The sequence below is a fragment of the Streptomyces sp. NPDC048461 genome, assembly GCF_055587105.1.
Window position 1 is genome coordinate 213,602 of record NZ_JBVJGW010000005.1, and the last position, 114,295, is coordinate 327,896.

The window sequence follows — 114,295 nt, forward strand, 5'->3', positions numbered from 1 at the left end:
GGAACGTCTTGCGGGCCCCCTCGACCACGTCGGCGATCACCTGGCCCTCGTTATAGGCCGGTATGACCAGCCAGACATCGTCGTATCGGGACACGGTAGCTCCAACGGGATGTGGCACATGCGAGTGCTCGGTGATCAAGGTGGCGTCAGGGGCCGGCATGGTCATTTTCCGGCCGCACCAGCACCCAGCCGGCTGGCGGCGCCCGTGTGCCCAGGCCCTTCCGCGGCGGCGGAAGCCGCTCCCGGGAAGTTCAGCCTCAGCGCGGCAAGCATACCGAGCACGGTGGCGACGGAGCCGAGCGCGTACGCGACGATCACGCGCATCGCCACGTCCCCGGGTACGAAGGTGACGGCCAGCAGGACCGCGGTCCCGCCTGCCCAGCACAGCAGTTGCAGATTGTGCCGCTTGAACACCATCAGCGCCTGGCCGAGGACCATCGCAAACATGTACGCGACGGTGCCGGCGGACATCAGGAAGAACTCGAAGCAGCCGAGCCGCGGCTTGGCGTCGAACAGGACCTCGATGAGCCACGGGCCGAGCACGGTCGCGGGCACCCCGCCGACCAGCCCGAGCAGTCCCACGACCTTGCCGATCCGGCCGAGCATCGCCCAGAAGGCGGCCCGGTCGCCGGCGGTGAAGGCGGCACTGAGCCCGCTCAGCAGGGAGGCCTGGAGCGAGCCGAAGACGAAGAGCGGTACGCGGGCCAGGACCAGCGCGTTCAGCAGCGCGCCGATCAGCACGCTGTCGGTGGGCGCCAGCAGCTTGGTGCTCATCACGGCCGCGTTGACGACCACCTGGGACAGCAGGGTCGCGCAGACCAGCAGGCCGAGCCCCGCGCACAGCTCCCGCCAGGCGATCTGCTCGCCGGGACCCGTGGCGCGCAGCAGCGCGGGCAGGGTGACCAGCGTCGCGACGACGGGGGCGAGCGCCAGCACGAGGCTGAAGGCGAGCGCCGAGTGCAGGCCGAGGAGCGCGCAGCCGAAGGCGAGCCCGATGCGCAGGCCGCCGTCGACGGCGAGTTGGGTGCCGTACGCCGGGAAGCGGCCGAGGCCGGCCAGCAGCCCGCGGGTGAGGTAGCAGACGGCCATGCCGGTGAAGGCTCCGCCGAGGGCCGCCACCAGGGAACGGTCGCCGCCGAACAGCAGATCCGCGAGGGGGTCCGCGGCGACGCCGAGCACGAGCAGGGTGGCGCCGAGCACCGCCGCGGTCAGCCAGGCGGCGCGGCGCAGGACGGGGCCCGCGCCCTGGCCCTGCACCACGCGGGCCGAGACGATGCGGGTGAGCTCCTGCTCGATGGGGAAGAACAGGCCGATGCCGACCGACATCACGATCGTCCACAGCACCGAGACGTTCGCCATGGCGTCCTCGGACAGGCTGTGCCCGGCCACGCCGAGGTGGACGTACGAGGCGGCGCCGAGCACGACGGTGCCGCCGGCCACCGCCACGGTGCCCGGCGGCAGCGCCGCGGTCAGCTTGTGGAGCAGGGCCTTCATCCCGAACTGCCGTCCCGGGCCGGGCCTGCCAGTGCGGTGAAGACGGGGGTGCGCAGCGCGTCGGCCAGCTGCTCGCGCCAGTCGGCGAGCGGCGCCAGGCCGGCCTCGGCCCAGCGGTCGTGCGCGAGCACGCTGAACGCCGGGCGGGCGGCGGGGCGTACGAAGGCCTCGGAGGTGGTCGGCCGGATGCGCTCGGGGTCGAGACCGCTCAGCCGGTACGCCTCACGGGCCAGCCCGCACCAGGTGGTGCGGCCGCTCGCGGTGCCGTGGTAGACGCCCGCCGGGGCGCGGCCGTCGAGCGCGGCCGTGCCGAGCTCGACGAGGCGCGCGGCCAGCGCGCGGGACCAGGTGGGCTGGCCGTGCTGGTCGTCGACGACGTCGAGGGTGTCCCGCTGGGCGGCCAGCTTCAGCATGGTGGCGACGAAGTTCGGGCCGTGTTCCCCGTACAGCCAGGCCGTACGGACCACGTAGCCGTCCTGCGGCAGGAGTTCGGCGACGGCCTGCTCGCCGATCAGCTTGCCGCGCCCGTAGGCGTTGACGGGGCCGGTCGGGGCGGACTCCGGGTAGGGCAGCGACGCGTCCCCGGGCAGGACGTAGTCGGTGGAGACCTGGATCAGGCGCGCGCCCGCCGCGGCGCAGGCCCCGGCGAGGACGCGGACACCGGCGCCGTTGACGGCGGTGGCGGTCTCCTCGGCCGTCTCGGCACCGTCCACGTCGGTCCAGGCGGCGCAGTTGACGACCACGGCGGCGCCCTCGACGGCGGCCCGGACGGCCGCCGGGTCGGTGACGTCCAGGTCGGCGCGGCCCAGGCCGACGGCGTCGGCGCCGGCGTCCTCGAGCGCGGCCAGGACGTCCTGGCCGAGCATCCCGGCGGCGCCGGTCACGAGCCAGCGGGGGGCTGCGGAGTTCGAGGTCACTTCTGCAGCGCCGCCTTCGCCTTCAGCGGCTCCCACCAGGCGCGGTTCTCGCGGTACCAGTCGATGGTGGCCTTGATGCCGTCCTCGAAGGTGACCTGCGGGGCGTAGCCGAGCTCGTCGCCGATCTTGCTGATGTCGATCGAGTAGCGCAGGTCGTGGCCCTTGCGGTCCTCGACCGGCTCCACCATGTCCCAGCCGAGGCCGGCGGCCTCCAGCAGGACGCCGGTGAGCTCCTTGTTGGTGAGCTCGGTGCCGCCGCCGATGTTGTACACCTCGCCGGCGCGGCCCTTGCGCATCGCCAGGTCGATGCCGCGGCAGTGGTCGGAGACGTGCAGCCAGTCGCGGACGTTGCCGCCGTTGCCGTACAGCGGGACCTTGCGGCCGTCCATCAGGTTCGAGACGAACAGCGGGATGACCTTCTCCGGGAACTGGTAGTGCCCGTAGTTGTTGGAGCAGCGCGTGACCACCACGTCCATGCCGTGGGTGCGGTGGTACGCCAGCGCCAGCAGGTCGGAGGAGGCCTTCGAGGCGGAGTACGGAGAGTTCGGCACCAGCGGCCACTCCTCGGTCCAGGAGCCCTCGCTGATCGAGCCGTAGACCTCGTCGGTGGAGATGTGGACGAAGCGGCCGACGCCGTGCTTGCGGGCGGCGTCCAGCAGGACCTGGGTGCCCACCACGTTCGTCAGCACGAAGGGACCCGCACCCGCGATGGAGCGGTCCACGTGGGACTCGGCGGCGAAGTGCACGACGACGTCGTGACCGGGCATCACCTGGTCGACGGCCTCGGGGTCGCAGATGTCACCCTTGACGAACGTGTATCCGGGGTGGTCCGCTACGGGCGCCAGGTTGGCTTCGACGCCCGAGTAGGTCAGCTTGTCGAAGACCGTGATCCGCGCGGACGCATCTGCGCCGAGCTGCTGCCGGACGAACTCTGAACCGATGAAGCCGGCGCCGCCGGTCACAAGGATGCGCATAATACGAAGAGTCTAGCCGTCTGCCGAACGTCACAGGCACGTGGCTCCGCTGCCGCACGCGCTCTCGCATAGGGTTCTCCCCATGCGTGGAATCCTTTTGGCCGGTGGCACCGGATCGCGACTCTGGCCGCTGACCCGGGCAGTCTCGAAGCAGCTGCTGCCCGTCTTCGACAAGCCGATGATCTACTACCCGCTCTCCACCCTGGTGATGGCGGGCATCAGCGAGATCCTGATCATCACCACCCCGGAGGACCGCACCCAGTTCGAGCGGCTGCTCGGCGACGGTTCCCAGTTCGGCCTGCGGCTGGAGTACGCCGTCCAGGAGCGCCCGGAGGGGATCGCCCAGGCCTTCGTCCTCGGCGCGGACTTCATCGGCGACGACTCGGTCGCGCTGATCCTCGGCGACAACATCTTCCACGGCAGCGGCCTCGGCACCCGGCTCGCCCAGCACACCGGGTCCAAGGGCGGCCGGGTGTTCGCGTACCCCGTGGCCGACCCGACCGCGTACGGCGTGGTCGAGTTCGACGACAAGGGCCAGGCCATCTCCATCGAGGAGAAGCCGGTCAAGCCCAAGTCCCGCTACGCGGTGCCGGGTCTGTACTTCTACGACAACCGCGTCGTCGAGATAGCCCGCGGGCTGAAGCCCAGCGCGCGCGGCGAACTGGAGATCACCGCGGTCAACGACGCGTACCTCCAGGCCGGTGAGCTGAACGTCACGATCCTCGACCGCGGTACCGCCTGGCTCGACACCGGCACCTTCGTGTCGATGGTGCAGGCCTCGGAGTTCGTGCGCGTGATCGAGGAACGCCAGGGCTTCAAGATCGGCTGCATCGAGGAGGCGGCCTGGCGGGCCGGCCTGATCGACTCCGCGCAGCTGCGCGCGCTCGCCGAACCGCTGACGAAGAGCGGCTACGGCGACTACCTGCTGACCCTGCTCGACGAGGAGGCCGCACGATGAAGTTCCGCGAGCTCTCCATCGAGGGCGCCTTCGAGATCACCCCGCAGCTGCACGGCGACCCGCGCGGCCTGTTCACCGAGTGGTACCGCTTCGACAAGCTGTCCGCGGTGGTCGGCCACCCGCTGAACCTGGCGCAGGCCAACCTCTCGGTCTCCTCCCGCGGCGTGGTCCGCGGCATCCACTTCGCCGACGTCCCGCCCGGCCAGGCCAAGTACGTGACCTGCGTGCGCGGCGCCGTGCTCGACGTCATCGTCGACCTGCGGGTCGGCTCCCCCACGTTCGGTCAGTGGGAGGGCGTCCGGCTGGACGACGTCGACCGCCGCGCGGTCTACATCTCCGAGGGCCTGGGCCACGGGTTCTGCGCGCTCAGCGACGACGCCACGCTCTCGTACCTCTGCTCGGAGCCGTACAACCCGACCGGCGAGCACGCGGTGCACCCCCTGGACCCCGACCTGGGGATCGAGTGGCCGGCCGAGGTCCCGCAGCTGTCCGCCCGCGACGAGGCCGCCCCCTCGCTGGCCGACGCCCTCGCGACCGGGCTGCTGCCGGACTACGCGGCCTGCAAGGAGTTCACCGAGTCGCTCCGGGTGCACTGACCCCGGTACCGACCCGCCCGCACCGCCCGTACGCACGCCGAGGAGGGCCGCACCCCGCGCAGGGGGTGCGGCCCTCCTTTCGCCGTACCCGGAAGGGCCGTCCCCCGGCAACGCCGAAGGGCCCCGCCCCACCGCCGAAGCGGTGGGCCGGGGCCCTTCAGTGCGACTCGGTGCCCGGTGAACGGGCTACCAGGTCAGAGCACGGACTAGGCCGTGATCTTGGTGACCTGGCCGGCGCCCACGGTACGACCACCCTCACGGATGGCGAACTTCAGGCCCTCCTCCATGGCGACCGGCTGGATCAGCGCGACCGTCATCTCGGTGTTGTCGCCCGGCATGACCATCTCCGTGCCGGCCGGCAGGGTGACGACACCCGTGACGTCCGTGGTACGGAAGTAGAACTGCGGACGGTAGTTGTTGAAGAAGGGGGTGTGACGGCCACCCTCGTCCTTCGACAGGATGTAGGCCTGAGCCTCGAACTCCTTGTGCGGGGTGACCGAGCCCGGCTTGATGATGACCTGGCCGCGCTCGACGTCCTCGCGCTTGATGCCGCGGAGGAGCAGACCGACGTTCTCGCCCGCCTGGCCCTCGTCGAGGAGCTTGCGGAACATCTCGATGCCGGTGACCGTGGTGGTGGTCTTCTCTTCCTTGATGCCGATGATGTCGACGGTCTCGTTGACCTTCAGGACACCACGCTCGATGCGGCCGGTGACGACCGTACCGCGACCGGTGATCGTGAAGACGTCCTCGACGGGCATGAGGAACGGCTTCTCGGTGTCACGCGGCGGGGTCGGGATGGCCTCGTCGACGGCAGCCATGAGGCCGAGAAGCTTCTCGCCCCACTCCTTGTCGCCCTCGAGGGCCTTCAGCGCGGAGACGCGGACGACCGGCAGGTCGTCGCCCGGGAAGTCGTACTCGGAGAGCAGCTCGCGGACCTCGAGCTCGACGAGCTCCAGGATCTCCTCGTCGTCCACCATGTCGGCCTTGTTCAGGGCGACGACGATGTAGGGGACGCCGACCTGGCGGGCCAGGAGCACGTGCTCCTTGGTCTGCGGCATCGGGCCGTCGGTGGCGGCGACCACGAGGATGGCACCGTCCATCTGCGCGGCACCGGTGATCATGTTCTTGATGTAGTCGGCGTGACCCGGGCAGTCGACGTGGGCGTAGTGACGCGCCTCGGTCTGGTACTCGACGTGCGCGATCGAGATGGTGATACCGCGCTGGCGCTCCTCGGGAGCCTTGTCGATCTGGTCGAAGGCCGAGGCCTCGTTCAGGTCCGGGTACGCGTCGTGCAGCACCTTGGTAATGGCGGCCGTAAGGGTCGTCTTACCGTGGTCAATGTGACCGATGGTGCCGATGTTGACGTGCGGCTTAGTCCGCTCGAACTTCGCCTTCGCCACGGGGTCCTCCTGGAGAGTGGTTCTGTACGCCTTGCTCATCGGCGCCAGGTGATCTTTGCTGGATAGCCGGTTCCCCCGGGGCAACGGGAGGTGACTCCTGTTGCCCCAGAGGCTCCGGTGACAAGCCTAAAGCGTGTACTCGGAAGAGTTACTCGCCCTTGGCCTTCGCGATGATCTCCTCAGCGACGTTCCGGGGAACCTCGGCGTAGGAGTCGAACTGCATCGAGTAGCTGGCGCGACCCGAGGTCTTGCTGCGGAGGTCTCCGACGTAGCCGAACATCTCCGAAAGCGGCACGAGGCCCTTCACGAGACGCGCGCCGTGACGCTCCTCCATGGCCTGGATCTGGCCACGGCGGGAGTTGATGTCACCGATGACATCGCCCATGGACTCTTCGGGCGTGGTGACCTCAACGGACATCATCGGCTCGAGGAGCACGGGGGACGCCTTGCGCGCGGCCTCCTTGAAGGCCTGCGAACCGGCGATCTTGAAGGCGAGCTCCGAGGAGTCGACCTCGTGGTAGCCACCGTCGAGAAGAATGACGCGGACGCCGGTCATCTCGTAGCCGGCCAGGATGCCGAACTGCATGGCTTCCTGCGCACCGGCGTCGACCGAGGGGATGTACTCCCTCGGGATGCGGCCACCGGTGACCTTGTTCACGAACTCGTACGCCGGACCGTCGGCCTCGAGGATGGGCTCGATCGCGATCTGCACCTTGGCGAACTGACCGGTACCACCGGTCTGCTTCTTGTGGGTGTAGTCGTGACGCTCGACGGTCTTGCGGATCGTCTCGCGGTACGCGACCTGCGGCTTGCCGACGTTGGCCTCGACCTTGAACTCGCGCTTCATACGGTCGACCAGCACCTCGAGGTGCAGCTCGCCCATACCGCCGAGGATGGTCTGGCCGGTCTCCTCGTCCGAGTGAACGTGGAAGGAGGGGTCCTCCTCCGCGAGACTCTGGATGGCGACACCCAGCTTCTCCTGGTCACCCTTGGACTTGGGCTCGATGGCGACCTGGATGACCGGAGCCGGGAAGTCCATGGACTCCAGGATCACGGGTGCCTTGTCGTCACACAGCGTCTCACCGGTGGTGGTCTGCTTCAGGCCCATGACGGCGACGATGTCGCCGGCGCCCACCGCCGCGATCTCCTCACGCTTGTTCGCGTGCATGCGGTAGATCTTGCCGATGCGCTCCTTCTTGCCCTTGACGGAGTTCAGCACCGCAGTGCCGGCCTCCAGGCGGCCCGAGTAAACCCGGACGAAGGTGAGCTTGCCGAGGTGCGGGTCGCGCATGATCTTGAACGCCAGCGCCGCGAGCGGCTCGTCGTCCGAAGGCTTGCGCTTCACGACCACCTCGGCGTCGCGGACGTCGTGGCCCTCGATGGCCTCGATGTCCAGCGGCGACGGGAGGTAACGGATGACGGCGTCGAGCAGGGGCTGAACGCCCTTGTTCTTGAACGCCGTGCCACAGAACACCGCGGTGATCGTGGCGCCGTTGCCCTTGCCCGAACCGATGATGATGCGGCGGACGGCGGCGTGCAGCTGCTCGACGGAGGGCTCGGTGCCCTCCAGGAACAGCTCCATGAGCTCGTCGTCGTTCTCGGACACCTGCTCGATGAGCTTGGCGCGCCATTCCTCGGCGGCCTCGGTGTGCGTGGCCGGGATGTCGACGATGTCGTACATCTCGCCCTTGGTCGCCTCGGCGGACCAGACGAACGCCTTCATGGTGACCAGGTCGACAACGCCCTGGAAGTCCATCTCGGCACCGATGGGGAGCTGCATGACGATCGGGACCGCGCCGAGGCGCGACTCGATCATCTCGACGCAGCGGTGGAACTCGGCGCCGGTGCGGTCCAGCTTGTTGACGAAGCAGATGCGCGGAACGCCGTAGCGGTCTGCCTGACGCCAGACCGTCTCGGACTGCGGCTCCACACCGGCGACACCGTCGAACACGGTGACGGCGCCGTCGAGGACGCGGAGCGAACGCTCCACCTCGACGGTGAAGTCGACGTGACCCGGGGTGTCGATGATGTTGATGGTGTGGTCGACCTCGTCAAGAGGCCAGTGGCAGGTCGTCGCGGCAGACGTGATGGTGATACCACGCTCCTGCTCCTGCTCCATCCAGTCCATCGTGGCGGCGCCGTCGTGGACCTCACCGATCTTGTACGACACACCGGTGTAGAACAGGATGCGCTCGGTGGTGGTCGTCTTGCCCGCGTCGATGTGGGCCATGATCCCGATGTTGCGGACCTTGGCCAGGTCAAGCGAAGTGGTAGCCATAAGGCTTCGGTCTTCTCTCGGTCTCGATGTGGGGTGGGACTACCAGCGGTAGTGCGCGAAGGCCTTGTTGGACTCGGCCATCTTGTGCGTGTCCTCACGCTTCTTGACGGCCGCACCGAGGCCGTTCGAGGCGTCGAGGAGCTCGTTCATGAGGCGCTCGGTCATGGTCTTCTCGCGACGGGCGCGGGAGTAGCCCACGATCCAGCGCAGCGAGAGGGTCGCCGCGCGACCGGGCTTGACCTCGATCGGCACCTGGTAGGTGGCGCCACCGACACGGCGGGACTTGACCTCGAGGGACGGCTTGACGTTCTCCAGCGCGCGCTTCAGCGTGATGACCGGGTCAGCACCGGTCTTCTCGCGGAGGCCTTCCATGGCGCCGTAGACGATGCGCTCGGCGGTGGAGCGCTTGCCGTTCAGGAGGATCTTGTTGATGAGCGACGTCACCAGAGGAGATGCGTAGACCGGGTCGATGATGACCGGGCGCTTCGGGGCGGGGCCCTTACGAGGCATTCTTACTTCTCCTTCTTGGCGCCGTAGCGGCTGCGGGCCTGCTTGCGGTTCTTGACAGCCTGGGTGTCAAGCGCACCGCGGATGATCTTGTAACGAACACCCGGCAGGTCCTTCACACGGCCACCACGCACGAGCACGATCGAGTGCTCCTGCAGGTTGTGTCCCTCACCCGGAATGTAGGCCGTGACCTCGATGCCGGAGGTCAGACGCACACGCGCGACCTTACGGAGCGCCGAGTTCGGCTTCTTCGGGGTGGTCGTGAACACTCGCGTGCAGACGCCGCGACGCTGGGGCGAAGCCTCAAGCGCGGGGGTCTTTGTCTTCTCGACCTTGTCCTGCCGGCCCTTCCGGACCAGCTGCTGGATCGTAGGCACTACTTCTCCGGTTTCTGTGTGCCGTGTAGTGAAGCTAACCTGGAACATTTGCCGACCCACGCGGTCGGGTGTGTCGGATCCGGCGGACCTCCGTGCGGACACGGAAACGCTTGGATCGCGGCGGCCGATGCGGCTCACGTGCGGTTGATGGACACGCACGGGAGCCTAGGCACACCCCAGGCACAAGGTCAGAGCGTACCTACCTCACAGAGGTAGGTCAAAACAAATGCCCAGCACGAAAACACACCGGGCGCAAGCGGGAGCGCCCGTCCCGTCCCGACCGGGTGCGGTGGATCATCCCCGTGCCGGGCGGCGGCCCTCCCCGCCTGCGGCGACGCCGGCGGGGCCCCGCTCCCGGCTCGGGGACGGCCGCGGCCCGCCCCCGCCGGCCCGCCGGACCCGTACCCGACCGGTCCGCCCGGACCCCGCGGCACAGACCGGCACGGACCGGCACGGACCCTCACGGACCCGGCGACACCCCTAGGCTGCGCATCGCCCCCGCGCAGTGCGCGAGCGTCGACCGAGCAGGGAGCAGGACCTTGGGGACCGCCACACAGGAGCCGACCAGCGTCGAAGACGCCCGCTTCCGGCCCGGCCCGGCCCCCCGGTCCCCGTCCCGCACCCGCCGTCCGTACGGTCCGCTGCTCGCCTTCCTCATCACCTCGGGGGCGGTCTGCGCCGCCTGGGCGGCCCGCGGCACCCACCCTTTCGGGGGAACCGGCCGGGCCGTGAACGACCAGGCGAACCAGTACGTCCCCTTCCACCGGGCGCTGTGGGACCTGGCCCACGGACAGGCCGCCGGCGACGTGCTCTTCACCTGGCGCGGCGGCTTCGGGCAGCAGTTCCTGTCCGACTACCACACCTACCTCGGCAACCCGTTCTCGTGGCTCGCCGTCCTCGTCCCCCGCGACCACGTCGACCTCGCCGTCTTCGCGCTCACCCCGCTGACCACGGGCACCGCCGCCGCGCTGATGGCCGTCTACCTCGGCAGGCTGCATCCGGGCCCGTGGTGGCAGCGCGGCGTCCTCGGCGCCTGCTACGGCCTGTGCGGCTGGGCCCTCAGCGACGCCTCGTACATCCCCATGTGGCTGTGGGGCCTGGTCGCGCTCCCGCTGCTCGGCATCGCCGTGGAGTGGTGCCTGGAGGGCCGCCGCCGGCCGGCCGCGGCCCTGCTCGTCGCCCTCGCCTGGTACGGCAACTTCTACACCGCGATGATGGCCACGACGGCCGCCTGCGTCCTGCTCGCCGTCCGCCTGGCCACCCTCGACCTGACCGCCGCGCAGCGGCTGCGCGCCGTGGGGCGGGCCGCGGCAGCCGCCGTCACCGGGATCCTGCTCACCCTCCCGCTGCTCCTGCCGTCGTTCCTGTCCAGCGGAGCGGCGCAGCCCACGCGGGCCGCCGCCTTCGACCCGGTCGGGCTCGACGTCTTCCTCACCGGCCTGCTCCCGGCCACCCACCTGTGGGGCGGGAGCCCGCGGCTGTACGTCGCCTCGCTCGGCCTGGTCCTCGCCGGCTCCTTCGTCCTGAACACCGCGATCCCGGGCCGGACCCGCCTGGTGTGGGCGGCGGCGGTGGTCCTGGTGGCCGCCTCCTTCCAGTTCCCGCCGACCCAGTACGCGTGGCACGGGCTGGCGGTGCCGAACGGCAACCCGTACCGCGAGACCTTCGTCTTCAGCGGCATGGTGGTCGTGCTCGCCTGGCTGGCGCTGGCACACCGCCCGCGCCCGCTCCACCTGGCCCTCTCCGCCGCCCTGCTCGCGGGGGCCGCGTTCGTGCTCCGCCACACCCCCGACTTCGGCGGCCGGACCTGGGCCGCCGTCCTCGGCGGCGGCGCCCTCTCCCTGCTGGCCCTGGTCCTGCTGCGGCTCGGCGAGAAGCGCCGGTTCCTGGTGCCCGCGGCCGCCGTGCTGATGGTCGGCGTCGTGTTCGCCGAGTCCACGCTCGCCGCGGCGGGCGCCGACGCCCGCCGCGCCCGCGAGCGCTGGGCCAAGCCGGCCGCCACCGCGGGCCGGTCGATCGACCGGCACTTCGAGGCCGTCCGGGACGTGGAGGGCTGGCCGGCCCACCGCACCGACTCCGGCGCGCCGCAGACCTCGTACAACGACGCGCTCGCCCTGCGCGCCGAAGGGCCGCAGTACTACAGCAGCTACCTGCCCGCGGCCACCTTCCGGGCCCTCGAACCCCTCGGCTACGGCTACAAGAACGACGGCCGCACCTTCTTCGGCGCCGACAACCCCGTGCTCGACGCGATCTTCTCGATCGGCGCCCGCGTCCGCCCCGGCGACACCCCCGGCACCTGGACCGCCCGGACCGTCCCGGCCCCTCCCCTGGTCACCGTGCGGCCGGCCCGCTACGCCTCGCCCCACCCCGCCGACAGCGTCTACGCCCACCAGGAGGACGTCCTCGGCGCCACGGTGTACGAGGTCCCCCGGGCCGCCCGCGGCGGCAGCGCCGCCGTGCAGACGTACGCCGCCCGCTGCACCCCCGGCTCCGAGGCCTACTGGTACTCCCCCGCCCTGTACGGAACCCTCACCGCCGGCGGCGCGCGGACGCCGCTGAAGTACCGCGCGACGGGCGTCGTCCCGCTCGGCCCGGTGCCCGCGTCGGGCCGGGTCGACGCCACCGTGCGCACCGGCACCCGGGGGGCCACCGCGGGCCTCCACCCCGTCGGCTGCCTGGACCGCCGGGCGCTCGACGGGGCCGTGGCCGCCCTGACCGCCACCGGCGCCACCCGGGTCGAGGCGGCCGGCCACACCCTGGAGGCCGCCCTCCCCCGGGGCGCCCGGCGCACGGCCGTCATCGCCACCACGGCCGTACCCGGCTGGCGCTGCTCGGCCCCCCTGAAGCCCTTCCACGGCCTGCTCGCGGTGGACCTCCCCGCGGGCGCGGCCGGGGTCTCCTGCACCTTCACCCCGCGCGGCCTCCTCCCCGGCCTGGCCGGCGCGGCCCTCGCCGCCCTCACCCTGGCCGCAACCACCCTCACGACCCGCCGCCGCCGCGTCTGAGCCCTGGCGCCGAACCGGCCGCGCTCCCCCGGGCACGAAGAAGCCCCCCGCACTCCTCACGGAGTGCGGGGGGCTTTCCTCACGCGTTACGCGCTCGCGGACTGTCAGCCGTTGTACGGGCCGTAGTCGTAGTCCTCCAGCGGGACGGCCTGGCCGGAGCCGGTGCCGAAGGGCGAGTAGTCGATGTCGTCGTAGCCGACGGCCGAGTACATCGCGGCCTTGGCCTCCTCGGTGGGCTCCACCCGGATGTTGCGGTAGCGGGCGAGGCCCGTACCGGCCGGGATGAGCTTACCGATGATGACGTTCTCCTTGAGGCCGATCAGGGAGTCGGACTTGGCGTTGATCGCCGCGTCCGTCAGAACCCTGGTCGTCTCCTGGAAGGACGCCGCCGACAGCCACGACTCGGTCGCGAGCGAGGCCTTGGTGATACCCATCAGCTGCGGACGACCGGAGGCGGGGTGACCGCCCTCGGTGACCACACGACGGTTCTCGGTCTCGAACTTCGACCGCTCGACCAGCTCGCCCGGCAGGAGCTCCGCGTCGCCGGACTCGATGATCGTCACGCGGCGCAGCATCTGCCGGATGATGATCTCGATGTGCTTGTCGTGGATCGACACGCCCTGCGAGTTGTAGACCTTCTGGACTTCGCCGACCAGGTGGACCTGGACGGCACGCTGACCGAGGATGCGCAGCACGTCGTGCGGGTTGGTGGCACCCGCGGTGAGCTTCTGGCCCACCTCGACGTGGTCGCCCTCGTGCACGACGACCTTGGCGCGCTTGGAGATCGGGAACGCCGTCTCCTCGCTGCCGTCGTCGGGCGTGATGACGATCTTCTTCGTCTTCTCGGTCTCCTCGATCCGCACGCGGCCGGCGGCCTCGGAGATCGGGGCGACACCCTTCGGGGTACGGGCCTCGAAGAGCTCGACGACACGCGGCAGACCCTGCGTGATGTCGTCACCGGCCACACCACCGGTGTGGAAGGTACGCATCGTCAGCTGGGTACCGGGCTCACCGATGGACTGGGCGGCGATGATGCCGACCGCCTCACCGATGTCGACCAGCTTGCCGGTGGCGAGCGAGCGTCCGTAGCAGAAGGCACAGGTGCCGACCGCGGACTCACAGGTCAGGACCGACCGGGTCTTGACCTCCTCGACGCCGTTGGCGACCAGGGCGTCGATGAGCACGTCACCGAGGTCGACGTTGGCCGGCGCGATGACCTTGCCGTCGATGACGACGTCCTCGGCCAGCATGCGGGCGTAGATCGAGGTCTCGACGTCGTCGGCCTTGCGCAGCACGCCGTCCTCGCCGCGAACGGCGATCTTCAGCTTCAGGCCGCGCTCGGTGCCGCAGTCCTCCTCGCGGATGATCACGTCCTGCGAGACGTCCACCAGACGACGGGTCAGGTAACCCGAGTCGGCGGTACGCAGGGCGGTATCCGCCAGACCCTTACGGGCACCGTGCGTGGAGATGAAGTACTCCAGAACGGTGAGGCCCTCACGGAAGGACGCCTTGATCGGACGCGGGATGGTCTCGTTCTTCGCGTTCGACACCAGACCACGCATACCGGCGATCTGTCGCATCTGCATCATGTTTCCTCGGGCACCCGAGTCAACCATCATGAAGATGGGGTTCGTCTTGGGGAAGTTCGCGTTCATCGCCTCGGCAACCTCGTTGGTCGCCTTGGTCCAGATCGCGATGAGCTCCTGCGTGCGCTCGTCCTTGGTGATCAGACCGCGCTCGTACTGCTTCTGGACCTTCTCGTCCAGGTCCTCGTAGCCCTTGACGATGGCCTTCTTGGCCTCGGGCACGACGACGTCGGAGATGGCCACGGTGACGCCCGAACGGGTCGCCCAGTGGAAGCCGGCCGCCTTCAGGTTGTCGAGCGTCGCCGCCACGATGACCTTGGGGTAGCGCTCCGCCAGGTCGTTGACGATCTCGGAGAGCTGCTTCTTGCCCACCGAGTAGTCGACGAACGGGTAGTCCTCGGGCAGCAGCTCGTTGAAGAGCGCGCGGCCCAGGGTGGTGCGCAGCCGGAAGCTGTCGCCCGGCTGGAACTCCTGCTCGCCCTCTTCGGCGACCGGGTGCGCCCAGCCCCGCGGCGGGATGGTGCCCACCGGGAAGCGGATGTCCACGGCCGACTGGAGCGCCAGCTCGCCGTTGTCGAACGCCATGGTCGCCTCGGCGGTCGAGCCGAACGCACGGCCCTCGCCCTTGACGTCACGGAGCTCGCCGTCGGTGGTCAGGAAGAACAGACCGAGGACCATGTCCTGGGTCGGCATCGTGACCGGACGGCCGTCGGCCGGCTTCAGGATGTTGTTCGAGGACAGCATCAGGATGCGGGCCTCGGCCTGCGCCTCCGCGGAGAGCGGGAGGTGCACGGCCATCTGGTCACCGTCGAAGTCCGCGTTGAACGCAGTGCAGACGAGCGGGTGGATCTGGATGGCCTTGCCTTCGACCAGCTGGGGCTCGAAGGCCTGGATGCCGAGGCGGTGCAGCGTGGGCGCACGGTTCAGGAGGACCGGGTGCTCGGCGATGACCTCTTCGAGCACGTCGTAGACGACCGTGCGGCCGCGCTCGACCATGCGCTTCGCCGACTTGATGTTCTGCGCGTGGTTCAGGTCCACCAGGCGCTTCATCACGAACGGCTTGAAGAGCTCCAGCGCCATGGCCTTGGGCAGGCCGCACTGGTGCAGCTTCAGCTGCGGGCCGACGACGATCACGGAACGCGCGGAGTAGTCCACGCGCTTGCCGAGGAGGTTCTGGCGGAATCGACCCTGCTTGCCCTTGAGCATGTCGCTCAGGGACTTCAGGGGACGGTTGCCGGGACCGGTCACCGGGCGACCACGACGACCGTTGTCGAAGAGGGCGTCCACGGCCTCCTGGAGCATGCGCTTCTCGTTGTTCACGATGATCTCGGGGGCACCGAGGTCGAGAAGGCGCTTCAGGCGGTTGTTGCGGTTGATCACGCGGCGGTACAGGTCGTTCAGGTCGGAGGTCGCGAAGCGGCCACCGTCCAGCTGCACCATCGGACGCAGGTCCGGCGGGATCACCGGCACGCAGTCCAGAACCATGCCCTTGGGCTTGTTGCTGGTCTGCAGGAACGCGGAGACGACCTTGAGGCGCTTGAGCGCACGGGTCTTCTTCTGGCCCTTGCCGGTACGGATGATCTCGCGGAGGCGCTCGGCCTCTTCCTCGAGGTCGAAGGACTCCAGGCGCTTCTGCAGCGCGGCGGCGCCCATGCAGCCGTCGAAGTACGTGCCGAAGCGGTCACGCAGCTCGCGGTACAGGAGCTCGTCGCCCTCCAGGTCCTGGACCTTGAGGTTCTTGAAGCGGGCCCACACCTCGTCGAGGCGGTCGATCTCGCGCTGGGCGCGGTCACGGAGCTGCTTCATCTCGCGCTCGGCGCCTTCGCGCACCTTGCGGCGCACGTCGGCCTTCGCGCCCTCGGCCTCGAGCTCGGCCAGGTCGGTCTCGAGCTTCTTGGCACGGCCTTCGAGGTCCGCGTCGCGGCGGTTCTCGATCTGCTGGCGCTCGACGGAGACGTGGGCCTCCAGCGACGGGAGGTCGCGGGTGCGGCGCTCGTCGTCCACGAACGTGATCATGTACGCGGCGAAGTAGATGACCTTCTCGAGGTCCTTCGGCGCGAGGTCCAGCAGGTAGCCCAGGCGCGACGGGACGCCCTTGAAGTACCAGATGTGGGTGACGGGAGCGGCGAGCTCGATGTGGCCCATCCGCTCGCGGCGCACCTTGGCGCGCGTGACTTCGACGCCACAGCGCTCACAGATGATGCCCTTGAAGCGGACACGCTTGTACTTGCCGCAGTAGCACTCCCAGTCCCGGGTCGGGCCGAAGATCTTCTCGCAGAAGAGTCCGTCCTTCTCGGGCTTGAGCGTGCGGTAGTTGATGGTCTCCGGCTTCTTGACCTCGCCGTGGGACCAGGTTCGGATGTCGTCCGCGGTGGCAAGGCCGATCCGCAGCTCGTCGAAGAAGTTGACGTCGAGCACTGTGCGTCAATCCCTCTTTCGGGGTCGAGTCTCAATCATGGTCTGAACGGTCCCGGGGATGACGGGGGGCTCTTGAGCGAGCCCCCCGTCAGGCCCGTCAGACCTCTTCGACGCTGCTCGGCTCGCGCCGGGACAGGTCGATACCGAGCTCCTCCGCCGCGCGGAAGACGTCCTCGTCGGTGTCGCGCATCTCGATGGACATGCCGTCCGAGGACAGCACCTCCACGTTGAGGCAGAGCGACTGCATTTCCTTGATGAGCACCTTGAAGGACTCGGGAATGCCCGGCTCGGGGATGTTCTCGCCCTTGACGATCGCCTCGTAGACCTTCACGCGGCCGGTCACGTCGTCGGACTTGATGGTCAGCAGCTCCTGGAGGGCGTAGGCGGCGCCATAAGCCTCGAGCGCCCACACCTCCATCTCACCGAAGCGCTGGCCACCGAACTGCGCCTTACCACCCAGCGGCTGCTGCGTGATCATCGAGTACGGACCGGTCGACCGGGCGTGGAGCTTGTCGTCGACCAGGTGGTGGAGCTTGAGGATGTACATGTACCCGATGGAGATCGGGTCCGGGAACGGCTCACCGGAGCGGCCGTCGAACAGACGCGCCTTGCCGGACGGGAGGACCAGGCGGTCGCCGTCGCGGTTCGGGATGGTGTGCTCGAAGAGGCCGGCGAGCTCGTCCTCACGGGCGCCGTCGAACACCGGGGTGGCGACGTTGGTACCGGGCTCGACCTTGTCGGCACCGATGACCTTCAGACGCTCGGCCCAGTCCTCGGCCAGGCCGGAGACGTCCCAGCCGCGGCTGGCGAGCCAGCCGAGGTGGATCTCCAGGACCTGTCCCGGGTTCATTCGGGACGGGACACCCAGCGGGTTGAGGATGATGTCGACCGGCGTGCCGTCTTCCAGGAAGGGCATGTCCTCGATCGGAAGGATCTTGGAGATGACGCCCTTGTTGCCGTGGCGGCCGGCGAGCTTGTCGCCGTCGGTGATCTTGCGCTTCTGGGCGACGTAGACGCGGACCAGCTGGTTCACGCCCGGAGGAAGCTCGTCGCCCTCCTCGCGGTCGAAGACGCGGACACCGATGACCTTGCCGATCTCACCGTGAGGCACCTTGAGCGAGGTGTCGCGCACCTCGCGGGCCTTCTCACCGAAGATCGCACGGAGCAGGCGCTCCTCCGGGGTCAGCTCGGTCTCGCCCTTGGGCGTGACCTTGCCGACCAGGATGTCGCCGGCGACGACGTCCGCACCGATGCGGATGATGCCGCGCTCGTCGAGGTCGGCGAGGACCTCCTCGGAGACGTTCGGGATGTCCCGGGTGATCTCCTCGGGGCCCAGCTTGGTGTCACGGGCGTCGACCTCGTGCTCCTCGATGTGGATCGAGGAGAGGACGTCGTCCTGCACGAGGCGCTGCGACAGGATGATCGCGTCCTCGTAGTTGTGACCTTCCCAGGGCATGAACGCGACGAGCAGGTTCTTGCCGAGGGCCATCTCGCCCTCTTCGGTCGCGGGACCGTCGGCGAGGACCTGGGACTCGACGATCCGGTCACCCTCGTTGACGATGACCTTCTGGTTGACCGAGGTGCCCTGGTTCGAGCGGGAGAACTTCGCGACGCGGTACGTGGTGTACGTGCCGTCGTCGTTCGCCACGGTGACGTAGTCGGCCGAGACCTCCTGGACGACACCGTCCTTCTCCGCACGGATCGAGTCACCGGCGTCGACCGCACAGCGGTACTCCATGCCGGTGCCGACGAGCGGCGCCTCCGCCTTGATGAGCGGAACGGCCTGGCGCATCATGTTCGCGCCCATGAGGGCGCGGTTGGCGTCGTCGTGCTCCAGGAAGGGGATCATCGCGGTCGCGACGGACACCATCTGGCGCGGGGAGACGTCCATGTAGTCGACGTCGTCGCCGGCGATGTAGTCGATCTCGCCACCACGACGGCGAACCAGCACGCGGTTCTCGGTGAAGCGCATCTCGTCGTTCAGGCCGGCGTTGGCCTGGGCGATGACGAAGCGGTCTTCCTCGTCGGCGGTCAGGTAGTCCACGTCGTCCGTGACGACACCGTCGATGACCTTGCGGTACGGGGTCTCGACGAAGCCGAACGCGTTCACGCGGCCGTAGGACGCGAGCGAGCCGATCAGACCGATGTTCGGGCCTTCGGGGGTCTCGATCGGGCACATGCGGCCGTAGTGCGACGGGTGGACGTCTCGGACCTCGAAGCCGGCCCGCTCACGGGACAGACCGCCGGGGCCCAGCGCCGACAGGCGGCGCTTGTGGGTCAGACCCGACAGCGGGTTGTTCTGGTCCATGAACTGCGACAGCTGGCTGGTGCCGAAGAACTCCTTGATGGAGGCGACGACCGGCCGGATGTTGATCAGGGTCTGCGGCGTGATCGCCTCGACGTCCTGGGTCGTCATGCGCTCGCGGACGACGCGCTCCATACGAGCCAGACCCGTGCGGACCTGGTTCTGGATGAGCTCGCCGACGTTGCGCAGACGACGGTTGCCGAAGTGGTCGATGTCGTCGGTCTCGACCACGATCGAACGGCCGGACTCGCCGGTCGTCTCGGTCTCGCCGGCGTGCAGCTTGACCAGGTACTTGATCGTTGCGATGACGTCGTCGGTGGTGAGCACGCCGGCGTCCAGCGGCTCGTCGGCGCCGAGCTTCTTGTTCACCTTGTAGCGGCCGACCTTGGCGAGGTCGTAGCGCTTCGGGTTGAAGTAGAGGTTCTCGAGCAGCGTCTGAGCGGCCTCGCGGGTCGGCGGTTCGCCCGGACGCAGCTTGCGGTAGATGTCGAGCAGCGCGTCGTCCTGACCCTGGGTGTGGTCCTTCTCCAGGGTGGCGCGCATGGACTCGTACTCGCCGAACTCCTCGAGGATCTGCTCGGTGGTCCAGCCGAGAGCCTTCAGGAGGACGGTGACGGACTGCTTGCGCTTGCGGTCGATGCGGACACCGACCATGTCGCGCTTGTCGATCTCCATCTCGAGCCAGGCACCCCGGGACGGGATGATCTTGGCCGCGAAGATGTCCTTGTCGGACGTCTTGTCGATGGAGGAGTCGAAGTAGACACCGGGGGAGCGGACAAGCTGCGACACGACGACACGCTCGGTGCCGTTGATGACGAAGGTGCCCTTGTTGGTCATGAGCGGGAAATCGCCCATGAAGACCGTCTGAGACTTGATCTCTCCGGTCTCGTTGTTCGTGAACTCGGCTGTGACGAACAGCGGCGCCGCGTACGTGAAGTCGCGGTCCTTGCACTCGTCGACAGAGTTCTTCGCCGGCTCGAAACGGTGGTCGCGGAAGGTCAGCGACATCGACCCGGAGAAGTCCTCGATCGGCGAGATCTCCTCGAAGATCTCTTCCAGACCGGACTTGGTGGGGACGTCCTGTCCACTCTCAAGCGCCGACTCGACGCGAGACTTCCAGGCAGCGTTGCCGAGAAGCCAGTCAAAGCTCTCGGTCTGCAGCGCCAGGAGGTTCGGAACCTCGAGGGGCTCCTTGATCTTTGCAAAGGAGATGCGCAGCGGGGCGGTGCTGGCACCGTTGTTCGTATTGGTCGAGGCGTTGCGCGAGGCGGCCAAGAGGGGGTCCTTCCGAGGGCTCGGACTCACTACGCGCGTACCGGTCCCAGCTGACACAGAAGACCTTCGTGATCCGATCCGGCCGAAGGGCCAGGTCAGGACGATCAATCAGGTGTGCTCAAACGTGGGTATGCCCCTGGCGACGGGCAGGGGGCAGCTAACAGGCAGCGCAAAGGGTCAGTGTAGCCACTTGGCTCACTGATGTCCAGACCAGGTTTCCGGAAACCGGCAACAGGCCTTCCCCATGTCGTCAATCAAACCCTGCGTCCAACGCTTCGGCTCTCGTACCTCGTACACAGAGCGCGTATCAGTACTGCCCTCTTCGTAGTCGATCCATGCCTCGGATCCCGGATCGAACTGTCCGATCGGGCCCGAGTCGGCGACGGATCTGAGAATTGCGCGCCGCGTCCCGTTCGTCAAGGCCCCCTGCTCCGAGCGGATCATCTTGGGACCCTGCCGCGGAGCAACGATGATCACCCTACTCCCCAACGAGACCAGGGCAAGTCAGGCACTGCGGGTACGCCAAAGGGCGACCACCCTTACGGGTGATCGCCCTTCGCAGGAGCCTCGTGGAGGCCCCAGAGGTGTTACTTGACCTCGACAGCCGCGCCGGCAGCCTTGAGGGACTCGGCGGCCTTGTCAGCGGCCTCCTTGGCGACCTTCTCGAGAACGGGCTTCGGGGCGCCGTCCACGAGGTCCTTGGCCTCCTTGAGGCCCAGGGAGGTCAGCTCGCGCACGACCTTGATGACCTGGATCTTCTTGTCGCCGGCACCGGTGAGGATGACGTCGAACTCGTCCTGCTCCTCCGGGGCGTCGGCCGCGGGGCCACCCTGCGCGGGGCCAGCAACGGCGACGGCCGCGGCGGCGGTGACGTCGAACTTCTCCTCGAAGGCCTTCACGAACTCGGAGAGCTCGATGAGGGTCATCTCCTCGAACTGGGCGAGGAGGTCGTCCTGAGAGAGCTTCGCCATGATGGGCGATCCTTCCACTATTTCGGCAGGTGCCGGATGTATAGAGAGGCGGGCGTAACGGCCCGCTACGACCCACGCACTAGGCGGCGTGGATCAGTGCGCGAGCCGAATTACTCGGCACCGCCCTGCTCGGCGAGCTTGACGCGAAGCGCTTCCGCAGTGCGGACGAACTTCGACGGCAGCGCCTGGAAGAGCGAGGCAGCCTGAGACTGCTTGCCCTTGAACGCGCCGGCCAGCTTGCTGAGCAGAACCTCGCGGGACTCGAGGTCCGCGAGCTTCTTGATCTCATCGGCGGTCAGCGCCTTACCGTCAAGGACACCGCCCTTGATGATGAGGTTCGGGTTCTCCTTGGCGAAGTCACGCAGGCTCTTCGCCGACTCCACCGGGTCACCGGTGATGAAGGCGACCGCGGTCGGACCAGCGAAGTGCTCGTCCAGCGCGGTGATCCCGGCCTGGTTGGCCGCAATCTTGGTCAGCGTGTTCTTCACCACGGCGTACTGGGCGTTCTCACCGAGCGAACGACGCAGCGTCTTGAGCTGCGCCACGGTGAGACCCCGGTACTCGGTCAGCACGGCGGCGTTCGAGCTCTGGAACTGGTCCGTGAGCTCGGCTACCGCGGCAGCCTTGTCGGGCCTTGCCATAGAGCGTCGGCCTCCTTCCGGGTGATGAGGACCGCTCAGAAGGGGCTGAACAAGACGAAACGCCCCGGCGCAAGCGCACGGGGCGTAAGCTCAACCGAATCGCTCCGGGAGCTTCTCCACGAACACCTGCGCAGGACGTCCGCATTCAACGGATCCTTCGGCCACCGAAACCCTTGCGGGCACGGCAACGACCAGCGGTCTTTGGCTTCTCGTGAAGCGTACGTGAAACGGCCCAGCCGAGGCAAATCGCCTCAGGAACGCTTCAGACCGCCCAGTCCGGCGTCCTTCAGCTTCCGGTCCGCCTCGTCCAGGGTGCGGTCGGTCTCCTCGAGGCTCTCGTCGATGCCCTTCATGACGTCGTCGAAGTCGGCCACCTGGTCGGCGGGCGGTGCGACGACCGGCGCGGTCGTGCCGTACCCCGAGAACTTCGCCGTGGTCTTCGCCGTACCGTCCCCGACGGTCCGCACGGTGTCGACGCGGACGGGATGCCCGTCCTTGCCGATCCACAGGTCGATGTCGAGGCTCTTGACGTCCTTCACCGCCTCGTGGAGGTAGCGCCGGTTCGCCTCCTCCATGACCTTGGTGGACTCGTCGGCCCGGAGCAGGTCTGCCTGCGTGAGGGCGGCCCGGTAGTGGTCGGCGTCGACGCCGTCGGTCTGTTCCGTGCCGACGCGCGTGACCTTCTCCTGGCCGAGGAGGAGCGCGAGGTACTCGGCCGGGTCGTCGTTGAGCCGGGGCGGGGGCGCCCCGTCCTTGGCCAGGTTCATCTTCATCCAGGACTTGCCCTGCACGGGCTTGTCCGAGTGGGTGTAGACGATGCCGTCCAGCATGACCTGGTGGCCCGCGGTGCCCGGGGCCCGGCCCTTGACGGCGATGCCGGTGATGTTCGGGTACCAGCCCTTCGCCCCGACGACCTGGTGCGTCTTGCCGTCGCTCCCGGTGACGGTCATGTCCACCGCGGCGAACCGGGCGACCACCGTCTTCTGGTACGAGAGCTTCACGACGTCGGGGGAGGTGGCTTCCCTGACCTCCGCCGCCTTCGCCCCGTCCTGCTCCCCGGCGGCCCCGTCGGCGCCCCCGCAGGCGGTGAGCCCCGCCGCGAGCAGCGCGGCGGCCGCCGTTGCCGTGCCGGCCCGGGTCAGGGTCCGTACAGCCTGGTTCATTCGTTCTCCCCCGTCATCGGATCTGGTACCGCGGTGCCGTCGAAGGCGCTCAGGCAGTGCCGTCCGCGTCGTCCTTCATCATTTCCGCCAGGTCCACGACCTGGTCGGCCGGCGGAGCCGTGATCTCGACGGGCTTGTTGACGTCGAGGAACTTGACGGTGACGTCCATCGGGCCCGCGGTGCCCTGGCCGCGGGTGCGGACCTGCTTGGTCTGGTCGGCCTCGTCGATCCAGATGTCCATCGTCAGTTCCTTGATGCCCTGGGCTTCGAGCATCTTCAGGTTCTTCTCCTGGCGGGCCTTGGCCTCGGGAGTGGTCGCGGCGCCCGGGTCCCTCAGCTGGTCCAGCCCGACCGTGCCCGTCAGGTGCGTGGTCTTCTGGCCGTCGACGGTCTCCTCGCCGACGGTCTTCAGGTCCTTGGACAGGCTCAGGTCGTTCGCCTTGTCGCCCGGGTTCTCGCCCTGCCGGCCCGCGCCGAGGGCGTCCAGCTGCTTCGCCTGCTCCGGGGCCATGGTCTTCATGTCGAACTTCATCCACTTGCCCTCGTTGCCCAGGTAGAGGGCGCCGTCGAGCAGGCGGATGCCGACGTTCTGCCCGGGCGTCTCGGGCGAGGCCATCGTCATGGACATCGCGACGTCGGGCTTGAGGCGCATGGCGGCCTCGCCGGAGATCGTGGCACCCCCCGCGGTGCCGGACATGGCGTACCGCAGCGAGGTGATCTCCGCGGACTTCTTCTTCGTCTTCTCCAGGAACGCGGCCGGGGTGACCGCGACCGGCGTCACCGCGGCCCGGGACGGCGCCGGGGCGGCGGCGCCGTCCTTCTTCGCGTCCTTCCCGTCCTGGCACGCCGTGGCCCCGCCCACGAGCAGTACGGCGGCCAGCGCGGTGCCGATGGTCTTCCTGCGGTATGCAGACATGGAGGTCCCCACCCCTTGTGTGATCGTCATTTGATTTCGACTTTACGTTCCCGTTGCGATCGAACGCGCGGCCATTACGGGCCGGATGCCCGCTGTGTGGCGCGGAACACGAAAAACGGGCCCCCCACCGCCCGTGAAGGGTGGTGGGGGGCCCGCTCAGCCGTGCGGGGAGCCGGTCAGGCTCGGCCCGTTCAGACCGCGGCCGGGTCTTCCTCGACGAGGAGGTTCCGGGTGCGGTTGGAGTCCAGCTGGATGCCGGGGCCCATCGTGGTGCTCAGGGCGGCCTTCTTGATGTAGCGGCCCTTCGCGGCGGACGGCTTCAGACGCAGGATCTCGTCCAGGGCCGCGCCGTAGTTCTCGACCAGCTGCTCATCGGAGAAGGAGACCTTGCCGATGATGAAGTGCAGGTTCGAGTGCTTGTCGACGCGGAACTCGATCTTGCCACCCTTGATCTCGGTGACAGCCTTCGCGACGTCCATCGTGACGGTGCCGGTCTTCGGGTTCGGCATGAGGCCACGGGGACCGAGCACGCGGCCGAGGCGGCCGACCTTGCCCATGAGGTCCGGGGTGGCGACAACGGCGTCGAACTCGTTGAGGCGGTTGCCCTTGGCGATCTCGTTGATCAGCTCGTCGTCGCCGACGATGTCGGCGCCGGCGGCTTCCGCGGCCGCAGCACGGTCACCGGTCGCGAAGACCAGGACCCGGGCGGTCTTGCCGGTGCCGTGCGGGAGGTTCACGGTGCCACGCACCATCTGGTCGGCCTTGCGCGGGTCGACACCCAGGCGGAAGGCGACCTCGACGGTGCTGTCGAACTTGGTCGCGGAGGTCTCCTTGGCGATACGAACGGCCTCGAGCGGGGCGTACTGCTTCTCCCGGTCGATCTTGGCGTCCGCAGCGCGGAGAGTCTTGCTGCGCTTCACTTCTGCTCCTGTGTTGTGATTCAGGCGTGGAGTCGTGGTGCGGACCAGCGCTTGGTCCTACCACTGGTGGTGCTGGGGGGTGGCTGAATCAGCCTTCGACCGTGATGCCCATCGAACGCGCGGTGCCGGAGATGATCTTCTCCGCGGCGTCGATGTCGTTGGCGTTCAGGTCCGGCATCTTGAGCTCGGCGATCTCGCGGACCTGGGCGCGCGTCAGCTTCGCGACCTTGGTCTTGTGCGGCTCGCCGGAGCCCTTCTCCACGCCCGCGCTCTTCAGGATGAGGCGCGCGGCCGGCGGAGTCTTGGTGATGAAGGTGAAGGAGCGGTCGTCGTAGACCGTGATCTCCACCGGCACGACCATGCCACGCTGCGACTCGGTCGCGGCGTTGTAGGCCTTGCAGAACTCCATGATGTTGACGCCGTGCTGACCGAGCGCGGGGCCGACCGGCGGAGCCGGGTTGGCCGCGCCGGCCTTGATCTGGAGCTTGATAAGCCCCGTGACCTTCTTCTTCTTGGGAGGCATTGCTCTCTCCGGGTCCTAGTGAGAGTTTTCAGCCGCACATCCGGTCATCCGGACGGAGGCATACCGCACCACGATAACGGGTATCGGCGCGGGGCTAAAAACCGAGCAGGTCAGACCGCCCTCGAGGGGCGATCTGACCTGTCCGGAAGCTGTGGCTCAGAAGCCGTCACTCACGCGAAGTGGATCAGCGCGGGTCAGTTCTTCTGGATCTGGTCGAAGCTGAGCTCGACCGGGGTCTCGCGGCCGAAGATCTCGACGAGACCCTTGACCTTCTTCGAGTCCGGGTTGATCTCGTTGATGGTCGCCTGCAGCGTCGCGAACGGGCCGTCGGTGACGGTGACCGAGTCGCCGACCTCGAAGTCCAGGACCTCGATGGTCCGCTTGACGGAGGGCGCCGGCAGGCCGGCCTCTTCCGCGGCGGCCTTGGCGGCCTTCTCCTGCGCCTCCGGGGCGAGCATCTTGACGATCTCGTCCAGCGTCAGCGGGTACGGGTCGTACGCGTTGCCGACGAAGCCGGTGACGCCAGGCGTGTTGCGGACGACGCCCCAGGACTCGTTCGTCAGATCCATGCGGACGAGAACGTATCCGGGCAGCTTGTTCTGCCGGACGTTCTTGCGCTCGCCGTTCTTGATCTGGACGATCTCTTCCTCGGGCACCTCGGCCTGGTAGATGAACTCCTCGACGTTCAGCGAGACGGCGCGCTGCTCCAGGTTGGCCTTCACGCGCTTCTCGTAGCCGGCGTAGGTGTGGATCACGTACCACTCGCCGGGCAGGAGGCGCAGCTCCTCGCGGAGGGCCTGGACCGGGTCCACGGGCTCGGCCGGCTCGACCGGGGCGGCCTCTTCGGCCTCCTCGTCGGCGTCGGCGTCGGCCTCGACCGCGTCCTCGACCTCGTCGGCAGCCTCGTCGTCGTCGGCCTCTGCGACCTCGGCGTCGTCCTCGACCTCGGCGTCAGCCTCGCCCTCGGCCTCGACGTGCAGCGCGGCCTCTTCGGCGGCGACACCCGCCTCGGCGTCCGCGAGCTCTGCCTCGTCGGGGTCCACGGCGTCGGCAGCCTCGACGATGTCGAGCTGGTCCTCAACGGACTCGACGGACTCGACGGACTCGTCGCTCGCGTTCAGGTTCGGGTCAGACACGGTGGCTGCTTCTTCCTGGATACAAAAGGTGGTGGAACATGCGAAAACGGGCGGCACCCATCAAGGCGCCGCCCTCCGCGGGGATCAGCCGAAGACGAACTTGATGGCTTCCTGGAACCCATAGTCAATCACGGTCACCAGACCGATCATGATGACCACGAAGACAATCACCACGGTGGTGTACGTCGTGAGCTGGTTGCGAGTGGGCCATACAACCTTGCGGAGTTCCGCGACGATCTGACGGTAGAACAGCGCGAGACGACCCAGAGGGCCCTTCTTGCCGCGCTTACCGCCCTTGCGGGCCTTCTTCTCGCGCGTCTCGTCCTCGGCGTCAGGCATGTCGATGGAGCCCAGGGCGTCCGTCACGTCTCTCACCTGAATCCGGGTCGTGGCCGTACCGCGCCCGGTTGCGCCGCACGGCGTTGCAGAAGTACGTACCTGCGCACACACATCCTCTAAATGGAGTGTGGAGCAGGGCCGGAGGGACTCGAACCCCCAACCGCTGGTTTTGGAGACCAGTGCTCTACCAATTGAGCTACGACCCTTTGCGTCCCCCAACCTACCGCATCCGGGCGAGTGCACGGAGTGCTCACGCTCTGGAGCGGCTGGCGAGGTCCAACGACAGGTGAGTGTACGTGAACCGGGCCCTGACGTCGAACAGAACCCTCCCTGACATCCGTGCGGTCCGGTAACTGAAACGGTGTGCGGCCGTTCTCGGCGGTCTGGGACGATTGGCCGCATGACCTCTGCAACGCCTTCCTCCGAGCGCCGGGTGTCCGCCCGTATCGGCGCCATTTCCGAGTCCGCCACCCTCGCCGTGGACGCCAAGGCCAAGGCCCTCAAGGCCGCCGGGCGCCCGGTGATCGGCTTCGGTGCCGGCGAGCCCGACTTCCCGACGCCGGACTACATCGTCGAAGCCGCCGTCGAGGCCTGCCGCAACCCCAAGAACCACCGCTACACGCCGGCCGGCGGTCTTCCCGAGCTGAAGGCCGCGATCGCCGCGAAGACGCTGCGCGACTCCGGCTACGAGGTCGACGCGTCGCAGATCCTGGTGACCAACGGCGGCAAGCAGGCGATCTACGAGGCCTTCGCGGCCATCCTGGACCCGGGCGACGAGGTCATCGTCCCGGCTCCGTACTGGACCACCTACCCGGAGTCGATCCGTCTCGCCGGCGGCGTCCCGGTCGAGGTCGTGGCCGACGAGACCACCGGTTACCGGGTGTCCGTCGAACAGCTGGAGGCCGCGCGCACCGAGCGCACCAAGGTCGTCCTCTTCGTCTCCCCGTCCAACCCGACGGGCGCCGTCTACAGCGAGGCCGAGGCCGAGGCGATCGGCCGCTGGGCCGCGGACAAGGGCCTGTGGGTCCTGACCGACGAGATCTACGAGCACCTGGTCTACGGGGACGCGACGTTCGTCTCCCTGCCGGCGATCGTCCCCGAGCTGGCCGACAAGTGCATCATCGTCAACGGCGTCGCCAAGACGTACGCGATGACCGGCTGGCGGGTGGGCTGGATCATCGGCCCGAAGGACGTCGTCAAGGCCGCGACCAACCTGCAGTCGCACGCCACCTCCAACGTCTCCAACGTGGCCCAGGTCGCGGCGCTCGCCGCCGTCTCCGGCAGCCTGGACGCGGTGCACGAGATGCGCACCGCCTTCGACCGCCGCCGCCGGACGATGGTGCGGATGCTGAACGAGATCGACGGCGTCCTCTGCCCGACCCCCGAGGGCGCGTTCTACGTGTACCCGTCCGTGAAGGACGTCCTCGGCAAGGAGATCCGCGGCAAGCGCCCGCAGACCTCCGTCGAGCTGGCCGCCCTGATCCTGGACGAGGCCGAGGTCGCGGTCGTCCCGGGCGAGGCCTTCGGCACCCCCGGTTACCTGCGCCTCTCGTACGCCCTGGGCGACGAGGACCTGGTGGAGGGCGTGTCCCGGATCCAGAAGCTGCTGGCGGAGGCCAAGGCCTAGAGCGGCCCGCGGCAGCACCCGAGTGGCGGTCTCCCCCGAGGGCGGCCGCCATTCGGCGTTTCCGGGTCCGGCGGCGGGCCGGACGGCCGCTTCCGCAGGCCTTCCGCGCCCCCTCCGCCCCCGCCCCGAACCCGCTCGCGCGTTCGAGCAAGCCCCCGATAGGTAAAACGCCCTCCCGCTCGGCGCGTGCGTACGGCAGGATCACCAGATGGAGCACGCACGCGATCTCACGCTTCTGCCGAAAGCGCACCTCCACCTGCACTTCACCGGCTCGATGCGACCATCGACCCTGCTGGAACTCGCCGACAAGTACGGCGTCCGCCTCCCCGACGCCCTGACCGGCGGGGAGCCCCCCAAGCTGCGCGCCACCGACGAGCGCGGCTGGTTCCGCTTCCAGCGGCTGTACGACGCCGCCCGGTCCTGCCTCCGCGAGCCCGACGACATCCGCCGCCTGGTCCGCGAGGCGGCGGAGGAGGACGTACGGGACGGCAGCGGCTGGCTGGAGATCCAGGTGGATCCCACGTCCTACGCCCCGCTGCTCGGCGGCATGATCCCGGCCGTCGAGATCATCCTCGACGCCGTCGACTCGGCCTCCCGCGAGACCGGCCTGGGGATGCGGGTGGTCATCGCCGCGAACCGCATGAAGCACCCGCTGGACGCCCGCACCCTGGCCCGCCTCGCCGTCCGGTACGCCGACCGCGGCGTCGTCGGCTTCGGGCTCTCCAACGACGAACGCCGGGGCATGGCCCGCGACTTCGACCGCGCCTTCGCCATCGCCCGCGAGGGCGGCCTCCTCGCCGCCCCGCACGGCGGCGAGCTCACCGGCCCGGCCTCGGTCCGCGACTGCCTGGACGACCTGCACGCGGCCCGCATCGGGCACGGCGTCCGGGCCGCCGAGGACCCGCGGCTGCTCCAGCGCCTGGCCGACCGGCAGATCACCTGCGAGGTCTGCCCGGCCTCGAACGTGGCCCTCGGGGTGTACGAGCGGCACGAGGACGTCCCGCTGCGGACGCTCTTCGAGGCGGGCGTCCCGATGGCGCTGGGCGCGGACGACCCGCTGCTGTTCGGGTCCCGGCTGGCGGCCCAGTACGAGATCGCCCGTACGCACCACGCCTTCACGGACGCGGAGCTCGCCGAGCTGGCCCGCCAGTCGGTGCGCGGTTCGGCCGCGCCCGAGGAGGTGCAGGCCAAGCTGCTGGCGGGGATCGACCAGTGGCTCAGCGGGTGAGCCGCAGGTCCCCCTCGTAACAGTCGGCGCGCACCCGGCCGCCGTCCGGGAAGCCGATCTCCAGGTGGGTGCGGCCCTGCTCGGGCAGCGCGTACTCGGCGACCGAGGCGACGGTCTCGCCGAGGTGGCGCAGGAAGGGGTGGTCGCCGAGGTCCTCGCCGACCTCGATGCGGCCCCACTCCCCCATGTCGTACGGCGCGTGCGGCGCCGCGGACTCGACGATGAGGCACTGGTCGGATCCGGTGGTGATCCGGATGGAGTCGCCGACGCTGTCGATCAGCCAGACGTCGAGGGGGGCCTCGGAGCGCTCGCCGTCGCTGATGTGCCAGGACGCGACGACTCGGCTGAGCGTGCGCCCCACGAGGCGGGTGGGGTCCGTACCGGCCCCGTGGAGGGGACAGAGCATGGGCGGCCGGGGCTCCTCAGATGCTGACGCCGACCGTCACCGGCTCGTTGACGAGGGTGACGCCGAAGGCCGCGTGGACGCCCGCGACGACCTCGCGGGCCAGGGTGAGGAGGTCCTCGGTGGTGGCCTCGCCGCGGTTGGTGAGGGCGAGGGTGTGCTTGGTGGAGATGCGCGCGGGACCCGTGCCGTAGCCCTTGGTGAAGCCGGCCTTGTCGATGAGCCAGGCGGCACTGGTCTTCGTACGGCCGTCGCCCGCGGGGTAGGCGGGCGGGGCGGTGTCGGGGCCGAGGCGGTCCTGGACGCGGGCGAGGAAGACGGCGTAGGCCTCGTCGGTCAGGACGGGGTTGTGGAAGAAGGAGCCGGCGGACCAGGTGTCGTGGTCGGCGGGGTCGAGGACCATGCCCTTGCCGGCCCGCAGGCGCAGGACGGTCTCGCGGGCGGTGGCGGCCGGGACCCGGTCGCCGGCCCCGACGCCGAGAGCGCGGGCGGTCTCGGGGTACTTGACCGGCGCGGAGAGGCCGCCGGCGTCTTCCAGGGCGAAGCGGACGCGCAGGACGACGTACCGCTCGGGCTGGTGCTTGAAGGTGCTGTCGCGGTACGAGAAAGCGCACTCGGCGGCGGTCAGCGTGACCGTCTCGCCGCTGGTGCGGTCGTAGGCGACGACCTCGGTGATGGTGTCGCGGACTTCCTGTCCGTACGCCCCGACGTTCTGGATCGGGGTGGCGCCCGCGGAGCCGGGGATCCCGGCGAGGCACTCGATCCCGGCGAGGCCGGCTTCGACGGTGCGGGCGACGGCGTCGCTCCAGTTCTCGCCCGCGGCGAGCTCCAGGGTGGTGCCGTCGAGGGTGAAGCCGGTGGTGGCGATGCGCAGGGCGGTGCCGTCGAAGCCGCGGTCGCCGATGACCAGGTTGCTGCCGCCGCCGATGACCAGGAGCGGGGTGCCGCTCTCGTCCGCGGCGCGGACGGCGGCGACGACCTCGGCGTCGGTGGTCGCGGTGATCAGGCGGGCGGCGGGACCACCGAGACGGAAGGTGGTCAGCGGGGCGAGGGGGGCGTCGTGGAGTTCCTGCACGGGGACAAGAGTACGGTCCGTGCCCCTCGCATCCCTGCGGGGCCACGGACCGGGACTCGTGGTGGGGTGACGGTGCGGCGCTCCGCCGCCTGTTCGGCGCGCCGTGCCCGGCATCCCCTGGTCCACGCCCGCCCCGCCCGCCCCCGGCGCCGAGGTCTTCCGGGCCCCTTCACGGAGGCGGGACGTACGGGGCGCGGTGCGGTGCCGGGCGGAGCGGGTTCAGCCGGCGGCCCGGACCTTGACCGGCGCCGTGGCCGCCGCGGCGGCGGTTGCGGCCGGGGCGGCCTTCGGCCTGCGCGGGAGCAGCAGGGCCAGGGCGGCGGCGAGGGCGACCGCTCCGGCACCGATCCACAGGGCGGGGACGGTGCCGTCGGTGAAGGCCTGCGGGGTCTCGTAGCCGCCCTGGGCGGAGAACACGGAGGCCAGGACGGCGACGCCGAGGGCTCCGCCGACCTCGCGGAGGGCGTTGTTGGCGCCGGAGGCCTTGCCCTGGTCGGCGGGGGCCACGGTGGACATCAGCACGTTGGCGGCGGGGGCGAAGTACAGGGCCATGCCGATCCCGCTCAGGATCAGCGGCGGCAGCTGGGCGGCGTACGAGACGTCCGTGCTGAGGACGGCGGCGAACCAGGCGAGGCCGAGCGCCTGGAGCGCCAGCCCGGTGGCGACGACGGGCCGGCCGCCGATGCGGTCGGAGAGGATGCCGGCGATCGGGGCGACGATCATCGGCATGCCGGTCCAGGGGAGCATCCGCAGTCCGGCCTCGGTGGGCGAGTAGCCGGCGACTCCCTGGAGGAACTGGCTGAGCAGGAAGATCGAGCCGAACATGCCGAGGAACATCAGCAGGCTCGCGAGGTTGATCCCGAGGAAGCCGCGGTCGCGGAAGAGCCGCATGGGGAGCATCGAGTCGGCGTTGCGGAAGCCGTGGTGGACGAATCCGCAGACGAGCGCGGTGCCGCCGATGAGGCCGGTGAGGACGGGGGCGCTGGTCCAGCCCTCGGCGTTGGCGTTGACCAGGGCGTAGACGATGCCGAAGAGGCCGCCGCTGATGAGCAGGGTGCCGGGGAGGTCGAGGCGGGAACCGGGGGCGGTGGACTCGGCGAGGCGCAGGCGGGAGAGGGGTATGAGGGCGAGGCCGATCGGGACGTTGAGCCAGAAGATCCACTGCCAGGAGATGTGCTCCGTGAGGCTGCCCCCGATGAGGGGGCCGCTGGCGACGGCGAGGCCGGTGACCGCTCCGTAGATCCCGAGGGCCATGCCGCGGCGGGCGGCCGGGACGGCGGCGGTGAGCAGGGTGAGGGTGAGCGGCATCATGACCGCGGCGCCGACGCCCTGGACGGCGCGGGCGGCGATGAGCTCGTCGATGCCGGGCGAGAGGGCGGCAGCGGCGGAGGCGAGGGTGAAGACGGAGAGGCCGGCGATGAACAGCCGTCGGCGGCCGAACCGGTCGCCGAGGGCGGCACCGAACATCAGGAGGACGGCGAAGGTGAGCGTGTACGCGTTCACCGTCCACTCCAGGTCTTCCAGCCCGCCGCCGAGGTCCGCGCGGATGGCGGGGAGCGCGGTGGTGACGACGAGGTTGTCGAGGGCGGCCATGAAGCTGGCGACGCCGGTGAGGACGAGGGCCCAGACGGCCGGTCCGCGGAGCTTGGTGTCGGTGCCTTGCGTGGTCACGATTTCCCCCCTGAGGGTTGTTAGTTATCACTGACTAACTTTGTTGGGCAGAAGGACGCACTGCCGGGTCCCACGGGTGCGTGCGGCCGACCGGTACGCCCCGCGACGGGATCCGGTGCGGGCGCTCCTCCCCGCGCGGGCACTACTCCCCGTCGGCCGGCTTCGGCCGGACCCCCGGGTAGCACCCCTCCCACATCCGGTGGCCGGGCGGGAACCCCATGGCCGCGAGGGTGTTGATGAGCATTCCGTACGCCAGGAAGGTCGTGGTCTCGCCGACGTCGGCCCCGAGGGGCAGGTGCACGGTGTCCCACAGCTCGACCCAGGCGGCGCGCACCATCTCCCCGAACTCCGGCTCGCCGGCCGCTTCGGCCGCGGCCACGGCCAGGTACGTCTGGAGCTGCATCCGGAGCTTGTCGGGCTGGTCGGTGATGAGCTGCATGTACGCCGCCCCCATGACCAGGACCGCGTCGTCGTCCTCCGTGACCCCCTTGGCGGCCTCCTCGAAGACCAGCCGGACGTCCTCCATGCAGCGGGTGGCCGCGGCGAGGAACATGGCCTGCTTGTTGGGGAAGAGCCGGAAGAGGTACGGCTGCGAGACGCCCACCCGCTTGGCGATCGCCTCGGTGGAGGTCCCGTAGTAGCCGCCGTGGGCGAACTCCAGCATCGCCGCACGAATCACGCTCTCGCGCCGCTCTTCTGCGCTCATCCTTGCCATGTCCGTAAGTTAGTACGCAATCACTAACTACGTCAACGGGGCGGACTGGGGGGAAACGGGCCCACAGCGGGTGGAGCCCCAGCCCGGCCCGGCCCGGCCGTGCAGGGCCGGGGCCGGGGCCGGGGCCGGGGCCGGGGCCGGGGCCGGGGCCGGGGGGTCAGCTCAGCGCCACCACGGCGCGGGACATGCCGAGGACCTTCTGGCCGGCGCTCATGGCCGTCAGGTCGACGCGGACGCGGTTGTCGTCCAGCTTGGCGGCCACCTTGCCCGTGACCTCGATCAGGCCGCCCCGGTCGTCGTTCGGGACCATGACCGGCTTGGTGAAGCGCACCCCGTACTCGACGACCGCACCCGGGTCGCCGACCCAGTCGGTGACCACGCGGATCGCCTCGGCCATGGTGAACATGCCGTGCGCGATCACGTCCGGCAGCCCCACCTCGGTGGCGAACTTCTCGTTCCAGTGGATCGGGTTGAAGTCCCCCGAGGCGCCGGCGTACCGCACGAGCGTGGCGCGCGTCACGGGGAAGGAGCCCGCGGGGAGCTCGGTGCCGACCTCGACGTCGGCGTACTTGATCTGCGCAGCCATGTCAGGCCTCCTGGGGGGCGCGGGAGACGAGCTTCGTCCAAGCCGTCACCACGTGCTCGCCGGTCTCGTCGTGGACCTCGCCGCGGATGTCGATGATGTCGTTGCCCGCCATCGACTTCACGGCCTCGATCGTGGAGGTCACCGAGAGCCGGTCACCGGCACGCACCGGGCGGGTGTAGGCGAACTTCTGGTCACCGTGGACCACGCGGCTGTAGTCCAGCCCCAGCTGCGGGTCGTCGACGACCTGGCCGGCCGCCGCGAAGGTGATGGCGAACACGAAAGTGGGCGGAGCGATCACGTCGGGATACCCGAGCTGCTTCGCGGCCTCGCGGTCGGTGTAGACGGGGTTTTCGTCACCCACCGCTACCGCGAATTCGCGGATCTTCTCCCGGCCGACCTCGTAGGGATCGGTGGGCGGGTAGCTCCGGCCCACGAAGGACTGGTCGAGAGCCATGACTCACTACCTCCTGATGAAGGGATCACGAAAGACACAAAACAGGGGTGCGGGGGCACACGGGGCCGATCCGGAATCCCCGGATGCGGCCGGTGCGGCCGACCGGGGAAACGACATGAGGCCGCCCCCTGTAAAAGGGGACGACCTCATGACTGTGCCTGTTAAACGAGACTTCGCTGGGGTCAGCGGGTCTCGCGGTGCGCGGTGTGCGAGTTGCAACGCGGGCAGTGCTTCTTCATCTCAAGACGGTCCGGGTCGTTACGCCGGTTCTTCTTGGTGATGTAGTTCCGCTCCTTGCACTCCACGCAGGCCAGCGTGATCTTCGGGCGGACGTCGGTGGCAGCCACGTGAGTGCTCCTTGACGGAAATTGGGACGGATGAACGCATACAAGAGTAGCCGACCGGGAGACCGACCCCGCAATCGGCTACTGTGTGTAGCGGCGACCGGACTTGAACCGGTGACACAGCGATTATGAGCCGCTTGCTCTACCGACTGAGCTACGCCGCTTTGATGTGATCGCTTCCCCACCCGAGGGTGTGGAACCTCTCTCACCAGAGCCCCAATGCGGAATCGAACCGCAGACCTTCTCCTTACCATGGAGACGCTCTACCGACTGAGCTATTGGGGCGAGCGATGAAGACATTACACGGTTGCCCGCCGATCGCCCAAATCCTTTGCGGCAGCAGGGCTCCGAGGTGGTCGGGCCACCTTTTCCGATCATGCCTCGGGGCGGTTCCCAGCCCGATTCCGGGCAGATTGTGGGCGGGCTCACACCGCCGCCTCCGCCCTGGAGCGCCACCGGACGGCAGCGAGGTCCCGCGGCGCGGGACGAGACGAGCCGGTTCGGGCCGCCGGGTGGAGCCACCGTTTCGGTCGGGGCGGACAGCCGGTTCGGTCGGGTGCGGAGACGGGTGCGGGCGCGGTCGCGCGTGCGGGCGCGATGCCGGGCGCGCACGCGGGCGCCGGCACCGTACGCGGGCACCACACCGGTACGACTATTCGCCTCCTCCGCGAAGCGCGGTGCGGCGCGCCCTAGGCTGCCTGCACGCTGCGTGATCTTGGGGCGCTGGGCCGCGGCCACGGCCCAGGAACCGCCCGAGCCACCGCAGGAGCGCGATGTCCGACAGCCCGCCGCAGCAGCCGTTCCACTCCCCCCGCAGCGGCCACGGCGAGGGCGGCGCCCGCGGCCCCTCCCACGGTGCCGGTGCCGGTGCCGGTTCGGGCCCTGCCCCGGGCCCCGGCTCTGCCGCTGCCTCCGGCTCCGGCTCCGGCTCCGGCTCCGGCTCCGGTGCGGGCCTCGGGCCCGGGCGGCCGTACCGGCCCGAGCCCGGTCACCCCGCCGGCGCCGAGGCCACCACCCTGCTGCTCGCCGGGGCCCGCCTCATGGACGGCCGTACCGTCGACGTGCGCCTCGGCGGCGGCCGCATCCAGGCCGTCGGCACCGCCGGCAGCCTCCCCGCGCCCGCCCTGTCCCGGGTGGACCTGAGCGGGTACCTGCTGCTGCCCGCACCCGCCGAGCCGCACGCCCACGGGGACACCGCCCTGACCGCGGACGGCGAGGGGCCCGTCTCCTACGCCCCCGACGAGGTCCAGCGGCGGGCCACCGAAGCGGCGCTGCTCCAGCTCGGTCACGGCGCCACCGCCGTGCGCTCGCACGTCCGGATCGGCGACGTGCACGGCCTCGGCCCCATGGAGGCGGTCCTCGCGGCCCGCCGGTCCCTGCGCGGGCTCACCGACCTCACCCCCGTGGCGGTACCCCGGCTGCTGACCGGGGTGGCCGGCGCGGACGGGCTGGCCATGCTGCGGGACGCCGTCAAGATGGGCGCCTCCGTGATCGGCGGCTGCCCCGACCTGGACCCCGACCCGACGGGCTTCCTCGAAGCCGTCCTGGAACTCGCCGCCGAGCACGGCTGCCCCGTGGACCTCCACACGGACGGTGACGATCCCGCCCGCCTCGCCCGGCTCGCGGCGATGGCCGGGGGGCTCCGGCCCGGGGTCACGGTCGGCCCGTGCGGCGGGCTCTCGCGGCTGCCGCTGGACGCGGCGACCCGCGCCGCCGACCAGCTCGCCGCGGCCGGCGTACGGGTCACCTGCCTCCCCCAGGGCGACTGTGCGGCCCTGGAGCGCCGCGGGCTGCGCACCGCGCCCGTACGCCTGCTGCGCGCCTCGGGGGTACGGGTCGCGGCCGGCAGCGGGGCGCTGCGGGACGCCGGTAACCCCGTCGGCCGCGGCGACCCGCTCGAAGCCGCGTACCTGCTGGCCTCCCAGGGCGGGCTGCGCGCGGGCGAGGCGTACGACTCGATCAGCGCCGCCGCCCGAGAGGTCATGAGCCTGCCGGAGGTGCGCGTGGAGGCCGGATTTCCGGCGGAGCTGCTCGCCGTGCGCGGGGACCGGATCGCGGGCGTGCTCTCCCTCGCGTACAGCCGGATCGTCATCCACCGCGGCCGTGTCGTAGCCCGGACGAGTGCCGTACGGGAGTACTGCGACTCCGCCGTCGCGGTCGCCCTGGACCTGCCCCGGCAGGGCCGCACGGAGTCCGGACCCTGAAGGTCCGCCGGGAGTTCGCGGCGCGTGCGGGCCCGGCTCGTCGTACGGTCGGGGCATGCGCATCGTCATCGCGGGTGGACACGGTCAGATCGCGCTGCGGCTGGAGCGCCTGCTCGCCGCGCGCGGGTACGAGGTCGCGGGCATCGTCCGCGACCCGGCACAGGGCGACGCCCTCCGGGAGGCGGGCGCCGAACCGGTGTTGTGCGATCTGGAGTCGGCCTCGGTGGAACACGTCGCGGGCATCCTGGAGGGCGCGGACGTGGCCGTCTTCGCGGCGGGCGCGGGCGCCGGCAGCGGTGTGGGGCGCAAGGACACCGTGGACCGGGGAGCGGCCGTCCTGTTCGCCGACGCGGCGGAACGCGCTCGCGTGCGGCGCTTCCTGATGGTCTCTTCGATGGGCGCGGACGCCTGGCACGAGGGCGACGAGGTCTTCGACGTCTACCTGCGGGCGAAGGGCGAGGCCGACGACTACGTCCGCACGCGGCTGGGTCTGGAGTGGACGGTCCTGCGCCCCGGCTCCCTGATCGACGACGCGGGGAACGGCCTGGTCCGCCTGGAGGCCCGTACGGGCCGGGGGTCGGTTCCGCGCGACGACGTGGCCGCGGTGCTGGCCGAGCTGGTCGAGACCCCGGCGACGGCGGGCCTGACCCTGGAGCTGACGTCCGGTTCGACCCCGGTCACGGTGGCCGTCAAGGACGTGGCGGGCAACTGACCGACCGGGGAGCACCAGCGGGCACGGGTGGGGCGGGGCGGGATGTTCCAGGGTGTTCCGGGAAGCACCCCGCCGGGCTCAGAACTCGGCGGTCACCTTGTCGTCGGACCGTCCGACCGAGTCCTGCTGGTAGCGGTCCTCGTAGACCTGCCGGATCCGCTCGATGCGGGCGCTGCGCTCCCCGGCCCCCTTCTCGGGGTACAGCAGCACCACCTCGTACGAGGTCTCGCGGACGATGTCTCCGTCCTGCTCCCGCCATTGGCCGCGGCCGTCGTGGAGGGTCAGCCCCTCCGGGAAGGCCGGGGTGACCTCCCGGTCCAGGAAGCGCATGAACTCCCGCTCGTCGACCGGGTCCCGCCCGTCGGGGCGTTCGGTGCCGAAGTACAGCCGGGTCTCCTGGTAGGGCTCCCCCACCTCGGTGTGGAGGGCCGCTCCCACCAGAGCCGGGAGCCCCGCGCCGAGCAGGGCGATGAGCACGCCTCCGCCGACCTTTCCCCGCGTGTCAGATGTCCATTTCACGCCCGGAGAACGAACGGGGAACCCTTGCGATGCGCCCGGTGAACGGTGCCGAGGCCGAACGGGCGGCGGCCGAACCGGTGGCGGCCCTTGCCCCGTACCGCGGCCGGGACCGGCACGTGCCCGGCCGGTTCCCTCGGCTGGTCCTGCCGGACCTGAGGATCCGTTGCCGGGTACGACGAGAAGACCCCCGCCCTGCGTTTCCGCAGTAACGGGGGTCTCACATCGCGTGGCGACGCCAGGATTCGAACCTGGGTAGGCTAAGCCGACGGATTTACAGTCCACTCCTTTAACTTGCGTACCGACGCTACTGACCTGCGGAGGAAGTGCTCCGCGAGCAGGTTTCGCTGCTACCCGTCCGCGGCTCGTCCTGATCTTGCACCTTGCCGGGCCACTACCGCCGCCCCTGCGTCTTGAGCTTCCCTTCAGTAGCCTCCTCCGGCCGCGCTCCGGTCGGTGGTCGGAAGTCGACGTAGTCCAGCTCCGCTTGCACTTGCGGCAGGGGCCGAAGCTACGGATGGAGGCACGCCCCCGTGTCTAAAGCGGTGCTGAATGTCTGGGCCGACGGGCGCCGCTGACCTCCCTGATCCTGAGTTGGTGGCGGCGCGCGTCCTCACTTCGATCGCGTCTAGGAACCGTCGACGGATCGAGCCCCTACGCCTCAGCCGAACAGCGCTTGGCCACGGGCACGGCTTAGATGGGGCGATCACGCAGACAAGAGCTACCCCTATGGCCAACACTGTGCAGATGACCAGCATCCAGCGCCGCTGGGCCTTTGGGGCCATCGGAATCGTGGGAATTTCCCTTATTGCCCTGAGCGTATACCTGGGACTCGACAGAGCCGACAAGGCAGCTAGTATCGCGAGCGCAATTTTCGGATTGGCCAGTGTCGGACTTTCCGCCTACCAGCTCCTAACCGACAGGAACGCATCACCAGCGGGATCACAAACCCAACGAGGGGGCGACGGGTCCATCAACATAATGGGGGGAAATGACGTTCAGATCGGGGATAGCAACACATTCAACAGGCCGCAATAATGCCTATTTGGCGATTCAGTAGACAAAGGTCCGGCGACAACTCTTCCAACTATCTCGCCGCACGAGATCTGTACGTTGGGTTGGGATACTCGGACATCAGAGAAATTGCACGCGAAACATCAAAAGAGGTCATACATTCAGAACTTGAAAAACTAGACAAAGTAGCGCGCTCTCTAGCGGTTGCCCGAGCCATTGAGTTTCGAGAGAATCTCATCACCGCTCTGGGGTTTCGATCTGCCCAACTTTTCGAGACATTTGGAGACCCTGGCGCCCAGGCCGCAATGTTTGAGGGTCAATCGGCCTACGCGGAGACAGGCGACTCCGATCTTGCGGAACTGCTCATCGAGGTCATCATTCAGCGGCTAGGAAGCAGTAAACGCGACTCGAAGCAAGTCGCTCTAGACGCCGCAATAGAGGTCGCCCACAAGCTCTCGCCTGAGCACGTAACGCTACTTACCGCAGTCTTCCTGCTCAAACAGGTCGCCTTTCCCGAGGCCAAGAGCATCTCAGATATCGCCAAGCTCATGGATGCGTCCCTATCGCCGCTTTCCGCGAACTTGCCTTCGATTCGGGGAACAGACTTCGACTACCTGGTAGCAGTAGGGTGCCTCACAAGGGGCAGTGGTGGAACATTCACACCCGGGGCAGCCGCAATGCTGAATCAGCCTGGACTTTTCGCCGGAAGTTTTGTGCCTAACGACCCGCGGGGAGGCACCGACTTGATAGGAACACCACTAGCCGAGGAGGATCCCCATAGGTCCGGCTGGTACAGGCTTACAGCTGGAACAAGAGGCGAGATTCGCAAGCTCATTGAGCTTCACGGCCTGGAACACCTAGAAAGGTCAGTGGAATCTGTCCTCAATTTCACAACGCCCTCGGGAAGTCAGGCTGGTCAGATGCTGACGTCCAGCGACGCTGGTCTGTCTGCCACTCTTTCGCCACTCCAGGCACTCGGGTTGGATTCTCACATCAACACCCCGATTGGGACAATTATCGGCTATCACAATATCTGCCGCATCGAGAGCGGTACGAGAGATCCGCTCGGCGATTTCATTTAGACGCCGGCAGCACACACCGCGCGCATTCATTTCAGGGCCCTGCCGAGGTCGAGTCAACTTACTTGATTCCAGACACTTCTAGGGCTCTGGCCCACGCCACCCTTCGGAACGGGAAGAGAGACAGGTATGGCCGAGCCTTCCACGTCTGCACCCCACTACGCTGGTCATCATCAGCAGACGAATGGGGAGAGTGCTCTGAGGATGGGACCGAAGTCGACGAGGGTCTACCGGGCGATCCGGTCGTGGATCGAGTCGGGCAAGTACGGGCCCGGCGAGAAGCTTCCCTCTGAGCGGACCATGAGCGCTGAGCTGGAGATCGGCCGTACCGCCCTCCGGCAGGTCCTCGCGCGCCTGGCGAGCGAGCGGCTCATCAAAGCGCACGACCGCAGCTCCTACCGGGTCGTAGGGGTCGAGACCGTTGCCACGCCGGCGGAGCAGGAGCCCTGGACGATCCACGGCAGCAGGACGGTCTACGAGAACCGGTGGGTGAACCTCGACCTCGTCGACGTCGAACCGCCCGGGGTCGAGCGGTTCGAGCACCACGTGGTGCGCCTCCACCATGTAGCGATCACGGCTGTGATCGACGAGCAGCACCGCGTCCTGATGCTGTGGCGCTATCGCTTCGTCCCGCAGCAGTGGGGATGGGAACTTCCCGGCGGCATCGTGGACGAAGGCGAGGACGCGGCGACCACGGCAGTGCGCGAGACCGAGGAAGAGACCGGCTGGCGTCCGACGAACGTCGAGCACGTCGTGACGTATCAGCCCATGATCGGCATGGTCGACTCACCCCATGAGATCTTCGTGGCGCGCGGTGCGGTGAAGGTGGGCGAACCCACGGACATCGAGGAGGCCGGACAGATCGCTTGGGTACCCCTGGCGGATATCCCCGGACTCATGGCCGAGGGGAAACTCATGGGGTCAGGAACCCTGGTTGCCCTCCTTCACGTCCTCGCGTCGCGGGCTACAGCCGCCCCGTAAGCAGCTCCACACGCCGGCGATGCCGCACGGACCCCGTGCGGTTCGCCAGCAGGCGCGCCTGTTGCAGGTTCGAGCGGGCCTCGTCGAACTCACCGCGGGCAAGGTGCGCCTGCGTCAGGTCGCTGTGGAGGCCTGCCCTGGCGCGGACGAACGTGGGGTCCGTCGTCTGGAGCGACGCGTAGAGGTCGCCCATGGCTGAGCTGTCGCCCAGGAGTGCCAGCACATTTCCCCGCCAGCGCGCCAGGTGGTCCCCGTTCAGGAAGATGCTCAACATGTCCGAGTCGCGGGCATGGGTGCCTTCTGGCAGTGTCGCCGCCGCCCGGTCGAGCGCGTGCCTGGAATCGTCGTGCATGCCAGCGGCGGCGCACAGCTCCGCTTCCGCCGCGCTCAGCCAAGCCCGAAGCCGCGGTGACTGCCCCTCCACGTGGGTGCGCTGCGCGTCCCGGATGAGCTCAACCGCCATCTCCGGGCGCCCGGCATCACCCAGGACGTACGCCTGCTCCCCCATGGCGTGAGCCAAGTACTGCGGCGCGTCAGCGTCCTGCGCAGCTCGCTTCGCCAGCTCGTAGTTCCTCCAGGCCCGCTCCACAGAACCCGCGTCCAGCGCTTGCCATGCCGCCAAGGTCGCCGCTCCGGCCAGCGCCGTTGCGATGGGACGACGAGTTCCTGGCAGAACCGCGAAGGTGAGCGCGTCCTCCATCGTCGTCAGGTGGCCGTTCATCTGGTCTACCAGGCCCGATGCACCCATCTGCCGGTCCATGGTTCGAAGTAGCTCGGTCTGGTCCATGAAGGTGCTCACCATGGAATCGCTGACGCTCCGCGCCGAGTCGATCCGGCTCAGCAGGTCTTCGTAGCCGTCTGCTTGCTGAGGGACTGCACGTGCAGGCTCTGCGTCCAGCAGCTCGACGTCCGTCACCCCGAGCAGCGGCCGGAGGATCACGGCGTACCGCTCCGTGATGGCCCGCCGACCGTTCTCCCACTCCGACACGTAGGTCTTCAAGCTCGCGCTCGATGCGACGTTCAGCATGTGCTGCCGCGCGTAGCGCTCAATCTCGAAGATCAGCCGCTCTTGCGACCATCCCCGCGCAGTACGAACAGCTCGTAATCCCTTGCCCACGTGCATCGCCTCCGATGGCCGTGCCACCTGCAAGGTGCTTAACCGAATCGTCGCAGGTGGGAGCGGGTTAACACCCTTGAGGTTAACCCCTGTTGGCTACCGAGGCCCCCCGTCTGGGCCGTTTCCTGAAGCCACACCGGAAGGACACCGGCAGGCCCGAGCAAACCAAGGGCTTGCATCTGGTGCGCACCAGATGCAATGCTTTTGGTGCGCACCAGATGGCTCGCAAGGGCCCAACTCCGATGTGCGCGCAGTACCTCTTGGCGTCCGACGTGTCCCGTTCTTATGGGAGCCCTTCGGGGTTACCGCACCCGTCGGAGAGCCACTGGCTTTCCCTTGAGAACTCAATAGTGGAAACGAAGTTGAGGCCGCCGCCTCCTCAGTAAGGCGGTCGGCGCGGCCAAGGTCCGCGCACTCGACCTCCGCGGCCTCCGTGCTGCGGCCGGTTGCCCCCTCCGTCCGTCCGTCGCTTCGGCGATGAACAGACGGGGTTCCAGGGAGCCGAGTCCATCCGCTCCACCCCAACGCAGTGCAGCCCCCGGCGCTCGAACGCCGGGGGCTGCTGAGTCCCGTTCCTCTGCTGAAGGAGCAAGACCCATGAAATCCATCGTTGCACTTCATGACGTGGTTACGCCGTGGTCCGACGGTTTGGAGCCGTCGGACGCGGAGCTGGACGCGATCGAGTGGGAGCTGCCGCTGATCCTGGCGGACGTTGACCTGCTCGACGCGGAGATCGCCGTGCTGGACCGTGCGCCGTCCGAGCTGGACGAGCAGCGGATCCGCCGGGCCCGCCGACGGATGCTCGCCGTACGCAGGGACCTGACGAACCAGGCCGCCGCGGCGGCGGGCATGACGGGCGGTGCGGCATGACCACCGCCCCGATCCCCCTATCTGCGATGGGCGCCCCGCTGATGGCGCTGCGGATCTTCGCCGATGTCTACCGGCACCTGCCAGCCCCGACCGTATCGATCTCCACCGTCTACCCCGACCTGCTGGAGCTGGCGCTCCACGACGACCTCGACGGGTTCGAGACCTGGTGCGAGGCTCTGGAAATCCCGTCCCGGACGGTGTCGCACGGTGTTCAGGCCGGCGGCCGCACCCGCGTCCTGAAAGCCGAAACGACGTACTCCGGTGGGCGCGTGAAGCTGATCGGCTACGCCAAGATCCCCGCCCCCGACGGGGAGCGTTCACGGGCGGAGGGCGCCTCGTGAACCGTGTTCAGATCCGTTCATCCGAACGCGCCCTCTCCGTCGGGACGTGGCTGATCGTCGGTGGCGCAATGCTCTACTCCGTCCTCACCGTCACCCCCCTCATGGCCGCCCACACCCCCGAACCGTGGCGGTGGACGGCCCCGATCCTGCCGCTCGTCGTGGACGCCGCAGTCGTCATCGTCGTCCGCCTGGACTCCGTCCTCGCCCGCCTGGGCGGGCATGGCGGGGCGTGGCCGGTGGCGCTCCGGTGGATGACCGGGACCATGACCCTGGCGCTGAACATCGGCGTATCCGCCCTGGCCGGAGACCTCGTCGGGGTCGCCGTACACGCGGTCGCCCCGCTCCTCCTGATCGTCACCGCGGAAGCCGGCCTGGCCTACCGGCGGGCCCTAACCGCCGCCGTCCTGGCCGTCGAAGCCCGCCGGCAGGCCGAGCACGACGCCCGGCAGCAGAAGGCTGCGGAGCGGGAAGAGAACCGGCTCCGGGCGGCGCGTGAACAGCGCGAGCACGAAGCGACGGTCGCCCGTGAACAGCGTGAACACCAAGCCGCGCTGGCCCGGGAGGAAGCCGACCGGCAGGACCGCATCCGCCGCGAAGACGCCGAGCAGGCTGCGGCCGCCGAGCAGGCGGAGCGCGATGCCCGTGAACGCCGTGAACACGAGCGTGAACAAGCAGCCGCCGAGCTTGAACGCCGCAAGCTCCAGGCCGCGCAGAAGCCCGAGCTGGAGGCGCAGCAGCAGGCCGAGCGTGAACGCCGTGAACAGGTCCGTGAACAAGAGCGGATCGAGCGTGAACGCGCCGCCCTCCTCGCCGCCGGCCCCCCGCCGGCCAAGCTCCCGGAGGACCAGGCCCGCGCCACGGTGGCCGCCGCGTTCGCCGCTGGGGTGCCGGTCCGGGTAGCCGCGGAGCTGTCGGGCTGGTCGGTCGGCTGGGCCTCCGCCCGCTACCAGGAACACCGCGACGACTTCGGCTCCGCTCCGGCCCTCGGCCGGTGAGCACGCTCCCGGTCTACCGGTGGCGTCTGGCCCCCGACGGTCTGGCCACGCGCCGTCAGCTCCGCGCCGCCGGGCTCCGGCCCGGCGGACAGGACGTCGCCGCCGAACTGGAACGGCCCCGCCGACGGCGCGGCCCGCTCATCGCCTACCTCTACCTGATCGAGCAGGCCAAGCCCGTCCGGCCCATGACCGCCCGCCGCGCCGCCGCACTCGCTAAGGCCAATGCGGCCCGCAGGACCTGCCCGGCCTGCCGACGGGATGCCGGGTACGTCATCCCGTCCTCGCTCGGCATGTGCACCCCGTGTGCGTACCCCGATGAACAGCGCGTCGCCTGAAACGTCAGCAAGGGCCCGGCCGCCAACCTCCTACAGCGTCGGCCGGGCCCTCTTCTCCCCTGAAGGAGCACGTTCAGCATGACCGACACCATCACCGAACCGCAGGCACCACCCGAAGAATCCACCCCCACCCCCACCCCCACCCCGCCGGCAGCCAGTACGGTCGCCGAGGGCAAGCAGGTGGAGCACACCGCGGGGGGATTCCCCGTCGTGCCGCTCTCCCTGTCCGGCACCAACACCGCCGCCGGCCTCTTCGCCACGGCCGCCCTGGCCGGCGGTCCGCTCGCCGCGGCGGTGGCGATGACGGGGGCCGCCGTCCTCGGCGTCGCCGCCGCACACCAGCGCACCACCAAGGCCAAGAAGAAGACCCCGACCGGCAAGCCCACCCCGGCCGCCGGCCGTACGCCGAGCGGAAGCGGGGGGCGTGGCCTCTTGGGCCGGATCCCCTCCCAACCGCGCAGCGGATCCCGCTCGGGCGGCCGGGGCGCGGCCGGATCCCGCAAGGCGTCCGGAGGGCAGGCCCGCAACCGCACGGCCTCGGGTGCAGGACTCCGGTCCGGCTCCAGCGGGAAGCCGGGTAAGCCGTCTGTCCGGCAGCGCGCGGCACACGCCGCGGGCGGCCTGGCCGGTGGGCGGGCGGGGCGGGTGCAGGCGCTCCGCCAGCAGGCAAAGACGCAGACCCCAACCCGTACCGCGGCCCGTACGGCTGCGGTGCAGGCGCGTCGGCAGGTCGCCGACACCCGCCGGGCGGCCAAGACCGCCACCCGCAACCCCACCCCGACCAAGCCCCGCACCGCCCCCGGCTCCAGCCGGGGAGCGGGCGGGGGCGCCGGGGGCGGGAAGGCCCGTGGTCCGGCGGCCCGCACGCTGGCCAAGGCCATGGGTAAGGCGGCCGCGGTCCGCGACCGGGCCATCGCCGCAGGCCGTACAGCTCGGGACCGGAGTGCGGGCCGGGCGGTCGCCGCGGGCAAGCAGGGAGTCCGGGAGGCCGCGCACCGTAAGCGGATCGCGCAGCTCAAGGCCCCCGCGCAGAAGGCGGCGCGGAGGGCCATGCGCCGCTCCGCCGCACGGTTCCAGGCCCGCCGCGCGGCCGCCGCGGTCTTCGGCGGTCTGCTCGGGGCCCTGGGCGTGGTCACTACCCCGCTCGGGCGGAAGCTCGGATGGGCCTGGCTACAGAATCCCGGCCGGCGCCTCTACCGCTTCCTCCTCGGCCGTGCCCGCGCCGAGCGGGCCGACCGGGACGCGGACATCCGCACTGAGCTCGATGACGACGAGCGGGCCGCCGTAGAGCAGGCGGACGCCGAACGCGACCAGGACACCGACGGCGAAGCCGTCGGGGACCGGGCCGCCCGTCCGACTACGCACGTTCCTGCACCTCCCACCCGTCAAGGAGTAGCCGTGAGCAATGTTTCCGGGTTCCGGTTCGAGGAGCTGGCCGCCGAGATGGAGCAGGCCGCGCAGTCCTACGAGCCGGAGAGCGCCATGGAGATCCTCGCCATGGTCGAAGGCCTCCCCGAGGCTCTGACCTCGATCGCGAACATCATGCAGATCCTCGCCGAGCGCTCCGACTCGGAGTTCCCGCTGGAGAAGTCCATCGCGGACGGGTTCTCCGACATCTACGCCGCCCTCAACAACGCCACCTCCGTGGCCGAGGACCTGGGGCCCGCGTTCCGGCAGACCCACGAGCAGGACATCGCCCGCCACGAGGACCCCCGCAACGGCCCCGACGCCGAGAAGGGCTGGAACGTCTGATGACCACCACATCCGCCATCAAGCACGAAGGACTGGCCCTGGACTGGGCCGCCGGCCACGGCCCCATCACCGGCGCCCTGTCCGCGACGACCGGTGCGTACGCCGTCGCCACCGTCGGGACGCTCGCCCACATGCCCCCCACCTGGGCCCTCGCCATCGGCACCGTCGGCGCGCTCGGGCACACCGCGACCGGGCTCCGCCAGCGGCTCGCCGCCCGCACGATCAGCGCCCGCGCCGCGTCCTGGCTCCTCGGCTCCGGCTGGACCACCTGGGCCCTCGCCACCAACCCCCTCACCTGGAGCGCGCTCGGCTCCCTCGCCGTCATCGGCGTCGGCATGGGCGCCGCCGCCCGGTCCGTCGGCCTGTACGAGGAAGCCCGGGAGCTGGTGGCCATCGAAGCCGCCGAACGCCAAGTAGCCCGGGAGTTGTCGGCGGGGCGGCGGGCGATCGCCGCGGAGTGGGTGGACCGGGTCCAGCGGGTCTGCGGGATCACGCTGCGGGTGGTGGCGGTGGAGATGTGGCCCACGAACACCGGGTTCACCATCGACGCCGAACTCCCCCCGGGCGGCACCACCTACGACCGCATCGCCCGCGAGAACGCCCGCCTCTCCGCCGATGCCCGGCTGCCGCACGGCTGCACCGCCGCCGCGTCCCCGGGCATCGACCAGGGCCGCGTCCTGATCGACGTGACCACGGTCAACGTGCTGGCCGCAGAGGTCCCGTACCCCTCCGAGTACAGCGCGCTGTCGATCCACACCGGGATCCCGTGGGGGTACCGGACGAACGCGGAGGAGATCTGCGCGTACCTGCGCGAGCAGTGCGCGCTGGTCGTCGGCCCGACCGGCTCGGGCAAGACGAACATGATCCACGTCATCCTCGCCGGGTTCGCCCGCGCCGAAGACATCCTGACGTGGGTCATCGACCTCAACGCCGGTTCAGCCGGCCTGCCCTGGATCCGGGCCGCGATGGAACCGGCCGACGACGGTGAGAAGGCGGTGCGGCCGGGGATCGACTGGCTCGCCGCGAGCCACGAGGAAGCCCACCTCATGCTCGATGCGGCCCTGCGAGTGGGGGACTACCGCAAGCGCGCCTACCAGGACCTCATGGCCAAGGCGAACACCGATCTCCTGCCGATCAGCCGGGAGATTCCGCAGATCATGCTGCTGATCGACGAGGGCGCGGAAATCCTGATCAGCCGGGACCCGGAAACCCGCAAGCTCGCTCAGAAGATCATGAAAGTGATCCGGATGCTCCGCGCCATGGGCATCCGCACCGTCCTTACCGCCCTCGGAGCCACCGGCGCGGTGCTCGGGGACATGATGATCCGCCGGGAAGCCAAGACCCGCGTGGCCCTGACCGGCGGGGCGACGGAGGGCATGGACCTGGCCAAACTGTTCCCCGGCGGGACCGGGCTGCGGATCGAGCAGGCACCGCACAAGGGCACCGGGTTCATGGGCACCCCCGAATCCCCGGCCGCGCTCTTCGGGACGTGGCGGATCCTGCCCAACCAGATCCGCGACATCGTCCACGCCACCAGCGACCGCCACCCCTACCTCGACGCCATGTCCGCCAAGGCCGCCGGGCCCGACTACGCGCGGCGCTGGGACACGGCCCGCACCGCGTGGATCACCGCACACCAGCACACCGACCCCGACCCCGACACGGACGCGAGCCCGGCCGGGAACCCGCCGACGGGCCGGGGACTGAACCTCTCCGCCCACCGCACCGCCCCGGCGGCGCCGGTCGTCGCGGATGAGGAAGCGCTCGCCGAGCAGTTCCGGCGCCAGATCGACGCCCAGTTCGCCACCACCCCCGAACCCGGCACCCACACGGAGCCGGAGGCGCCGATGGTGCGGCCGGGGTTGAACCTGTCCGCGCACCGCGCCGAGGACAACGCCGCCCAACAAGCGGCCCTCACCCTCCTGATCGCCGCGGGCCCCGCCGGGACCGGAGCGTCCGCGATCGCCCGGGACCTCGACCGGTACGGCACCACCCGCCAGACCGTCGCCGGATGGCTCAAGACGTGGGCCGAGGAAGGCGAAGCCGTCCGCATCGGGACCGGCACCAAGACCCGCTACGTCCACCACAGCCACGCCCCCAACACCCCCGATGGCTCCGCGCAGGACTGACCTTGACGCTTGTCGCCCACCCCGGCAGAAGCCCGCTCCCGGCCCCTCTGAGGGCTTGGAAACGGCTTGTGACCTGGGAGGCGACAAGCGACAAGACAAGACAAGCGACAAGCCACACGACAAGCAGGCGACAAGCCCCGCGGCGACCACACCTAAACGTTCAAGGGTGGTCGCCGCGCTCACGAGGGAGCCCCGTCGTGCATGAACCCACCCGCACGAGCACCACCCCCGCGACCCGCTACGGCGACCCCATCCTCCACCCCACCGCCATCCAGCAGCCGCTCATGCTGCCCGCCGAACTCCCCCCAGGAGTCGAGATGGTCACCCTCCCCGGCGGCTACCGCACCCTCGCCTACACCCACCTCGGCACCGCCCCCGCGCCTGCATCGGCCGCCGCCGTGCAGCCGGTCCCCGTGTGGGCGAAGACGACCGCTTTGCTCGCCCCGACCGTGGGCGGCGGGATCGCCGCGGCCGGGTTCGGAATCTCCTACGCCGCCCCGGGACTGATCGCCATCACCGAAGCCCTCTGGGCCGCCATCGCCCTCATCGCCGCCGGAACCCTCGCCCCCATCCTCCTCCGCACCGCACGCGGATCGGCCGGCCAGTGTGCGGCTCCGGTGCAGCACGTGACGCAGAACATCAGCGCGTCCGGGATGTTCGGCCGCGCCACCGGAACCATCAACCACCGCTGACCAAGGAGCCCCATGGACCAGTCCCAGCCGCTGGCCGACCGCGTCACGGACGCGCTCAACCTGCTCGCCGGTAAGCGCACCGTCCGCTGCCCCGAGCCCGGATGCCGCGTCTCGATCCACTACCGCGCCGTCACCGCCGACGAGGCCAAGCGCCTCACCGACGCCGCCACCGACCACTCCCACCACTGACACGACGAGGGCGGCCCCGTCTCGGCAAAGTCCGGGCCGCCCTCTTCCAGCACCTACTGGAGGACCCCAGCATGACTCAACACCCCCCGTCCGCACAGCTCACCACCGCCTTAAGCCTCGCCGCCCGCGGCTGGCCCGTCTTCCCCCTCCGGCCCGGAACGAAGACCCCCGCCCTCCATAGCCAGGACCGCTGCCCCCGCAACGGTGCCTGCGCCGCCGGGCACGTGAAGTGGGAGCAGCGCGCCACCACCGACCCGGCCGCCATCACCCGCTGCTGGAGCCACCGGCCCTACAACATCGGTCTGGCCACGGGCCCCGCCGGGCTGGTCGTGGTCGACCTGGACACCCCCAAGCCCCAGCACGGTCCGGACGCGCGGACCGGAGCGGAGACCTTCACGACGCTCTGCGCCCGCGACGGGCAGGCCGTCCCGGTCACCTTCCGGACCCGGACCCCGTCGGGCGGGGCTCACCTGTACTTCGCCGCCCCGGCCGGAGTGCGGCTGGGGAACACGGCGGGCAAGCTCGGGCCGCTCATCGACACCCGCGCCCACGGCGGCTACGTCGTCGCCCCCGCCAGCACCACCCCCGCCGGCCCGTACGAGGTCACCGACCCGGCCCCGGTCGCGGAACTGCCGAACTGGCTGCTCACCCTGCTCCAGCCGCCCGCCCCCACGCCCGCCCGGCGGCTGGCCGCCCCCACGGTCAGCGGCAGCAGTGCGGCCCGCGCCGCGCTGAACGCCGAGTGCGCCACGGTCCGGGCAGCTCCGGTCAAGCAGGCGAACAACACGCTCAACCGGTCCGCGTTCAAGATCGGACGGTTCGTGGCCTGGGGCGACATCACCCGCGAGGAAGTCGAAGGGGCCTTCCAAGCGGCAGGAGAGGACCGGGGACTCACCGTCGCCGAGTGCCGCTCCACGATCCGCAGCGCCCTCGACAGCTCCGCCCGCACCGCCCGCACCCGGGAGACGGCATGAGCACCCACTCCCATCCCCCCTTGGAAGGCCCTGCCCCCAGCCGCGCCGAGGTCAGCCCCGCCGAACCGGCCCCCGCCCCGGACGACGGTGGTGCGCTGAGGGTCGTCGCCGAAGGCGTCCCTTCTGCTGTCCGCCCTGACCCGCGCTGGGACGACGGACGCCGGCCGGTCGCCTGGCTCCACATCACCGCCCCCGGCCACGGCGTCACCCCCTCCGCCCGCTCCTGGTGCCAGTGCGGGCGGGACCTCTTCGCCGCGGGGCAGGCCCGCGCGCTCGCCCTGATCGCCGACCACGCCCAGCACCGCACCCACTGCCCGCTCCTCGTCACCCAGGAAGGGAAGGCCGCCTGATGAGCGACCCGAAGCCCAAGGCCGCACCCATCGACGGCGCCGCCCTCCTCAACGAGGTCGAAGCCTTCCACCGCCGGTTCAACATCTTCCCCCGCGAAGCCGCCTACGCAGCGGTGGTCCTGTGGGACGCCCACGCGCACCTGCTCGACGCCTTCGACGCCACCCCGCGGATCGCGTTCCTCTCCCCGGAACCCGGTTCCGGCAAGAGCCGCGCGCTGGACGTGATCGAGACCCTCGTACCCAACTCCATGGCAGCGGTGGACGCCTCGCAGTCCGCACTGTTCCGGTCCGTCGCCGGCATCGAAGAAGAGCGGCCCACGATCCTCTTCGACGAGATCGACACGATCTTCGGCCCCAAGGCCGCAGGGGACGAGAACCTGCGCAAGTTCCTCAACGCCGGTCACACCCGAGGCCGGAAGATGTACCGATGCGTCGGGGACGGCGCCAACCAGACCGTGGAGGGCTTCCCCGCCTACTGCGCCGTCGCCCTCGCGGGACTCGGCTCCCTGCCCGACACCGTCTTCAGCCGCTCCGTCATCATCCGCATGCGCAAGAAGGCCCCCAACGAGTCCTGCGAGCCCTGGCGGGAGCGCATCCACAAGAAGCAGGGCAACTCCTTGCGCGACCGACTCGCCTCCTGGGCCGAATCCATCCGAGAGCAAGTCACCGGATCCTGGCCCACCATGCCCGAAGGCATCAGCGACCGGCCGGCAGACGTGTGGGAACCCCTCCTCTCCATCGCCGAAGCCGCGGGAGGCGACTGGCCCGAGCGGGCCCGCGAAGCCTGCCTGGAACTGGTCACCGCCGCCAAGGAGAACGACGCCTCCTCCCTCGGCATCCGCCTGCTGACCGACCTACGCGACCACGTCTTCCGCGGCCAAGAGCGGATGCCGACCGCAACGATCCTCGAATCCCTCCTGCGCATGGACGACGCCCCCTGGGCCGACATGGACGGCAAGCCCCTCACCTCCCGAGCCCTGTCCCAGATGCTCGGCCAGTACGTCACCGCGGCCAACAAGCCCATCAAGCCCCGCGGGATCCGAGTCGGCTCCACCACCCCCAAGGGCTACTACGCCGAAGACCTGGCCGACGCCTGGGCCCGCTACTGCCCCCCGCACCTCCAGAAGTCCGCAACAGCCGCCACAGCCGCCACACCGCAGGTCAGAGGGGGTGAATCTGTGGCGGATACCGCCACACGCATCCGCCACACGCACACGGAAACCGCCACACCGCTCTTCCCCGTCGCCGGATAGCTCCCGCCACGACCGGTGCCGCCACACCACTGCGTGTGGCGGCACCTATCCGCCACAGAATCCCGATCCGCCACAAATCCGAGCCGCTGACCAGCGATGTTGCGGCGTGGCGGATGTTGCGGATCCCCCAGAGGGGGCGAAGCACGGCCTACCCCCGTGGCGCCCCAGCGGGCCCGCTCGACCTACTTCACGAGGAGACGACGATGGCAACGCCCCGACGCCGGCGGCCGCCGGTGGATGAATGGCTGCCCCTCACCGACGTACTTGAGGAACTCGGCATCACGCGCGCCACCTGGTACCGCTGGCGGAACCGCGGCTACGGCCCCGAGGCCCGCCGCCTCCCGAACGGCCATCTCCGGGTGCGCCGCAGTGCTCTGGACGCCTTCAACAATGACCTGGAGGCCGCGTGACCGACTGGAGCTACACGGTCAAGATGTGGGCCATCCGAAAGCGGCCCTACCGGAAGCCCTACCAACTCCGTTGGCAGGTGGGGATCCGGCCCCACTCGGAGTCCTTCCTGACTCTCGGCCTGGCCGAGAGTCGGCGCGCGCAGCTCATCACCGCGGCGCGCGCCGGGGAGCCCTTCGACGTTGACAGCGGGCTCCCCCGATCGCTCATCCAGCGGGAGAAGGACATCCCCTGGTACGAGCACGCCCGAAACTACGTCGAGATGAAGTGGGACCACTCCCCCGCGACGACACGGAAGAACCTTGCCGAGGCCATGGCCACGGTCACGATGGCCCTGGTTAAGGACTCCAAAGGCATGGCCGAGCCGAGCGTCGCCCGGCGGGTGCTCTATAGCTGGGCGTTCAACGTGCACCAGTGGGACAAGGAGCAGCCGGACGACGTGAAGGCAGTCCTGGCCTGGTTCGAGCGGAAGTCCGTGCCGGTTTCCGCCCTCTCCGAGCGGGTGCTCGCGCGGAAGGCCCTCACCGCCTGCACGAAGCGGCTAGACGGGAAGACGTCTGCTGGCTCCGTCATCGCCCGAAAGCGCGCCATTTTCCACCAAGCCCTCGGGTACGCGGTGGAAGCGGACCTGCTCGCGGAGAACCCGCTCCATTCCCTTCAGTGGTCGGCGCCCGAGAAGGTCGAAGAAGAGCTGGACCGGGCCTGTGTGCCCGGGCCCGAACTCGCCGAGCGACTGCTCGCCGGGGTCCGGGCTCAGGGAGCACGGGGGCGGCATCTGGAGGCGTTCTTCGCCTGCATCCTCTACGCCGCCGCTCGTCCCGGCGAGACGGTCGGGCTGCGGGCCGCGGACTTTCGCCTGCCCCGGCGCGGGTGGGGAACGGTGTGGCTGCGGGAGAGCCGTCCGCGCGCCGGCCGGGCCTGGACGGACTCCGGCGAGGCCCATGACCGGAAGGGTCTGAAGCACCGGCCCCGGAGCGCCGTGCGTGAGGTCCCAATCCCGCCCCAGCTCGTATCCCTGCTGCGCTGGCACATCACCGTCCACGGCGTCGCGGATGACGGACGGCTCTTCAGAACGGCGCGTGGCGGGATGGTGCAGGAGAGCGGATACGGCGCGGTGTGGGCCGATGCCAGGGCAGAAGTGCTGAGCCAGCAGGACCACGCGTCCAGATTGGCTAAACGGCCTTATGACCTTCGCCACACGGCGGTGTCCACCTGGCTCAGTGCGGGGGTGGAACCGCAGATCGTCGCTCAGCGCGCCGGCCACAGCCTGGCGGTGCTCTTCCGGGTGTACGCGAAGTTCCTGAAGGGCGGGGCGGAGGCCGCGAACGCCAAGATTTCCGCGCGTCTGGACGGCCGGTAGCGGGCTTGCCCAAACTCCCAGGTCGGACCCCGGATTCCCGTCCACGCCCCGTCCACAGAGGCTGGTAGAGAGCGTGTGTCAGCGAGACAGTGCGAGACAGTCGGCTGACCGTGTTCGAAAACGACAGAACCCCCGTTCGCTGCGTTTCCGCAGATGAACGGGGGTTCCACTCGCGTGGCGACGCCAGGATTCGAACCTGGGTAGGCTAAGCCGACGGATTTACAGTCCGCTCCCATTGGCCACTCGGGCACATCGCCATGAGATGTCGCCTTCGAGTCCGCTGTGGGGCGGTGCTCTGTGGCAACGACGTAAACGATACCCGATGACCGGGGGTGCTTCGCCACCGGATTGATCAGCGCTCGGGGTGGGTGCGGTGGCTAGGCTTTGCCGAGCGGACCGGAGCTGTCCGGCCGGGCCCCACGGGGCCATCACCACCGACTTCAAGGAGCCACAGGACATGGCCGACTCCAGTTTCGACATCGTCTCGAAGGTCGAGCGGCAGGAGGTCGACAACGCCCTCAACCAGGCCGCCAAGGAACTCTCGCAGCGCTACGACTTCAAGGGCACGGGCGCCACGATCGCCTGGTCCGGCGAGAAGATCGTGATGGAGGCGAACTCCGAGGAGCGCGTCAAGGCCATCCTCGACGTCTTCGAGACCAAGCTGGTCAAGCGCGGCATCTCGCTCAAGGCGCTGGACGCCGGCGAGCCGCAGCTCTCCGGCAAGGAGTACAAGATCTTCGCCACGATCGAGGAGGGCATCTCCCAGGAGAACGCCAAGAAGGTCGCGAAGATCATCCGGGACGAGGGTCCCAAGGGCGTCAAGGCCCAGGTGCAGGGCGAGGAGCTGCGCGTCAGCTCCAAGAGCCGTGACGACCTGCAGGAGGTCCAGACGCTGCTCAAGGGCAAGGACCTGGACTTCGCGATCCAGTACGTGAACTACCGCTGACCCTGGTCCGCGACCTGTTCCCGCGCCGGCCCGGCGGTCCTCACCGACCGCCGGGCCGCGGCGTTCCCGGGGCGTGTGTGCGGGGCGCGTGCGGCGCGTGCGCCACTGCGGACCTCCGTGGGCACTTGGGCGCCGGGGAGTGCGCCCACCACGCTGGATGGACATCCATCACCGCGCGGCAGGGGGTTCTCGCATGCCAGGGGCCGGCACGTTTCGGGAAGACTTCGGGGCGTCCGTCGTCGTCGCGTTGGTCGCGCTGCCCCTCTGCGTGGGGATCGCCGTCGCCTCCGGGGTTCCGGCGGAGCTGGGGATCGTCACCGGAGTGGTCGGCGGGCTGGTCACGGGGTGGTTCCGCGGGAGTTCGCTCCAGGTGAGCGGGCCCGCGGCCGGGCTCACCGTGCTCGTCTACGAGGCGGTGAGCGCGTACGGCGTGCCCGCGCTCGGGGTGCTCGTGCTGGCCGCCGGCGCCGTGCAGCTGGGCATGGGCGTGCTGCGCCTCGGGCGGTGGTTCCGGGCGATCTCCGTCGCCGTCGTGTACGGGATGCTCGCCGGGATCGGGCTCGTGCTGATCGCGGGGCAGCTGTACGCCCTGGGCGGTACCGGGGCTCCGGGCACGACCCTGGCGAAGTTCGGCGGGCTGCCGGAGCTCGTGGCGGGGGCCGACTGGGCCGCCGTGGCGCTCGGGGCCGGTACGGTCGCCGTCCTGGTGGGCTGGCGCCGGATGCCGGCCCGGCTGCGCGTCGTGCCGGGGGCGCTCGTCGCCGTGTTCGCCGCGACGGCAGTGGCGGCGCTGTGGCGGCTGCCCGTCGAGAAGGTGCGGGTGACCGGGGTGCTGGAGGCGGTGTCCCCGCCCGGCTGGGGGGACTTCGGGGTGCTGGCGTCCTTCGGCGCGGCCGGGACCGTGGTCGCGCTGGCGCTGATCGCCTCCGCCGAGACGCTGTTCAGCGCCGCCGCCGTGGACCGCATGCACGACGGGCCGAGGACGGAGTACGACCGGGAGCTGATCGCCCAGGGGGTGGGCAACAGCGTCTGCGGGCTGCTGGGGGCGCTGCCGATGACGGCGGTGATCGTGCGCAGCGCCGCCAATGTGGAGGCAGGGGCGCGCACCCGGGCCTCACGGGTGATGCACGGCGCCTGGCTGCTGCTGTTCGCCGTGGCCGTCCCCCGGGTTCTGGAGCTGGTCCCGCTCGCGGCGTTGGCGGGGGTGCTGCTGCACGCGGGCTGGAAGCTGCTGCCCGCGCGGGCGGTGGCCGCGCTGTGGCGCACGCACCGGGGCGAGGCGGTGGTGCTGGCGGCGACGGCGGTGTCGATCGTGGCGACGAACCTGTTCGAGGGGGTGCTGTTCGGGCTGGGGCTCGCCGTCGCCAAGGCGGCGTGGGAGACCTCTCACGTGCACGTCGAGGAGGTCTGGGAGGGCGAGGTGCTGTGCGTGCGGGTCGTGGGGAACGCCAGCTTCCTGCGGCTGCCCAAGCTGCTCGACGCGCTGGACGCGCTGCCGCACGGGCAGCCGGTCCGGCTCGACCTGGGCGGGCTGCGCCACCTCGACCACGCCTGCCTGACCGCCCTGGAGGGGTGGGAGCGGCAGCGGACGCCGGTACCGGGCCGGGAGGGCGTCTCCTAGCCCGGCGCCCGGCTTCGTGGAGGTTCAGGTGCGGTCGGGTGCGGCGGGCGGGTCGGGGCCGGGTGTCGTCCTTCGGGGCGCCCTCCGGGCGACCGGTGGACTACGCGATCGCGAACGTCCGCTTGAGGGCTCTCGGTTCAGGTGTCAAGGATCGGGCCGTGGCAGCGGTCGGGCTGTCCGGCTGCGGCTTGCAGACCAGCCTTGCGCGCGCCGGCCGGCGGCGGGCGTCCGCGGGTCAGATCCGGGATCTGAACTCGGCCCAGGGGGTGGGATCCAGGTCGTACTCCTCCCCCGCGGCCGAGTCCTCGCAGTACCAGGCGGTGCCGTCGATCCAGCCGCGCAGCCAGTCGGCGAAGCTGGGGCTGTCGAGGAACCAGGCGAGGTCGGGATCTCCCGGATTCGGGTCGAACAGCAGGACCTGGGCGGCCTCCGAGCGGCAGTCGACGCACACCCACATGCCGCAGCCGAAGTCGGCCACGGGCAGCACGGCCTCCGGCCATCGCCACCCGGACGCGCGCTGTGCCTCGTACGTCCGCACGATCTCGCGCAGCGGCAGCAGCCCGTACTCCGGGCCGAATCCGCCGTCCCCGACCCGGGTGTGGAGCCCGGCGAGCAGCGGGGGCAGGGCGAAGCCGAGTATGCGCTCGCTCCGGATGACCTCGCCGGTCTCCAGCGGTGCGGACAGCGGCTCTCCGTCGTCCCGCGCGCAGTGGCGGACGTGGGCCGCGACTTGCTCCAGCAACTGCTCGGTCTCGTTCATGCACTCATGGTGACCGACTCCACCGACAGCCCGCTCGCCCTGTGGACAACTCGGCCGAGCGCGCCCGCGACCGGGGTCAGCGGGCGGCGAACGGGGCGTCCGTCGGGACGATCTCGCGGCCCAGCGGGAGCAGGGAGAGCGGGACCATCTTGAAGTTGGCGATGCCGAACGGGATGCCGATGATCGTGACGCACAGGGCGATGCCGGTGACGATGTGGCCCAGGGCGAGCCACCAGCCCGCGAGGACCAGCCACAGGACGTTGCCCACACAGGACGGGGCGCCCGCGTCGTGCCGCTCGACCGTGGTGTAGCCGAAGGGCCAGAGGGCGTAGATCGCGATGCGGAAGGCGGCGATCCCGAAGGGGATGCCGATGATCGTGATGCAGAGCAGGACACCTGCCAGGACATAGCCCAGGAACAGCCAGATGCCGCTGAGCACGAGCCAAATGACGTTCAGGATTGTCTTCACTGCCTACGGCCTGCCATCTGTTCGAGCCGGGCGATGCGCTCGGCCATGGGGGGGTGGGTGGAGAACATCTTGGAGAGTCCTTCTCCCGGGCGGAAGGGGTTGGCGATCATCATGTGGCTCGCCGTCTCCAGCCGGGGCTCGGCGGGCAGCGGGAGCTGCTTGGTGCCCGCGTCGAGCTTGCGCAGGGCGCTGGCCAGGGCGAGCGGGTCGCCGGTGAGCTGGGCGCCCGAGGCGTCGGCCTCGTACTCGCGGGAGCGGCTGATCGCCAGCTGGATCACGGAGGCGGCCAGCGGGCCCAGGATCATGATCAGCAGCATGCCGAAGAGGCCGGGGCCCTCGTCGTCGTTCGACCGGCCGACCGGGATCAGCCAGGCGAAGTTGACCAGGAACATGATCACCGAGGCGAGTGCGCCGGCGACCGAGGAGATCAGGATGTCGCGGTTGTAGACGTGGCTCAGCTCGTGGCCGATGACCCCGCGCAGCTCGCGCTCGTCGAGGATGCGCAGGATGCCCTCCGTGCAGCAGACCGCGGCGTTGCGCGGGTTGCGGCCGGTGGCGAAGGCGTTGGGCGCCTCGGTCGGCGAGATGTAGAGCCGTGGCATGGGCTGGCGCGCGGACGTGGAGAGCTCGCGCACCATGCGGTAGAGATCGGGGGCCTCGAATTCGCTGACGGGGCGGGCGCGCATCGCGCGTAGAGCCAGCTTGTCGCTGTTCCAGTACGCGTACGCGTTCGTCCCGAGGGCGACCAGGACGGCGATGATCAGGCCGGTCCGTCCGAAGAAGCTTCCGATGACGATGATGAGTGCGGACATCCCGCCGAGGAGTACGGCGGTCTTGAGCCCGTTGTGCCGGCGGTGCACGGTACGCCCTCCAAGTGGTGCGGCAGGGGAGCCCCGTCGTGGGTCTGCGGGTCTAGGGTCCAGTGGACCCTTCCTTCCTGGTCAACGCGAGGTGGGGGCGTGGGGTTCCCAGGGCGCGCCGGGGTCGCCGCCCCCGCGGCCGGGGCGGCGAGGGCGGTGCGGGCGACGGCAGGGGTTACTCCATACGGGTTACGGCCCGAGTGCGGGCGCCGTACGGTCGCGGGCGGGCTACTGGGGGAAGAGCGATCCCGACGCGAAGCGCAGGACCAGCTGCGGGGCGCCCGAGAGCACCACGGCGGTGACGGCGGTGAGCACGATCGCGGCGGTCACCGGCCACGGGGCCCGCGCGGGTGCGGCGGGCGGTGCCCCGGCCGGCGTGCCCGCGGACGCGCCGTCCGGCGTGCGGGCGGTTTCCGGCGCGCGGAACAGGAGCGCCGTCCAGCGCAGGTAGTAGTACAGGGCGAGGACGACGTTGACCGCCATGACGACGGCCAGCCAGCCCAGGCCCGCGTCGACGGCGGACCGGAAGACGGTGACCTTGGCGAAGAGGCCGATGAGGCCCGGCGGCAGGCCGGCCAGGCAGAGCAGGAAGAAGGCCAGCGAGAGGGCGGCGAGGGGGCGCTCGGCGTACAGGCCGCGGTAGTCGCTGATCCGCTGGAGCGGCTTGGTGCGGGCGACCAGCGCGGCGACGGCGAAGGCGCCGAGGTTCACGGCCGCGTACATGAGGGCGTAGGCGACGGTGGAGCCGATCTGGTCGCGCCCGGAGTACGCGGCGGCCGCGATCGGGACCAGCAGGTAGCCGGCCTGGCCGACCGAGGACCAGGCGAGGAGGCGTACGGCGCTGTTCGGCCGGTCGGCGGACTGGCGCAGGGCGGCGGCGTTGCCGAGGGTCATGGTGAGGGCGGCGAGGACGGCGAGGGCCGGGCCCCAGATGTCGGAGTACGCCGGGAAGGCGATCACCGTGACGAGGATGAGGCCGGTGAAGCCGACGGCCTTGCCGATCACCGAGAGGTAGCCGGCGATGGGCAGGGGGGCACCGACGTACGTGTCGGGGACCCAGAAGTGGAAGGGGACGGCGGCGGTCTTGAAGGCGAAGCCGACGAGGGTGAGCGCGACGCCGGCCATGGCGAGGGTGTCGAGCTGCCCGGGGACGTCTTCGAGGCGGTCGGCGACCTGGCCGAGGTGGAGGGAGCCGGTGGCGGCGTAGACGAAGCTGACGCCCATCAGGGACACGGCGGTGGCCGTGACGGAGGACAGGAAGAACTTGAGGGCGGCCTCGGAGGAGAGCCGGTCGCCGCGGCGCATGCCGACGAGGGCGAAGGCGGGCAGCGAGGCCACTTCGAGGGCGACGATCAGGGTCGCCAGGTCGCGCGAGGCGGGCAGCAGGGCCGCGCCGGCGGCGGAGGAGAGCAGCAGGAACCAGTACTCGCCGGCCGGCATGCGCGCGTCGCGGACGGCGGTGACCGACAGCAGTGCGGTGATCAGGGCGCCGCCCAGGACCAGGAACTGGACGACGAGCGCGAAGTGGTCGGCGGTGTAGCTGCAGGCGGTCGGGTCGCCGGTGAGGCAGAAGGTGGTGCGGTCTCCGGCGCGCAGCGGCAGCAGGCTGGCGGTCGCGGCGGCGAGGCCGGCCACGGAGACCCAGCCGAGGACGCCCTTGCGGTTCTCCGGTACGAAGAGGTCGGCGACCAGTACGGCCAGGCCGACGGCGGCGGTGATGACGACGGGCGCGATGGCGAGCCAGTCGACGGACTGGACCAGGTTCGGGGTCTCGGCGGCGAGGACCGCGAGGGCCGTCATGAGGTGCCTCCTGCGAGGAGCTTCTGGACGGCCGGGTCGGTGAGGCCGAGGAGGACCGCGGGCCACAGGCCGGCGAGGACGGTGAGGGCGGCGAGCGGGGTCCAGGCGGCGAACTCGTAGCGCTGGACGTCCGCGACGGCGAGCGGGGGGCCGGCCTTCGGATCGCCCATGCAGACGCGCCGTACGACGATCAGGAGGTACGCGGCGGTGAGCAGCGTGCCGAACGCGCCGACGGCCGTGTACGTGAGGAACGCGGGGCGCGGCAGCCCGCGGGCCGGGTCGAAGGCGCCGAACAGGGCCAGCATCTCGCCCCAGAAGCCGGCCAGGCCGGGCAGGCCGAGGGAGGCGACGGCGGCGAAGGCGAGGAGCGCGCCGAGGCGGGGGGCACGGCCGTAGAGGGCGGCGCCGGTGGCTCCGGCGAGGGTGTCGAGGTCGGCGGTGCCGTAGCGGTCCTTGAGGGCGCCGACCAGGAAGAAGAGGAGGCCGGTGATCAGGCCGTGGGCGATGTTGGCGAAGAGCGCGCCGTTGACGCCGGTGGGGGTCATCGACGCGATGCCGAGGAGCACGAAGCCCATGTGGCCGACGGAGGAGTACGCGATGAGGCGCTTGAGGTCGCCCTTGCCGCCCTTGCGGGCCAGCGCGAGGCAGGCGAGGGAGCCGTAGACGATGCCGACGGCGGCGAAGGCGCCCAGGTAGGGGGCGAAGGTGGCCATGCCGTCGGGAGTGACGGGGAGCAGGATGCGGACGAACCCGTACGTGCCCATCTTCAGCAGGACGCCCGCCAGCAGGACGGAGCCGACGGTGGGGGCGGCGGTGTGGGCGTCCGGGAGCCAGCTGTGCAGCGGCCACATCGGGGTCTTCACGGCGAGGCCGATGCCGATGGCGAGGACCGCCAGGAGCTGGGTGGTGTGGGTCAGTTCGCGGCCGTTGTCAGAGGCGAGTGCCACCATGTCGAAGGTGCCGCTGTTCAGTCCGATGAGCAGCAGGCCGAGCAGCATGACGACGGAGCCGAGGAGGGTGTAGAGGATGAACTTCCAGGCGGCGGCCTGCCTTTGAGCACCGCCCCAGCGGGCGATGAGGAAGTACATCGGGATGAGGACCATCTCGAATGCGAGGAAGAAGAGCAGCAGGTCGAGGACGGCGAAGGTCGCGAGGGTGCCGGACTCCAGGACGAGCAGCAGGGCGACGAAGGCCTTCGGGGAGGGGCCCTCGGGGAGCTTGAAGTAGCTGTAGAGCGCGCAGAGGAAGAACAGCAGCGCGGTCATCAGGAGGAGGGGGAGCGAGATGCCGTCGATGCCGAGGTGGATGCGGACGTTCAGCGCCTGGATCCAGCTGATGTCCGTCGTCGCCTGGAAGCGTGACGGGGCGTCGTGGTCGAAGCCCAGGGCGAGGGCGACGGCCGCGGCGAGGATCACGCCGGTGACGGTCACGCCGTGGCGCAGCACGGCTTGTTCGGGGCTGCGGCCCTTGAGTCCGGGCGGGGCGGGCAGGAGCGCCGCGGCGGCGCCGAGGAGCGGTGCGGCCACGACGAACGCCAGAAGGAACTGCATCACGGACGGGCTGATATCAATCACGGCTGACTCACGGCTCACGATCCGGCGTTGACGTTGGCGAGGACGGCGGTGGCGATCGCCAGGACCACGGCTCCGGCGAGCAGGGCGCTCAGGTAGCTCTGCACGTTGCCGGTCTGGGCGCGGCGGACGAGGCCGCCGAGCAGCCGGGCGCCGGTGCCCGCGCCGCGGACGTACGTGTCCACGACCTCGCGGTCGAGGAAGCGGACGAGGCTCGCGGCCGCCCGGACGGGGCGGACGAACAGCCGGTCGTAGACGGCGTCGAGGTGGAAGCCGTCGGCGGCGTGGCGGTGGAGCGGGCCGAGGAGGGCCCGTCCGGGGTCGGCAGCGGGGCCCGCGGGGACGGCGGGGTGCGTGTGGGCGACCTCCGCGACCTCGGGGGTCTCGGCCGCGGACTCGGCGGCTGCGGTGGCGGCGGACACCGTGGCGGCGACGGCGGCGGGCTGTGCGGTCCCGGGGGCGGCGGCGGTTCCGTCTGCGGTCGCGGCCGTGGGGGCGGCTGCGGCCGCTGCCGCCGGGCCGATCGCGGCGGGCGCGGTGGCGGCCTTGGCGGTGGCGCGCTGCCAGAGGGCGTACGTGAGCATCGCCCCGATGGCTGCGGCGCCCGTGCCGAGGATCGAGGTGGCCAGGGTGGGGGTGAGCTGCCCGCCGTCGAACCAGTCGGCGAGGGAGCCCGCCGCGAGGCCGAAGCCGACCGAGGGGATCGCCAGCAGCCACAGCACGCCGGTCATGGCGAGGGGCTCCTTGCCGTGGTCGGGGGCGGCGGCGCCCCGGCCGCGGAAGGCCATGAGCCACAGCCGGGTGGCGTAGGCGGCGGTGAGCAGGGCGGTCAGTACGCCGGCGACCAGGACCAGCCAGCCGGCGGCGCTGGGGGCGAACTCCGAGTGGCCGGTGGCGGCGTGCTCGGCGGCGACGAGGACGGCTTCCTTGGAGAAGAAGCCGGCGAAGGGCGGGACGGCGGCGAGGGCGAGCAGCGCGATCGTCATCGTCCAGAAGGCGTCGGGGATGCGCCGGGCGAGCCCGCTCGTCCGCGACATGGCGGCGAGGGAGTTCGTACCGGCGGCGTGGATGATCACGCCCGCGCCGAGGAACAGCAGCGCCTTGAAGGCGCCGTGGGACAGGAGGTGGAAGACGGCCGCTCCGCGGTCGCCGACGGCCAGGGCGCCGGTCATGTAGCCGAGCTGGCCGATCGTGGAATAGGCGAGGACGCGTTTGATGTCGTCCTGCGCGAGGGCGGCGAGGCCGGAGCCGATCATCGTGACGGCCGCCATGACGGCCATGACCACCAGCGCGGCCCGGGAGGCCGCGAAGACCGGCAGGAGGCGGGCGACGAAGTACACGCCGGCGGCCACCATCGTCGCGGCGTGGATCAGCGCGGAGACCGGGGTCGGGCCCGCCATGGCGTCGGGGAGCCAGGTGTGCAGCGGGAACTGCGCGGACTTGCCGGCGACGCCGGCCAGGAGCAGCAGCGCGATCAGCGTCGGGTGGTCGAGGCCGCCCGTGGCGACGGTGTCGAGGATCTTGGTGATCTGGAACGAACCGGCGTCGGTGGCGAGCGCGAACAGGCCGATCAGGAAGGGGACGTCGCCGAGCTTGGTGACGAGGAAGGCCTTCAGGGAGGCGGAGCGGGCCGCCTCGGTCTCCCAGTAGTGGCCGACGAGGAAGTACGAGCAGATGCCCATGACTTCCCAGCCGACGAGCAGCACCATCAGGTCGCCGGAGTAGACGACGAGCAGCATGGCGGAGGTGAACAGGGAGACCAGGGCCGCGTACGAGGGGTAGCGCGGGTCCTCGCGGAGGTACGCCGTCGAGTAGAGCTGTACGCAGGTGGCGACGAGCGTGACCAGGACGGCGACCAGCACGGCGAAGCCGTCGAGGTAGAGAGACAGCTCGATCGGCACCGAGCCGGTCGGGGTCAGCTCGGTCGCGGCGCCGATCGGCCGGCCGCCGCCCTGGCGGAGGGCGACGAGCACGGCCAGGACGCCGGCGGCCAGGGTGGGGAGGATGGCGAGGGGCCGTACGAAGCCGGGGGCGGTGCGGCCGACGAACAGTCCCGCCACCGCGCCCAGGAAGGGCAGGAGGGGGACGAGTACGGCGAGGGTCGTGGTGCTCACGCGGCGACCTCCGGCCGTGCGGTGGCCGTGCCGGCGGCGTTGCCGGTGTCGGGCCGGTCGGGCTCGTGTCCTTCGGCGGTGTCGCGCAGCCGGTCGATGTCCGAGCTGCCGCGGTTGCGGTAGACCATCAGCACGATCGCGAGGCCGATGCCGATCTCGGCGGCGGCGATGGCGATGGTGAACAGGGTCAGGGCCTGGCCGGCGTGCAGGGCGTCGCGCAGCCACACGTCGAAGGCCACCAGGTTGAGGTTGACGGCGTTGAGCATCAGCTCGACGGACATCAGCACCAGGATGGCGTTGCGGCGGGCCAGGACTCCGTACAGGCCGGTGCAGAAGAGGAGCGCCGCGAGGACGGCGGGGTAGGCGAGGTGCATCAGCGCCGGCCCTTCTTGTCGCCCGGTCCGGCCGGGGTGGCGGCGGGGCCGGCGGGCTCGGCGGGTCCGGCGGGTTCGGCGGGTTCGCCCGGTTCGGCCGGGGCGTTCTTGCGGGACAGCACGATGGCGCCGATGAGGGCCGCGAGGAGCAGGACGGACAGCGCCTCGAAGGGCAGCACCCAGTGCCGGAAGAGGCTCTCCCCGGAGACCTTCGTGGAGCCCTGGACCGGGCCGTCGAGGTCGATCCACGTCGCCCGGAAGGCGTCGACGACGACCCAGACGAGTGCGACGGCGGCGATGACCGCGACGCCGAGGGCGACCGGCCGGTTGCCGGAGTCCGCGTCCGGGGAGCGGCCGATGGGGGCCTTGGTGAGCATCAGCCCGAAGAGGAGCAGGACGACCACGGAGCCGAGGTAGATCAGGACCTGGACCCAGGCGATGAACTCGGCAGTCAGCAGCAGGTACTCGACGGCGATGCCGCCGAGGGCGACGACGAGCCAGAGGGCGGCGTGCACCAGCTGCTTGGTGGTGACCGTGACGAGGGCCGCGCCGAGCGTGGCGAGGCCGACGAGGACGAAGGCGATCTCGACGCCGGTCGGCGACAGGAAACCGGGTGCCTGGGCGGCGGCGGGGACGGCCGGCGCGGTGGTGGCGCCGACGGCGGCGGCGGCTGCGGCCGCGAAGGGGGCGGTGAACATCAGGCGGTACCTCCCGCCGGGGCGTCGGGGTCATCGGGGGCGTCGGATCCGGTACCGGTTCCCTGGCCGGGGGCCGGGCCGGTCCCGGATCCCTGGCCGGGGGCGCTCTCGGGCGCGGGTGCCGGGCCGGGGGCGGAATCGCTCGCGGGGCCGGGGGCGTCAGGTTCGGGTGCGGGTCCCGTGCCTGGGGTGGTTCCAGGGGCGGGCCCCGGGCCGGGAGCGGTTCCAGGCGCGGAGCCGGTGCCCGGGGCGGCGGGGCTGGTACCCGGTGCCGGGGTGCCCGGACCAGCGCCGGGAGCGGAGTCGCTCGCGGGGGCGGGGGCGTCAGGTTCGGGTGCCGGGGCGGAGGGGTTGGCAGCGGGTGAGCCCGTGCCGGGAGCCGCGGGGCTCGTACCAGGTGCCGGGGTGCCCGTGCCGGGAGCCGCAGGGCCCGTACCCGGTGCCGGGGTGCCCGTGCCGGGAGCCGCAGGGCCCGTACCCGGTGCCGGGGTGCCCGGGGCGGAGGGGCTCGTGCCGGGGGCCGGGTCCGTGCCGGGAGCCGTACGGCGTGCACCCGGTGCCGGGGTGGCCGGGGCGGTGCCGGGGGCTGGGGTGGAGGGGTAGGTGCCCGGGGTGGGGGTGGCGGGGGTGGCGGCGGCTTCGGCCTTCTCCACCGCCTTGCGGGCGGCCGCGAGTTCCTTCGGCTCCTCGGCCGCCGGGTCCAGCGCCGGCGGCGCCGGGACGGTCCACATCCACTCGCGGAGCTTGTCCCGCTCGTGGGTCAGCTCGTGGATGTCGGTCTCCGCGTACTCGAACTCCGGCGACCAGAACAGGGCGTCGAAGGGGCACACCTCGATGCAGATGCCGCAGTACATGCAGAGGGAGAAGTCGATGGCGAAGCGGTCGAGGACGTTGCGGCTGCGCTCGCGGCCACCGGGGGTGGAGGCCGGCACCGTCTCCTTGTGGGAGTCGATGTAGATGCACCAGTCGGGGCACTCGCGGGCGCACAGCATGCAGACCGTGCAGTTCTCCTCGAACAGGCCGATGACCCCGCGCGAACGGGGCGGCAGTTCGGGCTGCACCTCGGGGTACTGGGCGGTGTGCGAGCGCTTCGTCATCGTGCGCAGCGTCACGGCCAGGCCCTTGGCGAGGCCGGATCCGGGGATGGGCATCAGTTGATCGCCACCTTCACGATGCCGGTGAGCGCGATCTGGGCGAGCGCGAGGGGGATGAGTACGGTCCAGGCGAGTTTCTGGAGCTGGTCCTCGCGCAGGCGCGGGTAGCTGACCCGGAGCCAGATCACGAGGAACGCCAGGACCGCGACCTTGAGCAGCGTCCAGACCCAGCCGAGGCTCTCGGCGCCGAAGGGTCCGTGCCAGCCGCCGAGGAAGAGGACGGTGGTGAGGCCGCAGAGGACGACGATGCCGGCGTACTCGGCGAGGAGGAACAGCGCGAAGCGCAGGCCGGTGTACTCGGTGTACGCGCCGAAGATGATCTCGGAGTCGGCGACGGGCATGTCGAAGGGGGGCCGCTGCAGTTCGGCCAGGCCGGCGACGAAGAAGACGAGCGCGCCGACGATCTGCCAGGGCAGCCACCACCACTCGAAGGCCTCGACGATGCCGGGGACGGAGACCGTCCCGGCGGCCATGGCGACGGAGGCGGCGGCGAGCAGCATGGGGAGCTCGTAGGCGAGCAGCTGGGCCGCGGTGCGGAGGCCGCCGAGCAGGGAGAACTTGTTGGCGGAGGCCCAGCCCGCCATGAGGGAGCCGAGGACCCCGACGCCCATGACGGCGAGGGCGAAGAACAGCCCCGCGTCGACGACCTGGCCGACCGCGCCCTCGCCCGGCCCGATGGGGATGACGAGGAGGACGAGGAGGTACGGGAGCAGGGCGACGGCGGGTGCCAGTTGGAAGATCCGGCGGTCGGCGGAGGCCGGGACGATGTCTTCCTTCTGCGCGAACTTCACGCCGTCGGCGACGAGCTGGGCCCAGCCGTGGAAGCCGCCGGCGTACATGGGGCCGAGCCGGCCCTGCATGTGGGCCATCACCTTGTGCTCGGCCTGCCCGACGACGAGCGGGAGCACGAGGAAGACGGCGAAGACGACGATCAGCCGCAGGGCGACGTCGAGGACGTCGTTCACGCGTCGCCTCCGTTGTCGGGGGTGGGGTCGGGTTCGGTACGGGGTGACGTGCCGTCGGCCGCGGCGGGGTCCGTTGCCGCCGGGGGCTCGGCCGGGGCGGAGCGGCGCGGGGCGGTGGCCCCGTCCTCGGCGCCGTCCCCGTCCCCGTCCGGGGCCTCGGTCCGCGGCGCGGCGGACGGTGCCGAAACGGCCGGTGCCGAAACGGCCGGTGCCGAAACGGCCGGTGCCGGATCGGCCGGTGCCGGATCGGCCGGTGCCGGGTCGGACGGAACGTCGCCCGCCGGAACGTCGCCCGCCGGGGCTTCGTCCGCCGGGGCTTCGCCGGGCCGCGCCGGGTCGGTGGCGCGGGCCGGGTCGGCCGGCGGCTCCGCGAAGGCGGGCTTCGGGTCGTGCCAGGGGGCGTCCGTGCTCCGCGGCGCCGACCGCCTCGGGGGCTCCGTGCCGGGGGCGGCCTGGCTCACCGAGCCGTCGCCCGCCGAGCGGGAGCGCCGGGGCGGGCGCGCCGCATCGGGAGCGGAGGCGGGCGCCGCAGCGGCCTGGCTCGCCGAGCCGTCCGCGACCGAGCGGGAACGCCGGGGCGGGCGCGCCGCCGCGTCGGCGGCGGGCCCGGTCGGCGCCGCGTCAGAGGCCGGCACCGTCCCAGCGGCCGGGTCACCGCCGGGGGCCGTAGCCGCGCCCGGGGCCGTCGCCGCCCCAGGAGCCGTAGCCGCGCCCGGGGCCGTCGCCGCCCCAGGAGCCGTCGCCGTGCCCGGGGCGGTCGCCCCGGCGGCAGCAGCCCCGCGGGTTTCCGCCGAGCCCGCGGCGGGCGGGCGGGTGCGGCGGGCCGGGGCGCCCTCGCGGGCGGCGGCGCCGGCCGCACCGGCGGCGCGGGCGCCGCGGGCCGGGCGGGCAGGAGCCGGCGGGAGCTGGCCCTTCATCGGGCCCCAGTCGTTGGGGTCCGGTACGCCCGGCGGAAGCATCTGGCGGCGCTTGGGGCCGTCGGGGTCGGCGCCCTCGCCCGGCTCCTTGGCGCCCGGCCAGGCCTTGGCGACGCGCGCCGCCAGGACGAAGTCCTTGCGCAGCGGGTGCCCTTCGAAGTTCTCCGGGAGGAGGAGCGGAACCAGGTGCGGGTGGTCGGTGAAGACCACCCCGAACATCTCGAAGGTCTCGCGCTCGTGCCATTCCGCCCCCGCGTAGACGGCGACGGCGGAGGCCAGCTTCGGCGCCGTGTGCGGGACGGTGGTGCGCAGCAGCAGGCGGCGTACGCGGTGGTTCTCCAGGGAGACCACGTGCGCGCAGATCCGGAAGCCGGTGCCCGGCTCGTCGACCGCGCTCAGCCAGTCGAAGTACGTGCAGCCCAGCTTGTCCCGGGCGATTTCGAGGGAGGGGATCCAGGAGCCGAGGGGGACGTCGACCGTCAGGACCTCGTACGCGTAGGAGCCCACCGCCTCCTCGCCGAAGACCGTGGACGCCGCGTCGGGCAGGGAGTCGTAGAGGTTCACGCGCCGGCTCCCGGGGCGGGCGGGGGCGTGACCAGGCCGCTGGTGAGCTGCCCGACGGACGGGGCCTGCGCGTAGCGCTCCGCCAGGGACTCGCGGGCGATCTTCTCCTGGAGCTTGAGGATGCCCTGGAGGAGCGCCTCGGGGCGCGGCGGGCAGCCCGGTACGTAGACGTCGACGGGGATGATCTGGTCGACGCCCTTGGTCACCGAGTACGAGTCCCAGTACGGGCCGCCGCAGTTGGAGCAGGCGCCGAAGGAGATGACGTACTTCGGCTCCGGCATCTGCTCGTACAGCCGCTTGACGGCCGGGGCCATCTTGTCGGTGACGGTGCCCGAGACGATCATGAGGTCTGCCTGGCGGGGCCCCGGCGCGAAGGGGATGACGCCCAGGCGGATGAAGTCGTGCCGGGCCATCGACGCGGCGATGAACTCGATCGCGCAGCAGGCGAGGCCGAAGTTGAAGACCCACAGGCTGTAGCGGCGGCCCCAGTTCAGGACCACCTTCATGGGCTCGGGGGCGAGGCGGGAGAGCACGCCGAGCCGCTTCGGCTCGGGGAGCAGCTCCGGCCGGGCCGGTGTCACGTCCATTCGAGGACGCCCTTCTTGTACGCGTAGAGCAGGCCGACGGCCAGGAAGCCCAGGAAGACGAACATCTCCACGAGCGTCGTGGCGCCGTAGCCGGCGGCGGCGAACACGGTCGCCCAGGGGAACAGGAAGATCGAGTCGACGGCGAAGATGACGTAGAGGAACGCGTAGACGTAGTAGCGGACCTGGGTGTGGGCCCAGCCCTCGCCGACCGGGTCGACGCCGCACTCGTACGTCAGCAGCTTCTCGGGGGTGGGCACGTTCGGCCGCAGCAGGCGGTTCGCGGTGAAGGCCACGGTCACGAAGAGCACACCGAGGACGGCAAGCAGGCCGACGACCGAATAACTCCGGAAGTAGTCCGCTGCGAGCACGGTCACGGTCGATACCGTTGGTTCGGGCACGTCCGTCTTCGCTCCTCGGCCGCTGTCGACGATCTGTTACGGACGGGAGTCTAGGGCCTGCCTTCCGCGGGGTGGGGTTATCCCCCGTTCACAGCACCCCGGCCACCCCATGGCATCGGCGGGGGCCGCTTGGCAGGCTGTGCCGCATGACCGCGAGCGATCTGACGAACCACACCGCCGGCGACGACCGTCCGCCGCCCGTACGCCCCGCCTTCGACGCCGTGACGTGGAAGGAGATCGCGCACCTGCTGGGCAACCTGCCGGTGGCGCTGGTCGGTTTCGTCTACACGGTGGTCATGGTCAGCGTCTCGGGCGGCCTGTCCGTGACCGCGGTCGGGCTCCCGCTGCTCGCCGGCGGACTCTTCCTGTCCCGGCAGCTGGGACGGCTGGAGCGGGCCCGGGCCCGGGTGCTGCTCGGGGTGCGGGTGGAGGAACCGAGTCCGCTCCCCGGGCCGAAGCGGACCGGCGGCTTCTTCCCCTGGCTGTGGACGACGCTCAAGGACCCGGTGGCCTGGCGGACGGTGCTGTACGAGCTGATCCGGCTGCCGTGGGGGGTGCTGACCTTCACCGTCGTGCTGACCGGGCTGTTCGTGCTGTGGCCGGTGCTGCCGTACGTGGTGCGGGGGCTGGCGAACGCGGACCGGGCGATGGTGCGGGGGCTGCTCTCGCGCTCCGACGAGCTGGAGCGGCGGATCGCGGAGCTGGAGTCCGACCGGGGGGTCGTCGTGGACACGGCGGCGGCCGACCTGCGGCGCATCGAGCGGGACCTGCACGACGGGGCGCAGGCGCGGCTGGTGGCGCTGGCGATGGGGCTCGGCCTGGCGAAGGAGAAGCTGCTGGAGGACCCGGAGGGCGCGGCGGCGATGGTCGACGAGGCCCACGGCGAGGTGAAGCTGGCGCTGCGCGAACTGCGGGACCTGGCGCGGGGGATCCACCCGGCCGTGCTGACCGACCGGGGGCTGGACGCGGCGCTGTCGTCGGTGGCCTCCCGGTGCCTGGTGCCGGTGAAGGTGGCGGTGGACCTGCCGGCGCGGCCGGCGGAGGCGATCGAGGGGATCGCGTACTTCGTGGTGTCGGAGCTGCTGCAGAACGTCAGCAAGCACGCGGGGGCGCGGAGTGCGGGCGTTGAGGTCTGGAAGTCCGGGGCGCGGCTGCTGATCCGGGTCTCGGACGACGGGCGCGGCGGGGCCCGGCCGGCCGGCGGTACGGGCATGGCGGGGCTCGCGGAGCGGCTGGAGGCGGTGGACGGGGTGTTCGTCGTGGACTCCCCCGAGGGCGCGGGCACGGTGGTCACGGCGGAACTGCCGTGGCGGGACCGGGCCGCCGCGCCGGAACCGCCGGTCCGGGCGCACTGACCGGGGCGGGCGCACCGACCGGGCCGGGGGCGGGGCGGGCGCGGGGCGGCGGAACGCCCCTGCCGCGCCCGGCCGCCGCCGCCGACCCGTACGCATGACCGTGGGACTCCCGTCCGGAGCGTGGGCGGGGGTCCTTCGGCGTTCCCGCCGCGGCGGCGCGCCGCCCCCGGGAACGGCTGCCCCCGCGAACGCCGCCTCCGTGAACGGCGGGCCCGCCGGCCGGCCGAGGGCCGGCCGCAGCCCCCGGGGTGGGGTTATCCCCCCGGTGGAGAGGCCCACCCACCGCATGGTTCGGCGGGGTCCCGGGCGGCAGGCTGGAGGCATCGGAGAGACACGGGCGGTTCGACGGAGAGGGCGGGTCGGGATCATGGGCAACGGCGAGGGCGGCGGCGGCACGGGCGGGGGGTTCGGCGTGGTGCTGCGGGCTCCGCTCGCGGCACGGACCTGGCGCGAGTTCGGGTACCTGCTGACCGGGATGCCGCTGAGCGTCCTGTACTTCTCGCTGGCGGTCACCGGGGTGAGCCTCGGCGCCGGGCTGCTCGTCACCTTCCTCGGCATCCCGGTCCTGGCGGGCGTACTGGCCATGTGCCGCGGGTTCGGGCACCTGGAGCGGGCGCGGGTGCGCACCCTGCTCGGGGTGGCGGTCGCCGATCCCGCGCCGGTCCGGGCGAAGAAGAGCGGGGCGCTGTCCGCGATGGGCGCGCTGCTCAAGAGCGGGAGCGCCTGGCGGCACGCGCTGTACTGCCTGGTCCACTTCCCGTGGGCGGTGTTCGGGTTCGTGGTGGCACTGGTGTTCTGGGCGGTCGGCTGGACCTACCTGCTGTACCCGCTGTGGTTCTGGGTGATCCCGGCCTTCACCGACGAGCCCGGTCTGCAGCTGTTCCAGAACGGCGACCACGTCTACTACCTCGACTCCCCCGCCGCGATCGTCCTGACCTCGCTGGTCGGGCTGGTGTTCACGCTCGCCACCCCGTGGGTGTTCCGGGCCCTGACCACCGTCGACCGGGTGCTGGTCGGCGGGCTGCTCGGGCCGTCCCGGCTGGACACCCGGGTCGTCGAGCTGGAGTCGGACCGGGGCGTGGTCGTGGACACCGCCGCGGCCGACCTGCGGCGCATCGAGCGGGACCTGCACGACGGGGCACAGGCCCGGCTGGCGGCGCTGGCCATGGACCTGGGTCTGGCGAAGGAGAAGCTGGCGCAGGACCCGCAGGCCGCGGCGCGGATGGTGGACGAGGCCCACGGCGAGGTGAAGACCGCCCTGCGGGAGCTGCGCGACCTGGCCCGCGGGATCCATCCGGCCGTGCTGACCGACCGGGGCCTGGACGCGGCGCTGTCGTCGGTGGCCTCGCGGTGCGCGGTTCCGGTGCGGGTGGCCGTGGAGCTGCCGGCGCGGCCCGCGGCGGCGATCGAGGGGATCGCGTACTTCACGGTCTCGGAGCTGCTGCAGAACATCAGCAAGCACGCCTCGGCCCGGGCGGCCTCGGTGGACGTGTGGAAGTCCGGGGAGCGGCTGCTGATCCAGGTCTCCGACGACGGCCGGGGCGGCGCGGACCCGGCGTCCGGGACGGGACTGGCGGGCCTCTGCGAGCGGCTGGACGCGGTGGACGGCGTCCTGGTGGTCGACTCGCCCGCGGACGGCGGCACGACGGTGACCGCGGAGCTTCCCTGGCGGTGACCCCGGCGCGCCCCCGGCGGTCGTGAACCCCCGCCCCGCCCGCCGCCCGGCGGGGCGGGGCGGGGTCGCGTGCGGTGCCTCCGCATGTGAAAACTCCCCCCGTACGCGCACCCGTTGTCCCGGCTCTGCCTTTATCCGGGCTTGAGGCTGGGATGCTTGGCTGAGCCGGGTGGTGCGGGTACGAGTGGACGCGGGAGCTGCTGAATCGTGGAAGACAGGGTGCGGGTGGTCATCGCCGAGGATTCGGTGCTGCTGAGGGAGGGCCTGACCCGTCTGCTGACCGACCGGGGGCACGACGTCGTCGCCGGCGTCGGGGACGCCGAGGCCCTGATCAAGACGGTGGACGAGCTGGCCGCGGAGAACGCGCTGCCGGACGTGGTGGTGGCCGACGTGCGGATGCCGCCGACGCACACCGACGAGGGCGTACGGGCGGCGGTCCGGCTGCGGCGCGACCACCCGGGCATGGGCGTGCTCGTGCTGTCGCAGTACGTGGAGGAGCAGTACGCCACCGAACTGCTGGCCGGTTCCTCCACCGGGGTGGGGTACCTGCTCAAGGACCGGGTGGCCGACGTGCGGGAGTTCCTCGACGCGGTGGTGCGGGTGGCCCGGGGCGGTACCGCCCTGGACCCCGAGGTCGTCGCGCAGCTGCTGGGCCGCAGCCGCAAGCAGGACGTGCTGGCGGGGCTGACGCCGCGGGAGCGCGAGGTACTGGGGCTGATGGCCGAGGGACGCACCAATTCCGCCGTGGCCAAACAGCTGGTCGTGAGCGACGGCGCGGTGGAGAAGCACGTCAGCAACATCTTCATGAAGCTGGGCCTGTCGCCGAGTGACGGGGATCACCGGCGTGTACTGGCCGTTCTCACCTATCTGAAGTCTTGATCGACTGACACTCTGTCAGATATGGCATACCGGCCGGGTCGTCTCAAGGTACGGTCCGACGGTCCAGAATGTGGCCGCTCCAGGGGAGTGCACTCCTACGGACGTAGGGTGGATCCCGGGGGTGCCCACGCCTCGAAGGAGGTCCAGTTCAGTGACCAGCCAGGTCAGCAGCCCGGCCGAGCAGGCCGACGGGGCCGGGGATGCGGTTGTCGGCGGACAGCGCGCTCCGGCGGGTCCGGGCGGCAAGGAAGTACGCCGCCTCGATCGTGTGATCATCAGGTTCGCGGGCGACTCGGGTGACGGCATGCAGCTCACCGGCGACCGGTTCACCTCGGAGACGGCGTCGTTCGGAAACGACCTTTCGACGCTCCCGAACTTCCCCGCCGAGATCCGCGCCCCCGCCGGAACCCTTCCGGGCGTGTCCTCCTTCCAGCTCCACTTCGCCGACCACGACATCCTGACGCCCGGTGACGCGCCGAACGTGCTGGTCGCGATGAACCCCGCGGCCCTGAAGGCGAACATCGGGGACGTGCCGCGCGGCGCGGAGATCATCGTCAACACCGACGAGTTCACCAAGCGCCCCATGGCCAAGGTGGGCTACGACACCTCCCCCCTCGACGACGGCTCCCTCGACGCCTACAACCTCCACCCCGTGCCGCTGACGACCCTCACGGTCGAGGCGCTGAAGGAGTTCGGGCTCTCCCGCAAGGAGGCCGAGCGCAGCAAGAACATGTTCGCGCTGGGCCTGCTGTCGTGGATGTACCACCGGCCCACCGAGGGGACCGAGAGCTTCCTGCGGCAGAAGTTCGCGAAGAAGCCGGAGATCGCGGAGGCCAACGTCGCCGCCTTCCGGGCGGGCTGGAACTTCGGCGAGACCACCGAGGACTTCGCGGTCTCCTACGAGGTCGCGCCCGCCACCCGCGCCTTCCCGACGGGCACCTACCGCAACATCTCGGGGAACCTGGCCCTGTCCTACGGGCTGATCGCGGCCGGACGCCAGGCCGATCTGCCGCTCTACCTGGGCTCGTACCCGATCACGCCGGCCTCCGACATCCTGCACGAGCTGAGCCGGCACAAGAACTTCGGCGTACGGACCTTCCAGGCCGAGGACGAGATCGCCGGCATCGGCGCCGCCCTGGGGGCGGCCTTCGGCGGCGCGCTCGCCGTGACGACCACCTCCGGGCCGGGCGTGGCCCTGAAGTCGGAGGCGATCGGACTCGCGGTCTCCCTGGAACTGCCGCTGCTGGTCGTGGACATCCAGCGCGGCGGCCCGTCCACGGGCCTGCCGACCAAGACCGAGCAGGCCGACCTGCTCCAGGCCATGTACGGGCGCAACGGCGAGGCCCCGGTCCCGATCGTGGCCCCGCGCACCCCGGCGGACTGCTTCGACGCCGCCCTCGACGCGGCCCGGATCGCGCTCGCCTACCGGACGCCGGTGTTCCTGCTCTCCGACGGCTACCTCGCCAACGGCTCGGAGCCCTGGAAGATCCCGGACGTCGACGACCTCCCGGACCTGAAGGTGCCGTTCGCCACCGGGCCCAACCACGAGCTGGCCGACGGCACCGAGGTGTTCTGGCCGTACAAGCGCGACCCGCAGACCCTGGCCCGCCCCTGGGCCGTGCCCGGCACTCCCGGCCTCGAACACCGCATCGGCGGGATCGAGAAGCAGGACGGCACCGGCAACATCTCGTACGACCCGGCCAACCACGACCTGATGGTCCGTACCCGCCAGGCCAAGATCGACGGCATCGCCGTCCCCGACCTGGACGTCGACGACCCGGACGGGGCGCGCACGCTCGTCCTCGGCTGGGGCTCGACGTACGGCCCGATCACCGCGGCCGTCCGCCGGCTGCGCGTGGCCGGCCGGCCCGTCGCCCAGGCCCACCTGCGCCACCTGAACCCCTTCCCGGGGAATCTGGGCGAGGTCCTGGGGCGTTACGACAAGGTCGTGGTGCCGGAGATGAACCTCGGACAGCTCGCCACCCTGATCCGGGCGAAATACCTGGTCGACGCCCAGTCGTACAACCAGGTCAACGGAATGCCGTTCAAGGCGGAGCAGCTCGCGACGGTCCTCGAGGAGGCCATCAATGACTGAGGTGACCGACGCCCCCCATCCGACACCGACGCCGACGCCACCGCAGACCCTGCTGTCCCTCGTGCCGAAGGCCGAGGCGAAGCAGTCCATGAAGGACTTCAAGTCCGACCAGGAGGTCCGCTGGTGCCCGGGCTGCGGGGACTACGCGGTCCTCGCCGCCGTGCAGGGCTTCATGCCCGAGCTGGGGCTGGCGAAGGAGAACATCGTCTTCGTCTCCGGCATCGGCTGCTCCTCCCGCTTCCCGTACTACATGAACACCTACGGGATGCACTCCATCCACGGCCGCGCCCCGGCCATCGCGACCGGGCTGGCCACCTCGCGCCGCGACCTGTCGGTGTGGGTGGTGACAGGAGACGGTGACGCCCTCTCCATCGGCGGCAACCACCTGATCCACGCGCTGCGGCGCAACGTCAACCTCAAGATCCTGCTGTTCAACAACCGGATCTACGGTCTGACGAAGGGGCAGTACTCCCCCACCTCCGAGGTCGGCAAGATCACCAAGTCGACCCCGATGGGCTCGCTCGACGCGCCCTTCAACCCGGTGTCCCTCGCGATCGGGGCGGAGGCCACGTTCGTCGCCCGCACCGTCGACTCCGACCGCAAGCACCTGACCGAGGTGCTGCGCCAGGCGGCTGACCACCAGGGCACGGCGCTGGTGGAGATCTACCAGAACTGCAACATCTTCAACGACGGCGCCTTCGAGGTCCTGAAGGACAAGGACCGGGCCGAGGAGGCCGTGATCCGGCTGGAGCACGGGAAGCCGATCCGGTTCGGCGCCGACGGGGCCAAGGGCGTGGTCCGCGACCCGGCCACCGGAGACCTGGAGGTGGTCGCCGTGACCCCGGAGAACGAGGGACGGATCCTGGTGCACGACGCGAGCGGCACCAGCCCCACGCACGCGTTCGCGCTGTCGCGGCTGGCCGACCCCGACACGCTGCACCACACCCCCATCGGGGTCTTCCGCAGCGTCGAGCGGCCGGTCTACGACACCCTCATGGCCGAGCAGCTCGACGCGGCCGTCGACCGGAGCGGCAAGGGCGACCTCGGCGCCCTGCTGGCCGGCAACGACACCTGGACCGTCGTCGGCTGACCCGTACGGCGTACGCACCGGGGCCCGGCCCTCCCGCAGCGGAGGTCCGGGCCCCGGTGCGTCACGGGCCCCCGGCGCGTCACGGGCCCCCGGACCGCAGGGCTCACGCTGCGGGACCGATCGGAACCAGCCGAGCACTTTCGAAAAGTTAGCGCTTACCGTAGGGTGGTTACTACCGCCCCGCCCTACGAGGAGAGCACCCATGAGCATCGTCGTCACCGGAGCCACCGGATCCCTCGGCCGTCTCGTCATCGAGGAACTGCTGGCCCGCGTCCCCGCCGACCAGGTCGCCGCCGTCGTCCGCGACCCCGCGAAGGCCGCCGGTCTCGCCGCGCGCGGCGTGGACGTCCGCGTCGCCGACTACGACGACCCCGCCGCCCTGGCGGCCGCCTTCCGGGCCGGCGACCGGGTGCTGCTCGTCTCCGGCAACGAGATCGGGCGCCGTACCGCCCAGCACACCGCCGTGCTCGACGCCGCCCGGGCCGCGGGCGTGGCGCAGCTCGCCTACACCGGCGTCCTCGGCGGCCCCGAGGCGGACTTCGACCTGGCCGCCGAGCACCGGGCCACCGAGCGGGCCATTCTCGACTCGGGAGTGCCGTACACCTTCCTGCGCAACGGCTGGTACCACGAGAACTACACCGGTCAGCTGGCCGCCGCCCTGGAGCGGGGCACCGTCCTCGCCAGCGCGGGCGAGGGCCGGATCGCCTCGGCGGCGCGCGCCGACTACGCCGCCGCCGCGGCCGTGGTGCTGACCGGCGAGGGCCACCTGAACCGGGCCTACGAGCTCTCCGGGGACACCGCCTGGAGCCTGGCGGAGTACGCCGCGGAGCTGTCGGCGCAGACGGGCCGGGAGATCACGTACACCGCGGTCCCGGCCGCCGAACACCTGGCGGTCCTGACCGGCGCAGGGGCGCCCGAGCCGTTCGCGGCGATCCTCGTCGACGTGGACGCGGCGATCGCGCGCGGCCGCCTGGCGGACACCTCCGGGGACCTGGCCCGCCTGATCGGGCGGCCGACGACCCCGCTGGCCGAGGCCGTGCGCACGGCCCTGGCCTGACCCCGCTCCCGGCCCGGGTCCCGGCCAGACTCCCGAGGGCCCCGGCCGGGCGCGGCGGACCCCCGCCTGTCATGAGTCTCCTGCCGATACGGGCATGACATCCGGCGCGTGCGGCGCTACCGTCGTGAGGTTGGCCGGAAATCGCACAGGAGGACCCGTGAAGCCACGGACCGAGCAGCGCACGGGTTTGCTCAGCGGCTTCGCCGCATACGGACTGTGGGGGCTGGTCCCCCTCTTCTGGCCGCTGCTCAAGCCCGCCGGCGCGGTCGAGATCCTCGCCCACCGCATGGTGTGGTCCCTCGCCGTGGTCGGGATCGCCCTGCTCGCGCTGCGGCGCTGGGGCTGGATACGGGAGCTGCTCCGCCGGCCGCGCAAGCTCCTCCTGACGACGCTGGCCGCCTCGGTCATCACCGTGAACTGGGGCCTGTACATCTGGTCCGTCAACAGCGGCCACGTCGTCGAGGCGAGCCTCGGATACTTCATCAATCCGCTGGTCAGCATCGCGATCGGGGTGCTGGTGCTCGGCGAGCGGCTGCGCCGCGCGCAGTGGGCGGCGGTCGCGATCACCGTCGTCGCCGTGCTGGTGCTCGCCGTCGGATACGGGCGCCCGCCGTGGATCTCCCTGACCCTGGCGTTCTCCTTCGCGACGTACGGACTGATCAAGAAGAAGCTCAACATGGGCGGCCTGGAGTCCCTCGCCGCCGAGACGGCCGTGCTGTTCCTGCCCGCCCTCGGCTACCTGGTCTGGCTGGGCGCGCAGGGCCGGTCCACCTTCGCCTCGCACGGGACCGGGCACACGGTGCTGCTCGCCGCCACCGGGCTGGTCACCGCGATCCCGCTGGTGCTCTTCGGGGCGGCCGCGATCCGGGTCCCGCTGTCGACCCTCGGCCTGCTCCAGTACATGGCCCCGGTGTTCCAGTTCGGGCTCGGCGTCCTCTATTTCCACGAGGCCATGCCGCCCGAGCGCTGGGCCGGATTCACCCTGGTGTGGGCGGCGCTCGCCCTGCTGACCTGGGACGCGCTGCGCACGGCCCGGCGTTCGCGGATACGGCTGGACGTCACCCCCGTCGCCGTGGCGGCGCCGGCCCGCGAACCGGCGTAACCGCACGCACACCGCCCCCACGATCCCCGGTACGGAACTCCCGTACCGGGGATCGTCCGTTTTCCGAACCCGCCTGACCGAATTGTGGTCTTGACGGACAGTCACGCTCTCACCGAACATCGGGCTCGCACTGACGCACCATCGCTCACCTGCTCTATCGCTCGTTCCGTCAAATCCCCGCGGAATCCCGGAGCCCCCACATGAGCCTGTCCGTCTCCCGGCGCCTCGCAGCCGTGACCGCATTCGCGGTCGCGGGTCTGATCGCCTCCACCGCCCCCGCCGCACTCGCCGCCCCCTCGGCGGTCACCGCGGCGCCGACGCCGCCCGACATTCCGCTGGCCAACGTCAAGGCCCACCTGTCGCAGCTCTCGACCATCGCCGCGAACAACGGCGGCAACCGCGCCCACGGCAGGCCCGGCTACAAGGCCTCGATCGACTACGTGAAGGCCAAGCTGGACGCGGCGGGCTTCACCACCACGCTGCAGACCTTCACGTCCAGCGGCGCCACCGGCTACAACCTCATAGCCGACTGGCCGGGCGGCGACCCGAACGCGGTCCTGATGTCCGGGGCCCACCTCGACTCGGTGACCTCCGGCGCGGGCATCAACGACAACGGGTCCGGCAGCGCGGCCGTGCTGGAGACCGCCCTCGCCGTCTCCCGCGCCGGCCTCCAGCCCACGAAGCACCTGCGCTTCGGCTGGTGGGGCGCGGAGGAGCTCGGCCTGGTCGGGTCGAAGTACTACGTCAACAACCTGCCGACCGCCGAGCGCGCGAAGTTCGCCGGGTACCTGAACTTCGACATGATCGGCTCGCCGAACCCGGGCTACTTCGTCTACGACGACGACCCGACGATCGAGCAGACCTTCAAGAACTACTACGCGGGCCTCGGCGTCGCGACGGAGATCGAGACCGAGGGCGACGGCCGCTCGGACCACGCGTCCTTCAAGAACGTGGGCATCCCGGTCGGCGGCCTGTTCACCGGCGCCAGCAACAGCAAGACGGCGGCCCAGGCGCAGAAGTGGGGCGGCACCTCCGGTCAGGCCTTCGACCGCTGCTACCACTCGTCCTGCGACTCGCTGACGAACATCAACGACACCGCCCTGGACCGCAACGCCGACGCCATCGCCTACGCGATCTGGAACCTGGGTGCATCCACCCCGGTCCCGCCGGGCCCGTCGTTCGAGAACACCGCGGACGTCAGCATCCCGGACAACTCCACCACCGGAGTGACCTCGCCGATCACCGTCTCGGGGGTCACGGGCAACGCCCCGGCCACCACCAAGGTGGACGTGAACATCGTCCACACCTACCGCGGTGACCTGGTGGTCGACCTGGTCGCCCCCGACGGCACCGTGTACAACCTGCACAACCGCACCGGCGGCAGCGCCGACAACCTGGTGCAGTCGTACACCGTGAACGCGTCCTCCGAGGTGGCCAACGGATCCTGGAAGCTCCGGGCCAGGGACGCGGCCGCGCAGGACGTCGGCTACATCAACAGCTGGAAGATCACCTTCTAGCACCGGCCGCAGACGCCACCGCAGCAGACGCCACCGGCAGCCGGCACCACCGGCCGCACGCACCACCGGCAGCCGACCGCCCGGGCCGCCGCCGCTCACCCCGCCTCCCGGCGCGGGAGCGGCGGCGGCAGCCGCGTACGGGGCCGCGGGGGGCGTACGGGGTACGGGGTGCTACGCACCCTCCGTGCGGGACCGCAGCGAGGCCGACAGCGGTTCCTGTATCCGGGCGCGCAGTTCCGCGGCGACCCCCGCCACGTCCACCCGGCCGAGCTTGGCCGCCTCGACGAGATCGCCGAGGACCTCCGGGGAGGGCAGCTGCTCGGCTCCGGCCACGCGCAGGTACGAGCGGGTGGCCGCGGCCGCGTAGAACTCGTTCATCGGCGATTCCAGCGCCGGGCACACCGCGAGGGTGTGCAGAAACGCAGCGGCCCGCCACGCGGTGTCCGGGGCGGGCTGTTCGGGTACCAGGACGAGGTCGTTCTGGTGCCGGGCGACCGCGGCGGCCACCCCTGAGGGGTCCCACACCGCGGGATCGGACGGAAGATGGTGGGCCAGGGCCGTCCAGGCCCACTCCATGGTGATCTTCAATTGCCGAACCGCTCCTGGAAGTAGCCCCAGTGGTCGGCGAATTCCTCGATCCCGGAGAGGAAGTTCTTCCGGTCGTCGTCGAGTTCGCGCTCCGTGACCTCGGTGATCAGCGCGGTGACCGTCGTTCCCAGTGCCGCCGCGCGTGCCTTCAGGCGTTCGTGGAAGTCCTCGTCCAGGCGGATGGTGACGTGTCTCGACATCTCACCACCGTACAGCGGGGGCGGGCGTGCGCAGGAGGGCTACGGCAGAAGGGTGGCCCGGGACACAGGTCCCGGGCCACCCTCGGCGTGCGTGCGGCCGTGCGCCGGTCCTACTTGGCCGTGTCGGCCGTCTTGACCAGCTGGTCCTTGGTGACCGCGCCGACGTAGACCGTGCCGTCGTCCGTGATCAGGGCGTTGACCAGGCGGGTGGACAGGATCCGGCCCTCCCCGAACTTCCCGGTGACCTTCTCCCCGAGGGAGTTCAGGAACTGCTTGGCCTCCTTCGGGGTGTTCTTGTCGTTCTCCAGGTCCTTGAGGTTCGCGCCCGCGCCGGTGTCGATGCGCGCGACGGTCGCCCAGCCCTCGCCGAGGACCTTCACGTCGCCCTTGCCGTTCCCGCCGGCCAGCTGGCCGAGGCCCGGGAAGGACTCCAGGGCCTTGAGGCCCTTGTCGTGGGCGTCCTTGCCGGCCGCCGGCCCGTCCGTGCCCTCGGTCAGCTTGGCGCCCTTGGGCGGGGTGAAGGCGAAGGTGTCGGCCGCCGGCTTGGTGAAGGAGACCTGGGTGAAGCCCGCGTCGGCGATCGGCTTGCCGCCCTGGGCGGAGAGCAGCTGCACGCGCAGCGGCACGCCGTTCTTGGCGTCCACGGCGATCTTGATCGAGCCGACCGTGGAGCCGGTCTGCTTGGGCTTGAGCACCAGCTGGTAGGCGTCCCGCCCGGCCACCTGCGCGGTGTCGCCGACGCTCACGTCCGTGGTGGTGTCGGCGGCCTTCAGGACCTCCTGGGCCAGCTGCTGCGGCGAGGCGCCGCCGAGACGGTCGCCCGTCTTGTGCTCCCCGGCCCCGGCGTCGCCCGCGTTCTTCTCGTGGAAGACCTCGTTCGACTGGGAGTCGTAGCCCCACACGTCGTTGCCGTTGTGGATGAGGCTGTACTCGTCCTTGCCGTCCAGGAAGGTCAGCTTCTGGCGGTCCGGGCCGTCGGCGGCCACGCGGACGGTGTGCGTGCCGTTCGCCAGCTGCGCGACCTTGTCCTCCGGGTCGGCCGATCCGCCCGCGACGCCGCCGCCGCCGAGCAGGCCGGTCGCGAGCTTCGGCAGGCCCAGGTCGGTGCTGATCTTGGCCGTGCCGGACAGCTGCTGTACGTCCGACGCCGCGATCTTCTCGATGAGCTCCTGCGCCGTCACCTTGGGCAGGTCGGGTCCCGCGGCGTTGGCGAAGGCCGGGACCATCGCGATGGTCGCCGCGGCCATGCCCGCCACCGCTACCGGTACGCCGTACCGGGCGACCTTGCGAGAAGTCTTCGTGTTCGCTGCCATGTCAGTGCCCTGCCCTCTGTGTCGACGGCGGCGACCCCCGTGTCGCCGCGCTCACCCGATCTGGTGGGGTTGATGACTCCATCTGACCAAATCGACGGCTCCGGGGCGTCAGCCCCCGGACGCAACTGTGCGTACGACCGTGGGATGACACGGCGCGGGGCCCCCTGCTCCGACCCGTAGGGGTCGGCGGAGCGGAGGGGCCCGTTCCGCGGGCGGCGTCAGCCGGCGCGGTGCACCACGGCGTCGCACAGCTCTTCCAGGGCCGATTTGGCGAAGCACTCCGGCAGCGGCGCGAGCGTCGCGCGCGCGTCCTCCGCGTACCGGACGGTGTCGCGGCGGGCCTGCTCCAAGGCCGGGTGCGCCCGCAGCCGGGTCAGGACCTCGGCGTGCCGGGCGTCGTCCGTCAGATCGCCGTCCAGGAGCCGTACGAGCTCCAAGTCCTCGGCGCTCCCGTCGCGCGCCGCGATCTCGCGCAGCCGCAGCACGGGCAGGGTGGGGATGCCCTCGCGCAGGTCGGTGCCGGGCGTCTTGCCGGACTCGTGCGCGTCGGAGGCGATGTCGAGGACGTCGTCGGCGAGCTGGAAGGCGGTGCCGAGGCGCTCGCCGTACTGGGTGAGGATGTCGACGACCGACTCGTCGGCGCCGGACATCAGCGCGCCGAAGCGTCCGGAGACGGCGATCAGCGAGCCGGTCTTGCCCGCGATGACGTCGAGGTAGTGGGCGACGGGGTCGCGGCCGTCGCGCGGGCCGGCCGTCTCCAGGATCTGGCCCGTGACCAGCCGCTCGAAGGCCTCGGCCTGGATGCGGACGGCCTCGGGCCCGAGGTCGGCCAGGATGTGCGAGGCGCGGGCGAACAGGAAGTCACCCGTCAGGACGGCCACCGAGTTGCCCCAGCGGGCGTTCGCGCTGTCCACGCCGCGGCGCACGTCCGCCTCGTCCATGACGTCGTCGTGGTAGAGGGTCGCCAGGTGGGTGAGCTCGACCACCACGGCGGAGGGGACGATCCCGGGCGCGTACGGATCGCCGAAACGGGAGGCGAGCATCACCAGCAGCGGCCGGAACCGCTTGCCGCCGGCCCGCACGAGGTGCTGCGCGGCCTCGGTGATGAAGGGGACTTCGCTCTTGGTGGCCTCCAGCAGACCCGCCTCGACGGCGGCAAGTCCCGCCTGGACATCGGTCTCAAGAGCCTGGTCCCGCACGCTCAGTCCGAACGGCCCGACGACGGTCACGAGGGGTACTCCTGTCTGCTGACGATCACGCTGACGATCACATGGATTGTCGATGTGTCGCTGCCATCACTCAAGCCAGCGTATCCGGTCTGTTTTCGATCACGGAGAGCGCCTGTCCGGCCGCCACCCGCGCAGTGCCCGAAGAGCACCGGTATGTTCTCCAGGAGCCGATACAAGCGGAGAATCTCTTTTGTCCAGAACCACGCCCGACACAGACGAGTCCCCGGACCCGGAGGCCGAGCAGCCGCCGCCCGAGGACGCCCACGCCTTCCTCGGCCACCCCCGGGGTCTCGCCACCCTGTCCGGGCTGGAGGTCTGGGAGCGCTTCTCGTTCCTCGGCATGCAGGCCATCCTCGTCCTCTACTTCGCGGACGCCGTGTCCGACGGCGGCCTGGGGATGAACCCGGGCACCGCGGCCTCCGTGTCGGCGGCCTACGGGACCATGGTCTACCTCGTCTCCGTCGCGGGCGGCTGGCTCGCCGACCGCATCCTCGGTTCCTACCGGGCCGTGCTGTGGGGCGGGATCCTGATCGCCTGCGGCCACTACGCCATGGCGGTCCCCACGGCCGCCATGACCTGGGTGGGCCTCGGCCTGATCAGCGCGGGAACGGGCCTGCTCAAGCCCAACGTGGCCACCATGGTGGGCAAGCTGTACCGCACCGACGACGACCGGCGCGACGCCGGCTTCGCGCTCTACTACATGGCCATCAACATCGGCGCCTTCGCGGGCCCGCTGATCACCGGCTGGCTCGGCGAGCACCAGGGCTGGCACTGGGGCTTCTCCGCGGCCGCCATCGGCATGACCTTCGGCCTGATCCAGTACGTCCTGGGCCGCCGCCACCTGGCCGGGCGCAGGCACTCCGCCGAGTTCGCGCTCGCGCCGGCCGCGATGCGCCGCGCCGTGTGGCGGATCGTCGCCGGGTGCCTCGCGTTCGCCGCGGCCGCCACCCTTCTGGCCCTCGCCGGCTGGCTGACGATGGACCGCTTCGTCGACCTGCTCACCCTCGTCTCGGTGATCGCCCCGGTCGTCTACTTCGCCGTCATGTTCCGCAGCCCGCGGGTGACGGCGCAGGAGCGCGGCCGGCTGCGCCCGTACGTGGTCCTCTTCCTCGCCTCGGTCGCCTTCAACTTCATCCTCTTCCAGGCGTACTCCACGATGATGCTGCTGGCCTCCACGAACGCCCGCACCACCATCCTCGGCTTCGACTTCCCCGCGAGCTGGTACGCCTCCGCGCTCGGCGCCTTCGAGGTCGCGCTCGCCCCGGTCGTCGCCGCCCTCTGGGCCCGGATGGGCCACCGCCAGCCGCACGCCTCCAACAAGATCGCCATCGGCGTGATCCTCGGCGGCCTGTCGTTCCTCCTGATGGTCATCCCGACCTCGGGGCACGAGGGCGACGCCTACCGGATGGCCGCATGGTGGATCGTCGGCTCCTACCTGCTGCTCGGCCTCGGCGACGTCCTGCTGGAGACCTCCGGCATGTCGGCCACCACCAAGCTCGCCCCCAAGGCCTTCAGCAGCCAGACGATGGCCCTCTGGTTCCTCTCCCTGGCCCTGGCCAACGGCATCCAGGCCCAGGTCGTGAAGCTCTACGACCAGGTCTCCCACCCCGTGTACTTCGGCGTCAACGGCGCCGTCGCCGTGGCCGTCGGCCTGGCCGTCCTCGCGCTCGCACCCTGGCTGCGGCGCACGATGCACCCCGTCCACTGAGGCGATTGGCGACCCCATCCGATGATCATCCGCACCGACCTCCCGTACGAGACCACCCGCGAGGATGTCCGGATCCCGCTGTCCGACGGCGTCGAGCTCTACGCCCGGATCTGGCGACCGGTGACGGACGCGCCCGTCCCCGCCCTCCTGGAGTACCTCCCCTACCGGCTCACCGACTGGACCGCGCCCCGCGACTGGCAGCGCCACCCCTGGTACGCGGGCCACGGCTACGCGTCGGTCCGGGTGGACGTGCGCGGCCACGGGTGCAGCGGGGGCCGCCCCGGCGACGAGTACGACGCCCGCGAGCTGGCCGACGGGGTCGCCGTGGTCGAGTGGCTGGCGGCGCAGCCGTGGTGCTCGGGCTCGGTGGGCATGTTCGGGATCTCCTGGGGCGGCTTCAACAGCCTCCAGATCGCCGCGCTCGGCCCCGAGGCGCTGAAGGCCGTCGTGACCGTGTGCTCGACCGACGACCGCTACGACAACGACGTGCACTACATGGGCGGCTCGGTGCTGGCCGTGGACATGCACGCCTGGGCGGCGACGATGCTGGCCTTCGCCGCGCGCCCGCCGGACCCGCTGTACGCGGGCGACGGCTGGCGGGAGCAGTGGCTGGACCGCCTGGAAGGCGTGGAACCGCTCGTCCACACCTGGCTCTCGCATCAGACCCGGGACGACTACTGGCGCCACGGCAGCGTCTGCGAGGACTACGCGGCCGTCGGCGCGGCCGTCCTCGCGGTGGGCGGCTGGCACGACCCGTACCGCGACACCGTGCTGCGGCTGGTCGAGCACCTGCCGGCGGACCGGGTCCGGGGGCTGATCGGCCCGTGGTCGCACCAGTACCCCGACCGCGGGCTGCCGCCGGGACCGGCGATCGGCTTCCTCCAGGAGACCCTGCGCTGGTGGGACCACTGGCTCAAGGGCGAGGACAACGGCGTCATGGACGAGCCGCTGCTCCGCTCCTGGATCAGCGACTCGCACCCGCCGGCCACCGTGTACGAGGAGCTGCCGGGCCGCTGGGTCGGCGAGAAGGCCTGGCCGTCCGCGTCGGTGATCCCGGTGCCGTACGGGCTCCAGGGCGCGCCCGTCGAGGTCGCCTCCCCGCAGCACACCGGGCTGGACGCGGGCCGGTTCTTCCCCTTCGGCAACGAGGCCGACCTGCCGCCCGACCAGCGCGAGGAGGACGCGAAGTCGGCCTGCTTCGAGTTCCCGGTGGGCGAGGGCGAGCCGGTGGAGATCCTGGGCCGCCCCGCGGTGACGCTGCGGCTGCGGATGGACGTCCCGTACGGGCAGGTCGTGGCCCGGCTGTGCGACGTAGCTCCGGACGGCTCCTCGACGCTCGTCACGCGGGGCGCGCTGAACCTGTCCGCGCGCCACGGCCGGGACCGGGCCGTCCCCTGGCCGACGGGCGCGTACGAGGACGTCACCTTCGAGCTGAACGGCATCGGGCACGCCTTCGCGCCGGGCCACCGGATCCGCCTGTCGCTGTCCTCCGCGTACTGGCCGTGGATCTGGCCGCGGGCCGGCTCCGAGGCGGGCTGGACCCTGGACCCGGCGGGCAGCGAGGTGACCCTCCCGGTGCGGGCGCGGTCCGCCGGGGACGACGGGATCGCCTTCGGCGAGCCGGAGCAGTCGCAGCCGCTGGGCGTGGTGTACCCGGACACGCTGGACGGGCCGCGACCCGAGCGGCTGGTCGTGCGGGACGTCGCGCGCGGGACGTGGCGGCTGGAGGTGGACCCGCGGTACGGGGGCACGCGGGTCTACCCGGACGGGCTGGAGTTCGGCGAGGACGCGGTGGAGGTGTACGAGATCCAGGAGGCGGACGCGCTGTCGGCGACCACCCGGTCGGAGTGGAAGGTGCGGCTGCGCCGGCCCGACCTGGGCTGGGACGCACGGGTCGAGACCCGGTCGGAGATCCGCTGCGACGAGGGCGGCTTCCTGACGTCGAACGAGGTGGTGTGCCGGGAGGGCGACGAGGTCGTCTTCCACCGCACGTGGGAGCGCCGCCTCCCCCGCACGGCGGGCTGACGGACCGCCCGGCCGCATGCAGCCCCGCCGGCGTGTGAGGCGCGGGGGTCCGGGGGCGGCGCCGCGGGGCGGCGCCGCGGAGAGGCCGCCGGGCCCCGCCCGTCAGGGGAAGAGGCGTTCCAGGACCACCGCGATGCCGTCGTCCTCGTTGGACAGCGTCAGCTCGTCGGCCACCGCGACCAGCTCGCGGTGCGCGTTCGCCATCGCCACCCCCCGGGCGGCCCAGGCGAACATCGGGATGTCGTTCGGCATGTCCCCGAAGGCGATCGTCCCCGCGGCCGACGCCCCCAGGAACTCCGCCGCCCGGGCCAGCCCGCTGGCCTTGTCGATGCCGGGCGGCTGGAGTTCCACCGTGTGCTCGCCGGCCATGGTGACGTTCACCAGGTCGCCGACCACCGCCCGCGCGAGCCGCGTCAGCTCGTCGTCGTCCAGCTCGGGATGCTGGAGCAGCACCTTGTTGATCGGGGCCGACCACAGGTCCGTCCTGCGCGGGACCCGGACCGTCGGCAGGTGGGGGTGCCACATCCGGTAGCCGGGCCCTATCAGCATCTCGGCGTCCACCCCCTCCTGGTTGACCGCCGCGTAGACCTCGCCGATCTCCGCCTCGATCTTGCCGAGGGCCACCTCGGCCAGCCCGCGGTCCATGGAGACGGAGTGCAGCAGGACCCCGCGCGCCGCGTCGTACACCTGGGCGCCCTGCCCGCACACCGCGAGCCCCGCATAGCCGAGGCCGTCCAGGACGTGCCGGACCTGTGGGACGGGGCGTCCCGTGACGACGATGTGGCGGGCTCCGGCGGCGCGGGCCGTGGCGAGTGCCTGGTGGGAGCGGGCGGAGACGGTGTCACCGGCGCACAGCAGAGTCCCGTCCAGGTCGGTGGCGATCAGGTCAAAGGGGAGGGCGGAAGTCACGGCGCCAAGGATACGGACCCCGTTGGACAAGTCCTACAAATATCGCCCGAATCCGGCCTCCCGCAGGCACCATCAGCCACGTAACGTGTCAACCAGCCCCCGGGACACCCCCGGACCGCGTCGAAAGCGAGGCAGCACCCCATGCCCCAGCAGAGCCCCCTCGATGTCCCCGAGGGCGACCCGTTCGGGCCGCACAACCTCCCCTACGGCGTCTTCTCGACCGCCGGGGAGAGCCGCCGCCGGATCGGCGTGCGCATCGGCGGGCACGTGCTCGACGCGGGGGCGGCCGCCGCCGCGCTCGGCTCCCCGTACGCCGGGCTGCTCGGGCAGCCCTCCCTCAACCCGCTGCTGGCCGCCGGGCGCACCGCCTGGCGCGACGTGCGCCGCGCGCTGACCGCGTGGGTCACCGACCCCGGCCACCGCCCGGCCGTGGAGCCGCACCTGCTGTCCCTGGACGCGGTCGAGCTGCACCTGCCGTACGAGGTCGCCGACTACGTCGACTTCTACGCCAGCGAGCACCACGCGACCAACGTCGGGAAGATCTTCCGCCCGGACGGGGACGCGCTGACCCCCAACTGGAAGCACCTGCCGATCGGTTACCACGGCCGCTCCGGCACGATCGTCGTCTCGGGCACGGACGTCGTACGGCCCTCCGGGCAGCGCAAGGCCCCGGCCGACCCGGCGCCCGTCTTCGGCCCGTCCGTCAAGCTCGACATCGAGGCCGAGGTCGGCTTCGTCGTCGGCACCCCCTCCGAGCTGGGCCGCCCGGTGGCGCTGGGCGAGTTCGAGGACCACGTCTTCGGCCTCTTCCTCCTCAACGACTGGTCCGCGCGCGACGTGCAGGCCTGGGAGTACGTGCCGCTCGGCCCGTTCCTCGGCAAGTCCTTCGCCACCTCCGTCTCCGCCTGGGTCACCCCGCTGGAGGCCCTCGACGCCGCCCGCGTCGCCCCTCCCGCCCGGGACTTCCCGCTCCTGCCCTACCTCGACGACGCGGCCGGCGACCGGCCCGGCGGCTTCGACCTGCACATCGCGGTCTCCATCAACGGGCAGGAGGTCTCGCGGCCGCCGTTCGCCTCGATGTACTGGACCGCCGCCCAGCAGCTCGCCCACATGACCGTCAACGGCGCCTCCCTGCGCACCGGCGACGTCTACGGCTCCGGCACCGTCAGCGGCCCGGACGCGGACCAGCGGGGCTCCCTGCTGGAGCTCACCTGGAACGGCCGCGACGCGATCGAACTCGCCGACGGCAAGCGGACGTTCCTGGAGGACGGCGACACCGTCACCCTCACCGCCTGGGCCCCGGGCCCCGACGGCACCCGCGTGGGCCTCGGCGAGGTCACCGGCCGCATCACCGGCTCCCGCTAGCGGGAGCGGGCGGCGCGGGGCTCCCCGCCGTCCGACGCCCCCTCACACGACGCCCCGTCACGCGGGCCGCACCCCTTTGGGCGCGGCCCGCGTGCGGCGCGCGCGGGGGGCCGGGATGGTGGACGGACGGTTCGGGAACCCGTACCCCGTACCCCCACCCGGAGGAGCCGCCATGCCCGTACGCAGCCTGAGGGCCGTTCTCGCCTGCGCCGCCACCGTGTCCCTCGGCCTGGTCGCCGTGGCCCCGGCCCACGGCGTCGAGGGGCCCGCGCCCGACCCGCGCAACCCCAGGGCGATGAAGGACATGGCGACGGCGATCCGGGCGACGGCCAGGTACGTGGACGAGCGGGAGGCGCTCAGGGACGGGTACGTCCCGAAGGGCGAGACCTGCATGACCAACCCGTTCGGCGTCGGCGCCATGGGCTACCACTACGTCAAGCAGGCCAACTGGGGCTCCAAGGACCCCGCGAAGCCCACCGCGCTCCTCTACAGCACCGAGAAGGACCGCCACGGCCGCCGCACGCTCCAGACCGTGGAGTGGATGGCGACCGACGGGGACCAGGACCTGAAGACCTCCGGCGACCGGCCGAGCATGTTCGGGCTGCCGTTCGACGGGCCCATGCCGGGCCACTGGGCGGGCATGCCCAAGCACTACGACCTGCACATGTGGGCGTACAAGGAGAACCCGGCCGGCCGCTTCCACAACTGGAACCCCGCGCTGACCTGCCCGAAGAAGACCCCGGCGGCAGGCGGCTCGAGCCACGCCCACGGCCACTAGCCTGGGCCGACCGATGCGGTCAAGTGCTCCCCGCATATGACTCACCCGAAGGGGCGGTATTTCGCGGATCCCCGGCGATACGCTGGCGCCACTCGCGAGACTTCGGCTCATGGGAGCACTGATGAACCCGGAACACAGCTGGCCGATCCCCCCGCCGGGCGGCTGGACTGCCGACGACCTGGACACGCTTCCGAATCTGCCTCCGCACACGGAGCTGATCGACGGGAGCCTGATCTTCGTGAGTCCGCAGACTCGATTCCACATGCGTGCGGTCAACTTTTTCACGTGGCAGCTCATGGATCAGCAGCCGCCGGACTCGGAGGTCTTCCGCGAGTTCACGATCGACATCGATCGCCATAATCGCCCCGAACCCGATGTCATCGTCGTGGACGAGAGTGCCACGGGCGATCTGGACCAGACCCGGCTCCCTGCGGGGTCCGTCCGCCTGGCCATCGAAGTGGTCTCGCCCGAGTCCGTCGGTCGTGATCGTGGCGTCAAACCGGTCAAGTATGCACAAGCGGGCATTCTTCACTTCTGGCGCGTCGAGAACAAGGATGGTCGCGCCGTGGTTTACGTCTACGAACTGGACCCGTCGACCGGGAGCTACGGGACCGCGGGCATCTTCCACGACCGCCTGAAAGTCTCGGCTCCCTTCCCCATCGACCTCGACCTGACCGCCATCACTGCGAAGCGGCGCACCGCCGAGTAACACCGCACACGCGCAGGGCCCGGCCCCCCGAAGGGGACCGGGCCCTGCGCCGTACCGGGACGGGTCAGCGGACGAACGTGCTCGCCTGCCCGGCCAGTTCCAGGAAGTACTGCGGGGCCACGCCCAGCACCAGCGTGACCGCGACGCCCACCGCGATGGTGGTCATCGTCAGCGGCGAGGGCACGGCCACCGTCGGGCCGTCGGCCTTCGGCTCGCTGAAGAACATCAGCACGATCACCCGGACGTAGAAGAACGCGGCGATCGCGGACGAGATGACGCCCACCACGACCAGCGCCCCCGCGCCGCTCTCCGCGGCCGCCTTGAACACGGCGAACTTGCCGGAGAAGCCGGACGTCAGCGGGATGCCCGCGAAGGCCAGCAGGAACACGGCGAAGACCGCCGCGGTCAGCGGCGAACGGCGGCCCAGACCGGCCCACTTGGACAGGTGCGTGGCCTCGCCACCCGCGTCGCGCACCAGCGTGACCACCGCGAAGGCGCCGATCGTCACGAAGGAGTACGCGCCCAGGTAGAACAGGACGGACTTGACGCCCTCCGCCGAGGTCGCGATGACACCGGCCAGGATGAAGCCCGCGTGCGCGATCGAGGAGTACGCCAGCAGCCGCTTGACGTCCGTCTGGGTCACGGCGATCACCGCGCCCGCCAGCATCGTCACGATCGCGACGCCCCACATCACCGGCCGCCAGTCCCAGCGCAGGCCCGGCAGGACCACGTAGAGGAGGCGCAGCAGGGCGCCGAAGGCGGCCACCTTCGTCGCGGCGGCCATGAAGCCGGTGATCGGCGTCGGGGCGCCCTGGTAGACGTCCGGGGTCCACATGTGGAAGGGGACCGCGCCGACCTTGAAGAGCAGGCCCGTCAGGATCAGCGCGCCGCCGATCAGCAGCAGCGCGTCGTTGCCCATGGTCCCGGCGAGCGCCGGGTCGACCTTGGTGACCGTGCCGTCGACCACGTCGGCGATCACGGCGTACGAGACCGAGCCCGCGTACCCGTAGAGCAGCGCGATGCCGAAGAGGAGGAAGGCGGAGGAGAAGGCGCCCAGCAGGAAGTACTTCACCGCGGCCTCCTGCGACATCAGCCGCTGGCGGCGGGCGACGGCGCAGAGCAGGTAGAGCGGGAGGGAGAAGACCTCCAGCGCGATGAACAGCGTCAGCAGGTCGTTGGCAGCCGGGAAGACCAGCATGCCGGCGATCGCGAACAGCGCCAGCGGGTACACCTCGGTGGTGGTGAAGCCCGCCTTCACGGCGGCCTTCTCGCTCTCGCTGCCCGGTACGGACGCCGCCTGGGCGGCGAAGGAGTCCACCCGGTTGCCGTGCGCCTCCGGGTCCAGGCGCCGCTCGGCGAACGTGAACACGGCCACGATCGAGGCCAGCAGGATGGTGCCCTGCAGGAACAGCGCCGGGCCGTCGACGGCGATGGCGCCCATGGCGGCGACCTGCGCCTTGGTGCTCCCGTACCCGCCGGCGGCGAGGCCGACGACCGCCGCGAAGGCCGAGGCCAGCGCGGCGACGGCGAGGAACACCTGGACGTAGTAGCGGGACCTGCGGGGGACGAAGGCCTCGACGAGGACTCCGACGATCGCCGCGCCCACCACGATCAGCGTGGGCGCGAGCTGCGCGTACTCGATGACCGGCGCCGGGATCCGGTCGACCGGTCCGTCGGCCGCCAGAGTCCACAGGCCCTGGGCAGCAGTCACGGTGCTCACTTGGCCGCCTCCCCATTCTTCGCAGGCACGGCCTCGACGGCCACTTCGGGCGCCGGGTCGGTCTGCTTCACGTCGGACATGGTGTGCTGCACCGCCGGGTTGACGATGTCGGTCAGCGGCTTCGGGTAGACGCCCAGTCCGATCAGCAGCACGATCAGCGGCGCGACCACCAGTACCTCCCGCAGGTGCAGGTCCGGCATGGTGCGGACCTCCTCCTTCACGGGGCCGGTCATCGTCCGCTGGTAGAGCACCAGCGTGTAGAGCGCGGCCAGCACGATGCCGGTGGTGGCGATGATGCCGACGACCGGGTACCGGGCGAACGTGCCGACCAGGACCAGGAACTCGCTGACGAAGGGCGCGAGGCCCGGCAGCGAGAGGGTGGCGAGGCCGCCGATCAGGAAGGTGCCCGCGAGGACCGGGGCCACCTTCTGGACGCCGCCGTAGTCGGCGATGAGCCGCGAACCGCGGCGCGAGATCAGGAACCCGGCCACCAGCATCAGCGCGGCCGTCGAGATCCCGTGGTTGACCATGTACAGCGTCGCCCCGGACTGGCCCTGGGAGGTCATCGCGAAGATGCCCAGGATGATGAAGCCGAAGTGCGAGATCGAGGCGTACGCGACCAGCCGCTTGATGTCCCGCTGGCCGACCGCGACCAGCGCGCCGTAGACGATGCTGATCAGGGCCAGGACCAGGATCACCGGCGTGGCCCACTTGCTGGCCTCCGGGAACAGCCCGAGGCAGAAGCGGAGCATCGCGAACGTGCCGACCTTGTCGACGACCGCGGTGATCAGGACGGCGACCGGCGCCGTGGCCTCGCCCATCGCGTTCGGCAGCCAGGTGTGCAGCGGCCACAGCGGGGCCTTCACCGCGAAGGCGAAGAAGAAGCCGAGGAACAGCCACCGTTCGGTGTTGGTCGCCATGTCGAGCGTGCCCGCGGCGCGGGCGGCGGTGATCTCCTGGAGCGAGAAGTTCCCGGCGACCACGTAGAGCCCGATGACGGCGGCCAGCATGATCAGGCCGCCGGCCAGGTTGTAGAGGAGGAACTTGACCGCCGCGTACGAGCGCTGCGCGGCCGCGTTCTCGTCGGACCCGGAGTGGGCCCGGTCGCCGAAGCCGCCGATGAGGAAGTACATCGGGATGAGCATGGCTTCGAAGAAGATGTAGAAGAGGAAGACGTCGGTGGCCTCGAAGGAGATGATCACCATCGCCTCGACCAGCAGGATCAGGGCGAAGAAGCCCTGCGTCGGCCGCCAGCGGGACGAGGAGGTCTCCAGGGGGTCGGCGTCGTTCCAGCCGGCCGCGATCACGAAGGGGATCAGCAGCGCGGTGAGTGCGATGAGCACCACGCCGATGCCGTCGACCCCGAGCTCGTAGCGGACGCCGAAGTCGGCGATCCAGGCACGGGACTCGGTCAGCTGGTAGCGGTCTCCGCCGGGCTCGAAGCGGATCGCGACGAGCACGGCCAGGGCCAGGGTCGCCAGCGAGAACAGCAGCGCGAGCCACTTGGCGAGCGTCCGGCGGGCGGCCGGGACGGCCGCCGTCAGGATCGCGCCGACCGCGGGTACCGCGGCCGTCACCGTCAGAAGCGGGAAATTCATCTCACACCGCCCTCATCAGCAGGGTCGCGGCGATCAGGATCGCCGTGCCCCCGAACATCGAGACCGCGTAGCTGCGGGCGTAGCCGTTCTGGAGCTTGCGCAGCCGGCCCGACAGCCCGCCGACGCCGGCGGCCGTCCCGTTGACCACTCCGTCGACCAGGCTGTGGTCGACGTACACGAGGGAACGGGTCAGGTGCTCCCCGCCGCGCACCAGCACAGCGTGGTTGAAGTCGTCCTGGTAGAGGTCCCGGCGGGCGGCCCGGGTGAGGACCGAACCGCGCGGGGCGACCACCGGGACGGGCCGCCGGCCGTACATCGACCAGGCGATGTCGACGCCGGCGGCCAGGACCACCATGGTGGCCGCGGTCACCGTCATGGCGCTGACCGGCGGGTGGCCGTGCTCGTAACCGGTGACGGGCTCCAGCCAGTTGAGGAACCGGTCGCCGATCTCGAAGAACCCGCCGGCGAAGACCGACCCGAACGCGAGGACGATCATCGGGATGGTCATGGACTTCGGGGACTCGTGCGGGTGCGGCGCGTTCCCCTCCGCGTCGGGTTGCCAGCGCTTCTCGCCGAAGAAGGTGAGGAGCATGACGCGGGTCATGTAGAAGGCGGTGATGCCGGCGCCCAGCAGGGTGACCCCGCCGAGGATCCAGCCCTGGGTGCCCCCCTTGGCGAAGGCCGCCTCGATGATCATGTCCTTGGAGAAGAAGCCGGACAGGCCGGGGAAGCCGATGATCGCCAGGTAGCCGAGGCCGAAGGTCACGAAGGTGACCGGCATGTACTTCCGCAGGCCGCCGTACTTGCGCATGTCGACCTCGTCGTTCATCCCGTGCATCACGGAACCCGCGCCGAGGAACAGGCCGGCCTTGAAGAAGCCGTGCGTGACCAGGTGCATGATCGCGAAGACGTAGCCGATGGGGCCGAGGCCCGCGGCGAGGATCATGTAGCCGATCTGCGACATCGTCGAGCCCGCGAGGGCCTTCTTGATGTCGTCCTTCGCGCAACCGACGATCGCACCGAAGAGGAGCGTGACCGCGCCCACGACGGTGACCACCAGCTGGGCGTCGGGCGCCCCGTTGAAGATGGCTCCCGAGCGGACGATCAGGTAGACGCCCGCGGTGACCATCGTGGCGGCGTGGATCAGGGCCGAGACCGGGGTCGGGCCCTCCATCGCGTCACCGAGCCAGGACTGGAGCGGCACCTGCGCCGACTTGCCGCAGGCGGCCAGCAGCAGCATCAGGCCGATCGCCGTCAGCGTGCCCTCGGACGTCTCGCCGACCGCGCCGAACACCGGGCCGAAGGCGAAGGTGCCGAACGTGGTGAACATCAGCATGATCGCGATCGACAGGCCGATGTCGCCGACGCGGTTGACCAGGAAGGCCTTCTTCGCGGCGGTGGCCGCGCTGGGCTTGTGCTGCCAGAAGCCGATCAGGAGGTACGAGGCGAGGCCCACGCCCTCCCAGCCGAAGTACAGGAGCAGGTAGTTGTCGGCGATGACGAGCAGCAGCATCGCCGCGACGAACAGGTTCAGGTAGCCGAAGAAGCGGCGGCGCCGCTCGTCGTGCTCCATGTACCCGATCGAGTACACGTGGATGAGCGTGCCCACCCCCGAGATGAGCAGGACGAACGTCATCGACAGCTGGTCGAGCTGGAACGCGATGTCGGCCTGGAAGCCCTCCACCGGAATCCAGCTGAACAGGAACTGGTTCAGGGTACGGTCCTCGGCGCCGCGTCCCAGCATGTCGGCGAACAGCGCGACCCCGATGCCGAAGGACACGGCCGCCAGCAGCGTGCCGATCCAGTGGCCGGTCTTGTCGAGGCGCCGGCCGCCGCACAGCAGCACCACCGCTCCGAGCAGGGGCGCCGCCACCAGCAGCGCAATCAGATTCTCCACGGTGAACGCCCCTTACAGCTTCATCAGGCTGGCGTCGTCGACCGAGGCCGAGTGGCGGGTACGGAACAGGGACACGATGATCGCGAGGCCCACCACGACCTCCGCGGCGGCGACGACCATCGTGAAGAAGGCGATGATCTGGCCGTCGAGGTTGCCGTGCATGCGGGAGAAGGTCACGAAGGCGAGGTTGCAGGCGTTGAGCATCAGCTCGACGCACATGAACAGCACGATCGCGTTCTTCCGGATCAGCACGCCGGCCGCGCCGATGGTGAACAGCAGCGCCGCCAGGTACAGGTAGTTGACGGGGTTCACTTCGAGGCCTCCTCACGGCCGAGGCGCTCCGCGGAGGCCTGCTCCAGTGCCTTGAGGTCGTCCAGGGCCTGGCCGGAGACGTCCCGGATCTGGCCGCGGGCCCGCAGGGTCTGGTTGACCGTCAGCTCGGACGGGGTGCCGTCCGGCAGCAGGCCCGGTACGTCCACCGCGTTGTGCCGGGCGTAGACGCCGGGGGCGGGCAGCGGCGGGAGCTGGACGCCGTCCCGCACGCGCCGGTCGGCGAGCTCGCGCTGGGTGGCGGCGCGCTCGGTGCGCTCGCGGTGGGTGAGCACCATCGCGCCGACGGCGGCGGTGATCAGCAGGGCGCCGGTGATCTCGAAGGCGAAGACGTACTTGGTGAAGATCAGCTGGGCCAGGCCCTCGACGTGGCCGCCGGAGTTGATCCGGCCGAGCCCGTTGAAGTGGGTGATCCCGGCGTTGCCGATGCCGGCGATCAGCAGGATCCCGAAGCCGAGTCCGCACAGGGCGGCCAGCCAGCGCTGCCCCTTGATCGTCTCCGTGAGGGAGTCGGCGGCGGTGACGCCGACGAGCATGACCACGAAGAGGAAGAGCATCATGATCGCGCCGGTGTAGACGACGACCTGGACGACGCCCAGGAAGTACGCCCCGTTCGCGAGGTAGAAGACCGCCAGGATGATCATCGTCCCGGCCAGGCTCAGTGCGCTGTGGACGGCCTTCTTCATCAGGATCGTGGCCAGCGCGCCGATGACGGCGACGGTGCCGAGGATCCAGAACTGCACGGCCTCACCGGTGGAGGTGAGCGAGGTGGCCGCAGCGGCGATCGTGCTCATGCCCCCACCTCCTCGGAATCGTCCGCCGTCGTCTCGCCCTTGGACACCGCGACCTGCCGGACCGTGCCCGGGGCGGCGCCCGTCACCAGTCCGCGGTAGTAGTCCGTGTCGTCCATGCCGGGGAAGACCGAGTGCGGCGCCTCGACCATGCCTTCGGTCAGGCCGGAGAGCAGCTGCTCCTTGGTGTAGATGAGCGCCTCGCGGCTGGAGTCGGCCAGTTCGAACTCGTTCGTCATGGTCAGCGCCCGCGTCGGGCACGCCTCGACGCACAGCCCGCACAGGATGCAGCGGGCGTAGTTGATCTGGTAGACGCGGCCGTAGCGCTCGCCCGGGGAGTAGCGCTCCTCCTCGGTGTTGTCCGCGCCCTCCACGTAGATCGCGTCGGCGGGACAGGCCCAGGCGCACAGTTCGCACCCGATGCACTTCTCCAGACCGTCCGGGTGCCGGTTGAGCTGATGCCGTCCGTGGAAGCGCGGGGCGGTGGTCTTCTCCTGCTCCGGGTACTGCTCGGTGAGGCGCTTCTTGAACATGGCCTTGAAGGTCACGCCGAAGCCGGCCACCGGGTTCTGCCACTTGTCGTCGGACATCTCTCAAGCCTCCTCTCGGTCACTGTCGGAATTCGTCCCGCCGCTGACGATCAGCTCCCGCTCGTCGCGGGACCTCCGGCGCGGTACGGGTGCCAGCTGCTGGCCGGGCTTGGGCGGTACGGGGAACCCGCCCGCCAGCGGGTCGAAGGGCTCGGCGTCGTGGACGGCCTCCCGGGCCGCCGCCTTCTCCCGCTTGTCGCGGAAGAGGTCCACGACGAAGGAGAGGAGCAGGATCGCCACGACGGCCCCGCCGACGTAGAGGACGATCTCGCTGAAGTCGTAGGCCTCGTTGCGCAGCGCGCGGACGGTGGCCACGAGCATCAGCCAGACCAGCGAGACCGGGATCAGGACCTTCCAGCCCAGCTTCATCAGCTGGTCGTAGCGCACGCGGGGCAGCGTGCCGCGGAGCCAGATGAAGAAGAAGAGGAGGAGCTGCACCTTGAGGACGAACCAGAGCATCGGCCACCAGCCGTGGTTCGCGCCCTCCCAGTAGGTGGAGATCGGCGCCGGGGCCCGCCAGCCGCCCAGGAAGAGGGTGACCGAGACGGCCGAGACGGTGACCATGTTGACGTACTCGGCGAGCATGAACAGCGCGAACTTGATGGAGGAGTACTCGGTGTTGAAGCCGCCGACGAGGTCGCCCTCGGACTCCGGCATGTCGAAGGGGGCGCGGTTCGTCTCCCCGACCATCGTGATCACGTAGATGATGAAGGAGACCGGCAGCAGGATGATGTACCAGCGGTCCGCCTGGGCCTCGACGATCGCCGAGGTCGACATCGACCCGGAGTAGAGGAAGACCGAGGCGAAGGCCGCGCCCATCGCGATCTCGTACGAGATCATCTGCGCGCAGGAGCGCAGGCCGCCGAGGAGCGGGTAGGTCGAGCCGGAGGACCAGCCGGCGAGCACGATGCCGTAGATGCCGACCGAGGCCACCGCGAGGATGTAGAGCATCGCGATGGGCAGGTCGGTCAGCTGCATCGTGGTGCGCTGGCCGAAGATGGAGACCTCGTTGCCGGCGGGCCCGAAGGGGATCACCGCGATGGCCATGAAGGCCGGGATGGCCGCGATGATCGGGGCCAGGACGTAGACGACCTTGTCGGCCCGCTTGACGATCAGGTCTTCCTTCAGCATGAGCTTCACGCCGTCGGCGAGCGACTGGAGCATGCCCCAGGGGCCGTGCCGGTTGGGGCCGATGCGCAACTGCATCCAGGCGACGACCTTGCGCTCCCACACGATGGAGAACAGCACGGTCACCATCAGGAAGGCGAAGCAGAAGACGGCCTTGATGACGACGAGCCACCAGACGTCGCGGCCGAAGAGGGAGAGGTCCTCCGCGGCGATCTGTACCGCGTTCACGCGTCCACCTCCGCAGTGCTGGCGCCCGCGCCGGCCGGGGTCGCCGGGCCGATGCGCACGAGGGTGCCCGGACGGGCGCCGGTGTCGGCGAGGACGCCGGATCCGGTGGAGTTCAGCGGGAGCCAGACCACGCGGTCGGGCATCTCGGTGATCCGCAGCGGCAGTTCCACGGTCCCGGCGGGGCCGGTGACCGCGAGGACGTCGCCGCTCTTGACGCCGGTCTCGGCGGCCGTGGCCGCCGACAGCCGGGCGGTGGCCTCGTGCCGGGTGCCGGCCAGGGCGTCGTCGCCGTCCTGGAGGCGGCCCTGGTCGAGGAGCAGGCGGTGGCCCGCGAGGACCGCCTCGCCCGCTCCGGGACGGGGCAGCGGCTCCGTGTCGGTGGACTGCTCGGTGGCGAGCGCCCCCTCCCACGGGCCGAGCCGCTCCAGCTCCCGGCGTACGGCGTGCACGTCGGGCAGGGCGATCGGCCGGTCGGCCGCGTCGGCCAGCATGTGCAGCACGCGGGAGTCGGCGGGGGCGAGGCGCCGGGTCATCTGCTCGGGCTTGAGGGCGGCCTCGAACGGCCGGACCCTGCCCTCCCAGTTGACGAACGCGCCCGGCTTCTCGGCGACCGCGGCGACCGGGAAGACCACGTCGGCGTGGTCGGTGACCTCGCTGGGCCGCAGTTCCAGACAGACCACGAAGGCCTCCTGGAGCGCGGTGCGGGCGCGGGCCGGGTCGGGCAGGTCGGCGACCTCCACGCCCGCGACCAGCAGCGCGGACAGCTCGCGCGTGGCCGCGGCCTCGACGATCTGCCCGGTGTCTCGGCCGTAGCGGTGCGGGAGGTCGTCCAGGCCCCAGGCGGTGGCGACCTCGTCGCGGGCCCGCGGATCGGTGGCCGGGCGGCCGCCGGGCAGCAGGGACGGCAGCGCGCCCGCCTCGACGGCGGCCCGCTCCCCGGCCCGGCGCGGGATCCACACCAGCGCGGCGCCGGTGGCGGTGGCGGCCCGTACGGCGGCGGTCAGCGCGCCCGGGACGCCGGCGAGGCGCTCCCCGACCACGATGACGGCGCCGGGCTCGCGCAGCGCGTCGGCGGCGGTGGACCCGCCGGCCTCCAGGCCGTCGCGGGTGGCCAGCGCGTCGATCCACGCGGGCTCGGTGCCGGGGGCGGCGGCCAGCAGGGTGCCGCCCGCCTTGGCCAGGCCCCGGGTGGCGAAGGGGGCGAGGGCGAAGGTCCGCTGCTTGTGCTTGCGGTGGGCCTTGCGCAGCCGCAGGAAGACGCCGGGGGCCTCTTCCTCGGCCTCGATGCCGGCGAGCAGCACCGCGGGCGCCGCCTCCAGCGAGGCGTACGTGACGCCGGTGCCGTCGAGGTCCTTGCCGGTGCCGGCGACGGAGGCGGCCAGGAACTCGGCCTCCTCCGCGCTGTGCACGCGGGCCCGGAAGTCGATGTCGTTGGTGTCGAGCACCACGCGCGCGAACTTGGCGTACGCGTAGGCGTCCTCGACGGTGAGCCGGCCGCCGGTCAGCACGCCCGCGCGGCCGCGCGCGGCGGCCAGCCCGTTCGCCGCGGCCTCCAGCGCCTCGGGCCAGCTCGCCGGGGCCAGGATGCCGTCGGTGCCGCGCACCAGCGGGGTGGTCAGCCGGTCCGGGCGCTGCGCGTAGCGGAACCCGAAGCGGCCCTTGTCGCAGATCCACTCCTCGTTGACCTCGGGGTCCTCGGCGGCCAGGCGGCGCAGCACCTTGCCGCGCCGGTGGTCGGTCCGGGTCGCGCAGCCGCCCGCGCAGTGCTCGCACACGCTCGGGGAGGAGACGAGGTCGAACGGGCGGGAGCGGAACCGGTAGGCGGCCGAGGTCAGCGCGCCGACGGGGCAGATCTGGATGGTGTTGCCGGAGAAGTACGACTCGAACGGGTCGTCCTCGCCGGTGCCGACCTGTTGGAGCGCGCCCCGCTCCAGCAGCTCGATCATCGGGTCGCCGGCGATCTCGTTGGAGAAGCGCGTGCAGCGCGCGCACAGCACGCACCGCTCGCGGTCCAGCAGCACCTGGGTGGAGATCGGGACGGGCTTCTCGTAGGTGCGCTTCCTGCCCTCGAAGCGGGACTCGGCGTTGCCGTGGGACATCGCCTGGTTCTGCAGCGGGCACTCGCCGCCCTTGTCGCAGACCGGGCAGTCCAGCGGGTGGTTGATGAGCAGCAGCTCCATCACCCCGCGCTGGGCCTTGTCGGCGACCTCCGACGTCAGCTGCGTCTTGACGACCATGCCGTCGGTGCAGGTGATCGTGCAGGAGGCCATCGGCTTGCGCTGGCCCTCGACCTCGACGATGCACTGGCGGCAGGCGCCGGCCGGCGAGAGGAGGGGGTGGTCGCAGAACCGGGGGATCTCGATGCCGAGCTGTTCGGCGGCCCGGATCACCAGCGTGTCCTTGGGCACCGACAGCTCGACGCCGTCGATGGTCAGGGAGACCAGGTTCTCCGGGGGCACGGCGGCCTCCCCGCCACCGGCCGGAGCGTTGGTGGTGATGGTCATGCGTTCACCTCCGTGTCAGCCCAGAGGGTCGACTTCTTGGGGTCGAAGGGGCAGCCCTTGCCCGTGATGTGCTGCTCGTACTCCTCGCGGAAGTACTTGAGCGAGGAGAAGATCGGGCTGGCCGCACCGTCGCCGAGGGCGCAGAAGGACTTGCCGTTGATGTTGTCGGCGATGTCGTTCAGCTTGTCGAGGTCGGACATGACGCCCTTGCCGGCTTCGATGTCGCGCAGCAGCTGGACGAGCCAGTACGTGCCCTCGCGGCACGGGGTGCACTTGCCGCAGGACTCGTGGGCGTAGAACTCGGTCCACCGGGTGACGGCCCGCACCACGCACGTCGTCTCGTCGAAGCACTGGAGCGCCTTGGTGCCGAGCATCGAGCCGGCCGCGCCGACGCCCTCGTAGTCGAGGGGCACGTCGAGGTGCTCGTCCGTGAACATCGGGGTGGAGGAGCCGCCCGGGGTCCAGAACTTCAGCCGGTGGCCGGGGCGCATCCCGCCGCTCATGTCGAGCAGCTGGCGCAGGGTGATGCCGAGCGGGGCCTCGTACTGACCGGGGCCGGAGACGTGGCCGGAGAGCGAGTAGAGCGTGAAGCCGGGGGACTTCTCCGTCCCCATCGCCTTGAACCAGTCCTTGCCGTTGTTCAGGATCGCGGGCACCGAGGCGATGGACTCGACGTTGTTGACGACGGTCGGGCACGCGTAGAGCCCCTCGACGGCCGGGAAGGGCGGTCGCAGCCGGGGCTGTCCGCGCCGGCCTTCGAGGGAGTCGAGCAGTGCCGTCTCCTCGCCGCAGATGTACGCGCCCGCCCCGGCGTGCACCGTGATGTCGAGGTCGAGCCCGCTGCCGAGGATGTCCTTGCCGAGGTATCCGGCCTCGTACGCCTCGCGGACCGCCTCGTGCAGGCGCCGCAGCACCGGTACGACCTCGCCGCGCAGGTAGATGAAGGCGTGCGCGGAGCGGATCGCGTAGCACGCGATGATCATTCCCTCGATGAGGGAATGCGGGTTGGCGAAGAGGAGCGGGATGTCCTTGCAGGTCCCCGGCTCCGACTCGTCCGCGTTCACCACCAGGTAGTGCGGCTTCCCGTCGCCCTGCGGGATGAACTGCCACTTCATCCCGGTGGGGAAGCCCGCGCCGCCGCGGCCGCGCAGGCCGGAGTCCTTCACGTAGGCGATGAGGTCGTCGGGGGTCATGGCGAGCGCCTTGCGCAGGCCCTCGTACCCCTCGTGGCGCCGGTAGGTCTCCAGCGTCCACGACCGCGGGTCGTCCCAGAACGCCGACAGGACCGGGGCGAGGAGCTTCTCCGGACTCGTCCCGTTCTTACTGAGTTCAGTGGACACGGTCATCACTCCCCTCCCTCGGTGGTGGTCTCGCCCCGCGGGTGCACGATCGAGGTGTGCGGGGTCTCGCCGCGGGCGATGCGCAGCCCGATGAGGGAGGCGGGTCCGGCGCCGCCGGTGGCCTCCACGGCGCCCTCGCGCTCGTCCGGGAAGCCGGCCAGGATCCGGGCCGTCTCCTTGTACGTGCACAGCGGCGCGCCCCGGGTCGGCTCGACCGGGCGGCCGGCCAGCAGGTCGTCGACCATGGCCTTGGCGGACTCGGGGGTCTGGTTGTCGAAGAACTCCCAGTTCACCATCACCACGGGGGCGAAGTCGCAGGCCGCGTTGCACTCGATGTGCTCCAGCGTGACCTTGCCGTCGGGGGTGGTCTCGTTGTTGCCGACCCCGAGGTGTTCCTTGAGCTCGTCGAAGATGGCGTCGCCGCCCATCACCGCGCACAGCGTGTTCGTGCAGACGCCGACCTGGTAGTCGCCGGAGGGCTTGCGCCGGTACATCGTGTAGAAGGTGGCCACGGCGGTGACCTCGGCGGTGGTCAGGCCCAGCACGTCGGCGCAGAAGCGGATGCCGGTGCGCGAGACGTAGCCCTCCTCCGACTGGATCAGGTGGAGCAGGGGCAGCAGCGCGCTGCGGCTGTCGGGATAGCGCGCGATGACCTCGGCGGCGTCCGCCGCGAGCCGCTCGCGCACCTCCGCCGGGTAGTCCGGGGCGGGCAGCCGGGGCATGCCCAGTTGGATGTCGGTCATCGGTCGACGCCTCCCATCACGGGGTCGATGGAGGCGACGGCGACGATGACGTCGGCGATCTGGCCGCCTTCGCACATCGCGGCCATGGCCTGCAGGTTGGTGAAGGACGGGTCCCGGAAGTGGACCCGGTAGGGGCGGGTGCCGCCGTCGGAGACGACGTGGACGCCGAGTTCGCCCTTGGGCGATTCGACGGCCGCGTAGGCCTGCCCGGCGGGGACCCGGAAGCCCTCGGTCACCAGCTTGAAGTGGTGGATGAGGGCTTCCATGGAGGTGCCCATGATGTTCTTGATGTGGTCGAGCGAGTTGCCGAGGCCGTCGGGCCCCATGGCCAGCTGCGCCGGCCAGGCGATCTTCTTGTCGGCGACCATCACCGGCCCCGGCTCCAGCCGGTCCAGGCACTGCTCGACGATCCGCAGCGACTGGCGCATCTCCTCCAGGCGGATCAGGAACCGCCCGTACGAGTCGCAGGTCTCGGTGGTCGGGACGTCGAACTCGTACGTCTCGTAACCGCAGTACGGGTCCGACCTGCGCAGGTCGTGCGGCAGGCCCGCGGACCGCAGCACCGGGCCGGTGGCGCCGAGCGCCATGGCTCCGGTCAGGTCCAGGTAGCCGACGTCCTGCATGCGGGCCTTGAAGATGGGGTTGCCGGTGGCGAGCTTGTCGTACTCCGGCAGGTTCTTCTTCATGGTCTTGACCAGCTCGCGCAGTTGGTCGACCGCGCCCGGGGGCAGGTCCTGGGCGAGGCCGCCGGGCCGGACGAACGCGTGGTTCATGCGCAGGCCGGTGATCAGCTCGAAGACGTCCAGGATCAGTTCGCGGTCGCGGAAGCCGTAGATCATGATCGTGGTCGCGCCCAGTTCCATGCCGCCGGTGGCGATGCACACCAGGTGGGAGGAGAGCCGGTTGAGTTCCATGAGCAGGACGCGGATGACGGTGGCGCGGTCCGGGATCTGGTCGGTGATGCCGAGCAGCTTCTCGACGCCGAGGCAGTAGGCCGTCTCGTTGAAGAACGGCGTCAGGTAGTCCATGCGCGTCACGAAGGTGGTGCCCTGCGTCCAGTTCCGGTATTCGAGGTTCTTCTCGATGCCGGTGTGCAGGTAGCCGATTCCGCAGCGGGCCTCGGTGACCGTCTCGCCGTCGATCTCCAGGATCAGGCGGAGCACTCCGTGGGTGGACGGGTGCTGGGGACCCATGTTGACGATGATCCGCTCGTCGTCCGCGCGAGCCGCCGACTGGACGATCTCGTCCCAGTCGCCGCCGGTGACGGTGTAGACGAGGCCTTCGGTGGTCTCCCGGGAGGAGGCGTGTGAAGTGGACATCAGCTGTACGACCTCCGCTGGTCGGGAGCCGGGATCTGGGCGCCCTTGTACTCGACGGCGATGCCGCCGAGCGGGTAGTCCTTGCGCTGCGGGAAGCCCTGCCAGTCGTCCGGCATCATGATCCGCGTGAGGGCGGGGTGCCCGTCGAAGACCAGGCCGAAGAAGTCGTAGGTCTCGCGCTCGTGCCAGTCGTTGGTCGGGTAGACCGCCACCAGCGACGGGACGTGCGGGTCGCCGTCCGGGACCGACACCTCCAGCCGCAGGATCCGCCCGTGGGTGAGCGAGCGCAGGTGGTAGACGGCGTGCAGCTCGCGCCCCTTGTCGCCGGGGAAGTGCACCCCGGAGACACCGGTGCAGAGCTCGAAGCGCAGGGCCGGGTCGTCGCGCAGGGTGCGCGCGACGCGCACGAGGTGCTCGCGGGCGATGTGGAAGGTCAGCTCGTCCCGGTCGACCACCGTCTTCTCGATGGCGTTCCCGGGAAGCACGTCCTGCTCCTCCAGGGCCCCTTCGAGCTCGTCGGCGACCTCGTCGAAGTACGAGCCGTACGGGCGGCTGCTCGCGCCGGGCAGGGCCACGGTGCGGACCAGGCCGCCGTAGCCGCTGGTGTCGCCGCCGGCCGCCGCACCGAACATGCCCGTGCGGACGCCGATGACCTCGGGGCCCTGGGCCCGCGGAGCGGGGACGTTGCTGCCGTTCTCCGGCTCTTGGGTCTCGCTCACCGGAGCAGCCCCTTCATCTCGATGGTGGGGAGTGCCTTGAGGGCCGCCTCCTCCGCCTCGCGGGCGGCCTCTTCCCGGTTCACGCCGAGCTTGGAGCCCTGGATCTTCTGGTGGAGCTTGAGGATCGCGTCCATCAGCATCTCGGGGCGCGGCGGGCAGCCGGGGAGGTAGATGTCCACCGGGACGATGTGGTCGACGCCCTGGACGATGGCGTAGTTGTTGAACATTCCGCCCGAGGATGCACAAACCCCCATGGAGATGACCCATTTGGGAGCGGGCATCTGGTCGTACACCTGCCGCAGCACGGGCGCCATCTTCTGGCTGACCCGGCCGGCCACGATCATCAGGTCGGCCTGGCGCGGCGAGCCGCGGAAGACCTCCATGCCGAAGCGGGCGAGGTCGTACCGGCCCGCTCCGGTCGTCATCATCTCGATGGCGCAGCAGGCGAGGCCGAAGGTCGCGGGGAAGACGGATGACTTGCGCACCCATCCCGCGGCCTGTTCGACGGTGGTCAGCAGAAAGCCGCTCGGCAGCTTCTCTTCCAGTCCCATGGAAACCTCAGCCCCTCAGTCCCATTCCAGGCCGCCGCGGCGCCAGACGTAGGCGTAGGCGACGAAGACGGTGAGCACGAAGAGCAGCATCTCGACGAGCCCGAAGATCCCCAGGGAGTCGAAGGTGACGGCCCAGGGGTAGAGGAAGACAACCTCGATGTCGAAGACGATGAAGAGCATCGCCGTCAGGTAGTACTTGATGGGGAAGCGGCCGCCGCCGGCCGGCATCGGAGTCGGCTCGATGCCGCACTCATACGCTTCAAGCTTTGCCCGGTTGTACCGTTTTGGACCGATCAGCGTGGCCATGACCACGGAGAAGATCGCAAACCCTGCGCCGAGGGCGCCGAGCACGAGGATGGGCGCGTACGCATTCACGCTCCTCGCTCCTTCCAGTCGTCCTTGACCGTTGGACCGCCGTACCGGCCGGGGATGCCGCCCAGTAATGGACTGGGGGCGTGACCCGCCTCGCGAAGATCGTGTACATGTGAGGCAGTTCACAAGCCGGACTGCTGCGCATCCTATGCCTGCCTCTCTGTGATCTGCGACACGGGTTACAACAACGAGTTTGTGATCTCCACCACCTGACGAACGATCATGAAGTCGGATGAGCGGTGATCTTCATACGTGAAGCATCCGGACGGTCACGAATGGTGACATCCATCATCGTTACCGCAGGTAGAGGGCGTGCCTCCACTATCAAGGGTGCCCCTTGCATGCAAATTGGCGCAAGGCTGTGGCGCGTGCTATCGGCATCAGGCCTCCCCCGACCGGGGGACCACGTGCGTACCGAGGTGGACGCGAGGCAGAAGCCGGACAGAACGGGCACCCGGGCACGTGCATCCGTTCACGAACCACGCGATGCCTTCACAGCCGGGTCACAACGGGGCCACGGCGTCCGCACAGCGTGACGTCACTGTGACCTGCGTCACAGTGAATCGGCGCTTCCGAAACGGGGCTTGGCCAACTGTCCGGCGGAATGGTAGGCCGTGGATCAATTCGGACTTAATGCAGAAACCACATGATCACAGGGTTGTGACGGTGTGTCCGATTAGCCCGTTACTGCGTCAATAAGAGGGCCGGAGCGCCCGGTTAGCCCCCTTCGCGCACAACTGTGGCGCAGACCACGTTTCTTGAAGGGACCCCTGACACCCTGATAGCGCTTGTCCTCATGTCCCACACCGCTCACATACCCAGCCACCGGAAGCCCCGCCGCAGCGCCTCGAAGCTCGCGGTCCGCGCCGGAGTAGCCGGTGGCGTCCTCAGCACCCTGGCCATGGCCGGAACCGCGAGCGCGTCCCCGACCGCAGAGCCCGTGGCCGAGACGACGCTCGAGATGCCGGTCCTCGACCTGGACCTCGGCGCCGACGTCTCCTCCGCCGTCACCGTCGCGGCCGAGAACACCCGTCTGGCCGCCGTCGAGGGCGAACTGACCGCCCAGGAGGAGAGCGCCCGCACCGGCGCCGCCGCCGAGGCGAAGAAGGCCAAGGAAGACGCCCAGCAGAAGGCCGACGCCGACAAGAAGGCGCAGCAGGAGGCCGACCGCAAGGAAGCGGCCGACCGCGCCAACCGGAGCGCCGCCCGCTCCACGCTGGCGACCGCCTCCGCGTCCGACTCCGGCTCCGGCTCCGGTTCGAAGTCCACCTCGGGCTCCGGCAAGAGCACCGCCCCCTCCCAGGGCACGGGCACCGTCACCGCGCCGGCCACCGGCTCCGCCGCGGCCATCGTGAACTTCGCCCGCGCGCAGGTCGGCAAGGCGTACGTGCTCGGCGGCACCGGCCCGTCGTCGTTCGACTGCTCCGGCCTCGTCGGCGCCGCCTACCGCCAGGCCGGCATCACCCTGCCGCGCATGTCCCAGCAGCAGTCCACGGCGGGCACCTCGGTGTCCCTCAGCGCCCTGCAGCCGGGCGACATCCTGTACTGGGGCTCCAAGGGCAGCGCGTACCACGTCGCCCTCTACGTCGGCGGCGGCAAGTTCGTCGGCGCGCAGAACTCCAGCACCGGCATCGTGGAGCGCTCGCTGAGCTACGACAAGCCGACGGGCGCCGTGCGCGTCCTCTGAGCCGTCCTCCGGTCTCCGGAGCGTCAGGAAGGGCCGGTACTCCCCCGCTCGGGGGTGGAGTACCGGTCCTTCGGCGTCCTCGGACCACGGAGGCCGCCGGGGCGGGGACGGCGGAGCGGGCCTCGCGCCGCCGTCCCCGCCCCGGCGTACGGCCTGCGCAACACCTCCCGGCCGCATCCGCCCGGCGCCCTGCGAAGATGGCGGCGGCGCGTCCGTCCCGTCGGACCCGCCCCGACCCTGGAGGTGGTGGTCCCGTGAGCGCTCGACCGCACGCGTACCCCGGCGGGGGCGACCCCGCCGCCGTCCCGGCCGCGTCCGGGCTCGGCCTCCTCGCCCTCGGCGGCCTGCTGCTGGGCACCGCCCGCCCCTGGCAGAAGCCCGGGAACGCGCTGTCCCTCGGCCTCGGCTGGAGCGCCTCGGCGGTGCTCCTGCTGTGCGGGCTGGTGCTCCTGACCCGCTGCGTGCGCACGGTGCACTGCGCCGGGGACGCCGCCGGGGAGCCGTAGGAAGGCCCGTACGGCGCCCGCACGACGGCCCGTGCCGGCGTTGCCCGTACGACGCCCCTCCGGCTCCCGGAACGGCGAAACGGGCCGCGCCGGGGAGACCCCGCCGCGGCCCGCCTCGCAGGACCGGCCGCATCCGCGCCCGCGTCAGGCCTTCGGGGCCATCTTCGAGAGCCCGTTGATGATGCGGTCCATCGCGTCGCCGCCCGTCGGGTCGGTCAGGTTGGCCAGCATCTTCAGCGTGAACCGCATGAGCACCGGGTGGGTCAGGCCGCGCTGGGTGGCCACCTTCATGACCTTCGGGTTGCCGATCAGCTTCACGAAGGCGCGGCCCAGCGTGTAGTAACCGCCGTACGTCTCCTTGAGGACCTTCGGGTAGCTGTGCAGGGTGAGCTCGCGCAGCGCCGTGGTGGCGCGGGAGTGCGCCTGCACGATGACGTCGGCCGCGATCTGGCCCGATTCCATCGCGTAGGCGATGCCCTCGCCGTTGAACGGGTTGACGAGCCCGCCCGCGTCACCGACGAGCAGCAGGCCCTTGGTGTAGTGCGGCTGCCGGTTGAACGCCATCGGCAGGGCCGCGCCGCGGATCGGCTGCGTCATGTTCTCGGGGGTGTAGCCCCAGTCCTCGGGCATGGACGCGCACCAGGCCTTGAGGACCTCGCGCCAGTCCAGCTCCTTGAAGGCGGAGGAGGAGTTGAGGATGCCGAGGCCGACGTTGGAGGTGCCGTCGCCCATGCCGAAGATCCAGCCGTAGCCGGGCAGCAGCCGGTCCTGCGCGCCGCGCCGGTCCCACAGCTCCAGCCAGGACTCCAGGTAGTCGTCGTCGTGCCGGGGCGAGGTGAAGTACGTCCGCACGGCGACGCCCATCGGGCGGTCCTCACGCCGGTGCAGGCCCATCGCGAGGGACAGCCGGGAGGAGTTGCCGTCGGCCGCGACGACCAGCGGGGCGCTGAAGGTGACCGGGGTCTTCTCCTCGCCGAGCTTCGCCTGCACGCCGGTGATGTGGCCGGTGCGCGGGTCGCGCACGGGCTCGCCGACGTTGCAGCGCTCGTAGAGCCGGGCGCCGGCCTTCTGCGCCTGGCGGGCCAGGGTCTCGTCGAAGTCGTCGCGCTTGCGCACGAGTCCGTAGTCCGGATAGGAGGCGAGTTCCGGCCAGTCCAGCTGGAGGCGCTGGCCGCCGCCGATGATCCGCAGGCCCTTGTTGCGCAGCCAGCCGGCCTCCTCGGAGATGTCGATGCCCATGGAGACCAGCTGCTTGGTGGCGCGCGGGGTCAGCCCGTCACCGCACACCTTTTCCCGGGGGAACGCGGTCTTCTCCAGGAGCAGGACGTCCAATCCGGCCTTGGCGAGGTAGTACGCGGTGGTCGAGCCGGCGGGCCCGGCCCCGACGACGATCACGTCCGCGGAGTGTTCGGAGAGGGGCTCGGTCACTGCGGGGTCTCCCGAAGGCTCGATAAAGGGTGCCCAACGGCACCGGACATGTGCAGTCTATGCAGCGAGAGAGATCGCGATCCGAAGGGTGCCTCCGATGACCACCTCGCCGACCCGGCCGCTTCCCGCCGTGCAGCTGCGCGTGCCCACCGACGAGGACGCGCGGGCCTGGCACCGGGTGTTCGACGACCCGGAGGTGATGGAGTTCCTCGGCGGGCCCGCCGAACTGTCCCTGTACGAGGAGTTCACCGCGCGCCAGCGCATGCACGACGCGCAGCTCGGCCACTGCCTGTGGACCCTGCTCGACACGGACGGCGCCGTGATCGGCTTCACGGGCGCGCAGCCGTGGCCCCGGGAGAAGGAGTGGGGACCGGTCGGGGAGATCGAGATCGGCTGGCGGCTGGGCCGCTCCGCCTGGGGCAAGGGGTACGCGTACGCCGCCGCGCTGGCCACGGTGGAGCGGGTCCGCGCGGTGGGCGTCCCGCACGTCGTCGCGATGATCAACGACGAGAACCAGCGGTCGATCGCGGTGGCGGAGCGACTCGGCATGACCCTGGCGGACCGCTTCCTGCTGCCGGGCGGCGCGCGCCACGGCCGCCGCTACGAGCTGACGCTGTCCGGGAGCTGACCGCGACCGCCGGTGACCGGGACCGCCGGTGACCGCCACCACCGGTGACCGGGACCGCCCGTGACCGCGACCGCCCCCGCACCGGCGGTCAGAAGACCGACAGGCCCGTCAGCGTCGTGAACCGGTCCAGGGCCGCCACGCCCGCGACCGAGTTGCCCCGGTCGTCCAGCCCGGGGCTCCACACGGCGACGGTGCACTGTCCGGGGACGACCGCGACGATGCCGCCGCCGACCCCGCTCTTGCCGGGGAGCCCGACGCGGTAGGCGAACTCGCCCGCCGCGTCGTAGGTCCCGCAGGTCAGCATGACGGCGTTGATCTGCTTGGCCTCGCTGCGCGTCAGCAGCCGCGAGCCGTCGGCGCGCAGGCCGTGCCGGGCCAGGAAGCGGCCGGCGCGGGCCAGGTCGGCGCAGCTCATCTCGATGGAGCACTGCCAGAAGTAGTGCTCCAGCAGGGCGGGCACCGGGTTGTCGATGTTCCCGTACGAGGCCATGAAGTGCGCGACGGCGGCGTTGCGGTCGCCGTGCGCCTGCTCGGAGGCCGCGACCTCGGCGTCGAAGCCTATGTCGGGGTTGCCGCTCTCCTCGCGGAGGAAGCCGAGCAGTTCGCTGCTCGCGTCGCCGGTCAGGGTCTGCAGCCGGTCGGTGACGACGAGGGCGCCCGCGTTGATGAACGGATTGCGCGGGATGCCGTTCTCGTACTCCAGCTGCACGAGCGAGTTGAACGGGTTGCCGGACGGCTCCCGGCCCACCCGCTCCCACAGGCTGACGCCGCCCTCGGCGAGGGCGAGGGCGAGCGCGAAGACCTTGGTGATCGACTGCGTGGAGAAGGGGACCTGCCAGTCGCCCACCCCGTGGACGTTGCCGTCGAGGTCGACGATGGCCATCCCGAACTGCGCGGGGTCCACGGACGCGAGCGCCGGGATGTACTCGGCGGGCGTTCCGCTGCCGATCAGGGGGGCGATGTCCGCCGCGACCTGTTCCAGCAGCGTCGCGTAGTCGAAGGGCACGGCGTCCACGGCAGTGTCAGTCCTTGGTGCCGCGGTGCAGCGCGACGATTCCGCCGCTCAGGTTGCGCCAGGCGGCCTTCGACCAGCCGGCCTTCTGCAGCAGGGCGGCCAGCGCGGGCTGGTCGGGCCACTCCCGGATGGACTCGGCGAGGTACACGTACGCGTCCGGGTTGGAGGACACGGCGCGGGCCACGGGCGGGAGGGCCCGCATCAGGTACTCGGTGTACACCGTGCGGAAGGGCGCCCAGGTCGGCTGGGAGAACTCGCAGATGACGACCTTGCCGCCGGGCTTGGTCACCCGGTACAGCTCGCGCAGGGCGGCGTCGGTGTCCTGGACGTTGCGCAGGCCGAAGGAGATCGTGACGGTGTCGAAGGTGTCGTCCTTGAACGGCAGCTTCGTCGCGTCGCCCGCGGTCAGCGGCAGCCAGGGGTTGCGCTTCTTGCCCTCGCGCAGCATGCCGAGGGAGAAGTCGCAGGGGACGACGTACGCACCGGTCGCGGCGAAGGGCAGCGAGGAGGTCGCGGTGCCCGCGGCGAGGTCGAGGACCTTCTGCCCGGGGCGCGCGCCGACCGCCTTGGCGACCTCCTTGCGCCACAGCCGGGCCTGGCCGAGCGAGAGGACGTCGTTGGTGAGGTCGTAGTTCGCCGCGACCCCGTCGAACATGGAGGCGACTTCGTGCGGCTGCTTGTCCAGGGAAGCCCTAGTCACTGGTGTTCGCCCCTCGGTGTGCGATGCGGATCGGGTACGGGCCCATCCTCTCAGGCCGCGGCTCCCCCGGTCGCGGCGGCTCGGCCGGGGCGCCGGGGACGGCTGGGGCCCCGGGGGCGCCCGGGGCGGCGCGGCGGGTCCCACCGGCAGGGGCGGCGCCGTCCGGCATCCGCGGCGGCCACCCGGTATACCCGCCCACCCCGGCTCCCAACCACACAACTGGCCCGAAGGCCAGTTACGCCGATGCCCCGCGGCCGCGTTGACTGGCCGGGTGCGGCCCGGTGAGGGTCACCTCCGGACCGTGGCCCCCGTGGCGGCCGGTCCGGCAGCGGCCGCCGAGCAAAGGGCTTCACGATGCCGGCAGGCCATTCCACCGGTCGCTCCTCCCTCAGCCCGCGCGCCCGGCGCCGGGCGCAGCGGCGGACGCGGCTGCGGCGCACGATCCTCGGCTCGGCGGCGCTCCTCGCGGTCTGCGCGACCGGCTACGCGATGGTGCCCGGGGAGGACTCCGCCGGGGTCTCCGACAAGCCGGCGGTCGCCGCCCGGACGCCGGAGGCCGGGGAGAGCCCCGCGGACGGGTCCGGCGCGGCCGCCCCGCAGGGCGGCAAGGCGGCCCCCGTGCCCGAGCGCTCCTCCGCCGCGCCCTCGGCGCAGGCCCCGGTGGTGCCGAAGGCGTCCACCGCGCCGACGACCGCGGCCCCGTCGACCACGGCCGTCCCGGCCTCCGGCCCGGGCACGTTCAGGTCCTCCGCCGCCACCGGGCAGCCCCAGGGCACGGGGACCGCGCTGCGCTGGCGGATCGAGGTGGAGGAGAACAGCGGCGTCGACCCGGACACGGCCGCCCGCGCCGTGGAGAAGATCCTCGGCGACCCGCGCGGCTGGACCAAGGACCCGGCCTACGCCTTCCAGCTGGTCGGGGCGGGCCAGCCGGTCGACTTCACCGTCAAGATCGCCACGCCGACGACCACCGACCGGCTGTGCGAGGTGGTCACCCCCGAGCTGATCGGCGAGACCAACTGCCGGGCCGGGCACACCG

At 70.9% G+C, this 114,295-nt stretch carries 103 protein-coding genes and 5 tRNA genes (2 of these 108 cut by a window edge); 41 read left to right on the forward strand and 67 right to left on the reverse strand.

Annotated elements, in window-relative coordinates; all coding sequences use genetic code 11:
• The 4 genes from ACZ6S8_RS11515 to rfbB all read right to left on the reverse strand — a co-directional run.
• Positions 1 to 94, reverse strand: the 5' portion of a protein-coding gene (locus ACZ6S8_RS11515; RefSeq protein WP_351278179.1) for a glycosyltransferase family 2 protein. It extends 596 nt beyond the left edge of the window; the window shows 94 of its 690 coding nt (coding positions 1-94); it begins with the start codon at positions 92 to 94; the stop codon falls past the left edge of the window.
• A 68-nt stretch (positions 95 to 162) separates the two neighbouring features.
• Positions 163 to 1,494 (reverse strand): lipopolysaccharide biosynthesis protein, encoded by a 1,332-nt coding sequence (locus ACZ6S8_RS11520; protein WP_469454620.1) that lies wholly within the window; start codon positions 1,492 to 1,494, stop codon positions 163 to 165.
• Positions 1,491 to 2,411, reverse strand: a complete 921-nt coding sequence (gene rfbD / locus ACZ6S8_RS11525; RefSeq protein WP_469454622.1) for a dTDP-4-dehydrorhamnose reductase — start codon at positions 2,409 to 2,411, stop codon at positions 1,491 to 1,493. The genes ACZ6S8_RS11520 and rfbD overlap by 4 nt, the downstream gene beginning before the upstream one ends.
• A complete protein-coding gene (gene rfbB, locus ACZ6S8_RS11530) occupies positions 2,408 to 3,385 on the reverse strand; it encodes a dTDP-glucose 4,6-dehydratase (RefSeq protein WP_469454624.1) in 978 nt (325 codons plus the stop codon). The genes rfbD and rfbB overlap by 4 nt, the downstream gene beginning before the upstream one ends.
• A gap of 82 nt (positions 3,386 to 3,467) precedes the next feature.
• Between rfbB and rfbA the strand changes: the two genes are divergently transcribed.
• Positions 3,468 to 4,343, forward strand: coding sequence for a glucose-1-phosphate thymidylyltransferase RfbA (gene rfbA / locus ACZ6S8_RS11535; protein WP_469454625.1), 876 nt, complete (start codon positions 3,468 to 3,470; stop codon positions 4,341 to 4,343).
• Positions 4,340 to 4,939, forward strand: coding sequence for a dTDP-4-dehydrorhamnose 3,5-epimerase (gene rfbC / locus ACZ6S8_RS11540; protein ID WP_469454627.1), 600 nt, complete (start codon positions 4,340 to 4,342; stop codon positions 4,937 to 4,939). The genes rfbA and rfbC overlap by 4 nt, the downstream gene beginning before the upstream one ends.
• A 206-nt stretch (positions 4,940 to 5,145) precedes the next feature.
• Here rfbC and tuf read toward each other — a convergent pair whose 3' ends face one another.
• From tuf to rpsL, 4 genes are all read right to left on the reverse strand, one after another.
• Complete coding sequence (gene tuf / locus ACZ6S8_RS11545) at positions 5,146 to 6,339, reverse strand: elongation factor Tu (RefSeq protein ID WP_257554813.1); 1,194 nt, start codon at positions 6,337 to 6,339, stop codon at positions 5,146 to 5,148.
• Positions 6,340 to 6,487: 148 nt separating this feature from the next.
• Positions 6,488 to 8,617 carry an elongation factor G gene (gene fusA / locus ACZ6S8_RS11550; protein WP_383802546.1) on the reverse strand — a complete coding sequence of 710 codons (2,130 nt, stop codon included), beginning with the start codon at positions 8,615 to 8,617 and terminating at the stop codon, positions 6,488 to 6,490.
• Between the two features lie 39 nt (positions 8,618 to 8,656).
• Complete coding sequence (gene rpsG, locus ACZ6S8_RS11555) at positions 8,657 to 9,127, reverse strand: 30S ribosomal protein S7 (RefSeq protein ID WP_330298073.1); 471 nt, start codon at positions 9,125 to 9,127, stop codon at positions 8,657 to 8,659.
• Positions 9,128 to 9,129: 2 nt separating this feature from the next.
• On the reverse strand, positions 9,130 to 9,501 hold the full coding sequence (gene rpsL, locus ACZ6S8_RS11560; protein ID WP_007265893.1) for a 30S ribosomal protein S12: 372 nt from the start codon (positions 9,499 to 9,501) through the stop codon (positions 9,130 to 9,132).
• Positions 9,502 to 10,040: 539 nt separating this feature from the next.
• Here rpsL and ACZ6S8_RS11565 point away from each other — a divergent pair.
• On the forward strand, positions 10,041 to 12,506 hold the full coding sequence (locus ACZ6S8_RS11565) for a YfhO family protein (protein WP_469454630.1): 2,466 nt from the start codon (positions 10,041 to 10,043) through the stop codon (positions 12,504 to 12,506).
• Between the two features lie 104 nt (positions 12,507 to 12,610).
• Here the strand turns inward: ACZ6S8_RS11565 and ACZ6S8_RS11570 are convergent, their stop codons facing one another.
• The 11 genes from ACZ6S8_RS11570 to ACZ6S8_RS11620 all read right to left on the reverse strand — a co-directional run bounded on the left by ACZ6S8_RS11570 (position 12,611) and on the right by ACZ6S8_RS11620 (position 26,905).
• Positions 12,611 to 16,510 carry a DNA-directed RNA polymerase subunit beta' gene (locus ACZ6S8_RS11570; protein ID WP_386530386.1) on the reverse strand — a complete coding sequence of 1,300 codons (3,900 nt, stop codon included), beginning with the start codon at positions 16,508 to 16,510 and terminating at the stop codon, positions 12,611 to 12,613.
• Between the two features lie 97 nt (positions 16,511 to 16,607).
• Complete coding sequence (gene rpoB, locus ACZ6S8_RS11575) at positions 16,608 to 20,090, reverse strand: DNA-directed RNA polymerase subunit beta (RefSeq protein ID WP_469454632.1); 3,483 nt, start codon at positions 20,088 to 20,090, stop codon at positions 16,608 to 16,610.
• Between the two features lie 587 nt (positions 20,091 to 20,677).
• Positions 20,678 to 21,061, reverse strand: coding sequence for a 50S ribosomal protein L7/L12 (gene rplL, locus ACZ6S8_RS11580; RefSeq protein ID WP_469454634.1), 384 nt, complete (start codon positions 21,059 to 21,061; stop codon positions 20,678 to 20,680).
• Positions 21,062 to 21,171: 110 nt separating this feature from the next.
• Complete coding sequence (gene rplJ / locus ACZ6S8_RS11585; RefSeq protein WP_267724692.1) at positions 21,172 to 21,702, reverse strand: 50S ribosomal protein L10; 531 nt, start codon at positions 21,700 to 21,702, stop codon at positions 21,172 to 21,174.
• Between the two features lie 251 nt (positions 21,703 to 21,953).
• A complete protein-coding gene (locus ACZ6S8_RS11590) occupies positions 21,954 to 22,865 on the reverse strand; it encodes an SCO4651 family lipoprotein (protein WP_469454637.1) in 912 nt (303 codons plus the stop codon).
• A 49-nt stretch (positions 22,866 to 22,914) separates the two neighbouring features.
• The gene (locus ACZ6S8_RS11595; RefSeq protein WP_469454639.1) at positions 22,915 to 23,781 is read right to left on the reverse strand and encodes an SCO4651 family lipoprotein; all 867 of its coding nucleotides are present in this window, start codon (positions 23,779 to 23,781) and stop codon (positions 22,915 to 22,917) included.
• A 191-nt stretch (positions 23,782 to 23,972) separates the two neighbouring features.
• Positions 23,973 to 24,701, reverse strand: coding sequence for a 50S ribosomal protein L1 (rplA, locus tag ACZ6S8_RS11600; protein ID WP_469454641.1), 729 nt, complete (start codon positions 24,699 to 24,701; stop codon positions 23,973 to 23,975).
• An 88-nt stretch (positions 24,702 to 24,789) separates the two neighbouring features.
• Positions 24,790 to 25,224 (reverse strand): 50S ribosomal protein L11, encoded by a 435-nt coding sequence (gene rplK / locus ACZ6S8_RS11605; RefSeq protein ID WP_267724684.1) that lies wholly within the window; start codon positions 25,222 to 25,224, stop codon positions 24,790 to 24,792.
• Between the two features lie 194 nt (positions 25,225 to 25,418).
• Entirely contained in the window at positions 25,419 to 26,360 is a 942-nt protein-coding gene (nusG, locus tag ACZ6S8_RS11610; RefSeq protein ID WP_469454643.1) for a transcription termination/antitermination protein NusG, read from the reverse strand.
• A gap of 84 nt (positions 26,361 to 26,444) precedes the next feature.
• Positions 26,445 to 26,726, reverse strand: a complete 282-nt coding sequence (secE, locus tag ACZ6S8_RS11615; RefSeq protein ID WP_030825982.1) for a preprotein translocase subunit SecE — start codon at positions 26,724 to 26,726, stop codon at positions 26,445 to 26,447.
• A gap of 106 nt (positions 26,727 to 26,832) precedes the next feature.
• Positions 26,833 to 26,905, reverse strand: a tRNA-Trp gene (locus ACZ6S8_RS11620).
• A 194-nt stretch (positions 26,906 to 27,099) separates the two neighbouring features.
• Between ACZ6S8_RS11620 and ACZ6S8_RS11625 the strand changes: the two genes are divergently transcribed.
• Together ACZ6S8_RS11625 and ACZ6S8_RS11630 are read left to right on the forward strand one after the other, a co-directional pair.
• On the forward strand, positions 27,100 to 28,326 hold the full coding sequence (locus ACZ6S8_RS11625; RefSeq protein WP_469454645.1) for a pyridoxal phosphate-dependent aminotransferase: 1,227 nt from the start codon (positions 27,100 to 27,102) through the stop codon (positions 28,324 to 28,326).
• Between the two features lie 208 nt (positions 28,327 to 28,534).
• A complete protein-coding gene (locus ACZ6S8_RS11630) occupies positions 28,535 to 29,554 on the forward strand; it encodes an adenosine deaminase (protein ID WP_469454646.1) in 1,020 nt (339 codons plus the stop codon).
• Here the strand turns inward: ACZ6S8_RS11630 and ACZ6S8_RS11635 are convergent.
• The 9 genes from ACZ6S8_RS11635 to ACZ6S8_RS11675 all read right to left on the reverse strand — a co-directional run bounded on the left by ACZ6S8_RS11635 (position 29,544) and on the right by ACZ6S8_RS11675 (position 35,087).
• Positions 29,544 to 29,960, reverse strand: coding sequence for a hypothetical protein (locus tag ACZ6S8_RS11635; protein ID WP_267724668.1), 417 nt, complete (start codon positions 29,958 to 29,960; stop codon positions 29,544 to 29,546). The genes ACZ6S8_RS11630 and ACZ6S8_RS11635 overlap by 11 nt on opposite strands.
• Positions 29,961 to 29,976: 16 nt before the next feature.
• On the reverse strand, positions 29,977 to 31,146 hold the full coding sequence (locus ACZ6S8_RS11640; RefSeq protein ID WP_469454649.1) for a UDP-N-acetylmuramate dehydrogenase: 1,170 nt from the start codon (positions 31,144 to 31,146) through the stop codon (positions 29,977 to 29,979).
• A 105-nt stretch (positions 31,147 to 31,251) separates the two neighbouring features.
• Positions 31,252 to 32,703: a DHA2 family efflux MFS transporter permease subunit gene (locus ACZ6S8_RS11645; RefSeq protein WP_469454650.1), complete on the reverse strand. Its 1,452-nt coding sequence runs from the start codon at positions 32,701 to 32,703 to the stop codon at positions 31,252 to 31,254.
• 142 nt (positions 32,704 to 32,845) lie between these two features.
• Positions 32,846 to 33,418, reverse strand: a complete 573-nt coding sequence (locus tag ACZ6S8_RS11650; RefSeq protein ID WP_469454652.1) for a TetR/AcrR family transcriptional regulator — start codon at positions 33,416 to 33,418, stop codon at positions 32,846 to 32,848.
• Positions 33,419 to 33,575: 157 nt separating this feature from the next.
• A complete protein-coding gene (locus ACZ6S8_RS11655; RefSeq protein WP_469454653.1) occupies positions 33,576 to 34,004 on the reverse strand; it encodes a MaoC family dehydratase in 429 nt (142 codons plus the stop codon).
• A gap of 1 nt (position 34,005) precedes the next feature.
• Entirely contained in the window at positions 34,006 to 34,458 is a 453-nt protein-coding gene (locus tag ACZ6S8_RS11660) for an FAS1-like dehydratase domain-containing protein (protein WP_469454655.1), read from the reverse strand.
• A 182-nt stretch (positions 34,459 to 34,640) separates the two neighbouring features.
• Positions 34,641 to 34,805, reverse strand: coding sequence for a 50S ribosomal protein L33 (gene rpmG, locus ACZ6S8_RS11665; RefSeq protein WP_006604855.1), 165 nt, complete (start codon positions 34,803 to 34,805; stop codon positions 34,641 to 34,643).
• An 88-nt stretch (positions 34,806 to 34,893) separates the two neighbouring features.
• Positions 34,894 to 34,966 (reverse strand) — tRNA-Met (locus tag ACZ6S8_RS11670).
• A 48-nt stretch (positions 34,967 to 35,014) separates the two neighbouring features.
• A tRNA-Thr gene (locus ACZ6S8_RS11675) sits at positions 35,015 to 35,087 on the reverse strand.
• Between the two features lie 488 nt (positions 35,088 to 35,575).
• On the opposite strand from ACZ6S8_RS11675, the gene ACZ6S8_RS11680 reads away from it, so the two are divergent.
• On the forward strand, positions 35,576 to 37,006 hold the full coding sequence (locus ACZ6S8_RS11680; protein ID WP_469454656.1) for an amidohydrolase family protein: 1,431 nt from the start codon (positions 35,576 to 35,578) through the stop codon (positions 37,004 to 37,006).
• Between the two features lie 55 nt (positions 37,007 to 37,061).
• On the forward strand, positions 37,062 to 37,718 hold the full coding sequence (locus ACZ6S8_RS11685; RefSeq protein WP_469454657.1) for an SDR family oxidoreductase: 657 nt from the start codon (positions 37,062 to 37,064) through the stop codon (positions 37,716 to 37,718).
• A 78-nt stretch (positions 37,719 to 37,796) separates the two neighbouring features.
• On the opposite strand, the gene ACZ6S8_RS11690 is transcribed toward ACZ6S8_RS11685, so the two are convergent.
• Both ACZ6S8_RS11690 and ACZ6S8_RS11695 read right to left on the reverse strand, forming a co-directional pair.
• Positions 37,797 to 38,195: a DUF3574 domain-containing protein gene (locus tag ACZ6S8_RS11690; RefSeq protein WP_469454659.1), complete on the reverse strand. Its 399-nt coding sequence runs from the start codon at positions 38,193 to 38,195 to the stop codon at positions 37,797 to 37,799.
• A gap of 269 nt (positions 38,196 to 38,464) precedes the next feature.
• Positions 38,465 to 38,536, reverse strand: a tRNA-Tyr gene (locus tag ACZ6S8_RS11695).
• Positions 38,537 to 39,352: 816 nt separating this feature from the next.
• On the opposite strand from ACZ6S8_RS11695, the gene ACZ6S8_RS11700 reads away from it, so the two are divergent.
• Positions 39,353 to 40,330 carry an LPO_1073/Vpar_1526 family protein gene (locus ACZ6S8_RS11700; protein ID WP_469454661.1) on the forward strand — a complete coding sequence of 326 codons (978 nt, stop codon included), beginning with the start codon at positions 39,353 to 39,355 and terminating at the stop codon, positions 40,328 to 40,330.
• 201 nt (positions 40,331 to 40,531) lie between these two features.
• Positions 40,532 to 41,308: an NUDIX domain-containing protein gene (locus ACZ6S8_RS11705; protein WP_469454663.1), complete on the forward strand. Its 777-nt coding sequence runs from the start codon at positions 40,532 to 40,534 to the stop codon at positions 41,306 to 41,308.
• Here ACZ6S8_RS11705 and ACZ6S8_RS11710 read toward each other — a convergent pair.
• Positions 41,292 to 42,425, reverse strand: coding sequence for a helix-turn-helix domain-containing protein (locus tag ACZ6S8_RS11710; protein WP_469454665.1), 1,134 nt, complete (start codon positions 42,423 to 42,425; stop codon positions 41,292 to 41,294). The two genes, ACZ6S8_RS11705 and ACZ6S8_RS11710, sit on opposite strands and share 17 nt — an antisense overlap.
• Before the next feature lie 597 nt (positions 42,426 to 43,022).
• On the opposite strand from ACZ6S8_RS11710, the gene ACZ6S8_RS11715 reads away from it, so the two are divergent.
• From ACZ6S8_RS11715 to ACZ6S8_RS11775, 13 genes are all read left to right on the forward strand, one after another.
• Positions 43,023 to 43,295 carry a DUF6284 family protein gene (locus ACZ6S8_RS11715; RefSeq protein WP_469454667.1) on the forward strand — a complete coding sequence of 91 codons (273 nt, stop codon included), beginning with the start codon at positions 43,023 to 43,025 and terminating at the stop codon, positions 43,293 to 43,295.
• Positions 43,292 to 43,636 carry a hypothetical protein gene (locus ACZ6S8_RS11720; RefSeq protein ID WP_469454669.1) on the forward strand — a complete coding sequence of 115 codons (345 nt, stop codon included), beginning with the start codon at positions 43,292 to 43,294 and terminating at the stop codon, positions 43,634 to 43,636. Before ACZ6S8_RS11715 ends, ACZ6S8_RS11720 begins: the two co-directional genes overlap by 4 nt.
• The gene (locus ACZ6S8_RS11725) at positions 43,633 to 44,631 is read left to right on the forward strand and encodes a DUF2637 domain-containing protein (protein ID WP_469454671.1); all 999 of its coding nucleotides are present in this window, start codon (positions 43,633 to 43,635) and stop codon (positions 44,629 to 44,631) included. Before ACZ6S8_RS11720 ends, ACZ6S8_RS11725 begins: the two co-directional genes overlap by 4 nt.
• The gene (locus ACZ6S8_RS11730) at positions 44,628 to 44,966 is read left to right on the forward strand and encodes an RRQRL motif-containing zinc-binding protein (protein ID WP_469454673.1); all 339 of its coding nucleotides are present in this window, start codon (positions 44,628 to 44,630) and stop codon (positions 44,964 to 44,966) included. Before ACZ6S8_RS11725 ends, ACZ6S8_RS11730 begins: the two co-directional genes overlap by 4 nt.
• Positions 44,967 to 45,044: 78 nt before the next feature.
• Positions 45,045 to 46,718, forward strand: coding sequence for a hypothetical protein (locus ACZ6S8_RS11735; protein ID WP_469454675.1), 1,674 nt, complete (start codon positions 45,045 to 45,047; stop codon positions 46,716 to 46,718).
• Positions 46,718 to 48,847 (forward strand): hypothetical protein, encoded by a 2,130-nt coding sequence (locus ACZ6S8_RS11740; protein WP_469454677.1) that lies wholly within the window; start codon positions 46,718 to 46,720, stop codon positions 48,845 to 48,847. The genes ACZ6S8_RS11735 and ACZ6S8_RS11740 overlap by 1 nt, the downstream gene beginning before the upstream one ends.
• Before the next feature lie 197 nt (positions 48,848 to 49,044).
• Positions 49,045 to 49,539 carry a hypothetical protein gene (locus tag ACZ6S8_RS11745; protein ID WP_469454679.1) on the forward strand — a complete coding sequence of 165 codons (495 nt, stop codon included), beginning with the start codon at positions 49,045 to 49,047 and terminating at the stop codon, positions 49,537 to 49,539.
• A gap of 12 nt (positions 49,540 to 49,551) precedes the next feature.
• Positions 49,552 to 49,728 (forward strand): hypothetical protein, encoded by a 177-nt coding sequence (locus tag ACZ6S8_RS11750; protein ID WP_469454681.1) that lies wholly within the window; start codon positions 49,552 to 49,554, stop codon positions 49,726 to 49,728.
• A gap of 71 nt (positions 49,729 to 49,799) precedes the next feature.
• A complete protein-coding gene (locus ACZ6S8_RS11755) occupies positions 49,800 to 50,702 on the forward strand; it encodes a bifunctional DNA primase/polymerase (protein ID WP_469454683.1) in 903 nt (300 codons plus the stop codon).
• The gene (locus tag ACZ6S8_RS11760) at positions 50,699 to 51,052 is read left to right on the forward strand and encodes a hypothetical protein (protein ID WP_469454685.1); all 354 of its coding nucleotides are present in this window, start codon (positions 50,699 to 50,701) and stop codon (positions 51,050 to 51,052) included. Before ACZ6S8_RS11755 ends, ACZ6S8_RS11760 begins: the two co-directional genes overlap by 4 nt.
• A complete protein-coding gene (locus ACZ6S8_RS11765; RefSeq protein ID WP_469454687.1) occupies positions 51,052 to 52,305 on the forward strand; it encodes a DUF3631 domain-containing protein in 1,254 nt (417 codons plus the stop codon). The genes ACZ6S8_RS11760 and ACZ6S8_RS11765 overlap by 1 nt, the downstream gene beginning before the upstream one ends.
• Positions 52,306 to 52,508: 203 nt before the next feature.
• Entirely contained in the window at positions 52,509 to 52,715 is a 207-nt protein-coding gene (locus tag ACZ6S8_RS11770) for a helix-turn-helix transcriptional regulator (protein ID WP_383931758.1), read from the forward strand.
• Positions 52,712 to 54,073, forward strand: a complete 1,362-nt coding sequence (locus tag ACZ6S8_RS11775) for a tyrosine-type recombinase/integrase (RefSeq protein ID WP_469454689.1) — start codon at positions 52,712 to 52,714, stop codon at positions 54,071 to 54,073. Before ACZ6S8_RS11770 ends, ACZ6S8_RS11775 begins: the two co-directional genes overlap by 4 nt.
• A gap of 175 nt (positions 54,074 to 54,248) precedes the next feature.
• Here ACZ6S8_RS11775 and ACZ6S8_RS11780 read toward each other — a convergent pair.
• Positions 54,249 to 54,330, reverse strand: a tRNA-Tyr gene (locus ACZ6S8_RS11780).
• Positions 54,331 to 54,530: 200 nt separating this feature from the next.
• Between ACZ6S8_RS11780 and ACZ6S8_RS11785 the strand changes: the two genes are divergently transcribed.
• On the forward strand, positions 54,531 to 55,019 hold the full coding sequence (locus ACZ6S8_RS11785) for a YajQ family cyclic di-GMP-binding protein (RefSeq protein WP_383931752.1): 489 nt from the start codon (positions 54,531 to 54,533) through the stop codon (positions 55,017 to 55,019).
• Between the two features lie 193 nt (positions 55,020 to 55,212).
• Positions 55,213 to 56,640, forward strand: coding sequence for a SulP family inorganic anion transporter (locus ACZ6S8_RS11790; RefSeq protein WP_469454692.1), 1,428 nt, complete (start codon positions 55,213 to 55,215; stop codon positions 56,638 to 56,640).
• Between the two features lie 235 nt (positions 56,641 to 56,875).
• On the opposite strand, the gene ACZ6S8_RS11795 is transcribed toward ACZ6S8_RS11790, so the two are convergent.
• The 13 genes from ACZ6S8_RS11795 to ACZ6S8_RS11855 form a co-directional block, all read right to left on the reverse strand.
• Positions 56,876 to 57,400 carry an SMI1/KNR4 family protein gene (locus ACZ6S8_RS11795; RefSeq protein WP_469454694.1) on the reverse strand — a complete coding sequence of 175 codons (525 nt, stop codon included), beginning with the start codon at positions 57,398 to 57,400 and terminating at the stop codon, positions 56,876 to 56,878.
• A 76-nt stretch (positions 57,401 to 57,476) separates the two neighbouring features.
• Positions 57,477 to 57,869, reverse strand: a complete 393-nt coding sequence (locus ACZ6S8_RS11800) for a YccF domain-containing protein (RefSeq protein ID WP_469454695.1) — start codon at positions 57,867 to 57,869, stop codon at positions 57,477 to 57,479.
• Positions 57,866 to 58,729: a zinc metalloprotease HtpX gene (htpX, locus tag ACZ6S8_RS11805; protein ID WP_469454698.1), complete on the reverse strand. Its 864-nt coding sequence runs from the start codon at positions 58,727 to 58,729 to the stop codon at positions 57,866 to 57,868. Before htpX ends, ACZ6S8_RS11800 begins: the two co-directional genes overlap by 4 nt.
• Positions 58,730 to 58,957: 228 nt before the next feature.
• Complete coding sequence (locus tag ACZ6S8_RS11810; protein ID WP_469454700.1) at positions 58,958 to 60,529, reverse strand: NADH-quinone oxidoreductase subunit N; 1,572 nt, start codon at positions 60,527 to 60,529, stop codon at positions 58,958 to 58,960.
• Positions 60,526 to 62,079 carry a complex I subunit 4 family protein gene (locus ACZ6S8_RS11815; protein ID WP_469454917.1) on the reverse strand — a complete coding sequence of 518 codons (1,554 nt, stop codon included), beginning with the start codon at positions 62,077 to 62,079 and terminating at the stop codon, positions 60,526 to 60,528. The genes ACZ6S8_RS11810 and ACZ6S8_RS11815 overlap by 4 nt, the downstream gene beginning before the upstream one ends.
• Positions 62,080 to 62,117: 38 nt before the next feature.
• Positions 62,118 to 64,214, reverse strand: a complete 2,097-nt coding sequence (locus ACZ6S8_RS11820) for an NADH-quinone oxidoreductase subunit 5 family protein (protein WP_469454701.1) — start codon at positions 64,212 to 64,214, stop codon at positions 62,118 to 62,120.
• Positions 64,211 to 64,588, reverse strand: coding sequence for an NADH-quinone oxidoreductase subunit NuoK (gene nuoK, locus ACZ6S8_RS11825; RefSeq protein ID WP_469454702.1), 378 nt, complete (start codon positions 64,586 to 64,588; stop codon positions 64,211 to 64,213). The genes ACZ6S8_RS11820 and nuoK (ACZ6S8_RS11825) overlap by 4 nt, the downstream gene beginning before the upstream one ends.
• A complete protein-coding gene (locus ACZ6S8_RS11830; RefSeq protein WP_469454704.1) occupies positions 64,588 to 65,286 on the reverse strand; it encodes an NADH-quinone oxidoreductase subunit J family protein in 699 nt (232 codons plus the stop codon). Before ACZ6S8_RS11830 ends, nuoK (ACZ6S8_RS11825) begins: the two co-directional genes overlap by 1 nt.
• Positions 65,286 to 66,437 (reverse strand): NuoI/complex I 23 kDa subunit family protein, encoded by a 1,152-nt coding sequence (locus ACZ6S8_RS11835; RefSeq protein ID WP_469454706.1) that lies wholly within the window; start codon positions 66,435 to 66,437, stop codon positions 65,286 to 65,288. Before ACZ6S8_RS11835 ends, ACZ6S8_RS11830 begins: the two co-directional genes overlap by 1 nt.
• Positions 66,437 to 67,405: a complex I subunit 1/NuoH family protein gene (locus ACZ6S8_RS11840; RefSeq protein WP_469454707.1), complete on the reverse strand. Its 969-nt coding sequence runs from the start codon at positions 67,403 to 67,405 to the stop codon at positions 66,437 to 66,439. Before ACZ6S8_RS11840 ends, ACZ6S8_RS11835 begins: the two co-directional genes overlap by 1 nt.
• Positions 67,402 to 68,886: an NADH-quinone oxidoreductase subunit C gene (locus ACZ6S8_RS11845; RefSeq protein ID WP_469454708.1), complete on the reverse strand. Its 1,485-nt coding sequence runs from the start codon at positions 68,884 to 68,886 to the stop codon at positions 67,402 to 67,404. The genes ACZ6S8_RS11840 and ACZ6S8_RS11845 overlap by 4 nt, the downstream gene beginning before the upstream one ends.
• Positions 68,883 to 69,473: an NADH-quinone oxidoreductase subunit B gene (locus ACZ6S8_RS11850; protein WP_351275544.1), complete on the reverse strand. Its 591-nt coding sequence runs from the start codon at positions 69,471 to 69,473 to the stop codon at positions 68,883 to 68,885. Before ACZ6S8_RS11850 ends, ACZ6S8_RS11845 begins: the two co-directional genes overlap by 4 nt.
• A complete protein-coding gene (locus ACZ6S8_RS11855) occupies positions 69,464 to 69,871 on the reverse strand; it encodes an NADH-quinone oxidoreductase subunit A (protein ID WP_469454710.1) in 408 nt (135 codons plus the stop codon). The genes ACZ6S8_RS11850 and ACZ6S8_RS11855 overlap by 10 nt, the downstream gene beginning before the upstream one ends.
• Positions 69,872 to 70,017: 146 nt before the next feature.
• On the opposite strand from ACZ6S8_RS11855, the gene ACZ6S8_RS11860 reads away from it, so the two are divergent.
• The 8 genes from ACZ6S8_RS11860 (at position 70,018) to ACZ6S8_RS11895 (ending at position 80,641) form a co-directional block, all read left to right on the forward strand.
• Positions 70,018 to 71,226 (forward strand): sensor histidine kinase, encoded by a 1,209-nt coding sequence (locus tag ACZ6S8_RS11860; protein ID WP_469454712.1) that lies wholly within the window; start codon positions 70,018 to 70,020, stop codon positions 71,224 to 71,226.
• Between the two features lie 367 nt (positions 71,227 to 71,593).
• Positions 71,594 to 72,901 carry a sensor histidine kinase gene (locus tag ACZ6S8_RS11865; protein WP_469454713.1) on the forward strand — a complete coding sequence of 436 codons (1,308 nt, stop codon included), beginning with the start codon at positions 71,594 to 71,596 and terminating at the stop codon, positions 72,899 to 72,901.
• 219 nt (positions 72,902 to 73,120) lie between these two features.
• On the forward strand, positions 73,121 to 73,780 hold the full coding sequence (locus ACZ6S8_RS11870) for a response regulator transcription factor (protein ID WP_469454919.1): 660 nt from the start codon (positions 73,121 to 73,123) through the stop codon (positions 73,778 to 73,780).
• Between the two features lie 151 nt (positions 73,781 to 73,931).
• Positions 73,932 to 75,875, forward strand: a complete 1,944-nt coding sequence (locus ACZ6S8_RS11875) for a 2-oxoacid:acceptor oxidoreductase subunit alpha (protein WP_469454714.1) — start codon at positions 73,932 to 73,934, stop codon at positions 75,873 to 75,875.
• The gene (locus ACZ6S8_RS11880) at positions 75,868 to 76,965 is read left to right on the forward strand and encodes a 2-oxoacid:ferredoxin oxidoreductase subunit beta (RefSeq protein WP_469454716.1); all 1,098 of its coding nucleotides are present in this window, start codon (positions 75,868 to 75,870) and stop codon (positions 76,963 to 76,965) included. Before ACZ6S8_RS11875 ends, ACZ6S8_RS11880 begins: the two co-directional genes overlap by 8 nt.
• 202 nt (positions 76,966 to 77,167) lie before the next feature.
• On the forward strand, positions 77,168 to 78,022 hold the full coding sequence (locus ACZ6S8_RS11885; protein WP_469454718.1) for an SDR family oxidoreductase: 855 nt from the start codon (positions 77,168 to 77,170) through the stop codon (positions 78,020 to 78,022).
• Between the two features lie 157 nt (positions 78,023 to 78,179).
• The gene (gene rarD, locus ACZ6S8_RS11890; RefSeq protein WP_469454719.1) at positions 78,180 to 79,124 is read left to right on the forward strand and encodes an EamA family transporter RarD; all 945 of its coding nucleotides are present in this window, start codon (positions 78,180 to 78,182) and stop codon (positions 79,122 to 79,124) included.
• Between the two features lie 200 nt (positions 79,125 to 79,324).
• Positions 79,325 to 80,641 carry a M28 family metallopeptidase gene (locus tag ACZ6S8_RS11895; protein WP_469454721.1) on the forward strand — a complete coding sequence of 439 codons (1,317 nt, stop codon included), beginning with the start codon at positions 79,325 to 79,327 and terminating at the stop codon, positions 80,639 to 80,641.
• Between the two features lie 171 nt (positions 80,642 to 80,812).
• Here the strand turns inward: ACZ6S8_RS11895 and ACZ6S8_RS11900 are convergent, their stop codons facing one another.
• The 4 genes from ACZ6S8_RS11900 to ACZ6S8_RS11915 form a co-directional block, all read right to left on the reverse strand.
• Entirely contained in the window at positions 80,813 to 81,229 is a 417-nt protein-coding gene (locus tag ACZ6S8_RS11900) for a hypothetical protein (protein ID WP_383925952.1), read from the reverse strand.
• Positions 81,226 to 81,429, reverse strand: coding sequence for a hypothetical protein (locus ACZ6S8_RS11905; protein ID WP_267724109.1), 204 nt, complete (start codon positions 81,427 to 81,429; stop codon positions 81,226 to 81,228). The genes ACZ6S8_RS11900 and ACZ6S8_RS11905 overlap by 4 nt, the downstream gene beginning before the upstream one ends.
• 110 nt (positions 81,430 to 81,539) lie before the next feature.
• Positions 81,540 to 82,742 carry a LolA family protein gene (locus ACZ6S8_RS11910; protein WP_469454723.1) on the reverse strand — a complete coding sequence of 401 codons (1,203 nt, stop codon included), beginning with the start codon at positions 82,740 to 82,742 and terminating at the stop codon, positions 81,540 to 81,542.
• 218 nt (positions 82,743 to 82,960) lie between these two features.
• A complete protein-coding gene (locus ACZ6S8_RS11915; RefSeq protein WP_469454724.1) occupies positions 82,961 to 83,971 on the reverse strand; it encodes a polyprenyl synthetase family protein in 1,011 nt (336 codons plus the stop codon).
• Positions 83,972 to 84,161: 190 nt separating this feature from the next.
• On the opposite strand from ACZ6S8_RS11915, the gene ACZ6S8_RS11920 reads away from it, so the two are divergent.
• Both ACZ6S8_RS11920 and ACZ6S8_RS11925 read left to right on the forward strand, forming a co-directional pair.
• On the forward strand, positions 84,162 to 85,679 hold the full coding sequence (locus tag ACZ6S8_RS11920) for a peptide MFS transporter (RefSeq protein ID WP_469454725.1): 1,518 nt from the start codon (positions 84,162 to 84,164) through the stop codon (positions 85,677 to 85,679).
• 21 nt (positions 85,680 to 85,700) lie between these two features.
• Positions 85,701 to 87,704, forward strand: coding sequence for a CocE/NonD family hydrolase (locus ACZ6S8_RS11925; RefSeq protein WP_469454727.1), 2,004 nt, complete (start codon positions 85,701 to 85,703; stop codon positions 87,702 to 87,704).
• Positions 87,705 to 87,806: 102 nt separating this feature from the next.
• Here ACZ6S8_RS11925 and ACZ6S8_RS11930 read toward each other — a convergent pair whose 3' ends face one another.
• On the reverse strand, positions 87,807 to 88,613 hold the full coding sequence (locus ACZ6S8_RS11930) for a Cof-type HAD-IIB family hydrolase (RefSeq protein WP_469454729.1): 807 nt from the start codon (positions 88,611 to 88,613) through the stop codon (positions 87,807 to 87,809).
• 141 nt (positions 88,614 to 88,754) lie between these two features.
• On the opposite strand from ACZ6S8_RS11930, the gene fahA reads away from it, so the two are divergent.
• From fahA to ACZ6S8_RS11945, 3 genes are all read left to right on the forward strand, one after another.
• Positions 88,755 to 89,978, forward strand: coding sequence for a fumarylacetoacetase (gene fahA, locus ACZ6S8_RS11935; protein WP_469454730.1), 1,224 nt, complete (start codon positions 88,755 to 88,757; stop codon positions 89,976 to 89,978).
• A gap of 172 nt (positions 89,979 to 90,150) precedes the next feature.
• A complete protein-coding gene (locus tag ACZ6S8_RS11940; protein ID WP_469454731.1) occupies positions 90,151 to 90,756 on the forward strand; it encodes a hypothetical protein in 606 nt (201 codons plus the stop codon).
• Between the two features lie 109 nt (positions 90,757 to 90,865).
• Positions 90,866 to 91,465 carry a Uma2 family endonuclease gene (locus tag ACZ6S8_RS11945; RefSeq protein ID WP_469454733.1) on the forward strand — a complete coding sequence of 200 codons (600 nt, stop codon included), beginning with the start codon at positions 90,866 to 90,868 and terminating at the stop codon, positions 91,463 to 91,465.
• Between the two features lie 64 nt (positions 91,466 to 91,529).
• On the opposite strand, the gene nuoN is transcribed toward ACZ6S8_RS11945, so the two are convergent.
• From nuoN to ACZ6S8_RS12015, 14 genes are read right to left on the reverse strand one after another with little or no spacing between them, the layout of a single operon-like run.
• Entirely contained in the window at positions 91,530 to 93,176 is a 1,647-nt protein-coding gene (nuoN, locus tag ACZ6S8_RS11950) for an NADH-quinone oxidoreductase subunit NuoN (protein ID WP_469454921.1), read from the reverse strand.
• Positions 93,177 to 93,181: 5 nt separating this feature from the next.
• Positions 93,182 to 94,783 (reverse strand): NADH-quinone oxidoreductase subunit M, encoded by a 1,602-nt coding sequence (locus ACZ6S8_RS11955; protein WP_386533553.1) that lies wholly within the window; start codon positions 94,781 to 94,783, stop codon positions 93,182 to 93,184.
• Between the two features lies 1 nt (position 94,784).
• Entirely contained in the window at positions 94,785 to 96,680 is a 1,896-nt protein-coding gene (gene nuoL / locus ACZ6S8_RS11960; protein WP_469454735.1) for an NADH-quinone oxidoreductase subunit L, read from the reverse strand.
• A gap of 12 nt (positions 96,681 to 96,692) precedes the next feature.
• Complete coding sequence (gene nuoK, locus ACZ6S8_RS11965; RefSeq protein ID WP_007265827.1) at positions 96,693 to 96,992, reverse strand: NADH-quinone oxidoreductase subunit NuoK; 300 nt, start codon at positions 96,990 to 96,992, stop codon at positions 96,693 to 96,695.
• Positions 96,989 to 97,804 carry an NADH-quinone oxidoreductase subunit J gene (locus tag ACZ6S8_RS11970; protein WP_469454737.1) on the reverse strand — a complete coding sequence of 272 codons (816 nt, stop codon included), beginning with the start codon at positions 97,802 to 97,804 and terminating at the stop codon, positions 96,989 to 96,991. Before ACZ6S8_RS11970 ends, nuoK (ACZ6S8_RS11965) begins: the two co-directional genes overlap by 4 nt.
• Entirely contained in the window at positions 97,801 to 98,391 is a 591-nt protein-coding gene (gene nuoI / locus ACZ6S8_RS11975) for an NADH-quinone oxidoreductase subunit NuoI (RefSeq protein WP_469454739.1), read from the reverse strand. The genes ACZ6S8_RS11970 and nuoI overlap by 4 nt, the downstream gene beginning before the upstream one ends.
• 3 nt (positions 98,392 to 98,394) lie before the next feature.
• Positions 98,395 to 99,747: an NADH-quinone oxidoreductase subunit NuoH gene (nuoH, locus tag ACZ6S8_RS11980; RefSeq protein WP_469454740.1), complete on the reverse strand. Its 1,353-nt coding sequence runs from the start codon at positions 99,745 to 99,747 to the stop codon at positions 98,395 to 98,397.
• Entirely contained in the window at positions 99,744 to 102,251 is a 2,508-nt protein-coding gene (locus ACZ6S8_RS11985; RefSeq protein ID WP_469454741.1) for an NADH-quinone oxidoreductase subunit G, read from the reverse strand. The genes nuoH and ACZ6S8_RS11985 overlap by 4 nt, the downstream gene beginning before the upstream one ends.
• Complete coding sequence (nuoF, locus tag ACZ6S8_RS11990; RefSeq protein ID WP_469454743.1) at positions 102,248 to 103,597, reverse strand: NADH-quinone oxidoreductase subunit NuoF; 1,350 nt, start codon at positions 103,595 to 103,597, stop codon at positions 102,248 to 102,250. The genes ACZ6S8_RS11985 and nuoF overlap by 4 nt, the downstream gene beginning before the upstream one ends.
• Positions 103,597 to 104,334, reverse strand: coding sequence for an NADH-quinone oxidoreductase subunit NuoE (gene nuoE / locus ACZ6S8_RS11995; RefSeq protein WP_469454744.1), 738 nt, complete (start codon positions 104,332 to 104,334; stop codon positions 103,597 to 103,599). The genes nuoF and nuoE overlap by 1 nt, the downstream gene beginning before the upstream one ends.
• Positions 104,331 to 105,653: an NADH-quinone oxidoreductase subunit D gene (locus ACZ6S8_RS12000; RefSeq protein ID WP_469454746.1), complete on the reverse strand. Its 1,323-nt coding sequence runs from the start codon at positions 105,651 to 105,653 to the stop codon at positions 104,331 to 104,333. The genes nuoE and ACZ6S8_RS12000 overlap by 4 nt, the downstream gene beginning before the upstream one ends.
• Positions 105,653 to 106,372 carry an NADH-quinone oxidoreductase subunit C gene (locus ACZ6S8_RS12005; protein WP_469454748.1) on the reverse strand — a complete coding sequence of 240 codons (720 nt, stop codon included), beginning with the start codon at positions 106,370 to 106,372 and terminating at the stop codon, positions 105,653 to 105,655. Before ACZ6S8_RS12005 ends, ACZ6S8_RS12000 begins: the two co-directional genes overlap by 1 nt.
• Entirely contained in the window at positions 106,369 to 106,923 is a 555-nt protein-coding gene (locus ACZ6S8_RS12010) for a NuoB/complex I 20 kDa subunit family protein (protein WP_007265818.1), read from the reverse strand. Before ACZ6S8_RS12010 ends, ACZ6S8_RS12005 begins: the two co-directional genes overlap by 4 nt.
• Positions 106,924 to 106,938: 15 nt before the next feature.
• A complete protein-coding gene (locus ACZ6S8_RS12015; RefSeq protein ID WP_030010013.1) occupies positions 106,939 to 107,298 on the reverse strand; it encodes an NADH-quinone oxidoreductase subunit A in 360 nt (119 codons plus the stop codon).
• Between the two features lie 793 nt (positions 107,299 to 108,091).
• Between ACZ6S8_RS12015 and ACZ6S8_RS12020 the strand changes: the two genes are divergently transcribed.
• Both ACZ6S8_RS12020 and ACZ6S8_RS12025 read left to right on the forward strand, forming a co-directional pair.
• Complete coding sequence (locus ACZ6S8_RS12020) at positions 108,092 to 108,982, forward strand: C40 family peptidase (RefSeq protein ID WP_469454751.1); 891 nt, start codon at positions 108,092 to 108,094, stop codon at positions 108,980 to 108,982.
• Between the two features lie 254 nt (positions 108,983 to 109,236).
• A complete protein-coding gene (locus ACZ6S8_RS12025; RefSeq protein ID WP_469454753.1) occupies positions 109,237 to 109,488 on the forward strand; it encodes a hypothetical protein in 252 nt (83 codons plus the stop codon).
• Positions 109,489 to 109,632: 144 nt separating this feature from the next.
• On the opposite strand, the gene ACZ6S8_RS12030 is transcribed toward ACZ6S8_RS12025, so the two are convergent.
• Positions 109,633 to 110,916, reverse strand: a complete 1,284-nt coding sequence (locus tag ACZ6S8_RS12030) for a geranylgeranyl reductase family protein (protein WP_469454755.1) — start codon at positions 110,914 to 110,916, stop codon at positions 109,633 to 109,635.
• Between the two features lie 97 nt (positions 110,917 to 111,013).
• On the opposite strand from ACZ6S8_RS12030, the gene ACZ6S8_RS12035 reads away from it, so the two are divergent.
• The gene (locus ACZ6S8_RS12035; RefSeq protein WP_469454757.1) at positions 111,014 to 111,544 is read left to right on the forward strand and encodes a GNAT family N-acetyltransferase; all 531 of its coding nucleotides are present in this window, start codon (positions 111,014 to 111,016) and stop codon (positions 111,542 to 111,544) included.
• Between the two features lie 88 nt (positions 111,545 to 111,632).
• Here the strand turns inward: ACZ6S8_RS12035 and ACZ6S8_RS12040 are convergent, their stop codons facing one another.
• Entirely contained in the window at positions 111,633 to 112,550 is a 918-nt protein-coding gene (locus ACZ6S8_RS12040; RefSeq protein WP_469454922.1) for a glutaminase, read from the reverse strand.
• A gap of 16 nt (positions 112,551 to 112,566) precedes the next feature.
• A complete protein-coding gene (locus tag ACZ6S8_RS12045; protein ID WP_386533593.1) occupies positions 112,567 to 113,259 on the reverse strand; it encodes a demethylmenaquinone methyltransferase in 693 nt (230 codons plus the stop codon).
• A gap of 354 nt (positions 113,260 to 113,613) precedes the next feature.
• Between ACZ6S8_RS12045 and ACZ6S8_RS12050 the strand changes: the two genes are divergently transcribed.
• On the forward strand, positions 113,614 to 114,295 hold the 5' portion of the coding sequence (locus tag ACZ6S8_RS12050; RefSeq protein ID WP_469454760.1) for a DUF3152 domain-containing protein. Its footprint extends 248 nt past the window's final position; 682 of the gene's 930 nt are visible here — the first part of the coding sequence; its start codon is at positions 113,614 to 113,616; the stop codon falls past the right edge of the window.

Coding starts and splice junctions, on each gene's coding strand:
- ACZ6S8_RS11655 (WP_469454653.1), bottom strand. CDS start 34,004: ATGGCTGCGCAGATCAAGTACGCCGACGTCGAGGTCGGCACCGAGCTC.
- ACZ6S8_RS11650 (WP_469454652.1), bottom strand. CDS start 33,418: ATGGCAAGGATGAGCGCAGAAGAGCGGCGCGAGAGCGTGATTCGTGCG.
- ACZ6S8_RS11940 (WP_469454731.1), top strand. CDS start 90,151: ATGCCCGTACGCAGCCTGAGGGCCGTTCTCGCCTGCGCCGCCACCGTG.
- ACZ6S8_RS12010 (WP_007265818.1), bottom strand. CDS start 106,923: ATGGGACTGGAAGAGAAGCTGCCGAGCGGCTTTCTGCTGACCACCGTC.
- ACZ6S8_RS11905 (WP_267724109.1), bottom strand. CDS start 81,429: ATGTCGAGACACGTCACCATCCGCCTGGACGAGGACTTCCACGAACGC.
- rfbC (WP_469454627.1), top strand. CDS start 4,340: ATGAAGTTCCGCGAGCTCTCCATCGAGGGCGCCTTCGAGATCACCCCG.
- ACZ6S8_RS11815 (WP_469454917.1), bottom strand. CDS start 62,079: ATGCAGTTCCTTCTGGCGTTCGTCGTGGCCGCACCGCTCCTCGGCGCC.
- ACZ6S8_RS11860 (WP_469454712.1), top strand. CDS start 70,018: ATGACCGCGAGCGATCTGACGAACCACACCGCCGGCGACGACCGTCCG.
- rplJ (WP_267724692.1), bottom strand. CDS start 21,702: ATGGCAAGGCCCGACAAGGCTGCCGCGGTAGCCGAGCTCACGGACCAG.
- ACZ6S8_RS11740 (WP_469454677.1), top strand. CDS start 46,718: ATGACCACCACATCCGCCATCAAGCACGAAGGACTGGCCCTGGACTGG.
- ACZ6S8_RS11765 (WP_469454687.1), top strand. CDS start 51,052: ATGAGCGACCCGAAGCCCAAGGCCGCACCCATCGACGGCGCCGCCCTC.
- ACZ6S8_RS11705 (WP_469454663.1), top strand. CDS start 40,532: ATGGGACCGAAGTCGACGAGGGTCTACCGGGCGATCCGGTCGTGGATC.
- ACZ6S8_RS12035 (WP_469454757.1), top strand. CDS start 111,014: ATGACCACCTCGCCGACCCGGCCGCTTCCCGCCGTGCAGCTGCGCGTG.
- ACZ6S8_RS11895 (WP_469454721.1), top strand. CDS start 79,325: ATGAGCCTGTCCGTCTCCCGGCGCCTCGCAGCCGTGACCGCATTCGCG.
- ACZ6S8_RS11715 (WP_469454667.1), top strand. CDS start 43,023: ATGAAATCCATCGTTGCACTTCATGACGTGGTTACGCCGTGGTCCGAC.
- ACZ6S8_RS11750 (WP_469454681.1), top strand. CDS start 49,552: ATGGACCAGTCCCAGCCGCTGGCCGACCGCGTCACGGACGCGCTCAAC.
- ACZ6S8_RS11810 (WP_469454700.1), bottom strand. CDS start 60,529: ATGACGGCCCTCGCGGTCCTCGCCGCCGAGACCCCGAACCTGGTCCAG.
- rfbB (WP_469454624.1), bottom strand. CDS start 3,385: ATGCGCATCCTTGTGACCGGCGGCGCCGGCTTCATCGGTTCAGAGTTC.
- ACZ6S8_RS11910 (WP_469454723.1), bottom strand. CDS start 82,742: ATGGCAGCGAACACGAAGACTTCTCGCAAGGTCGCCCGGTACGGCGTA.
- fahA (WP_469454730.1), top strand. CDS start 88,755: ATGCCCCAGCAGAGCCCCCTCGATGTCCCCGAGGGCGACCCGTTCGGG.
- ACZ6S8_RS11595 (WP_469454639.1), bottom strand. CDS start 23,781: ATGTCTGCATACCGCAGGAAGACCATCGGCACCGCGCTGGCCGCCGTA.
- ACZ6S8_RS11835 (WP_469454706.1), bottom strand. CDS start 66,437: ATGCCCATCCCCGGATCCGGCCTCGCCAAGGGCCTGGCCGTGACGCTG.
- ACZ6S8_RS11635 (WP_267724668.1), bottom strand. CDS start 29,960: ATGCTCTGTCCCCTCCACGGGGCCGGTACGGACCCCACCCGCCTCGTG.
- ACZ6S8_RS11955 (WP_386533553.1), bottom strand. CDS start 94,783: ATGAATTTCCCGCTTCTGACGGTGACGGCCGCGGTACCCGCGGTCGGC.
- ACZ6S8_RS11790 (WP_469454692.1), top strand. CDS start 55,213: ATGCCAGGGGCCGGCACGTTTCGGGAAGACTTCGGGGCGTCCGTCGTC.
- ACZ6S8_RS11685 (WP_469454657.1), top strand. CDS start 37,062: ATGCGCATCGTCATCGCGGGTGGACACGGTCAGATCGCGCTGCGGCTG.
- fusA (WP_383802546.1), bottom strand. CDS start 8,617: ATGGCTACCACTTCGCTTGACCTGGCCAAGGTCCGCAACATCGGGATC.
- ACZ6S8_RS11590 (WP_469454637.1), bottom strand. CDS start 22,865: ATGAACCAGGCTGTACGGACCCTGACCCGGGCCGGCACGGCAACGGCG.
- ACZ6S8_RS11770 (WP_383931758.1), top strand. CDS start 52,509: ATGGCAACGCCCCGACGCCGGCGGCCGCCGGTGGATGAATGGCTGCCC.
- ACZ6S8_RS11630 (WP_469454646.1), top strand. CDS start 28,535: ATGGAGCACGCACGCGATCTCACGCTTCTGCCGAAAGCGCACCTCCAC.
- ACZ6S8_RS11760 (WP_469454685.1), top strand. CDS start 50,699: ATGAGCACCCACTCCCATCCCCCCTTGGAAGGCCCTGCCCCCAGCCGC.
- rplK (WP_267724684.1), bottom strand. CDS start 25,224: ATGCCTCCCAAGAAGAAGAAGGTCACGGGGCTTATCAAGCTCCAGATC.
- ACZ6S8_RS12020 (WP_469454751.1), top strand. CDS start 108,092: ATGTCCCACACCGCTCACATACCCAGCCACCGGAAGCCCCGCCGCAGC.
- ACZ6S8_RS11785 (WP_383931752.1), top strand. CDS start 54,531: ATGGCCGACTCCAGTTTCGACATCGTCTCGAAGGTCGAGCGGCAGGAG.
- nuoK (WP_469454702.1), bottom strand. CDS start 64,588: ATGCACCTCGCCTACCCCGCCGTCCTCGCGGCGCTCCTCTTCTGCACC.
- ACZ6S8_RS11830 (WP_469454704.1), bottom strand. CDS start 65,286: ATGTTCACCGCCCCCTTCGCGGCCGCAGCCGCCGCCGCCGTCGGCGCC.
- nuoE (WP_469454744.1), bottom strand. CDS start 104,334: ATGACCGACATCCAACTGGGCATGCCCCGGCTGCCCGCCCCGGACTAC.
- nuoF (WP_469454743.1), bottom strand. CDS start 103,597: ATGACCGTGTCCACTGAACTCAGTAAGAACGGGACGAGTCCGGAGAAG.
- ACZ6S8_RS11865 (WP_469454713.1), top strand. CDS start 71,594: ATGGGCAACGGCGAGGGCGGCGGCGGCACGGGCGGGGGGTTCGGCGTG.
- ACZ6S8_RS11885 (WP_469454718.1), top strand. CDS start 77,168: ATGAGCATCGTCGTCACCGGAGCCACCGGATCCCTCGGCCGTCTCGTC.
- ACZ6S8_RS11640 (WP_469454649.1), bottom strand. CDS start 31,146: ATGCCGGGCACGGCGCGCCGAACAGGCGGCGGAGCGCCGCACCGTCAC.
- ACZ6S8_RS11945 (WP_469454733.1), top strand. CDS start 90,866: ATGGGAGCACTGATGAACCCGGAACACAGCTGGCCGATCCCCCCGCCG.
- ACZ6S8_RS11970 (WP_469454737.1), bottom strand. CDS start 97,804: ATGAGCACGATCGCCGCTGCGGCCACCTCGCTCACCTCCACCGGTGAG.
- ACZ6S8_RS12000 (WP_469454746.1), bottom strand. CDS start 105,653: ATGTCCACTTCACACGCCTCCTCCCGGGAGACCACCGAAGGCCTCGTC.
- ACZ6S8_RS11520 (WP_469454620.1), bottom strand. CDS start 1,494: ATGAAGGCCCTGCTCCACAAGCTGACCGCGGCGCTGCCGCCGGGCACC.
- ACZ6S8_RS11925 (WP_469454727.1), top strand. CDS start 85,701: ATGATCATCCGCACCGACCTCCCGTACGAGACCACCCGCGAGGATGTC.
- ACZ6S8_RS11625 (WP_469454645.1), top strand. CDS start 27,100: ATGACCTCTGCAACGCCTTCCTCCGAGCGCCGGGTGTCCGCCCGTATC.
- ACZ6S8_RS11985 (WP_469454741.1), bottom strand. CDS start 102,251: ATGACCATCACCACCAACGCTCCGGCCGGTGGCGGGGAGGCCGCCGTG.
- ACZ6S8_RS11850 (WP_351275544.1), bottom strand. CDS start 69,473: ATGGACGTGACACCGGCCCGGCCGGAGCTGCTCCCCGAGCCGAAGCGG.
- ACZ6S8_RS11795 (WP_469454694.1), bottom strand. CDS start 57,400: ATGAACGAGACCGAGCAGTTGCTGGAGCAAGTCGCGGCCCACGTCCGC.
- rpsG (WP_330298073.1), bottom strand. CDS start 9,127: ATGCCTCGTAAGGGCCCCGCCCCGAAGCGCCCGGTCATCATCGACCCG.
- ACZ6S8_RS11660 (WP_469454655.1), bottom strand. CDS start 34,458: ATGGCTCTCGACCAGTCCTTCGTGGGCCGGAGCTACCCGCCCACCGAT.
- nuoI (WP_469454739.1), bottom strand. CDS start 98,391: ATGTCCGACGACAAGTGGCAGAACCCGGTGGCCGGCTTCGGCGTGACC.
- ACZ6S8_RS11735 (WP_469454675.1), top strand. CDS start 45,045: ATGACCGACACCATCACCGAACCGCAGGCACCACCCGAAGAATCCACC.
- ACZ6S8_RS11880 (WP_469454716.1), top strand. CDS start 75,868: ATGACTGAGGTGACCGACGCCCCCCATCCGACACCGACGCCGACGCCA.
- ACZ6S8_RS11755 (WP_469454683.1), top strand. CDS start 49,800: ATGACTCAACACCCCCCGTCCGCACAGCTCACCACCGCCTTAAGCCTC.
- rfbA (WP_469454625.1), top strand. CDS start 3,468: ATGCGTGGAATCCTTTTGGCCGGTGGCACCGGATCGCGACTCTGGCCG.
- ACZ6S8_RS11720 (WP_469454669.1), top strand. CDS start 43,292: ATGACCACCGCCCCGATCCCCCTATCTGCGATGGGCGCCCCGCTGATG.
- ACZ6S8_RS11680 (WP_469454656.1), top strand. CDS start 35,576: ATGTCCGACAGCCCGCCGCAGCAGCCGTTCCACTCCCCCCGCAGCGGC.
- rplL (WP_469454634.1), bottom strand. CDS start 21,061: ATGGCGAAGCTCTCTCAGGACGACCTCCTCGCCCAGTTCGAGGAGATG.